This is a genomic window from Arthrobacter sp. PvP023 (assembly GCF_017832975.1).
Lineage (GTDB): Bacteria > Actinomycetota > Actinomycetes > Actinomycetales > Micrococcaceae > Arthrobacter.
Genome location: NZ_JAFIBI010000001.1, coordinates 2969077 through 3084419, shown reverse-complemented (window position 1 = coordinate 3084419; position 115343 = coordinate 2969077). Strand labels below are relative to the sequence as shown.

Annotated in this window: 105 protein-coding genes and 5 pseudogenes (2 of these 110 only partly in view); 67 read left to right on the top strand and 43 right to left on the bottom strand. The window is 63.1% G+C overall.

Translation table 11 applies throughout. The features are described from left to right. A protein-coding gene (locus tag JOE31_RS14175; protein ID WP_209745702.1) for an MFS transporter crosses the window boundary here: on the bottom strand, positions 1-289 show its start. 938 nt of this gene lie to the left of the window's left edge; only the first 289 of its 1227 coding nucleotides appear in the window; its start codon is at positions 287-289; its stop codon lies beyond the left edge, outside the window. A 186-nt stretch (positions 290-475) separates the two neighbouring features. On the opposite strand from JOE31_RS14175, the gene JOE31_RS14170 reads away from it, so the two are divergent. Together JOE31_RS14170 and JOE31_RS21955 are read left to right on the top strand one after the other, a co-directional pair. Continuing rightward, positions 476-1687 carry an ROK family transcriptional regulator gene (locus JOE31_RS14170; protein WP_307864426.1) on the top strand — a complete coding sequence of 404 codons (1212 nt, stop codon included), beginning with the start codon at positions 476-478 and terminating at the stop codon, positions 1685-1687. A gap of 871 nt (positions 1688-2558) precedes the next feature. Continuing rightward, positions 2559-2894, top strand: a complete 336-nt coding sequence (locus tag JOE31_RS21955; protein WP_374100883.1) for a DUF2218 domain-containing protein — start codon at positions 2559-2561, stop codon at positions 2892-2894. 508 nt (positions 2895-3402) lie between these two features. Here the strand turns inward: JOE31_RS21955 and JOE31_RS14160 are convergent. Continuing rightward, positions 3403-4344: a 2-hydroxyacid dehydrogenase gene (locus JOE31_RS14160; RefSeq protein ID WP_209745694.1), complete on the bottom strand. Its 942-nt coding sequence runs from the start codon at positions 4342-4344 to the stop codon at positions 3403-3405. Between the two features lie 154 nt (positions 4345-4498). On the opposite strand from JOE31_RS14160, the gene JOE31_RS14155 reads away from it, so the two are divergent. Beyond that, positions 4499-5032, top strand: a complete 534-nt coding sequence (locus JOE31_RS14155; RefSeq protein ID WP_307864425.1) for a gluconokinase — start codon at positions 4499-4501, stop codon at positions 5030-5032. Positions 5033-5117: 85 nt separating this feature from the next. Here the strand turns inward: JOE31_RS14155 and JOE31_RS14150 are convergent, their stop codons facing one another. From JOE31_RS14150 to JOE31_RS14135, 4 genes are read right to left on the bottom strand one after another with little or no spacing between them, the layout of a single operon-like run. Further along, complete coding sequence (locus tag JOE31_RS14150) at positions 5118-5939, bottom strand: ABC transporter ATP-binding protein (protein ID WP_209748452.1); 822 nt, start codon at positions 5937-5939, stop codon at positions 5118-5120. A 5-nt stretch (positions 5940-5944) separates the two neighbouring features. Next, positions 5945-7735 carry a dipeptide/oligopeptide/nickel ABC transporter permease/ATP-binding protein gene (locus tag JOE31_RS14145; protein WP_209745691.1) on the bottom strand — a complete coding sequence of 597 codons (1791 nt, stop codon included), beginning with the start codon at positions 7733-7735 and terminating at the stop codon, positions 5945-5947. After that, positions 7728-8774: an ABC transporter permease gene (locus JOE31_RS14140; RefSeq protein ID WP_245199200.1), complete on the bottom strand. Its 1047-nt coding sequence runs from the start codon at positions 8772-8774 to the stop codon at positions 7728-7730. The genes JOE31_RS14145 and JOE31_RS14140 overlap by 8 nt, the downstream gene beginning before the upstream one ends. 12 nt (positions 8775-8786) lie before the next feature. After that, positions 8787-10358 carry an ABC transporter substrate-binding protein gene (locus JOE31_RS14135; RefSeq protein WP_209745688.1) on the bottom strand — a complete coding sequence of 524 codons (1572 nt, stop codon included), beginning with the start codon at positions 10356-10358 and terminating at the stop codon, positions 8787-8789. Between the two features lie 350 nt (positions 10359-10708). Here JOE31_RS14135 and JOE31_RS14130 point away from each other — a divergent pair, with 350 nt between their 5' ends. The 9 genes from JOE31_RS14130 to JOE31_RS14095 all read left to right on the top strand — a co-directional run bounded on the left by JOE31_RS14130 (position 10709) and on the right by JOE31_RS14095 (position 18892). Then, complete coding sequence (locus tag JOE31_RS14130; protein WP_209745685.1) at positions 10709-11341, top strand: RraA family protein; 633 nt, start codon at positions 10709-10711, stop codon at positions 11339-11341. Positions 11342-11390: 49 nt separating this feature from the next. After that, positions 11391-12740, top strand: coding sequence for an MFS transporter (locus JOE31_RS14125; RefSeq protein WP_209745683.1), 1350 nt, complete (start codon positions 11391-11393; stop codon positions 12738-12740). A gap of 69 nt (positions 12741-12809) precedes the next feature. Then, positions 12810-13613, top strand: coding sequence for a LamB/YcsF family protein (locus JOE31_RS14120; RefSeq protein WP_209745679.1), 804 nt, complete (start codon positions 12810-12812; stop codon positions 13611-13613). 48 nt (positions 13614-13661) lie between these two features. Then, positions 13662-14456, top strand: a complete 795-nt coding sequence (locus JOE31_RS21575; protein WP_245199199.1) for a carboxyltransferase domain-containing protein — start codon at positions 13662-13664, stop codon at positions 14454-14456. After that, positions 14440-15483, top strand: coding sequence for an allophanate hydrolase (locus JOE31_RS14115; protein WP_307864424.1), 1044 nt, complete (start codon positions 14440-14442; stop codon positions 15481-15483). The genes JOE31_RS21575 and JOE31_RS14115 overlap by 17 nt, the downstream gene beginning before the upstream one ends. A 129-nt stretch (positions 15484-15612) precedes the next feature. Continuing rightward, the gene (locus JOE31_RS14110; protein WP_209745673.1) at positions 15613-16416 is read left to right on the top strand and encodes an SDR family oxidoreductase; all 804 of its coding nucleotides are present in this window, start codon (positions 15613-15615) and stop codon (positions 16414-16416) included. A gap of 66 nt (positions 16417-16482) precedes the next feature. Next, the gene (locus tag JOE31_RS14105; protein ID WP_209745670.1) at positions 16483-17652 is read left to right on the top strand and encodes a pyridoxal phosphate-dependent aminotransferase; all 1170 of its coding nucleotides are present in this window, start codon (positions 16483-16485) and stop codon (positions 17650-17652) included. Positions 17653-17657: 5 nt separating this feature from the next. Then, positions 17658-18272: a TetR/AcrR family transcriptional regulator gene (locus tag JOE31_RS14100; protein WP_209745667.1), complete on the top strand. Its 615-nt coding sequence runs from the start codon at positions 17658-17660 to the stop codon at positions 18270-18272. A gap of 113 nt (positions 18273-18385) precedes the next feature. Further along, positions 18386-18892 carry a TetR family transcriptional regulator gene (locus JOE31_RS14095; protein ID WP_245199198.1) on the top strand — a complete coding sequence of 169 codons (507 nt, stop codon included), beginning with the start codon at positions 18386-18388 and terminating at the stop codon, positions 18890-18892. Positions 18893-18931: 39 nt separating this feature from the next. Here JOE31_RS14095 and JOE31_RS14090 read toward each other — a convergent pair whose 3' ends face one another. From JOE31_RS14090 to JOE31_RS14070, 5 genes are all read right to left on the bottom strand, one after another. Then, positions 18932-19432, bottom strand: a complete 501-nt coding sequence (locus JOE31_RS14090; RefSeq protein WP_209745661.1) for a hypothetical protein — start codon at positions 19430-19432, stop codon at positions 18932-18934. 243 nt (positions 19433-19675) lie between these two features. Beyond that, positions 19676-20725 (bottom strand): L-idonate 5-dehydrogenase, encoded by a 1050-nt coding sequence (locus JOE31_RS14085; RefSeq protein WP_209745658.1) that lies wholly within the window; start codon positions 20723-20725, stop codon positions 19676-19678. Between the two features lies 1 nt (position 20726). After that, positions 20727-21503 (bottom strand): SDR family oxidoreductase, encoded by a 777-nt coding sequence (locus JOE31_RS14080; RefSeq protein ID WP_209745655.1) that lies wholly within the window; start codon positions 21501-21503, stop codon positions 20727-20729. Positions 21504-21658: 155 nt separating this feature from the next. After that, positions 21659-22381, bottom strand: coding sequence for an RraA family protein (locus tag JOE31_RS14075; protein WP_245199197.1), 723 nt, complete (start codon positions 22379-22381; stop codon positions 21659-21661). A gap of 29 nt (positions 22382-22410) precedes the next feature. Beyond that, entirely contained in the window at positions 22411-23037 is a 627-nt protein-coding gene (locus JOE31_RS14070; RefSeq protein ID WP_209745651.1) for a LysE family translocator, read from the bottom strand. Positions 23038-23159: 122 nt separating this feature from the next. Between JOE31_RS14070 and JOE31_RS14065 the strand changes: the two genes are divergently transcribed. Beyond that, a complete protein-coding gene (locus tag JOE31_RS14065; protein ID WP_209745648.1) occupies positions 23160-23612 on the top strand; it encodes an Lrp/AsnC family transcriptional regulator in 453 nt (150 codons plus the stop codon). 127 nt (positions 23613-23739) lie between these two features. Here the strand turns inward: JOE31_RS14065 and JOE31_RS14060 are convergent, their stop codons facing one another. The 5 genes from JOE31_RS14060 to JOE31_RS14040 are packed head-to-tail and all read right to left on the bottom strand — an operon-like array spanning position 23740 to position 28001. Beyond that, positions 23740-24105, bottom strand: a complete 366-nt coding sequence (locus tag JOE31_RS14060) for a hypothetical protein (RefSeq protein WP_209745646.1) — start codon at positions 24103-24105, stop codon at positions 23740-23742. Further along, positions 24105-24788, bottom strand: a complete 684-nt coding sequence (ligK, locus tag JOE31_RS14055; RefSeq protein ID WP_209748445.1) for a 4-carboxy-4-hydroxy-2-oxoadipate aldolase/oxaloacetate decarboxylase — start codon at positions 24786-24788, stop codon at positions 24105-24107. Before ligK ends, JOE31_RS14060 begins: the two co-directional genes overlap by 1 nt. Positions 24789-24807: 19 nt before the next feature. Next, positions 24808-25833, bottom strand: a complete 1026-nt coding sequence (locus JOE31_RS14050) for an amidohydrolase family protein (protein WP_209745643.1) — start codon at positions 25831-25833, stop codon at positions 24808-24810. Next, a complete protein-coding gene (locus JOE31_RS14045) occupies positions 25830-27014 on the bottom strand; it encodes a 4-oxalomesaconate tautomerase (protein ID WP_307864423.1) in 1185 nt (394 codons plus the stop codon). Before JOE31_RS14045 ends, JOE31_RS14050 begins: the two co-directional genes overlap by 4 nt. Before the next feature lie 24 nt (positions 27015-27038). Then, positions 27039-28001, bottom strand: a complete 963-nt coding sequence (locus tag JOE31_RS14040; RefSeq protein WP_209745640.1) for a catechol 2,3-dioxygenase — start codon at positions 27999-28001, stop codon at positions 27039-27041. A 231-nt stretch (positions 28002-28232) separates the two neighbouring features. Between JOE31_RS14040 and JOE31_RS14035 the strand changes: the two genes are divergently transcribed. The 7 genes from JOE31_RS14035 (at position 28233) to JOE31_RS14005 (ending at position 34619) form a co-directional block, all read left to right on the top strand. Then, entirely contained in the window at positions 28233-29204 is a 972-nt protein-coding gene (locus tag JOE31_RS14035) for an ABC transporter substrate-binding protein (RefSeq protein WP_209745637.1), read from the top strand. Continuing rightward, positions 29201-29968 (top strand): ABC transporter permease, encoded by a 768-nt coding sequence (locus tag JOE31_RS14030; protein ID WP_209745635.1) that lies wholly within the window; start codon positions 29201-29203, stop codon positions 29966-29968. The genes JOE31_RS14035 and JOE31_RS14030 overlap by 4 nt, the downstream gene beginning before the upstream one ends. After that, positions 29965-30738 carry an ABC transporter permease gene (locus JOE31_RS14025; RefSeq protein WP_209745633.1) on the top strand — a complete coding sequence of 258 codons (774 nt, stop codon included), beginning with the start codon at positions 29965-29967 and terminating at the stop codon, positions 30736-30738. Before JOE31_RS14030 ends, JOE31_RS14025 begins: the two co-directional genes overlap by 4 nt. A gap of 67 nt (positions 30739-30805) precedes the next feature. Beyond that, a complete protein-coding gene (locus JOE31_RS14020; RefSeq protein ID WP_209748441.1) occupies positions 30806-31597 on the top strand; it encodes an ABC transporter ATP-binding protein in 792 nt (263 codons plus the stop codon). Positions 31598-31699: 102 nt separating this feature from the next. Beyond that, positions 31700-32374, top strand: a complete 675-nt coding sequence (locus JOE31_RS14015) for a GntR family transcriptional regulator (RefSeq protein WP_307864422.1) — start codon at positions 31700-31702, stop codon at positions 32372-32374. Between the two features lie 178 nt (positions 32375-32552). Continuing rightward, complete coding sequence (locus JOE31_RS14010; RefSeq protein WP_245199196.1) at positions 32553-33896, top strand: aromatic acid/H+ symport family MFS transporter; 1344 nt, start codon at positions 32553-32555, stop codon at positions 33894-33896. Positions 33897-33998: 102 nt separating this feature from the next. Then, entirely contained in the window at positions 33999-34619 is a 621-nt protein-coding gene (locus JOE31_RS14005; protein WP_209745631.1) for a HupE/UreJ family protein, read from the top strand. A 175-nt stretch (positions 34620-34794) separates the two neighbouring features. On the opposite strand, the pseudogene JOE31_RS14000 reads toward JOE31_RS14005, so the two are convergent. Together JOE31_RS14000 and JOE31_RS21570 are read right to left on the bottom strand one after the other, a co-directional pair. Next, positions 34795-35307: pseudogene (locus JOE31_RS14000) on the bottom strand (transposase); the annotation flags it as partial. Next, the gene (locus JOE31_RS21570) at positions 35232-35459 is read right to left on the bottom strand and encodes a hypothetical protein (RefSeq protein ID WP_245199938.1); all 228 of its coding nucleotides are present in this window, start codon (positions 35457-35459) and stop codon (positions 35232-35234) included. The gene JOE31_RS21570 and the pseudogene JOE31_RS14000, both read right to left, overlap by 76 nt. A 282-nt stretch (positions 35460-35741) precedes the next feature. On the opposite strand from JOE31_RS21570, the gene JOE31_RS13995 reads away from it, so the two are divergent. The 4 genes from JOE31_RS13995 to JOE31_RS13980 all read left to right on the top strand — a co-directional run bounded on the left by JOE31_RS13995 (position 35742) and on the right by JOE31_RS13980 (position 40468). Beyond that, entirely contained in the window at positions 35742-35906 is a 165-nt protein-coding gene (locus tag JOE31_RS13995) for a hypothetical protein (RefSeq protein WP_209745629.1), read from the top strand. 1526 nt (positions 35907-37432) lie between these two features. Then, on the top strand, positions 37433-38428 hold the full coding sequence (locus JOE31_RS13990; protein WP_209745627.1) for a substrate-binding domain-containing protein: 996 nt from the start codon (positions 37433-37435) through the stop codon (positions 38426-38428). Between the two features lie 52 nt (positions 38429-38480). Next, entirely contained in the window at positions 38481-39530 is a 1050-nt protein-coding gene (locus JOE31_RS13985; protein ID WP_209745624.1) for an ABC transporter permease, read from the top strand. 17 nt (positions 39531-39547) lie between these two features. Further along, complete coding sequence (locus JOE31_RS13980; RefSeq protein WP_209748435.1) at positions 39548-40468, top strand: ATP-binding cassette domain-containing protein; 921 nt, start codon at positions 39548-39550, stop codon at positions 40466-40468. A gap of 715 nt (positions 40469-41183) precedes the next feature. On the opposite strand, the gene JOE31_RS13975 is transcribed toward JOE31_RS13980, so the two are convergent. After that, positions 41184-42194, bottom strand: coding sequence for a LacI family DNA-binding transcriptional regulator (locus JOE31_RS13975; RefSeq protein ID WP_209745623.1), 1011 nt, complete (start codon positions 42192-42194; stop codon positions 41184-41186). 668 nt (positions 42195-42862) lie between these two features. Here JOE31_RS13975 and JOE31_RS13970 point away from each other — a divergent pair. The 10 genes and pseudogenes from JOE31_RS13970 to JOE31_RS13925 all read left to right on the top strand — a co-directional run bounded on the left by JOE31_RS13970 (position 42863) and on the right by JOE31_RS13925 (position 53777). After that, positions 42863-44050, top strand: coding sequence for a Gfo/Idh/MocA family protein (locus JOE31_RS13970; RefSeq protein ID WP_209745622.1), 1188 nt, complete (start codon positions 42863-42865; stop codon positions 44048-44050). Next, entirely contained in the window at positions 44047-45054 is a 1008-nt protein-coding gene (locus JOE31_RS13965; RefSeq protein ID WP_209745620.1) for a sugar phosphate isomerase/epimerase, read from the top strand. Before JOE31_RS13970 ends, JOE31_RS13965 begins: the two co-directional genes overlap by 4 nt. Before the next feature lie 118 nt (positions 45055-45172). Further along, positions 45173-45577, top strand: coding sequence for a tautomerase family protein (locus JOE31_RS13960; protein WP_209745618.1), 405 nt, complete (start codon positions 45173-45175; stop codon positions 45575-45577). A gap of 162 nt (positions 45578-45739) precedes the next feature. Then, positions 45740-46741: a 5-dehydro-2-deoxygluconokinase gene (iolC, locus tag JOE31_RS13955; protein ID WP_209745616.1), complete on the top strand. Its 1002-nt coding sequence runs from the start codon at positions 45740-45742 to the stop codon at positions 46739-46741. Beyond that, positions 46738-47703: a deoxyribose-phosphate aldolase gene (locus tag JOE31_RS13950; protein ID WP_209745614.1), complete on the top strand. Its 966-nt coding sequence runs from the start codon at positions 46738-46740 to the stop codon at positions 47701-47703. Before iolC ends, JOE31_RS13950 begins: the two co-directional genes overlap by 4 nt. A 39-nt stretch (positions 47704-47742) precedes the next feature. Continuing rightward, complete coding sequence (gene iolD / locus JOE31_RS13945; RefSeq protein WP_245199194.1) at positions 47743-49671, top strand: 3D-(3,5/4)-trihydroxycyclohexane-1,2-dione acylhydrolase (decyclizing); 1929 nt, start codon at positions 47743-47745, stop codon at positions 49669-49671. Positions 49672-49719: 48 nt separating this feature from the next. Beyond that, positions 49720-51225, top strand: a pseudogene (locus tag JOE31_RS13940) (CoA-acylating methylmalonate-semialdehyde dehydrogenase); the annotation flags it as partial. 238 nt (positions 51226-51463) lie between these two features. After that, positions 51464-52366, top strand: coding sequence for a sugar phosphate isomerase/epimerase (locus tag JOE31_RS13935; protein ID WP_209745610.1), 903 nt, complete (start codon positions 51464-51466; stop codon positions 52364-52366). A 50-nt stretch (positions 52367-52416) separates the two neighbouring features. Next, a complete protein-coding gene (locus tag JOE31_RS13930) occupies positions 52417-52608 on the top strand; it encodes an MFS transporter (protein ID WP_209748433.1) in 192 nt (63 codons plus the stop codon). Between the two features lie 173 nt (positions 52609-52781). After that, positions 52782-53777 carry a Gfo/Idh/MocA family oxidoreductase gene (locus JOE31_RS13925; RefSeq protein WP_280872880.1) on the top strand — a complete coding sequence of 332 codons (996 nt, stop codon included), beginning with the start codon at positions 52782-52784 and terminating at the stop codon, positions 53775-53777. Positions 53778-53957: 180 nt separating this feature from the next. Here the strand turns inward: JOE31_RS13925 and iolB are convergent, their stop codons facing one another. The 8 genes from iolB to JOE31_RS13885 all read right to left on the bottom strand — a co-directional run bounded on the left by iolB (position 53958) and on the right by JOE31_RS13885 (position 64516). Next, positions 53958-54866 (bottom strand): 5-deoxy-glucuronate isomerase, encoded by a 909-nt coding sequence (iolB, locus tag JOE31_RS13920; protein ID WP_209745606.1) that lies wholly within the window; start codon positions 54864-54866, stop codon positions 53958-53960. 32 nt (positions 54867-54898) lie between these two features. Further along, positions 54899-55636, bottom strand: coding sequence for a GntR family transcriptional regulator (locus tag JOE31_RS13915; protein ID WP_209745604.1), 738 nt, complete (start codon positions 55634-55636; stop codon positions 54899-54901). A gap of 1383 nt (positions 55637-57019) precedes the next feature. After that, a complete protein-coding gene (tcuA, locus tag JOE31_RS13910; RefSeq protein WP_209745601.1) occupies positions 57020-58528 on the bottom strand; it encodes an FAD-dependent tricarballylate dehydrogenase TcuA in 1509 nt (502 codons plus the stop codon). 88 nt (positions 58529-58616) lie between these two features. Further along, the gene (locus tag JOE31_RS13905; RefSeq protein WP_209745598.1) at positions 58617-59786 is read right to left on the bottom strand and encodes a zinc-binding dehydrogenase; all 1170 of its coding nucleotides are present in this window, start codon (positions 59784-59786) and stop codon (positions 58617-58619) included. 28 nt (positions 59787-59814) lie between these two features. Next, positions 59815-61308 (bottom strand): aldehyde dehydrogenase, encoded by a 1494-nt coding sequence (locus JOE31_RS13900; RefSeq protein WP_209745595.1) that lies wholly within the window; start codon positions 61306-61308, stop codon positions 59815-59817. After that, positions 61305-62723 (bottom strand): MFS transporter, encoded by a 1419-nt coding sequence (locus JOE31_RS13895; protein ID WP_209745592.1) that lies wholly within the window; start codon positions 62721-62723, stop codon positions 61305-61307. The genes JOE31_RS13900 and JOE31_RS13895 overlap by 4 nt, the downstream gene beginning before the upstream one ends. A 45-nt stretch (positions 62724-62768) precedes the next feature. After that, on the bottom strand, positions 62769-63635 hold the full coding sequence (locus JOE31_RS13890; RefSeq protein WP_209745588.1) for an alpha/beta fold hydrolase: 867 nt from the start codon (positions 63633-63635) through the stop codon (positions 62769-62771). Continuing rightward, positions 63635-64516 carry a hypothetical protein gene (locus JOE31_RS13885; RefSeq protein ID WP_209745586.1) on the bottom strand — a complete coding sequence of 294 codons (882 nt, stop codon included), beginning with the start codon at positions 64514-64516 and terminating at the stop codon, positions 63635-63637. Before JOE31_RS13885 ends, JOE31_RS13890 begins: the two co-directional genes overlap by 1 nt. A 249-nt stretch (positions 64517-64765) precedes the next feature. On the opposite strand from JOE31_RS13885, the gene JOE31_RS13880 reads away from it, so the two are divergent. The 3 genes from JOE31_RS13880 to JOE31_RS13870 are packed head-to-tail and all read left to right on the top strand — an operon-like array spanning position 64766 to position 67911. Beyond that, the gene (locus JOE31_RS13880; RefSeq protein WP_280872878.1) at positions 64766-65434 is read left to right on the top strand and encodes a TetR family transcriptional regulator; all 669 of its coding nucleotides are present in this window, start codon (positions 64766-64768) and stop codon (positions 65432-65434) included. 45 nt (positions 65435-65479) lie between these two features. After that, a complete protein-coding gene (locus JOE31_RS13875; protein WP_209745582.1) occupies positions 65480-67129 on the top strand; it encodes an AMP-binding protein in 1650 nt (549 codons plus the stop codon). After that, positions 67129-67911, top strand: coding sequence for a citryl-CoA lyase (locus JOE31_RS13870; protein ID WP_209745580.1), 783 nt, complete (start codon positions 67129-67131; stop codon positions 67909-67911). Before JOE31_RS13875 ends, JOE31_RS13870 begins: the two co-directional genes overlap by 1 nt. Before the next feature lie 132 nt (positions 67912-68043). Here the strand turns inward: JOE31_RS13870 and JOE31_RS21850 are convergent. From JOE31_RS21850 to istA, 3 genes and pseudogenes are all read right to left on the bottom strand, one after another. Then, positions 68044-68234 (bottom strand): annotated as a pseudogene (locus JOE31_RS21850) (recombinase family protein); the annotation flags it as partial. 75 nt (positions 68235-68309) lie between these two features. Further along, positions 68310-69068, bottom strand: a complete 759-nt coding sequence (gene istB, locus JOE31_RS13865; RefSeq protein WP_209745578.1) for an IS21-like element helper ATPase IstB — start codon at positions 69066-69068, stop codon at positions 68310-68312. Beyond that, on the bottom strand, positions 69065-70309 hold the full coding sequence (gene istA, locus JOE31_RS13860; protein WP_209745574.1) for an IS21 family transposase: 1245 nt from the start codon (positions 70307-70309) through the stop codon (positions 69065-69067). The genes istB and istA overlap by 4 nt, the downstream gene beginning before the upstream one ends. A 119-nt stretch (positions 70310-70428) precedes the next feature. On the opposite strand from istA, the pseudogene JOE31_RS13855 reads away from it, so the two are divergent. Then, positions 70429-70815 (top strand): annotated as a pseudogene (locus JOE31_RS13855) (substrate-binding domain-containing protein); the annotation flags it as partial. A gap of 133 nt (positions 70816-70948) precedes the next feature. Here JOE31_RS13855 and JOE31_RS13850 read toward each other — a convergent pair. The 5 genes from JOE31_RS13850 to JOE31_RS13830 all read right to left on the bottom strand — a co-directional run bounded on the left by JOE31_RS13850 (position 70949) and on the right by JOE31_RS13830 (position 75675). Beyond that, positions 70949-72133 carry an MFS transporter gene (locus JOE31_RS13850; protein WP_307864421.1) on the bottom strand — a complete coding sequence of 395 codons (1185 nt, stop codon included), beginning with the start codon at positions 72131-72133 and terminating at the stop codon, positions 70949-70951. 50 nt (positions 72134-72183) lie between these two features. Beyond that, entirely contained in the window at positions 72184-72945 is a 762-nt protein-coding gene (locus JOE31_RS13845) for an SDR family oxidoreductase (protein ID WP_209745565.1), read from the bottom strand. Further along, the gene (locus JOE31_RS13840) at positions 72942-73829 is read right to left on the bottom strand and encodes an aldo/keto reductase (RefSeq protein ID WP_245199190.1); all 888 of its coding nucleotides are present in this window, start codon (positions 73827-73829) and stop codon (positions 72942-72944) included. The genes JOE31_RS13845 and JOE31_RS13840 overlap by 4 nt, the downstream gene beginning before the upstream one ends. Before the next feature lie 105 nt (positions 73830-73934). Next, the gene (locus JOE31_RS13835) at positions 73935-74666 is read right to left on the bottom strand and encodes an SDR family oxidoreductase (RefSeq protein WP_209745563.1); all 732 of its coding nucleotides are present in this window, start codon (positions 74664-74666) and stop codon (positions 73935-73937) included. Between the two features lie 100 nt (positions 74667-74766). Then, on the bottom strand, positions 74767-75675 hold the full coding sequence (locus JOE31_RS13830; RefSeq protein WP_209745560.1) for a helix-turn-helix transcriptional regulator: 909 nt from the start codon (positions 75673-75675) through the stop codon (positions 74767-74769). Between the two features lie 130 nt (positions 75676-75805). Here JOE31_RS13830 and JOE31_RS13825 point away from each other — a divergent pair, with 130 nt between their 5' ends. From JOE31_RS13825 to JOE31_RS13805, 5 genes are all read left to right on the top strand, one after another. Then, positions 75806-77179 carry an MFS transporter gene (locus JOE31_RS13825; protein WP_209745556.1) on the top strand — a complete coding sequence of 458 codons (1374 nt, stop codon included), beginning with the start codon at positions 75806-75808 and terminating at the stop codon, positions 77177-77179. Next, positions 77176-77586 (top strand): cupin domain-containing protein, encoded by a 411-nt coding sequence (locus JOE31_RS13820; protein WP_209745554.1) that lies wholly within the window; start codon positions 77176-77178, stop codon positions 77584-77586. The genes JOE31_RS13825 and JOE31_RS13820 overlap by 4 nt, the downstream gene beginning before the upstream one ends. 32 nt (positions 77587-77618) lie before the next feature. Continuing rightward, on the top strand, positions 77619-78476 hold the full coding sequence (locus JOE31_RS13815; RefSeq protein WP_209745551.1) for an aldo/keto reductase: 858 nt from the start codon (positions 77619-77621) through the stop codon (positions 78474-78476). Positions 78477-78616: 140 nt separating this feature from the next. Next, positions 78617-79198, top strand: a complete 582-nt coding sequence (locus tag JOE31_RS13810) for a flavodoxin (RefSeq protein WP_245199189.1) — start codon at positions 78617-78619, stop codon at positions 79196-79198. A gap of 48 nt (positions 79199-79246) precedes the next feature. Continuing rightward, entirely contained in the window at positions 79247-79567 is a 321-nt protein-coding gene (locus tag JOE31_RS13805) for a carboxymuconolactone decarboxylase family protein (RefSeq protein ID WP_209745548.1), read from the top strand. A gap of 1185 nt (positions 79568-80752) precedes the next feature. Here JOE31_RS13805 and JOE31_RS13800 read toward each other — a convergent pair. Then, positions 80753-81619, bottom strand: coding sequence for a GntR family transcriptional regulator (locus JOE31_RS13800; RefSeq protein WP_209745545.1), 867 nt, complete (start codon positions 81617-81619; stop codon positions 80753-80755). Positions 81620-81887: 268 nt separating this feature from the next. On the opposite strand from JOE31_RS13800, the gene JOE31_RS13795 reads away from it, so the two are divergent. The 5 genes from JOE31_RS13795 to JOE31_RS13775 all read left to right on the top strand — a co-directional run bounded on the left by JOE31_RS13795 (position 81888) and on the right by JOE31_RS13775 (position 87071). After that, positions 81888-83153, top strand: coding sequence for a RuBisCO large subunit C-terminal-like domain-containing protein (locus JOE31_RS13795; RefSeq protein WP_209745543.1), 1266 nt, complete (start codon positions 81888-81890; stop codon positions 83151-83153). Between the two features lies 1 nt (position 83154). Continuing rightward, on the top strand, positions 83155-84453 hold the full coding sequence (locus tag JOE31_RS13790) for a four-carbon acid sugar kinase family protein (protein WP_209745540.1): 1299 nt from the start codon (positions 83155-83157) through the stop codon (positions 84451-84453). A 52-nt stretch (positions 84454-84505) separates the two neighbouring features. After that, on the top strand, positions 84506-85549 hold the full coding sequence (locus tag JOE31_RS13785) for a zinc-binding dehydrogenase (RefSeq protein ID WP_209745537.1): 1044 nt from the start codon (positions 84506-84508) through the stop codon (positions 85547-85549). A 72-nt stretch (positions 85550-85621) separates the two neighbouring features. Further along, positions 85622-86659: a 2-keto-3-deoxygluconate permease gene (locus tag JOE31_RS13780; RefSeq protein ID WP_209745534.1), complete on the top strand. Its 1038-nt coding sequence runs from the start codon at positions 85622-85624 to the stop codon at positions 86657-86659. Positions 86660-86819: 160 nt separating this feature from the next. Then, positions 86820-87071 (top strand): hypothetical protein, encoded by a 252-nt coding sequence (locus tag JOE31_RS13775; protein ID WP_245199188.1) that lies wholly within the window; start codon positions 86820-86822, stop codon positions 87069-87071. 212 nt (positions 87072-87283) lie between these two features. Here JOE31_RS13775 and JOE31_RS13770 read toward each other — a convergent pair whose 3' ends face one another. The 4 genes from JOE31_RS13770 to JOE31_RS13755 form a co-directional block, all read right to left on the bottom strand. Next, on the bottom strand, positions 87284-88138 hold the full coding sequence (locus JOE31_RS13770) for an SDR family NAD(P)-dependent oxidoreductase (RefSeq protein ID WP_209745531.1): 855 nt from the start codon (positions 88136-88138) through the stop codon (positions 87284-87286). Positions 88139-88268: 130 nt separating this feature from the next. Further along, complete coding sequence (locus tag JOE31_RS13765; protein ID WP_209745528.1) at positions 88269-89837, bottom strand: amidohydrolase; 1569 nt, start codon at positions 89835-89837, stop codon at positions 88269-88271. A gap of 62 nt (positions 89838-89899) precedes the next feature. Then, the gene (locus JOE31_RS13760; protein WP_209745525.1) at positions 89900-91348 is read right to left on the bottom strand and encodes an APC family permease; all 1449 of its coding nucleotides are present in this window, start codon (positions 91346-91348) and stop codon (positions 89900-89902) included. Positions 91349-91394: 46 nt separating this feature from the next. Beyond that, positions 91395-92159: a tyrosine-protein phosphatase gene (locus JOE31_RS13755; RefSeq protein WP_209745522.1), complete on the bottom strand. Its 765-nt coding sequence runs from the start codon at positions 92157-92159 to the stop codon at positions 91395-91397. 251 nt (positions 92160-92410) lie between these two features. Between JOE31_RS13755 and JOE31_RS13750 the strand changes: the two genes are divergently transcribed. The 9 genes and pseudogenes from JOE31_RS13750 (at position 92411) to JOE31_RS21845 (ending at position 100073) form a co-directional block, all read left to right on the top strand. Then, entirely contained in the window at positions 92411-93025 is a 615-nt protein-coding gene (locus JOE31_RS13750; protein WP_209745519.1) for a TetR/AcrR family transcriptional regulator, read from the top strand. Between the two features lie 36 nt (positions 93026-93061). Next, complete coding sequence (solA, locus tag JOE31_RS13745; RefSeq protein WP_209745516.1) at positions 93062-94189, top strand: N-methyl-L-tryptophan oxidase; 1128 nt, start codon at positions 93062-93064, stop codon at positions 94187-94189. A gap of 142 nt (positions 94190-94331) precedes the next feature. After that, positions 94332-95285, top strand: coding sequence for a phosphotransferase (locus JOE31_RS13740; protein ID WP_209745513.1), 954 nt, complete (start codon positions 94332-94334; stop codon positions 95283-95285). A gap of 102 nt (positions 95286-95387) precedes the next feature. After that, positions 95388-95786, top strand: a complete 399-nt coding sequence (locus JOE31_RS13735) for a heme-binding protein (RefSeq protein ID WP_209745511.1) — start codon at positions 95388-95390, stop codon at positions 95784-95786. Positions 95787-95873: 87 nt separating this feature from the next. Beyond that, on the top strand, positions 95874-97202 hold the full coding sequence (locus JOE31_RS13730) for an aspartate aminotransferase family protein (protein ID WP_209745507.1): 1329 nt from the start codon (positions 95874-95876) through the stop codon (positions 97200-97202). A 115-nt stretch (positions 97203-97317) separates the two neighbouring features. Next, a complete protein-coding gene (locus JOE31_RS13725; RefSeq protein WP_209745504.1) occupies positions 97318-98715 on the top strand; it encodes an aldehyde dehydrogenase family protein in 1398 nt (465 codons plus the stop codon). A gap of 430 nt (positions 98716-99145) precedes the next feature. Then, positions 99146-99349 (top strand): annotated as a pseudogene (locus JOE31_RS21950) (helix-turn-helix domain-containing protein); the annotation flags it as partial. A 98-nt stretch (positions 99350-99447) separates the two neighbouring features. Continuing rightward, positions 99448-99774: a hypothetical protein gene (locus tag JOE31_RS21945; protein ID WP_374100882.1), complete on the top strand. Its 327-nt coding sequence runs from the start codon at positions 99448-99450 to the stop codon at positions 99772-99774. Between the two features lie 59 nt (positions 99775-99833). Then, positions 99834-100073, top strand: coding sequence for an SOS response-associated peptidase family protein (locus tag JOE31_RS21845; RefSeq protein WP_307864419.1), 240 nt, complete (start codon positions 99834-99836; stop codon positions 100071-100073). A gap of 450 nt (positions 100074-100523) precedes the next feature. On the opposite strand, the gene JOE31_RS13705 is transcribed toward JOE31_RS21845, so the two are convergent. Together JOE31_RS13705 and JOE31_RS13700 are read right to left on the bottom strand one after the other, a co-directional pair. Continuing rightward, the gene (locus JOE31_RS13705; RefSeq protein WP_209745499.1) at positions 100524-101552 is read right to left on the bottom strand and encodes a LacI family DNA-binding transcriptional regulator; all 1029 of its coding nucleotides are present in this window, start codon (positions 101550-101552) and stop codon (positions 100524-100526) included. 39 nt (positions 101553-101591) lie between these two features. Next, the gene (locus tag JOE31_RS13700) at positions 101592-102215 is read right to left on the bottom strand and encodes a YesL family protein (protein WP_209745497.1); all 624 of its coding nucleotides are present in this window, start codon (positions 102213-102215) and stop codon (positions 101592-101594) included. Positions 102216-102480: 265 nt separating this feature from the next. Between JOE31_RS13700 and JOE31_RS13695 the strand changes: the two genes are divergently transcribed. The 10 genes from JOE31_RS13695 to JOE31_RS13650 all read left to right on the top strand — a co-directional run bounded on the left by JOE31_RS13695 (position 102481) and on the right by JOE31_RS13650 (position 114512). After that, positions 102481-103647 (top strand): extracellular solute-binding protein, encoded by a 1167-nt coding sequence (locus JOE31_RS13695; protein WP_209745494.1) that lies wholly within the window; start codon positions 102481-102483, stop codon positions 103645-103647. After that, entirely contained in the window at positions 103644-104600 is a 957-nt protein-coding gene (locus tag JOE31_RS13690) for a carbohydrate ABC transporter permease (RefSeq protein ID WP_209745492.1), read from the top strand. Before JOE31_RS13695 ends, JOE31_RS13690 begins: the two co-directional genes overlap by 4 nt. Beyond that, a complete protein-coding gene (locus JOE31_RS13685) occupies positions 104593-105462 on the top strand; it encodes a carbohydrate ABC transporter permease (RefSeq protein WP_209745490.1) in 870 nt (289 codons plus the stop codon). The genes JOE31_RS13690 and JOE31_RS13685 overlap by 8 nt, the downstream gene beginning before the upstream one ends. Before the next feature lie 22 nt (positions 105463-105484). Next, on the top strand, positions 105485-106333 hold the full coding sequence (locus JOE31_RS13680) for a sugar phosphate isomerase/epimerase (RefSeq protein WP_209745488.1): 849 nt from the start codon (positions 105485-105487) through the stop codon (positions 106331-106333). Next, the gene (locus tag JOE31_RS13675; protein WP_245199186.1) at positions 106330-107379 is read left to right on the top strand and encodes a hydroxyacid dehydrogenase; all 1050 of its coding nucleotides are present in this window, start codon (positions 106330-106332) and stop codon (positions 107377-107379) included. The genes JOE31_RS13680 and JOE31_RS13675 overlap by 4 nt, the downstream gene beginning before the upstream one ends. A gap of 2 nt (positions 107380-107381) precedes the next feature. Further along, the gene (locus JOE31_RS13670; protein ID WP_209745484.1) at positions 107382-109478 is read left to right on the top strand and encodes a glycoside hydrolase family 36 protein; all 2097 of its coding nucleotides are present in this window, start codon (positions 107382-107384) and stop codon (positions 109476-109478) included. 110 nt (positions 109479-109588) lie between these two features. Then, complete coding sequence (gene manA / locus JOE31_RS13665; protein ID WP_209745482.1) at positions 109589-110839, top strand: mannose-6-phosphate isomerase, class I; 1251 nt, start codon at positions 109589-109591, stop codon at positions 110837-110839. Between the two features lie 36 nt (positions 110840-110875). Next, a complete protein-coding gene (locus tag JOE31_RS13660) occupies positions 110876-111829 on the top strand; it encodes an N-acetylglucosamine kinase (protein ID WP_209745480.1) in 954 nt (317 codons plus the stop codon). A 70-nt stretch (positions 111830-111899) separates the two neighbouring features. Further along, positions 111900-113828 (top strand): glycoside hydrolase family 127 protein, encoded by a 1929-nt coding sequence (locus tag JOE31_RS13655; protein ID WP_209745476.1) that lies wholly within the window; start codon positions 111900-111902, stop codon positions 113826-113828. Positions 113829-114323: 495 nt separating this feature from the next. Continuing rightward, complete coding sequence (locus JOE31_RS13650) at positions 114324-114512, top strand: hypothetical protein (protein ID WP_209745473.1); 189 nt, start codon at positions 114324-114326, stop codon at positions 114510-114512. 143 nt (positions 114513-114655) lie between these two features. Here the strand turns inward: JOE31_RS13650 and JOE31_RS21840 are convergent, their stop codons facing one another. Continuing rightward, a protein-coding gene (locus JOE31_RS21840) for a heparinase II/III family protein (protein ID WP_209745470.1) crosses the window boundary here: on the bottom strand, positions 114656-115343 show its 3' portion. It continues 2792 nt past the right edge of the window; 688 of the gene's 3480 nt are visible here — the last part of the coding sequence; the start codon falls outside the window, past its right edge; its stop codon occupies positions 114656-114658.

Sequence of the window (115343 nt, the reverse complement as noted above, 5' to 3'; positions counted from 1 at the left end):
TCGGGATGAACAACAGCGGGCCCATCCCGGCGACAGCAATGAGTGCTATTCCGATGAGGGTTAGCCTTCGCTTGCCGATCTTGCCGGCGAGCCCGCCGGCAAGGAGCGTGCAGACAATGATGGCCGCCGCACCGATGGTCATAAAGCTCTGGATAGAGGTCTGGCTTTCCTGGGGGAACGCTTTGGCGAGTTCGGGCAAGGTGGCCGAAACGGCCCCGGCCTCGGACAGCAGCAACGACACCGACAAAAGGGCTGTCTTGAATCTTTTCGAATGGATGTTTATGGACATGAAGCCTCCTCATTGAAGCGCAGCGGGCAGGGATCTGCCGCAGCAGCGGCACCGGGGTGCTGCTAGGGGTCGCCCGTGTCTGCGGAACAGAGCGGGGGACGTGTTGCATAACACTAGGTCGCCTAGAATAATTAAGTCAAGCCTTGACTTAATTAGGTTTGCTCTGAGCAGGGAACTAGTCACAAGATGGAGTCCATGACCTCGCCCATAGACTCGGCAGACGTTCGAAGACACAACATGTCCCTCGTGCTGCGCTCGCTTGCCGATCATGAGCCTTGTTCAAGAAGCGAGATCCGCGCCGCGACGAGGCTCGTCAGTGGGACGGTAACCACGGTTGTAGAGGACCTCATGGCCCGGGGTCTGGTTCTCGAAACCGGGCACGCGCAGGGGGGGCGTGGGAGGCCGCGAAGGCTACTGCAAACAGCCCCAGAGCGTGTCCGCACTGTCGCCGTCCAGCTCTCGTCCCACGACGTGGTGGGGGAGGTGCGTGACTTCGCTGGGGTCATTCTATGGGAGCGCCGCGAGGAACACGGCATCGGCCCTGGGCGGCCGCAGGATTTTGTGAGCATTCTCGCCGCGATGACCAACGCTGCAATGGATCATGCTGCGTCCGTGCCTCGTGCCTGGATTACCGATCCGGTCATCCTCCTGCCCGCGCTCGTCACAGACGACTCGACCGTTGCCGCGGCCCTCGGCCTGGGGCTCAGGCGAACCGATTTGCATGGCCCGCTCACTGAAGCGATGAAGCATTCCTGTACACCTGTATTCATGAATTATGGTCGGCTCGGCAGCCTCGCCGAATACGCCGCCACCCCAAGTGATCGTCGTCCCCGCGCCATGGCCTACATCATGGAGGCAGACGGAGTATCGGGCGGCATCGTTGTTGACGGAGAGGTATACCGCGGAGCCCATGGCCTGGCGGGCGAATGCGGACACATCACCGTTAACATGAACGGCCCGGCGTGCGGCTGCGGAGCCCGTGGCTGCCTTGACCTCTACCTCCGCCTGCCCGCCATCATGGCCAGTGCGGGCATTGAGCTTGGCAGCGGCCAAGGCCAAGTGCTGGCCCTGGACGAGCTCATTGACAAGTTGGAGGCGGGCGATGAGCGCGCCCACACAGCACTGACAGATGCCGGAACTGCGTTGGCCGGAGCCATAGCAACCATGAGTAACTTCACCGACCTGGACCTTGTAGTTTTGGGAGGAACCCTGCCCCGGCTGTACCAGTGGCTCGAGCCCCACGTCGACGCCCTCATCAGCGCCCGAGCGCAAATGGTTCCGGAATTCAACCCCGAAGTTGTTCTTGCCAAGTACGGCAGCGAGGGACCCCTGCGGGGGGCATGGCTCCAAGCGCGGAATCTCATCCTGGATAATCCGGCCGACGTGTCCCGGCTCTAACCTCTTGGCGTGCGTGTAATGGGCGACGTCCACCATCGTGCGCAGAGCCCACCCGGGCCCTCCCCCTGTGGGGAGTCTGACGCCGCGGGGTGCGCGCGTTCCGAGGTTGGAGTTTCCAGTATGGGGAGCCGTCAGCGGCTATTGCGTCCACCTTTCCGGAGATCGACTCGTTGTTGTTTTCCGCGCGAAATGGAACGATGTAGTCGCCCTCGTGGTGTACGCCGCAGTGGCCCATGTGTACCCCACCTCCAGCCGGGCGACGGCGATCGGATGGACCAGCGTCGGCCGCTTCGGCGCCGTCTTCGGCCCCTGGAACTGGCAATCAGGGCTGGGGATTTGGGATCTTCGCCGTGGCCGCAGTCTTCGCCATGGGAACCCTGCTCGTGCTGAGTCTGGTTGCTGCCAAAGCCGGCGCCCGCACTGCTAAGGACCAGACCTGGACAAACAGAAACAGTCCCTCACCGTTTGATTCCGGGTGAGATTCGCAGTTCTAGCAAGAAAGTCCATAAATCGTTAACAATTTGAGTAACGTTTAGTCCGGCAAAGATGCCCGCCTTAGCGAAAGCACTCTTCATCGGTCGTGTCCTGTACGGACCTGGCAAGGCTTGACCTTCGCGATGCAGCAGGCTCCACCGTGACCCTTTCCGCCACCAAGGTTTTCACTGAAGGTGTGCCCGTGCCCTACCAAACATGGTGCACGGCAAAAGGAACTAAGCTCTCCAGCGCACGCGCAAACGGCGGGCAGAACTGGCAATCCAGACAAGGCTAGGGAACAAAAACGAACCGAGGGCGAGGCAGAACCCTCGTTCCGGTTCACCCGTTTGGCGTGTAGACCATTGCATTGTCGATCCCGGACCACCGGCCCCCTTTGATGCCCTACCTCATTTCAGAACACCGAACAGGAAACTCAATGCCCGCCTTGCACACTGCCCATGCCATTGTTCCCACCGGATCCGCGAAACACTATAGCAAGCAGTTGACAGCCCATCCCGGACACAAGGGGGAGGTCCGCATAGAACCCGAAGGGGAACGCATCGTCCTCACCGTGGGGAGCTGCCTGGTGTTGTCTCGATCGGAAGCTATCGAACTGCGGGCAGAATCGGACACCGCGGAAGGGCTTGGGCGAGTCAAAGAAGTCACAGCATCACACCTGGAGCGGTTCGGGCAGCGCGACGGGCTCGTTGTCCGCTGGTTGAAGGGAGATTAGGAGAAACCGCATTAGAGGAAAGTGACGCAAGCGAATGAGTCTCGCTTCCAAAGCCGACAAAGGACGTTACGCCTCGTTGCCCGCGACTGGCAGTTACCGCGCTGGTCAGACCATGCCAGAGGGCTAACGAGTGGGCACTGTCGTCTTGATACCAGGCGGTAGTTTCGTCCGCATCATTCCCGTGCTGAGAGACCGCCCGCTTGTACGTGAGCAATCGCCGCAGGCAAGCGCCAGAGGTCAGGTCCTGGACGCACGAGAGGACTCAAGCTGGGACCCCGCCGACGGCGATTGCTTAGGCGAATGTTCGGGAGTCCCTTGGCCAGGCGTCCGCCCGGCCATCCGGGCGGCCGGTGCAGCCGTGACAAGCGGACTCCCTGGAGTACGGGCACCGAGGAGGCGGGATTCATAGTTGCTGTGGACGAGGGCTCTGCTTTTCATGACCAGTGCGTTTTCTTTCGAGGGGATTCAACGGGGTTGGCGCAAAAGGGTCCGGAACTGCGGGTTCCGGTCAGAACGGCCCGGATTGGACCAGGTTCGCGGGCCGCTCTCCGCTGGCGAGCGCCTTCAGCTGGTTGTTGAGGAGCTTGACGATCCTCGGTTCGAAGGCGGAGGCGTTGCCGCCGATATGCGGGGTGATAAGGGCGTTGGGGGACGTCCAGAGCGGGTGGTCTGCCGGGAGCGGTTCCGGGTCCACGACGTCGAGGGCACAGTGGAGCCGGCCGGACAGGACTTCCGTGGTGAGGGCTGCAGTGTCGACGACGGGCCCGCGGCCGACATTGACCACAAGGGCGCCGTCCGGCAGGGCGGCGAGGACTGCGGCGTCCACCAGCCGGTGCGTGTGTCTGTTCAGCGGAGTGACCGCCACCAGTACATCGTGGGATTCGGCGAGAGCGGTAAGTTCGGAGGAGGCGTGGACCCGTCCGGCGCTGTCCTCACGGGCGCTGCTGCCCACCCTGGTGATCTCCACCTCGAAGGGCTCGAGGCGCTTCGCGATTTCCTGCCCGATGCCCCCGACGCCCACAAGCAGGACGCGCCTGTCCGCCAGGGATGAGCGGCGCTGGGGCTGCCAGTTGCCGGTCTGCTGGTCGCGGACCGCCTGGTCGATGCCGCGGAGTTTGGCGATGATCAGGCCGATGGCCAGTTCGGCCGTGGCCGCCGCGTGGACGCCGGAGGCGCTTGCAACTCCTGCGGACGGCCCCGCCGCCTCCGGGACGCCGTCGAAGCCCGTGGACTGTGTCTGGACGAACTTGAGGTTCGGGACCTGGGACAGCGACCCGAGAACGGCGGACGCGTCGATATACGGGAGGATGACAGCGTCGATGGCGTCCAGGGTAATGCCCTCCGGTTGGGAGCGGAGGTCCCAGACCGACGCTTCAATGCCCGCGGGGAGGGGCTGCACCTTGGCGAGGAGGTCCCGGTCGGGGAAGGTGACTGTACGGACTGTTTGCATCGGTAAGCCTGTTCGGTAGTAGTGGTCCCAGGTGTGCCGGCGTCTTGCGGAGAGTCGTTGACGGCCCGGCACTCAATCTGAGAAACTTTTCTCATGTGTGATAATCATCGCACTTCGGAAAGCGGTCGGCAAGAGCTTCGCGGAGGCAATTCAAGTGAGTAACAACGGGTTTCCGCCCATGGTCATCATGGGCGTGTCAGGGTCTGGTAAATCGACGGTGGGGGCGCTGCTGGGACGCAGGTTGGGGGTCCGGTTCATCGACGGGGATGACCTGCATCCTGCCGCAAACAAGGAGAAGATGCGGAGCGGATTTCCGTTGGACGACGCGGACCGTCGGCCCTGGCTGGAGGAAATCGGACGGACGCTGGCGGCGTGCGAAGAGGAAGGGGAGGGCGTTATTGTTGCCTGCTCCGCCCTGAAGCGCCGCTACCGCGACCTGTTCAGGGAGCAGGCCCCGGACGTCGTGTTTCTCCATCTGAACGGTTCGGCGGGCACCCTCGCTGCGCGGATGGCGGCCCGGAGCCATGAATTCATGCCCGCCACGTTGCTGGCCTCCCAGCTGGACGCATTGGAGCCGCTGGATGCCGATGAACACCATGTCCTGCTGGACGTCCGCCAGTCACCGTCCGAGCTGGTGGATAAGGCTTGCGCCGCGCTGGGGTCCGGCTCGACGCCGGCAGGGGAGTAACCAGGCCGGTTCAGTTGAGCGGTTAACAAAGACGCCGGCCCGGCATATGCCCGGGCCGGCGGCTTGTGTTTACGTCTGGTCCGGTTCAGGTGACCGCTGCCCGGCGTTCTCCGATGTTGAATCCGGGGCCGCCGGGCACCGAGTCGATCAACCGGCGCGTGTAGGGATGTTTGGGACTGCCGTACACGCTGTCCACATCGCCGAGTTCCACCACCTCTCCGTGGAACAGGACCATGATCTCGTCGCTTACGTGGTGCACCACGTCCAGGTCGTGGGAGATGAAGGCCATGGTCAGGTCCAGTTCCGTGCGCAGCCGGCTGATGAGGTTGAGGATTTCCGCCTGCACGGACAGGTCCAGGGCCGACGTAATCTCGTCGGCGATGATCAGTTTGGGCCCCACTGCCAGTGCGCGTGCAATCGCGATACGTTGCCGCTGCCCGCCGGAAAACTCGTGCGGGTACCGTTCGGCCACATCGGAGTCCAGGCGGATGGTGGAGAGCCAGTAGGAAATCTTCTCGTGGTGGTCCCGAGGATTGGATTTCACCGGATCGATCGCCTCGGCGAGCGTCTGGCCGATGGTGCGGCGGGGGTTCAGCGACGAATAGGGGTCCTGCGGGATCATCTGGACGGCGCGGCGCATCGCCCGGCGCTGTGCCCCGGTCATCCGGCCTAAATCCGAGCCGTTGAAGGAGATGCTGCCGCTGCTGGCACCAACGAGACCGACGATGGCCTTGGCCAGTGTCGATTTTCCTGAGCCGGATTCCCCCACGATGCCCAACGTCTTGCCGCGTTCGATGCTGGCTGAAACGCCTTTGAGGACCTTTGCCGCCGAGTGGCCGGACCCGAAGGTGACTTCCAGGTCACGGACTTCCAGCACGGGGGTGGCGGACGTCGGCGAGTTTGTCATCACTGTCACTTGATTCCTTCCGGTTGGACCGTGCCGCGTTGGACCGTCCCGGCATGGGACGGGCCGGACCCATCGTCTGTGATTTCATCGAAGGTGAAGTCTTCGGCGCGGACGGACACGAGCTCAGTTTTGCGTTCGGCGATGCTTGGCGTGGCGGCCAGCAGCGCCTTGGTGTAGGGGTGCTTGACGTCACCGGCGGCCAGTTGGGCGCCGGTGAGCCGTTCGAGGATCTTCCCGCCGTTCATGACGATGACCTTGTCGCACAGTGACTGCACCACCCCGATGTCATGTGAGATGAACAGCATTGCCGTGCCCATTTCCCGGTTGATGGTGCGGAACTGCCGCAGGACGTCCGCCTGGACCGTGACGTCCAATGCTGTGGTGGGTTCGTCGGCGATGATCAGCCTTGGGTCCGTGACCAGGGTCGAGGCGATCATGGCGCGCTGGAGCATGCCGCCGGAGAGTTCGTGCGGGTGCTGCCTCATGCGCGTCTCCGGTTCGGTGATCCGGATGGCTGCCAATGCCTTAACCATGCGGCTGAAGGCCGTCTTCCGGGACTGTTTCAGGTGCACACGGCTGACTTCGGTCAGCTGGGATCCTATCCGCAGGGCCGGGTTGAAGCTGGTGCCTGGATCCTGGTAGACCAGCCCGATCGATGTCGCCATGGTGCGCGGATCGTTCTTCTTGAGCAGGTTCAGTTCGCCGAGGCGCATTGAGTGCGCCTTGACGGTCAGTTCCTCGGGTAGCAGCCCGGCGATGGACATGGCGGTGAGGGATTTTCCGGAGCCGGATTCCCCCACGAGTCCCACCACTTCCCCTGCGTGGATGCTCAAGGAGACGCCTTTGACCAGGGGGACGCCGTTGGGGGTCAGGACGGTGAGGTTGTCCACCTCCACCAGGGCTTCCCTGTCGGCCCGCAACGACGCCGGGACCTCCGAGGCGGCCTTGACGCTGCCGAACTTTCTGCCGCCGCGCGGATCGGTGGCCGCCGCAAGGCCGTCGCCGATCAGCATGGCGCTCAGACCCGCAACGGTGATCATGACGGAGGGCATCACGGCCTGCAGCGGCTGGGAGTAGATGTTCACCAGCGCCTCGTTGAGCAGTCGCCCGAAATCGTATTCCGGGTTCTGAACGCCGAGTCCTATGAACGACAGGCTGGACAGCTCGATGAGCGTGGTGGCGAAGACGGTGGCGGTCAGCACCAGCAGCGGTTCGGCCATGTTCGGCAGCAGGTGTCGGGTGATAATGCGCGGACCGGAGACGCCCAGCAGACGTGCCGTTGACACGTAGTTCCGCTGCGAGATGGAGGCGGCCATATTGGCGGTGAGGCGGGCGAATGCCGGGATGCTGGCGATCGCGATGGCCAGCACTGCGGACCAGGCTCCCTGCCCGAGGATCGCGGCAATGAGCAACGCGAAGATCAGGCTCGGGTAGGCCACGGCAGCCTCGATGACACGCAGTACGGCATTGCGGATCCGCTCCGGGGCCAGCCAGATGAACGTGCCGATGATGATGCCGGCGACGACGGCGATTACTGTGGTGGCTGCGGTCATCACGAGCGTGAGCCGGGTGGCGATGAGGGAGCGGGCCAGCACGTCGCGGCCGAAGTCGTCCGTCCCGAGCCAGTGTGCGGAGCTGGGCCCCTGGGAGGCGTTGGCGGTGAGTTTTTCGGCCGCCTCGGACAGGAAGAGGGGTGCCAGGAGCCCTGTCAGGACCATAACGGCCATCATGGCGATGCCGATGATCAGTCCGGTGGTCCAGCGGAAGCGTCGCTTGGGACGTGTCGTTTCAGCCATTGGATTTTCCTCCTCCGAGGGTGCGCGGGTCGATGATTCCGAGGATGACGTCGACCAGCAGGTTGAGGATGATGGCGAGGAAGCCCAGGACCAGGATGATGCCTTGGATCACGGGGTAGTCCTTGTTGATGATGGCGGTGACGATTTCCTTGCCCAGACCGGGCCAGTTGAAGACGTTTTCGACGATGATCGCGCCGCCGAGCATGCCGGCCAGGATGAGGCCGGCCAGTGTCAGTGCCGTGGTGAGGAGGTTGGGCAGGGCGTGCCTGGCGTAGAGCCGCAGCTTTGGCAGGCGCCAGCCGCGGGCTGTCCGGAGATAGTCCTGTTCCAGCACGGTTGAGGTTTCCCTACGCACCACGCGGGCGATGGAGCAGATGGGGCCGATGGAAAGCCCGACGACGGGAAGGATCAGCGCGGACAGCGTTGCTGCGCCTGCCGCGGGGAGCACCCTGAGCACGATGGCGAATACCACCACGAGCATGGTGGAAATGACGTACTGGGGGACTGCCTGGAAGAAGCCGGTGAGCATACCGAAAGTGACATCGAGCCAGTGACGGCGGCCGCCCCGGGTCAGGATCCCCACCACCATGCCGGCAGGGATGGAGACCAGGAGTACCAGAATGATGCCGAGGACCGCGATCTCGGCAGTAAAGGGCAGCTTGGTGGCGATGATCGAGGATACCGAAGTGCTGTAGGCGAAGGATTCGCCGAGGTTGCCGGTGAGCAGGTTTCCGACGTACTGGATGAACTGCAGGTGTAGGGGCTGGTTCAGTCCCAGGCTTTCCCTGATGGCCTCGATCTGCTCGGTCGTGGCGTCTGCACCGGCGACTGCCACTGCAGGGTCGCCGGGGATGAGCGGGACCATGAAGAAGGTAACCACCACGAGCAGGGTTACGGACAGCAGCACTCCGCCTGCGCGGCGCAGGCCGTAGCTGGCCCAGGGGGAGAGGTTGCGGGGCCCGCTCCGGGGGCTCTTCGGAGCCCCCGGAGGGTTGCTGAACAGGGCGGATTCCCTGTTCAGCATGGTCGGTTCAGTCATGGTCCTTGGCCTTTACTTCGTGATGCGCATGGTGGCGTAGTCGACGATGCCCGAGGGCGCCTGGATGGAGAATCCAGCGCGCTGTGCAACGATCTGGGGTTCGCCGACGAAGGGGACAATGTCGTTGTCTTCCAGGATGCTGATCTGCGCCCGTTCGTAGGCCTCGCACCGCTTGGCCTCGTCCGTCGCCGACTGTGCTGTGGAGATATCAGCAAGGATGTCGGCGTTCTCGCCGCCGCCGATGTTGCGGCCCCCCTTCTCGGTGGGGACGCCCGCGATGCGGGTCAGGGACGCTGCCACGGTGCCAACGAAGTTCGCGTCGCCCTGGATGGTCAGGTCCCAGGTCTCCGGCTTGGTCTGGGTCATGGTGGCCCAGGTCCCGTTGTCCACGAGGTTCAGGTTTACAGTGGCGCCGGCTGCCCGGAGGGCTTCCTGGACGTAGGTGCTGCCTGCGCCGTTCGGGCCGATGCTGGTGGTGCCCACCATCTTGAACGTTTTGCCGGCGAGGACGGCCTTTGCGGCTTCGGCATCTTCCTTCGTGAAGCGCGAGTTGTCCTTGAGGGAGCATGCCACCGTGGGGGCGACGATGGAGGTGTAGGGGATGCCCTTGTTGGCGTAGGCGGCGGCGTTGAAGGCCTGCTGGTTCATCAGCTGGGCCACGGCCTTGCGAAGGGCGGGGTCGGTGAAGGGGCTGCCGGGGCGCTGGTTGAAGAGCAGGAAGATACCGGCGAACGGCACGGAGGTAACGGTGTAGTCCTTGTTCCCTTCGAAGCGGGCAGTGTCCGCAGGCGCAATGTCCGAGATGTCCATTTCGCCGGTGAGCAGCTGGTTTGCCACGGTGGTCTTGTTCACACCGGGGAAGAACCGTACGGTCTTGGCCGGCGTCCCCTCAGGCGCCTTGGACCACTTCGGCCACGCTTTGTAGTCTTCGCGTAGCGTCATGTCGTAGCTGACGCCGTGGCTGGCTTTTGTCAGGGTGTACGGGCCGGAGAATGCCGCCTGTACGGATCCCTTGGCCAGGCCCTCGAGGTCCGCCAATCCGGCGGGGCAGATGATGCCGGTCTGGGCCAGGGTCAGTCCGCCGATGAGTTCGGACCAGGGTTGTGCGAGTTTGACTGCGACGGTGCCCGTGGCGTCGTCGGCCGTGATGGTGGGCTGGCCCGGACCGAAGACGAGCTTGCCGAAGTTGTTCTTGGTGGCGGGGTCGGCGAAGTAGCTAAGCGACTTCGCCACGATGGTGGGAGTGATGACCGTGCCGTCGGCGCAGGTGGCGTCTTTGCGGATGGTCAGGGAGGCGTCAGTGGCCGTTGAAGTCCACTCGGTGGCCAGGCCGCCGATGAACTTGCCGTCCGCGTCGCGGCGCACCACTGTATCGAAGAGGAAGCGGGCCACTTCATAGTCGTCCTTCGCGTTGGCCTTGGCGGCGTTGAAAGTGGTGGGATCCGAGTTCAGTGCGGTCCGGATAGTGTCCGTCGAGGGGCCCGCGCCTCCGCCGGAGCCGGCGGTCGCGCCGGTAGTGCAACCGGTCAGCAGCAGCGCCGCCGCCGACGCGGCTGCGGCCAGGGCGGTAATTCTTCCGTGCATGGTGTCTCCTCAGTACAGCGGGCGATGCGGTCATGCCCACGCATCAGTGGGCAAGAGAGGCAGGGAATTTCACGAAGTAATCTGCGAGAAAGTTCGCGAATGAGAAGAGTTTCTCTTATCAAATGGGGCAAGTCAACGGTTTTTTGTGAGCTGACACACGCCCGTTACATGGAGTGGCTGCAATTTACCTCGTGGCAACAATGGGCTGACTTATTTGGGCCAATCCGCCGGGACCCCTTGACGAATCGCATTTGAAACGCGAAACTTTTCTCATATGTGACAGCCGCCTCATCTGACTGACCTCAGTCGAGGGCAGGCGTCCCCCACTGAACCAACCAAAGGTGACAACAATGGCAACAACACTTGAGCTCACGGTCCGCAAGGCCACCTGGACGCGGCTTCCGAAGGAACTCGTGGAGGCCTTCGCCGCCTACCCGGTGGCCAACATCGGGGATGCCATGGAGCGATTGGGCATTGTCGACGGCGGCATCAGCCCCGTCTGGGAAGGCGCCCACTGCGTCGGTTCGGCCCTCCCCGTGCTCGGTGCAGCAGGCGACAACGCAGCGGTCATCGAGGCACTGAACTACATCGAGCCCGGTGACGTCGTGGTGATCAACGGTTTCGGTCATGAACACCGTGCCCTGGTCGGCGAGCAGCTGTCACAGCGCTTTGAGGCCGCCGGCGCCACCGGCGCCGTGATCGACGGCTACATCCGTGACCGCCACACGATCACCGAGATCAAGTTCCCCGTCTTCGCCCGCGGCGTAACTCCTGCGGGTCCCTTCAAGAACGGCCCCGGCGTCATCGGCGAGCCGGTAGCCATCGGCGGCATCGTGTGCGCCGCCGGTGACATCGTCGCCGCAGATGATGACGGCGTCGTCATCATCCCCCAGTCCCGCGCGGCCGAAATCTTGGAACGCGTTATTGCTGTTGCCGCCCACGAGGCCGAAATGACGGCCGAAATCACCCGCGAATACAGCTGACCTGCGCTACTCCGGCGCCATGGACCAGCCCTAGACTAAGAGAGACCTAATGACTACTGCATCGACGGACTCAGTGGAACTGAATACCGCACAAATCAAGGTTGTCACCGCAGACGGCAAGATGGTGCGCAAGGCGACCATCGCCGGCACCATGGGCTCCTTCGTGGAGTGGTACGACTACGGCATCTACGGTCTCCTGACCACGTACCTTGCCATCAACATCATGGGATCCAAGGACCTTGGATCCCTCCTGCTGACCAACGTCGGCTTCCTGGTCAGCTTCCTCGCCCGGCCCTTTGGCAGTGTGATCTGTGGTTTCCTGGGTGACAGGCTGGGCCGCAAGAACCTCCTGGCCGTCCTGCTGCTCCTGATCTCCGGCGCCACGGCATGTATCGGCCTGATCCCATCCTCGTCCGTCATCGGATGGGCGGCTCCGGCCCTCCTCATCCTGTTCCGCATCCTGCAGGGCTTCTCCGCCGGCGGAGAAGTGGCCGGTGCCATGGCGTTCGTGGGTGAGTACGCGCACAACAAGCACCGCAACTACTCCATGAGCTTCATCGCCGTCGGCTCATTCTGCGCCCTGCTCTTCGGCAGCGCGCTCTCAGCCACCCTGATCACCACCCTAGGCGACGCCACCATGGAATCCTGGGCCTGGCGCGTCCCGTTCCTCTTCGCCCTGCCGCTGGGCTACGTGGGCTACTACATCCGCTCCAAAATGGAGGACACCCCGCACTTCGCCGCCCTACGCGAGCGCAACGAAGTGGAACGCAACCCGCTGAAGGCTGTCTTCACCTCCAAGCGCCACCTGAAGGCCATTGCGCTGACCATCTTCCTGCCCGCACTGAACGGCCCCGGCTACTACCTCCTCTTTGCGTACATGCCCACGTACCTGAAGACCCAGCTGGGCACGGGCAACAACTTCACCATGGTGCAGGCCCTGACCGTCACCGCTTTCAGCCTGGTGGCCATCATCATCAGCATCCCGCTGATGGCCCGCCTGTCCGACCGGATCGGCCGCAAGCCCGTCCTGGCGGCCTCCGCCATCCTGATGGCCCTGGTCTCCTACCCGATGTTCGCCATGATCACCACCGGCAACATGCTCCTGGCCTGCATCGCCACCGTGGTGATGGCCATCGCGTTCTCCGGCCACGCCGCCGTCGTGCACACCGTACTGACCGAAATGTTCCCCACCACCGTCCGTTACAGCGCGTACAGCATCGGCTTCAGCATCAGCACCATCATCTTCGGCGGCAGCGCCCCGCTGGTGATGACCGAAATCATCAAGGCCACCGGCAACAGCATGGTCCCGGCCTACGCCGCAATCGGCACCGCCATCATCACCCTCGCCTCCGTCTACTTCCTGAAGGAAACCAAGGGGCAGCCGCTCCAGACGCACTAACCCCACTCCGGCCGCCCGCCACGGCGGGCAGCCGCCCTCCACCTACCCAACGAATGACCGGGAGTCACCTTGAGCATCAATTCAGTCGCCGTCGTTGCAGACCTCGGCGAGAGCTACGGAAATTACAGCATCGGCGACGACGAAGCCCTCCTGGGCCTGGTCACCGCCTCGAACATCGCCTGCGGCTTCCATGCCGGCGACCCGCGCGTCATGGACGCCACCGTGAAGTCCTGCGTGGAGCGCGGCATCGAACTGGGCGCCCACCCGGGCTACCCCGACCTGGTGGGTTTCGGGCGCCGCCTCATCGAGGCCAGCGAAGAGGAAATCCGCACGGACGTCCTCTACCAGATCGGGGCATTGGATGCCTTCGCGCGCATCCATGGCGGCAAGATCAGCCATGTTGCCCCGCACGGCCGGATGGGCAGCATCGCCCAGACTGACGCCAAGCATGCCCGGGCCATCACGGACGCCATCAAGGCGTACGACCCGTCCTACATCGTCATCTGCCAGAACGGCTTGCTGGCCGATGAGTCCCGCAAGCGCGGCCTCGAAGTGGGTTACGTCTTCCTGGCGGACCGGGGCTATGGCGAGGACGGCATGCCGGTCTCCCGTAACACCGAAGGGGCGCTGCTGCACGATCCCGAAGAGATCGGCCGGCGGGTTGTCCAGGTGGTCACCGAAGGAACCGTCCGTGCCGTCACCGGCAAGGTGGTCCCTTTGGGCCACGATGCCGACGTCGTCCTCCTCCATGGCGACCACCCGCAGGTCCTGGAGAACGGAACGGCACTGCGCGCGGCGCTGGAGAAGGCCGGCATCAGGGCCGCCGGGCTGCAGGAAGTCCTTGCCGAAAAAGCCAAAGCCGCCGCGGCCTGACCGCACCTTCCTCCCGTTGACCGCCGCCCGCACCACCGAGCAGGACATATGACCACGCAACCAACCCCAGCCGCGAACCTCCGCCGTCCCCCCATCATCGAGGCGGCCCCCTTTGGGGATTCAGCCCTCATGCTGAGCATCGACGACGACGCCGCCGAGGTCAGGCGCGCCGGCGCCAGGAGGCTGCGTGATGTCCTGCTGGAGGTCCGCCCGTACGGCGTGCTGAATCTGGTGGCCGGTGCAGAATCCCTGCTGGTGGAGTTTGACTGCCTGGCGGTCAACCACGGCCAGCTCGCCCAGACGGTCCGGCTTGCCGTGGCCGGCCTTGGACTCCAGGAATCGGGACCGGCGCCGGGCGCCAAGGACTTCGTTATTCCCATGGTGGTCAATGAGGAGTTCGCGCCGGACCTTCCAGAGGTGGCCGAAGAGCTGGGACTCAGCCCGGAGGCCACCCTCGAAGTGTTCACCTCATCCGTCCTGACCATCAACCTCCTGGCGGCCGCGATGGCGCCCATGATGGCCGGAGTGAAGTTCCCGGGCCAGGTTCGCCGGTGCGCCGAGCCCCGGACGGACGTTGCCCCGGGCTCGGTGATGGTGGCAGGGACAAGCGCCATCATCCAGCCCTTCCCGGGACCCAGCGGCTGGAAGGTGATCGGCCGCACGCCCCTTACTGTCTGCGATATCCATGAGGACCCGGCCACGTCCTACCGGCCCGGTGACCGGGTCATGTTCAAACTCATACCGGAAAGCGGCTGGGAGGAGCTGGAAGGCCAGTTCCTCCGGCCCGCACCCCACGAGTCCGCAGCCAACCAGGAAGGCGGCACCCGTGGCAGCGAAGCCTGAGCAGACGGTCACCCTCACCATCAGCGAGCCCGGATGGCTGTCCACGTTCCAGGACCTGGGCCGCGAAGACTCCGAGTTCATGGGAGTGCCCTGCGGCGGTGCCGCCGACCAGCACTCTGCGGCCGCAGCCAATATCCTGGTGGGCAACCGGCGCGGGGCTGCCCTGCTGGAAATCATGGGAGGCAGGTTCGCGTTCACCGCCTCGCATGAGACCTTCATCTCGGTCACCGGCACGCCGGCCGAGGTGGCAGTCGGGGGAGTCGCGGTGCCGCTGTGGCAGCCGGTCTGCGTGCCGGCACGGACCCGGGTGGTCATCTCCAAGGCAACCGGGGGGATGCGCACCTACCTTGCTTTCAGCGGAGTCCTCGACGCTCCCCGGTTCATGGGCAGCGCGGCGCCGGAATCGCGGATGGGTTTCCCCCAGCAGCTGGTCGCGGGCCAGCAGATACTGCTCGCCAGCCGGTACCGCGAGTTCAGCCAGCCGTACCTGGGTCAGCCCTTGTTCCGGCTGCCGGTTCCTGTGCCGGACTTCAGTCCCGACGTCTGGACCGTTGACGTGGTGGAGGGCCCGGAAACAGACCGGACACCCGGCATCAGGGAACTCCTGGGCAGCAGTATCTACACGGTGGGCGGAAAATCCAACCACGTAGGCCTGCGACTGGACGGGCCGGTCATCCATCCTGAAGGGCTGGGCGAGATCGTGTCGCACGGCGTTCCGATCGGGGCGTTCGAGATCCCGCACGGCGACGAACTGATCATCCTGGGCCGCTCACGTACCCTGACGGCGGGCTACCCCATCGTCGCGGTGGCAACGAAGGCGTCACTGCCGCTCCTGGGGCAAGCCAGCCCCGGGCGGAAAATAACCTTCCGTTGGGTCAGCCAGGAAGCCGCCGTCGAACGCTGGCGGGACCAGCAGCGGCAGCTCTGCGCGCTGGAGGAACGGGTGCACAGCCTGTTCGCCGCCGTCGGGCTTCCGTTCGCGCAGCCGGCGGATACTTCCACGCCGCCCGGCACGCGTGCCGCCTGAAATGGTTGACGGCGCCAGTTTCAAATGAGAAACTATTCTCATATCTAATTCGGTTCTTGTTTTAGCCGGGCATCCCGGTTCCCACTGCCGCGCTGCCTCCTGCAGCGTGCCGGACGAAAGAGACGCACTATGGAACTTCTGAACGGCAAGGTTGCCATCATCACCGGCGCCGGCACCGGCATGGGCCGCGAAACCGCCAAGCTGCTCGCCGCAGAGGGCGCCACCGTGGTTCTAGTGGGCCGCCGGCAAGACGTCCTGGACGAACTTTCCGTAGAGATTTCCGCCGCCGGCGGCCGGTCCCGCGTCCGCACCGCGGACATCGCGAGCAAAGCAGAGGTGGACGCGCTGGTGGGCTGGATCCACGAGAACGTGGGCTTGGTGGACATCCTCATCAACAACGCCGGCAGCGCCAGCAAGGTCCTGAACGTGCGGTGGATCGCCGAAGAGGAATGGAACCAGGTCCTGGACGTGAACCTCAACGCCGTCTTCCTGCTCACCCAGGCGGTGCTGCCGGACATGCTGAGCCGCAACACCGGATCCATCATCACCGTGTCCTCCCTGGCGGCGGTGACCCCGAACCTTCTGGGCGGTGCCGCGTACGGGGCTGCCAAGGCCGCCGTCCGGAACTTCATGACGTATCTGCACACCACCTTCCGCAATGAGGGACTGCGCGCCGTCACCATCCTGCCCGGTGAAACTGCCACGCCCATCCTGGACAACCGGGCCCGTCCGCCGCACCAGGAGGAACGGGACGCCATGGTCCAGCCGGAGGATGTGGCCCGGGCCATCCACCTGGTGGCAACGCTGCCGCAGCGGACCGTGGTGCAGGAACTGGTCATCGCTCCCACCGTGCAGCGGGACACCGCGGGGGACATCGAAATCAGCCGCTGGGCAGGCGCGCCCGAGGCCGATCTTCCCAAAACCACCACATAACGCGTACAGGCGCTTCCTCCCACCGCCCTGAACGCTCCCTAACTCTTTGTCTGAAAGGCCACCCACGTGACGACACCTGCAGCACCCAGCATCCTCAGCTTCCGTCCTTCCGACGCCGTCCAGCGCGTGGTCCAGACGTCCCTGCGCGTCCAGCAGCCCCAGTCGAGCGGCGACCTGGTGTCCCTTGCCATGGGCGAACCCGACTTTGACACCCCCCAGCAGGTCCGCGACGCCGCCGCAAAGGCGCTGCAGGACGGCCACACCCACTACTCGCCGTTGCTGGGCGAACCAGTGCTCCGGGACGAACTCGCTGTCCGGATCGGAGCCCTGCTGGGGTCCGCCGTCAGCACCAATGATGTGCTGATCACCCAGGGCGGCACGGCAGGACTTGCCGCTGCGATCCTTGGTACCGTCAATCCGGGGGACAGGGTGGTCATTCCGGATCCCACCTACTCGCTGTACGCGGACCTGGTCAGCATGGCCGGCGGAACGATCGTTCCGGTGCCCCTCGCCGAGGACCTGCACTGGGACCTGGAGGCTCTGGCCGGTGCCCTCGACGGCGCGAAGATGTTCGTCTTCTGCAACCCGTCCAACCCCACCGGAATCGTCCACTCCCGCGCGGAGCTTGAAGCCCTGGCCGAGCTAGTCGCCGGCACCGATATCCTGGTGCTCTCCGATGAGGCCTACAGCGACCTGGTCTACACGCCGGAGCCGTTCACCTCCGCGCTGGAGATCGAGGGCCTCGCTGGCCGCACCATCTACTGCCAGACCTTCTCCAAGAGCTACGCCATGACCGGCTGGCGGGTCGGTTACCTGTGGGGCCCCGCGGACGTCATCGCCGCCGCCGCGAGGGTGCACAACACCTTCAACGGCTCCATGAACACGGCAGTCCAGCTCGCCGCCCTCACCGCCCTGCAGACCTGCGGTCCGGACATCGAACGGATGCACGCCTCCTACGCCTTCCGGCGCGAACTGATGTATAACGGCCTCAAGGACATCCCGGGTCTGACGGTCAGCTCACCGGAAGGTGCGTTCTACCTTTTCCCGAAGTACGACGCCGGCCTGCCGGCAGCTGAGATGGTGTCGCACCTGCGCAGCCACGGAGTAGCAGTCCGCCCCGGCAGCGAATTCGGACGAAATGGCGAGTTCCACCTGCGGCTCTCCTACGCCGCAAGTGCAGCGGCCATCACTGCCGGCGTGGAGCGGCTCGCGGCCGGCTTCGCAGCGTTGAAGTAACGCCGATGGCCACCACGAGCGCAGCACCCGGGTTGCGCAGCGATACGCTCCGCAACCGGAAGCTCATCATCCGCTCCGCGGGAAGGCTGTTCGCCGAGGGCCGCCAGGCCACCATGGCCGATATTGCACGGGCCGCTGAAGTCTCAACGGCCACTGCGTACCGCCATTTCGCTTCCGTAGACGATGTTCTGGCCCGCTTCCGGTTCGACGTGGGCAGTGAACTCCTGGAGTTCAGCCGGCAGCAGCAGGCCACCGGACTGGACTTGCTGCGCCTCGTCAGCAGCAAGTGGGTCATGCTGGTGGTGGCACACGGCCGCGCGATGGTCCACACCCGGTCCGGTGAAGGCTACCTCGCCCGGCTGCGCACTGGTGCCACGCATCTGACCGTCCAGGCCGACGCCCTGCGGACAGCGCTTAGCGACACCTGCCTTGAACTTGGAGTCACCGACCCGGGGGATGAAGCCATGTTCCTGTGGAACGTACTGTTCGACCCGCGAGAAATCTTCGACCTGATCGAAACGCTGGGACTGAGTCCCGATGAGGCAGCACGCCGGCTGGTCGCCACGCTGGTCGGGGCACTAAAGGGCTGGTGCGGCCCGATCGGTGGGCACAGGCAATAAGCTGGTAGGCAATGGAAAGGGGCCCGGGAATGCGAAGCGACACCCAACGTAACCGTAGGGATTTGGTCAACGCTGCAGGTGCGCTGTTTGCCGTTAGGCGGGGGCCCATCAACATGACCGACATTGCCAAACACGCGGAAATCTCCACGGCCACTGCCTATCGGCATTTTGCCTCCGTTGAGGATGTCCTGGCGGAGTACCGCTTCAACGTGGGCGAGAAGCTCAGAGATTACAGCCTCAAGCAAACCACCGGCGGCTTCGAGCTGCTCGAATCCGTCAGCCGCAAATGGGTGGACCTGGTGGTCAAGCACGGCGGGGCCATGCTGTACACCCGCTCCGGCGAGGGGTACCTCGCCCGGCTCCGGAGCGGTGCCTTCTACCTCACCGTCCAGGCGGAAGCCCTCCAGCGGCCCCTGGAAGAAGCCTGTGCTGAGCTGGGACTCAGTGCCTTGGGCGACGAAGCCTTGTTCCTCTGGAACATCCTTTTCGATCCCCGGGAAATCTTGGACCTGATCAACACCGTCGGCCTGACCAAGCAGCAGGCAAGCGCGAGGCTGGTCGCAGCGCTGCGCGGGGCGCTCATTGGCTGGGACGAAAACAAGCTGGCGGCAAAGGACTAAAGCCCGCGAGCTCTGGCGCGGTGTGCCCTGCGTTCAGGCTCATTGGGCCAGCCGCACACTCCGCAGCGTGACTCCCCTCGACTCGCTTCGGATCCTTTCGGGCGGCACTCCAGCCAATGATGCGACTTCAAAGATGTCCAGCTGTCCTGTCTTAAGGGCAGCAACGGTCAGGGAGCGGCGACGGACTTCAAGATCGGATTTGTGGTCGATGGCGGCGGCCAAAGTTTGCGCATGGACACGGACTGCCCTCAAATGTGTGTCCGACGGCCAGCCTGCGGGCTGCAGCTCCGTGTATCCGGCGCCGATCCGCCGTCGTACGTCGTGCTTGTTCACTTCCGCGGCCGCTGCAATCTTAGCTACCGGGACGCCGTCGGCCAGAGCCTGTGCGACACTGTCGTTCCGCAGCTGGAGCGCGCCCCGGATGCTACTGTCGGCCTGCGCCATGTGCTGGCGGTTCAGGGCCAGGTCCCGGCGGAGCGATTCCTGGTCGATGGGCTCGAAGCGCCTGCGCCGGGCCGCTCGTAATGGCTGGACAGGCACGCTAGCTCCCGTCCGGTTCCGGCCCCAACACCCACACCACGGGGGCACCCTCAAAGGGAGGCATAACGCTGCCCTCGAAGAACACCTGGCTTTCCTGCAGCTCGCCGTTCGGGCTCCACCGGCCGCTGGCCGGGCAGTGTGTGCCAGTGGCAGACGTCAAGGACCGGGCCGGACGACAGCGCTTAGCGGGAGGGTTGAAGGTCTGGATCATTTGGATGCTCCTGTTGGGCGGCGATGCGGCTGCTATTGGTTGCGGAAGGCGATGAGTACCTTGCCGGACTTGGTTGGGTCCTTGGCAACGTCGAAGGCCTCGATCGCCTGGGCAGACGGGAATGCGTGGGTCACGATCGGATCCACAAAGAGGGTGCCGTCCGCCAATGCAGCGAGCACCTCATCGATCTCGTCATTGAAGCGGAAAGACCCCACCAGTTCGAGTTCCCGGGTGATGGCCAGGGAGATCGGGACCGGCTGGTCGCCGCTGGGCAGGAGGCCCACCATGACCACCTTGCCCCCGCGCATGGCGCCGCGCAGTGCTGACGCCAGGCCGCGGTGGTTCCCCGAGGATTCCAGCACAACATCGGCCTGGACGGCTTCGATGGCTTCAGCGTCGGTGGCCAGGATGGTGCCAGTGGCCCCGACGGCCCGGGCAATCTTCAGCGGAGCTTCATGCATGTCGACGGCGATGATTTCGGCCGCCCCGGCACGCTTGGCCACAGCCACGATCAGGCTTCCGATCGGCCCGCTGCCAACCACCAGGACGCGCTTGCCGCGGAGGTCACCGGCCTGCGAGACGGCATGCCAGGCCACGCTGGCGGGTTCGGCGAGGGCGGCAGCGCGCAGCGGCAGTCCGGCGGGGAGCGGGCGGAGCATCCTGGCGGGCAGGACGGCATACCGGCTGAAGGCTCCCTGGGTGTGCGGGACGCGGGCGGCGCTGCCCAGGTAAGTGCATCCGGGGGAGAGGTTGGGCCTGTCTTCGGGATAGCGGACTCCATCGCCGCCCGGGGTCGCGGGGTGAACGGCGACATTGGTGCCCGCGGCCGGGCCGGAGCCGTCGGCGGCTGCCTGGACCACCGTGCCCACCACTTCGTGGCCAAGCACGAGCGGTGCGCGCAGGATCGATTCGCCGGCGGCACCGTGCAGCCAGTAGTGCAGGTCGGAGCCGCAGATTCCGCCATAGGCGATGTCCACCACGGCCTCGTGGGGTTCCGGCGCTGCGTGCTCGAACGTTTCGATCCTGAGGTCGCCGACGCCGTGCACCACGATGGCGGGGCCCTTTACTGTTCTTGTTGCCATGTCAGACCACCACTGTCATTCCGCCGTCGATGAAGATTGTTTGTCCGTTAACGTAGTTGGACGCGTCTGAGGCGAGCCAGCAGACGGGACCGGACAGGTCGTCGACGGTGCCCCAGCGCCCGGCGGGTGTCCGGCCGAGGATCCATGAGTTGAAGGCCTCGTCGTCGACGAGAGCCTGGGTCATTTCGGTATGGATGTAGCCGGGGGCGATCCCGTTGATCTGCAGTCCGTGGCCCGCCCACTCTGCGGTCATGGCCCTGGTGAGGTTGCGCAGCCCGCCTTTCGCCGCCGTGTAGGCGCCGATGGTGGGGCGGGCCAGGTCCGACTGCACGGAACCGATGTTGATGATCTTTCCGCGCCTGCGGTCCAGCATCCGCCGGGCAGCTTCACGGCCCACCAGGAAGGCGCTGGTGAGATCGGTGGCGAGCACCCTGTTCCAGTCGGCGACGTCGAGTTCCAACAAGGGCACGCGGTGCTGGATACCGGCATTGTTGACCAGGACATCCAGCGGTCCGTACGTTGCTTCGGCGTGGGCAACCCCTGCGGTGACGGCGTCCTCTGCGGTGATGTCGAACGAGACCGCACCCACTTTTTCATCGCCGAAGGTTGCGGCCAGTTCCTTCCTGGTGGCTTCCAGCCGGGCCGAGTCCAGGCCATGGAGCACCACGAATGCTCCGGCCCGGGCAAGGCCGCTGGCGAGGGCCTTCCCGATACCTCGGCTTGATCCCGTGATCAAGGCGGTTCGCCCGTTCAGGTCAAAGGGTGATGGGTAGTCCAATGAAGGTGCCTCTTCTCGAAGTTCTCTTGGCTGTCATCGGTGTGCGTCAGCGACTCTTTGAGCCTATGGCGGAGCCCTCACAGAGTCAAGAACTATTTCTCATTTGCGATAAGATTATTGTTTTGGTCTCCAAGAAATCCTTGGCAGGATGGCGCCTATTCTTCGATCTCCCCGCCGAAGGCACGGAGGTGTTGCCGGAACGTCAGGTCAGGGTTGCTGGACCGGGCCGCGATGTAGTCCTCCAAGTGTGCCTGGTTCCTGAACGTTGTGCCCATCAGCATGCGTGCCGCCTGCAAACGTTCGGTGTCCCGGATGGTTGCGGCGGTATCGGCGACTTCTTGGGCCCGTGCCAGGGGTACGAACAGGACGCCGTCGTCGTCGCCCAATACGAAATCATCTGCCGAGACCGTGTGTTGACCGCTCCTTGCCGATGTGAGGGCCGACGGCTGGCGAGCGTCGAGGCGTTGAGGTCCCACCGGCAAGGATCCTTGACTGAAAACCGGCAGCCTGATGGTCCTGAGTTCGGATGTGTCCCGGTGCAATCCCCAAATGACAATCCCGGCCAAACCGGCGCGGCTCGCTTCGAGGGTGACCAGATCTCCGACGCAGGCTTCGTCCTGTCTGCCGTTGTTGTCCACTACCAGCACATCGCCGGAATCGGCGCGATCGATTGCTTCGAGGAAGACATCAACGCTCCCGGTGTGACGGGCCGGTGCAACGCGGCCAGCCAGGTGCGTTCCGGTCCACAGCGGGCTGGTTCCTGCTGGTGCGCACCGGACTTCGATGCCAAGGCGCATGCAGGCGTCGGCCACGTGAGGGGTGGTGAGGTCCAGGTACGTTCGGTGGAGCTGTTCTGAGTGCAAAGCTAAGTTCTCCATGGTCTCGTTGTTGTATGTGACGTGAGAGGCTACGGGCTCCAGTGGAGCACCTGTTCCATGAGCAGGAACACTCCAATGAGCATCATGCAGGCGCCGGAAACGCGGGTGACGGCCCGGGCTGCGGTGGGCCGGGTCCGAAGCACGACGCGTGCTCCGGTACCCACCCCGGTGTAGATGGCTGCGCAGCTGGCGACATGCACGAGTCCAAGCGCAACGATCTGCCCCGCAACAGGCCACGAATTGACGGGGCTAGTGAACTGGGGCAAGAGTGCCAGGAATAAGAGAAAGACCTTGGGGTTGAGACCGCTGATCCCGGCGCCCTTCAATAGTTGGCGCGACCAGCTGCCCGGGACGGCTGCAGCGCCGGCTTCCGGTACGGAGGGGTTCCTGAACATTCCTAGGCCCAGCCAGACCAGGTACGCGGACCCCGCGATAGTCAGAGCCGCGAGCACCACAGGCGATCCCGCAACCAATGCCCCAACCCCTGCCGCGACTATCGCCGTGGCAAGCAAGTGCCCGGCGAGCAGTCCTGCGACGGCGGGAATGACGGTCCGATGCCTGAGTCCGGCTGAGATCGCGTAGGCCCAGTCCGCCCCGGGTGTCACCACAAAGAGGAAGGATACGGCCCAAAACGCGGCCATGGTTCCGAGCGGCATGTGTTCTCCTTAGCTGCGACTGACTCCGGATGTCGGGTCCTGGTAAAAGCTTAGGGAAGTATGGCCGGAATGTGCTTCCAAGTTCTTTTGGGCTAACGACGTTTTGGGGGAGAATTTTCCTTATGGACAAGATTGACAGGAAAATCCTTGCCGAGCTTCAGGTGGACGGCAGACTCTCGCTGACCGACTTGGCTGAGCGGGTGGGGCTGAGCCTTTCTCCTTGCCACCGCCGGCTGCGCGCCCTCGAGGAATCCGGGGCTATCAGCGGGTACAGGGCGCAGTTGGACGCGGAGGCTCTTGGGCTAACCTTTGAAGCTTTGGTGTTCGTCACGATGCGGGATGGGGATCGCGATACTGTGGCTGCGTTCGAGGAGGCCGTTGCTGGCACGCGCCACGTCCTCCGCGCTCAGCGCCTTTTTGGAGACCCCGACTACCTGCTCCAGGTCGTCGCCCGGGACGTGCGGGAATTTCAGCGGCTTTACGATGAACAGCTCTCTGCTCTTCCCGGTGTCCAGCGTCTAAGCTCCACTCTCGTCATGAGGAACGTCGTGGAGAACCGGCCGCTGCCGCTTTAATAGGCCGCGCTGAGCAGGTCGATGCTACGCGCCCGAAATGAAGCACCGATGACGGAAGTTTCTAAAAGCAGGCGGTGAAGCAGGTCGTAGCGGGGTTCCAGCTCCGCACCTTTATGTCTTGGATTCATCATCTGCGGTCGAAAGGAGCTTCGGCAACTGGGTACTTGGCAGCAGCAACGCTTTCCAGTTCAGTCTTGTAGCCGTCCGTCGCATGAAACATGCGCCTTCCTGCCGGGCCTTTCTGAACGAGCCAGATTAGGGATCCGTCTGCCATAATGGCGTCGACTGTTCCACGGCTCGGCTCCTTGATGGGATCTACTGGCAGCAGCACAACCTCGTCACCCTCAACTAGTTCCCCCCAATTGGCTACGACCTGACGACGGAAGCCGACATGCGGGAGGTTAGAGATGGGAACCTCCGGCGAGTCATTGCTTCCCACCGGGGGCAATGCGTTTCTGTTCTGTCGGTGACTCTTCTTGAGCATGAGGCCCATCAGTTGACGTACCTCAGTCCTGCGGCTTCGAGGGGTCCGCGCATGTTGTAGACATCGAGGCCAAGTTCCCCGTTGGCGAAGCGGAGCCGTTTAGCCTCTTCGTTGTCTTCTCGTTTGCGGGCGGCTTCGGCCACTTCTGCGACGCGGGTGGCGGGGACCACCACGACGCCGTCGAAGTCGGCAATCACGACATCTCCCGGGTTGACCAGGGCGTTGGCGCAGATGACAGGGATATTGACGGAACCGAGGGTGGCTTTGACGGTGCCTTTGGAATTGATGGCCCGACTAAAGACGGGGAAGTCCATGTCCTGCAGGGTGGCGACGTCGCGGCAGCCGCCGTCGATGATGAGGCCGTGGGCGCCGCGGGCTTTGAGCGAGGTGGCGAGGAGGTCGCCGAAAAATCCGTCTTCACTTTCGGTGGTGCAGGCTGCGACCACCACGTCTCCGGGCTGAACCTGTTCGGCGGCGACGTGCATCATCCAGTTGTCTCCGGGCTGCAGCAGCACCGTGACGGCGGTGCCGCACATGGCAGCTCCCGGGTAGACGGGGCGGATGTAGGGGCGCATCAGTCCAAGACGGCCCATGGCTTCATGGATGGTGCTGACGCCGAACGCGGAAAGGGCTTTGACGTCCTGTTCCGCTGCGCGAGTGATGTTGGTGTGGACCACGCCGAGTTCCTGCATGTTTTTCACTCCTGGGATGCTAGCGGCCCTGCTGTTTCAGCAGAGCGTTGAGGCGGGGGTAGACGGTGCGGGCGTTGTGCTCCTGAATGGCTTCAAGGTCCGGTGCAGCCAGGCCTGCGGCCTCGATGTACCGTGCTGTGTCGTCAAAGTTGTGGCCGGTGCAGGGATCGATGTCCCGGACAGCGCCGATCATTTCAGAGGCGAACAGGATGTTCCTGGTGGGGATGACGTCCAGGAGCAGGTCGATGCCGGGCTGGTGGTAGACGCAGGTGTCGAAGAAGACGTTGCCCAGCAGGTGTTCTTCCAGGGCGGGTTTGCCCAGGGCCATGGCCAGGCCGCGGAAGCGTCCCCAGTGGTAGGGGACCGCGCCGCCGCCGTGCGGGATGACCAGTTTGAGGGTGGGGAAGTCCTTGAACAGGTCGCCCTGGATGAGTTGCATGAACGCGGTGGTGTCGGCGTTGAGGTAGTGCGCGCCGGTGGTGTGGAAGGCCGGGTTGATGCTGGTGCTGACATGGACCATGGCGGGGATGTCGTATTCGACCATTTTTTCGTAAACCGGGTACCAGTGCCGGTCCGTCAGCGGGGGAGCGGTCCAGTGTCCGCCGGAGGGGTCGGGGTTCAGGTTCAGCGCGACGGCGCCGTATTCCTCCACGCAGCGGGTGAGCTCGGGGATGCAGGTGGCCGGGTCCACACCGGGGGACTGGGGGAGCATCGCTGCCGGGACGAAGCGTTCGGGGTAGAGCTGGGAAACGCGGTGGCAGAGTTCATTGCAGATCGCCGCCCACTCGGCTGAGGTCTCAAAGGACCCGATGTGGTGGGCCATGAACGAGGCCCGCGGGGAGAAGACGGTCAGGTCGATGCCGCGCCCGTCCATGAGCCGCAGCTGGTTCGCCTCGATGCTCTCGCGCAGCTCGTCGTCGGAAATCTTCAGGCCTTCCCGTGACGGCGCCGCCGAAGGGTCATTCAGGGCGGCGATCTGCCGGTCCCGCCACTGCCCGAGCGCGGGCGGGGCGGTGGTGTAGTGGCCGTGGATGTCGATAATCATCGGATGCTCTGCTCCAGGTCGGGGGTGAGGTGGGCGCGGATCATGACGTGTCCGGCCATGATCAACCGTGCGGTACGGATGAGCGCTGACTTCAGCACTTTGGTGGGGTCGGTGGGGTCCAGGCCTAGCTGGACGGTGAATTCGCCGCTGGGGTGCTCCACAGAGACGGTGGGCTCTGTGCCGGCAGGGACTGCTGCCACCTGATGGGCCACGGTCCCGTCCAGGACGGCGGCGGTGGCGGCGGTGACCGCGGCGAGAACGCCGATGGATTCGTGGCAGACGTGGGGGATGAAACTGCGGGTATTGATTGCACCGCCGTGCGCGGGCGGCGACACCAGGGTCATCTTCGGGTAGTTCTTGTCCGTGACATCGCCCAGGCCCATGAGCTTTCCGCAGCTGAGGCGCAGGTCTTCAAGCCGCGCCTTCAGCTCAACGTCCTTGTTAAGGTCGACGGCGGATTCCTGGCCCGTGCGGCCCAGGTCGCTGGCGTGGACGATCACCAGTGGCATCCCGTTGTCGATGCAGGTCACGTCCACCGGGCCGACGCCGGCCACCTCTACTGAGTCCCGGAGGTTGCCGGTGGGCAGCAGCGCGTCGCAGACTGAACCGGCGGTGTCCAGGAAGTTGATTTCCACTGGCGCCGCGGTGCCTGGGACGCCGTCGATCCTGGCGTCTCCGGCGTAGTCGACGTAGCGGCCGCCGTCGCCCGAAGGCGTCTGGACGGTGATCTCGGCGATCATGCCCGTGTTCAGGGTGAGGACCCGCGCCGTGGTGGTGTCGCCGTCGGGCGTCAACAGACCCGACTCGATGGCGAAGGGGACCACCGCTGCGAGCATGTTGCCGCAGTTGGGGGTGGTGTCCACCAGGTCGCTGTTGGGCTGGAGCTGGGCGAACAGGAACTCGAGGTCCACCCCGTCCTGCCCGCTGAGGGAGACGATCCCGGCTTTGCTGGTCAGGGGATGCGCGCCGCCGAGCCCGTCGATCTGGCGGGGATCCGGGGACCCCATCGCCGCCAGCAGCATGGCATCCCGGGCCGCTTTGTCGGACGGCAGGTCGGCGGCCCGGAAGTAGGGGCCCTTGGAGGTCCCGCCCCGCATGAACCAGCACGGCACTGCCAGCTGGCCGCCGGTGCGGAAGGGTACTGGCGGCGCGCTGCTGCCGGCGGGTGCGGGGTGGGACACGGGATTCTCCTCGGGGACGCTGGCCTAATGGGCGGGGACGGCGACGGGCGGGGTGCCGTGGGTGTGGAAGGTTTCGATGGTTTTCATGCCCCACGCCTGGCCCTTGGCGCGGTCCGCCTCGGTCCATTCCACGGTCTCCCAGTCCGGAGCCAGGATCATCCGGGCGCCGGAGTTGCAGAACTCGATCCGGTTTCCGCCGGGCTCGTAGACGTACAGGAAGAATGTCTGCTGGATGGCGTGCTTGTGCGGGCCGGACTCGATGTGAATCCCGTTCTCCAAGAAGATGTCGGCGGCCTTCAGGATGTCCTCGCGGGTATCGGTGGCAAAGGCGATGTGGTGCAGGCGTCCGTTGCTGCCCGTCCAGTCCTCGCTGTACACGAGGTCATAGGACTTGTTGGTGAACGTGAACCATTGAGCGCCCAGCTTGCCGGAGTTCAGCCGGATCTGCTCGGTGGCGCGGCCGCCCAGGTTCTCCGCCACAAAGCTGCCATTGAGCGTGACGTCGGCGGCCAGGAAATTCACATGGTCCAGGCGACGCGCGTTCACGCCAGTGCCCGGGAACCGTGAGGCCTGGTTCTTTAGCGCCGGCCGGTCGTCCTCGGTGGGGACGTGCCATTCGGTGTCGAAATAGATGTCCATCGGGTGGCCGTCGGGATCGGTGAACGCATAGGTCTTGCCGATCCCTGGCTCTCCGTCGTGCCAGCCGATGCCGTGCCCGCTGGCCTCTATCGCCGCCACCCGGCGCTGCAGCGCCACCTCACTGGAAGCGCGCAGGGCCACTTTACCCACGCCCGACGTCGGGGCCGCCGTCAGCTTGATGGTGTGGTGTTCGTAGTCATCCCACGCATGCAGGTAGGCAGAGTCCCCGTCACGCGCAACCTCGCGCATCGCAAGCAGTTCGGTAAAGAACCACAGGCTCTTCTCAAACTCGGGAGTCAGAAGTTCGACGTGGCCCAGGTGCGCCACGTCATGAAAAGCGTCAGTCATCGTTGGTGTCCTTTGTTATCCGGGGAGGGGCGTCCGGCCGAAGGACGCCGTTAAATCAAGTTTCGCAGGGCCTACAGATAATTGTCAACAATTTAGCAAACAAAACGGACGCTCGGTCTGCTGTACGGAAAATTACCAATGTTTCTTACCAAATTGTTGACAATCAAGCCCGTCAACCGTAGCTTGATGCTGTTCGCAGTGACGCGCACCACAACTACTTAGAGGAATGACATGAAGTCGTACACCGCCGTATTGGCCGCAGCCGCCCTCCTTCTCACCGCCGGTTGTTCATCGGCGCCGCTTTCCCAGAGCCAGGCGTCGGGAAGTGCCGCCGCCGGCGGGGAACAAAAGATCCAGGTGGGAGTCATCCCCATCGTGGATGTAGCCCCCATCTACCTGGGGCAGCAGCAGGGCTTCTTTAAGGATGAAGGCCTGGCCCTTGATCTGGTCCCCGCCCAGGGCGGCGCCGCGATCGTTCCGGCGGTGACCAGTGGAACCATGGACTTCGGGTTCAGTAACGTTTCGTCCCTGCTGCTGGCGAAGTCGAAGGGCTTGGACATCAAGGTCGTGTCGGCAGGCAACAGCTCAACGGGTGAACAGGGCAAGGATTTCGGCGGCATCCTGGTGGGCAAGGACAGTACCATCAGCTCAGCGACCGGCCTGGCAGGCAAGACCGTGGCCGTGAACACGCTGAACAACATCAATGACACGACCGTCCGCGAATCGGTGCGCAAAGCCGGCGGTGACCCCTCCAGCGTTAAGTTCGTTGAGCTGGCCTTCCCGGATATGCAGGCTGCCCTTGAACGCGGCCAGGTGGACGCTGTCCAGGTAGTGGAGCCGTTCCTGACCCTCGGCACCGGAGCCGGCGACAAGCTTCTCTCCTCCAACTATGTCGACACCGCCAAGGACCTCACCGTCGGCACGTACTTCACGACTGGCAGCAACGTCTCCAGCAAGCCCGACGTGGTCAAGAAGTTCACCGCAGCCATGGAGAAGTCGCTCAAGTACGCCCAGGACAACCCCGACGCCGTCCGCAAGGTCCTGCCTACCTACACCAAGATCGACGCCGCCACGGCAGCGAAACTGGTCCTTCCGTCCTTCTCGCCGTACGTAAACCGCGCTTCGGTTGAACAGCTGGTCACGCTGTCCAAGGGCGATGGCCTGTTGAAGGACGACGTGAAGCTCGATGAGCTCCTCCCGTGACCCGAAAGCTCCTCGGCCTCGCCGGCATCCTCGGCTTCCTCCTGACCTGGGAACTCATCCCCCGCACGGGCATCATTGAAGCCCGGTTCCTGCCGCCGGCCTCCGAAGTCATCGCCGCCCTCGCCGGCTACGTCCCGCTCGCCGCTTTCTGGGGCGCCGTCAGCGAGACGCTGCTGGCCTGGTTCCTCGGGCTGGCGGCCGCCGTGGCCCTCGCGGTGGTCCTCGGTTTTGTGGTTGGCTCATCGCATTTCCTGCGGCGCTGCACCAACTCCACCGTCGAATTCCTCCGACCCATCCCCTCAGTTGCGCTGATCCCGATCGCCGTCCTGCTGTTCGGCGTGAAGATCCAGTCATCGCTGATGCTGATCATCTATGCGTCCTTCTGGCAGGTCTTCATCCAAGTGCTGTACGGCGTTGCCGACGTGGACAACGTAGCCATGCAGACGGCCAGGAGCTATGGGCTGAAAACAGCCGCCAGGGTGCGGTACGTGGTCTTCCCCACGGCATTGCCCTACCTGATGACCGGCGTGCGCCTGGCCGCCTCCGTGGCTCTGATCCTGGCCATCACGGCGGAACTGGTGATTGGTTCCCCGGGGCTGGGCAGGGAAATCGCCCTGGCGCAGTCAGGCGGGGCGATTTCCGGGATGTATGCGCTGATCCTGACCACGGGGCTGATCGGCGTCGTCATTAATCTGCTGATGAGGATCGTTGAGCGCAGGACGCTCTCCTGGCACTCGTCCATCCGTTCCGAGGTGATCGTATGAGAATCGCAAAAGGCCTTATCTACGCGCTGGGCCTTCCCGCCTTGCTGGTGCTGGCCTGGTGGGCGGGCACAACGGGTGCAAAGAACTTCTTTGTCCCAACCCCGGGAGCACTGGTCTCCACCTTCGAGGACACCTGGTTCGGCGACCGGATCCTCACGGACGTCCTGCCCAGCCTGGGCCGGCTGTTCGTCGGAGTGGTGTCGGCAATCATCCTGGGCATCCTGGTCGGCCTCCTGATCGGTTCCGTGCGCTGGCTCCGTGCGCTGACCGAACCCGTTCTGGAATTCTTCCGCGCCGTCCCGCCGCCCGTGCTGGTCCCCGTGCTCATGCTGCTCATGGGCATCACGGACGGCATGAAAGTTGCAGTCATCATTTCCGGCTGCATCTGGCCGGTGCTGCTGAACACCATCGAAGGCGTCCGGGCCATCGACGGCGTCCTGTCCGATTCCGCCCGCACCTACGGCATCAGCGGCTGGGCACGGGTACGCTACCTCGTCCTGCCGTCCGCTGGACCCCAAGTCATGGCAGGCGTGCGGCAATGTCTTTCCATCGGGCTCATCCTGATGGTCATCTCCGAAATGTTTGCCTCCTCCTCAGGGCTTGGCTTCACCATCGTGCAGTTCCAGCGCGCCTTCGCCGTGCCCGAAATGTGGTCCGGAATCGTCATCCTGGGTCTGATCGGCGTGGCCATGTCCCTCATCTTCCAATTCACCGAGCGCCACATTCTGCGCTGGTACCACGGCCTGCGAGAGGTAGAAAATGCAGCTTGACACTAATGAACACACCCGGGGTGTTGCCGCGAACGGCGCGGGCCGGGTCCTGGCCGAAGGAACGGCCATGCTGTCCGTCCGCAACCTCAAAAAGGTCTACCAGACCGACGGCGGCCCGGTGGAAGCCGTGCGCAACCTGACCTTCGACCTCAGGCCGGGGGAACTGGCCTGCCTCGTCGGCCCCTCCGGCTCGGGCAAGACCACGCTGCTGAAATGCATCTCCGGACTTATGGCTCCAACGGAAGGAGAAGTCCTGCTGGACGGTGCCAAAGTCACGGGACCGCCCAAGAAAATGGCCGTAGTTTTCCAGGAATACGGACGTTCGCTCTTTCCATGGATGCGCGTTCGCGAAAACGTTGAGCTTCCACTTAAGAACCGGGGGATTCCAAAAGCGGAACGCGACCGGATGGTGGATGAGGCACTGGAGGCAGTGGGACTGTCCCACGTCCCCAAGTCCTATCCTTGGCAACTCTCCGGCGGCATGCAGCAGCGTGTGGCTATCGCGAGGGCGGTGGCCTACCAGCCCGAGGTCCTCCTGATGGATGAGCCGTTCGCCGCGGTCGATGCCCAGACCCGGGCCGACCTCGAGGACCTGATTCGTAGGGTCTGGACAAAGTTTGGAGTCACGGTCCTATTCGTCACCCACGACATTGACGAATCCGTCTACCTGGGGGAGAGGGTCATCATCCTGTCCAGCTCCCCCACAGTGGTTCAGGAAGACCTGCTGATCGACCTTCCGGCCGAGCGGGACCAGCTCAATACGCGGGCGCTGCCCCGCTTCACCGAACTGCGCCACCATGTGTACGAGCAGATCCAGCTTGCCAAGACCGGCCAGCGTCCTGCCGCGGCATCACGCTGATACTTGCTGCGGTACGGGTGAAAGGGCGATGTGCAGTACCCTGAGTAATCAGATTGTTAGCAATGCCGGATGGTTAAGGCCATCGGCCGGGAGGCGTGACACGTGAAAACCCTGGACGAAGTGCCCGGCCCCAAGGCAGGGGACCGGAGCATGACCGCCACGGAACTGGCGGAGCACCTGCGCACGGCCATTGTCAGCGGTGAACTGGTACCCAACCAGCGCCTCGTGGAGGCGGACCTTGCAGCCGAATACGGCGCCAGTCGGGGCAACGTGCGTGTGGCGCTGTCTGAATTAGGCGTCGAAGGTCTCGTTGAGCGGGTGCAGAACCGTAGCGCACGGGTGCGCGCCGTGTCGGTGGACGAAGCGGTGGAAATCACCGAGGTCCGCGCCGCGCTCGAGGCACTGTGCGCACGGAAGGCGGCCGAGCGCATCACCGCTCCAGAGATCGCCGAACTGCAGAAACTGGCAGAGCGCATGAAGGACGCCGTGGACCGCGGGGACCGGGAATCCTACTCGGAGGCAAACCAGGCCCTGCATGCCAGGGTCATCGGCATCAGTGCCCAGCAGACGGCAGCTGCGACAATACAGCGGCTCAGGGGCCAAGCGGTCCGCTTCCAGTTCCGGCTGGCCCGGCAGCCCGGGCGCCCGGCAGTGTCCCTACCGCAACACCTCGCCATCATCGAAGCTGTATGTGCCCACGACGCCGATGCAGCTGCCGAAGCGATGCGCGCCCACCTTGAAAGCGTCGCCGACGTCATCCGCTCCAGCAATACCTGAACGCCCTAAACCAGGAAGCCGCCTCCCGCACCAGTTGCGGAAGGCGGCTTTCGCCATATCAAAGGGAAAATTTAGCTATCATTATTGTTAACAATATAATTGACGTGATTGTTCTCACTGGGTAGAGTGATCCAAGGCCCATCGGCTACTCCAACGCTCCATTTCCGAAAGGACGGCAATGATGCTTCCTGCCACCCGCCCACTGACGTCGACCGCCCGCGTGGCAACCCTTGTCGTCGCCCTTTGCTGGCTGCTCGTTTTCTTCGATGGCCTCGACCTCTTCGTCTACGGCGCCGCACTGCCGGCCATGCTCGCCGACAAGGGGCTGGGCATGACGCCCTCGTCCGCCGGGGACATTGGCAGCGTCGCTACCTTTGGCATGCTCATCGGGGCGCTGTCCGCCGGCATCGTGACGGACCGGATCGGGCGGAAAAAAGTCCTGGTGCTCTGCTGCGTCCTGTTCTCCGTCGCATCCGGCCTCTGCGCCATCGCCCCGGACGTCACTACCTTCGGCAGCGCCCGGCTGGTGGCGGGCCTGGGCCTGGGCGGACTGCTGCCCACCGCCATCGCTCTCGTGGCGGAATTCGCTCCCGCGGGCCGCCGAAACCTCCTGATCGGCGTCCTGATGACGGCCCACCAGGCAGGCGGAATTGCCGCGTCAACCCTCGGGATCTGGCTACTTCAGGACTTTGGCTGGCGCATCGTGTTCCTGATCGGCGTCCTCCCGCTGGTGCTGGCGGTCCCGTTCGTTATCGCCTACATGCCTGAGTCACTCGCCTTCCTGATCTCCAAGGGACGCAGCCAAGCGGCAGAAAAGGTTTCACAGAAGTTCGACATCCCCGTGCCGGCCGTCGAAGACAAGGTCCCCGGGGCTGTCCGCGGTGCAGCGCTTGCGCAGCTCTTCATCCCGGGCCGCCGGAGCGTCACGATACTCTTCTGGCTCACCTCCTTTGCCGGGCTGCTGCTGGTCTACGGCGTCAGCACATGGCTGCCCTCCCTGATGCGGTCCGAAGGGTACAACCTGGGTTCCGCCCTTGCATTCCTGCTGGTCATCAACGGTGGCGGCATCGTGGGTATGCTGATCGCCGGCCGGATCGCCGACCGTTTCGGGCCCGTGCGGATTGCGGCAATCTGGTTTGCACTGACCGCGGCGAGCGTCTACTCCCTCGGCGTACACCTCCCTCTCGCAGCCACTTACGCCCTGGTGTTTGCGGCTGGAGTTTTCCTCTTCAGCGCGCAGACCATGGTGTACGCAGCGGCGGCCCACGTGTACCCCACCTCCAGCCGTGCCACCGCCATCGGATGGACCACGGGTATTGGACGTTTCGGCGCAGTATTCGGTCCCTGGATGGGCGGGCAGCTGTTCGCAGCAGGCAACCAGGGATGGGGCTTCAGCATTTTCGCATTCGCTGCGCTGTTTGCCACAGCCACCCTGCTGGTGCTCACCTTGGTTGTGCGCAGGCAAGGAGGATCTGCGGAGGGGGCACTGCCGTTCAAGCAGCCCTCACTTTCGGCAAGCTGAGACGATCCCACCCAAGCCCCGCCGTCCGGCACACAAGGCCGGCCGGCGGGCCTGATTGCCGGCACCCAGCGATGGGCGGGGCCCGCTCAGGTGAAGAAGGCGGTGCGCCGCATTGCCGCCATCACACTGGCTTTCACGCTTGGTCACTCTGCCACCCTAGCGCTCGGCACATTCGGCCTTCCAGGGTCCTCCGGGCTCATCGAAGCCTTGATCGCCGCCAGCAGCCTGATCGCGGCCGTACACGCCGTCAGGCCGCTCTTTCCCGGCAAGGAAATCCTTGTCGCCGGTTTCTTCGGCCTGGTTAAAGGGCTTGCCTTCTCCGAGACCCTTCGCGGGCTTGGCCTCGCCGGCAGCCGCCTAATCCTCTCCCTCCTCGCATTCAACCTGGGCATCGAGGTAATGCAGTTGGCCGTGGTGGCCTTGATCCTCCCACCTCTCGTATTGCTGGCAGCGGCCAACCGCTACACGGTGCTGCGGATTGCGGCAGCATCCGCGGTTGCCGTTGCGGCGGCCGGTTGGTTCGGCGCCCGCCTCGGAATCCCCAACGCCGTGGCAACTGCAGCCAACAACATCGGCGCATTGTCATTGCCCATTGCCGCCCTGCTGTGGATCACATCCCTCGCCATTCACCTGCGGCCCAAGGCACAGCGACCGATGGTCTCCGACGCCTCCCAAGTCCAAATCCCGCGCCCGACCGCAAATGTCACTACTCGTAGTAAGTAGAAATGGCAACGCTGCGAAGTCGGCACTAGTAGCTGCACCCAGCGACAAGGAATTGCAGTAGCCCAGCTAAGAGATATCGATCGATTCCTACTTGAGTCCAGTCCGGTGCAGAAACGCCGACAACGATGGTTCCGTCAGCGGGACTGTCCGATAAACGGTGTGTGGGTCGGGCCGGGCATTTCAGGGCAGCGGCCTCGTTTGGAAAGTGCCCACGGGCCCTCACAGTCCTCCGGTAGCGGGCGTTGATCGACTCGATCGCGTTCGTTGTGCAGATCACCCGCCGGATCTCCACGTCGTACTCCAGGAACGGCACGAACTCGGCCCAGGAGGACTCCCAGAGCCGCACAATTGCCGGATATCGCTGGCCCCACTCGGCCGTGAACTCAGCGAACCGCTCCTTCGCCGCTTGCTCGGACGGGGCCGTGTAGACCGGCTTGAGCGCCTTGACGATGCCGCCGCGGTGCTGGCGTCCGGCGTAGCGGAAGCTGTTGCGGATCAAGTGCACGATGCACTGCTGCACGACCGTCCGCTCCCACGTGGGCGTGATCGCCTCCGGCAGCCCCTTGAGCCCGTCGCAGACAGCGATCAACACATCCTCCACGCCCCGATTCTTCAGCTCGGAGAACACCTGCAGCCAGAACCGGGCACCCTCGCCGCCGTCGCCGGCCCAGATGCCCAGAATCTCCCGAGCTGGTTCAGCAGCCCGCCCGGGCCCACCAGGCTCACGCCCTGCTCCTTGGCCTGCGCGAGCAACCGCTCCGCAAGCTCCTTCTGATCGACGATCTCTCCCGTCACAGGATCGATCATCACCCCTGTCATCTCGGTCGTGAACTCTGACACGGCCGTCTCCTTTCGGATCAGCCCGGACCCTCACACACCGTTTTTCTTACAGTCCCGACCACGGCTGAAGGCCTGTCCGGTGCGCTTCAAGAGGGCCGCCCACTCTTTGCCGAGGGTCCGAGGAGTCAGCTGCTCTCAAGCCGGACGCAGAACTCGCATCGAGAGTGCCCTCCAGCCTTTCCGCTCTACCCCCATCGGCATCGCAGCCTCCTCATCAACGGCCTCGTTCACGGATCACCAGTGGGATTAGCTACGGTGCAGAGGACTTCTGACAATCCGTGCATGCGCCTTCTGAATCTGCGGTTCCACGACTGGCCCCTGCGGCCAGACCTCAACGCCCAGCAGATCGTACCGACATGGACCCACAGCCTGATGTCTCCCCACAGCCCGGAGGAGTACCGCCGGGAGGTCTGGTGGATCTACAGCCAGGGCGGCCGGGATCTATAGGGGAGACACCTATTTCTACGCTCAGGATTTCGACCTGAGAAAAACCGCATCCACCATCGACACCGCACGTTGCCCCGTCTACCTCCTGACCGGGGAGTACGACCGTGCGTGCACACTAGAAGACACAGAGCGAGCCATTGCCGCTATTCCCGGAGCCCGGGGAGGACGAATGCAGGGCATCGGCGACTTTACCATGGCAGAGAACAACCCACTGTTCCGCACGTTCCTTGCGCCGGTCCTCAACGAAATCATTCACGAAGCACGAGCGACGTAGCGTCCGCACGGCTGCCGGTGGCCGGATAGTCGGCCACGTCCGGGCCACGGATTGAGTGGGGGCGTTAGGTCGTAACCCGGCCCATTCACGCCGTCGATCGACGTCTGATCAGCAAAGGATGCAGAGCTAGGCGACATCTTCAGCTCTTCCTCGATATGCACCGACGTTACGAGCCGTGGCGGAGAATGAGGGATACAAACTCCCGAAACCCTCAGCAAGGCTGTGCCGGGCGCGGGGATGGCCGTTCAAGCAGCCGGGTCGGGTCGTCTAAGTGGCCAAATAGGGTGTGCACAATGTGCACACTCTTGCCGTCCGACTGGCCCGTACTTGTGCCGGACTGAGTCGTACTCGGCATGTTTCCGGGACTTCCCAGTGTTTGCGAGGCCTGGAGTCCGGTTCGAGTCCCACCTCGGGCACGTGTTTTCCCTGTTCAGGGGCCTGAGGGCCTCTGAGCGTGTGCACAAACTGTTCACTTATGGGCCCCTTCGGGGTCCTTTTTTGTTAGTGGCCGTTGCCTCCTTTCGCTTTTGGGTGGCGTTGTCGCTGGTTATCTGTTCATGGCGGGGAGGGTCGCTAACTGCATGACCGGACGCTGGCTGGGGGAGTGTCGCTGTCGGGGCTGGTTTGCATTCTTGATGTCACGACTGTTCATGGCGACGTTCTCGGTTAAGTGCATGACTGTGTGCGTCTTGTTACGGGTTCCGGGCCGCGCGGGGTTGCGGAACCTGGCCGACCCGGTCAGGAGGCAACGGTGACCCCGGTTAAGCGTGGAGGAAGATTAGGCGAGCGACTTCGTCAATTGTTCATTCGTCGTTGATGATGCCAGCGGATGTAGCGGCGGACCACGTCACGCTTGATCGACTTCTACGCCGCTGCCAGCGGCACCAACTCCGGTGCGATGGTTGCCCGGGGCGGGTCTGTGAGGAGGTCGTCCACAACGGAATTTGAGGTGACGCGGATGCCTGGAGTGCCCCAGCTCGAATCGCCGGCAAGCTCAACTTCCAGACATGGTCGACGTCAGGCTTGCCTCGGGAGCGTAGGTGGCCGCTGCGAGACTTACTGACGGAAACCGAGACGCGGGAAACGAAGTCTAAAAGATTGAAGTATTGACAGGACAATCTAACAACATCTACTGTTTTTCTATGGAGCGCTCCAAAGGTGTTCCGAATCACATTACCTGCTGCGGGGTCGCCGGATTCGCTCGTAGTCTGGATTCCCAACATCACTCGGCCACGATCGAAGGAGATCACCAGTGAAGAAGTTCGTTTGGCGCCGCGCGGCGGTCGTTGCAGTTGCAATACCGATGCTGGCTCTTGCAGCGTGTTCAAGTCAGGGCGGTAAGCCGGCGGATTCCGGGGGCGCAGGGGCCGCTGGCCAGGTGGCAAGCACGGAACGGATCAAGATTGCGATGATCGCCCACGCCCCTGCCGGTGACACCTTCTGGGACACCGTCCGGAAGGGTGCCGAAGAGGCTGCGGCAAAAGATAACATCGAACTGCTCTATACCTCCGATCCGGAGGCGGGCCGGCAGGCGCAGCTGATTGAGCAGGCCGTGGACCAGAAGGTGGATGGCATTGCCGTGACTCTGGCCACCCCGGATGCTCTGAAAGACGCGCTGAAAAGGGCCTCTGACGCAGGTATCCCGATCGTCAGCTTCAACGCCGGCGAAGGTTCCTCCGCTGCACTGGGAGCATTCACCCACTTTGGTTCCAACGAGAAACTTGCCGGCGAGGCAGTGGGGTCAAAGCTCGCAGAGGGGGGATATAAGCACCCGATTTGTGTGATCCAGGTGCAGGGCCACGTGGGACTCGAAGCCCGGTGCGCCGGTGTGAAGGCCAAGGTCCCCGGGACAGAAATCCTTTACGTAAACGGTGCGGACATGACCTCGGTTGAATCGACGGCTACCGCAAAGCTTCAGGCCTCTAAAGAGGCTGACGTGATCGTCGGCCTCGGCGCTCCCATCACCCTTACGCTCCTCAAGTCAGTGGCTACCGCCGGCAGTTCGGCCAAGGTTGCCAGTTTCGATTTGAACAAGGAACTCGCCCAGAAGGTTTCCGACGGCAGCGTGCTGTTCACTGTGGATCAGCAGCCGTGGCTGCAGGGCTATGGCGCTGTTGATGCGCTGTGGCAGAACAAGCGAGGCGGATTCAAGATCGGCGGCGGCCAGTCGGTCCTGACCGGGCCTGCGATCGTCGACAAGTCAAATGCGGCCGATGTCCTGAAGTTCGCCGAGCAGGGTATCCGCTAACAGCCCGCTGGCCGGGCCGGTTCACGCCGGCCCGGCAGCAAGGAGAATCACCATGACCATCACCCAGACCAAGCCAAAGCCGGCGGCGCCCGATGAGCGCGTCGCCAAGCGCAGCCCGTTCCAGAAACTCCTCGGACGTCCCGAGGTCGGTGCCCTGGTGGGCGCCATCGTCCTCTTCGTCTTCTTCGCGTTGGTGTCCCCGACGTTCACCCAGCCCAACGCCCTGGCGACCATCCTGTACGGTTCCTCCACGATCGGGATCATGGCGGTGGGGGTGTCCTTGCTGATGATCGGCGGGGAGTTCGACCTCTCCACCGGCGTCGCCGTGATCAGCTCGGCGCTGACGGCGTCCATGTTCAGCTGGTACTTCAGCACGAACGTCTGGGTCGGTGTCCTCCTGGCCCTGGTGGTCTCCCTGGGCATCGGCTTCATCAACGGCTGGATCCTGATGAAGACCAAGCTGCCCTCCTTCATCGTCACCCTGGCCACGTTCCTGATGCTGACCGGCCTGAACCTTGGCCTGACCCGCCTGATCGGCGGCTCGGTCTCCTCACCCTCCATCTCGGCCATGGACGGCTTCGCCTCGGCCCGGGCGGTGTTCGCCTCCTCCGTGACCATCGGCGGGGTTGACGTCAAAATCACCGTGTTCATCTGGATCGCGCTCGTCGCGGTCGCCACCTGGGTACTGATGCGGACCCGGGTCGGGAACTGGATCTTCGCCGTCGGCGGGGACGAGAACGCCGCCCGCGCCGTGGGTGTGCCGGTCAAGGCCACCAAGATCGGCCTGTTCATGGGCGTAGGGTTCTGCGGCTGGATCCTGGGCATGCACAACCTCTTCGCCTTCGACACCGTGCAGTCCGGTGAAGGCGTGGGCAACGAATTCCTCTACATCATCGCTGCGGTGATCGGCGGTTGCCTGCTCACCGGCGGCTACGGCTCGGCGATCGGCGGCGCGATCGGCGCGTTCATCTTCGGCATGGCCAACAAGGGCATCGTCTACGCGCAGTGGAACCCGGACTGGTTCAAGTTCTTCCTGGGCCTGATGCTGCTGCTGGCCACCATCGTCAATCTCATCGTCAAGCGCCGCGCGGAACTGAAGTAAAGGGGCCTGTGAAGAACATGAATGCCAAAGAGATCGACCAGCAAACGCTGCTGCAGAACGAAAAAGACCCCCTCACCCACACCCCGGTGCACCTGCTCTCCCTCGACGGGGTTGCCAAGCACTACGGCAACATCATCGCCCTGAGCGATGTCACGATGGCCGTGGACAACGGCCGCGTCACCTGCGTCCTGGGCGACAACGGTGCCGGCAAGTCCACCCTGATCAAGATCATCGCCGGCCTCCACCAGCACGACGCCGGGATCCTGAAGGTCATGGGCGAGGAACGCAAATTCACCTCCCCCCGCGACGCGCTGGACGCCGGCATCGCCACCGTCTACCAGGACCTCGCCGTGGTGCCGTTGATGCCGATCTGGCGGAACTTCTTCCTCGGCTCCGAGCTCACGTCCGGCTTTGGCCCGTTCAAAAGCATGGACGTCGAGAAGATGAAGGAGATCACGCTCCAGGAACTCGCCGCGATGGGCATCGACCTGCGCGACGTCGAACAGCCCATCGGCCAGCTCTCCGGCGGTGAACGCCAGTGCGTCGCGATCGCCCGGGCCGTGTACTTCGGCGCGAAGGTCCTGATCCTGGACGAGCCCACCGCCGCCCTGGGCGTGAAGCAGTCCGGGGTGGTGCTGCGCTACATCCTGCAGGCCCGCGACCGCGGCCTGGGCGTCATTTTCATCACCCACAACCCGCACCACGCCTTCCCCGTCGGTGACCGGTTCCTGCTGCTCAAGCGCGGCAAGTCGATTGGCTACTACGAAAAGAAGGACATCACCCTCGACGAACTCACCGCCCAGATGGCCGGCGGCGCCGAACTCGCCGAACTCGCCCACGAACTCGAACAACTCGGCGGCCACAGCGACATCGTCAAGGAAGTCCAAGCCGAAGTGGCCGGGGTTGCGGCTGACGAGACCAGGACCCGCGCGCACTAGCATGCGTGCCGCGCTCAAAACCTTGCAGTGACCACAAGTGCTCCCTCGAACTGAGCGGATGTGCTCCTGCCCGGAGCAGTTGTTTGCTCCGGGCAGGATTACATCTATTCCTGCATATGCTGAGAGAGCGTGGGGCCGCTGTGCTGAGACGGTCGCTAGCGCTGGTCGATCGCTGAGGAGGACACGCAGGACGCCAGGGGAACGGACAACGCAGCCACCATCCTATTTGCTGGATAAGGCGCCACGGCGCTGGCTGTCGTCAGTCGTCACCTGACCTAAGTCTCCGGGTGCATACGCTACGACATGACGTCAATAAGCGGCGGCCGTTGGCCACCTCGATCTACGAGCGGCTGCGGGCCGCTGCCGCTCGGTGCCGTGCTCGGACAAAACCACTGGGGTCAGAGACTCGTTCGAGTCCTTGGAGAGCGACTACTTTGCAGCCTAAGCGCCGACGTGCACTTAACCGTGCCCGGAATTGGCGCGTTGATGGCACGCCAAACGGGCTGACAGGCCCTGCCCCTATGGTCTCCTCCGGTAATTCTGAGCAACCAGTTCAGGCGGAAACTCAAGAATCTCATCCGTTCCATGCGGCAGTCGGGACGCGAGCTAAATCTTTGTGCTGGCATAGACGAGGTCGTTTGACCGTGGTGCAGGACTTCCGAGCGGTCTACTCGCAATTCCTCTTGGCGGCTCCTGGCAAGGCGGCGGCGGAGTCTTAAGTGTGCGGCGCCGTGGTTCCGCGGCTTACAACCGTAGGCTGCACGAGGGTGCGCAGTGGCTCCCGTGTTGGATCTTTGATGCGCGACAGCAGGGCCTGGGCCGTCAGTATCCCCACTTCCTCGCTTCTGTCGTCGACGGACGATATGTCCAAGTATCTGGATTGGGCCAGGGGGGAGTTGTCGTATCCAAGTACGGAGATGTCTTGTGGAACTAAGAGGCCTCGAGCCTTGATCGCGGCCATGGCACCGACGGCCATGGTGTCGTTAGCGGCAAAAATAGCTGTTGTGTCGGGAAAGCGCGCGAGGAGGGAGATAGCGGCCTGGTAGCCGTCTTCCTCGGTCGTCCCTTGCCCTTGGCCCGACAGACGCAACGAGACGCCCGACTCGTCAGTACGGGCATGAAAGCCGGCTCTTCGATGAGCCGCCGCGCCGCCCGAACCGGTCAGGTGGCCGATCTTCGTGTGCCCCAGATCCAAGAGGTGAGATGCGGCAAGGCGCCCCCCAGCCTCATCGTCATTTGCTATCAAGTCCGCCGCTGCAGGCACGATGTCACGCCAGCCGGCGACGACAGTCGGAACCCATGCCGTTTTCAGCATCGATGACCGCGGCTCCATTGCAATTACCAGGCCGGCCAAGTGAGTTGAAAGTAACCGTTCGACGGTCCCTTGCCCCGGTTCAGCTTCAGCAGCCGAATCGGCGACCGTGACCTGATAGCCCAGCGGGCCCAGTTGCTGTTGCATACCTCGGAGGAGGCCGACAAACCAGAGGTTCCGATAGTCATCGATAACCAGGCCGATGCTCTTAGTCTCACGGCTGGCAAGGGCCGTGGCCGCACGGCTTGGTCGATAGTCGAGTTCCTGGATAGCGGCCATGACTGCTTCGCGTTTAGCTGGGCGAACTGACGGAGAGTTGGTGAGGACAAGGGAAACCAATGACTTGGAGACGCCCGCCCGCTTCGCCACGTCGTAGATAGTCGGACGACGGGTTGGGGGGGCATGCACTGTCATGGCGACAGCCTTTCATCTAGTGGCGCTGCTAAGAAAACCATAGCGTGTCCATTGCCAAGGCCAGCGCTCTACAGACGCTCAGAGCTGATTCCGGCGCTCGGGGGACCGCCGCCGGCTCCCCGGTTCCGTCGTGAGGCGACATCATCTAAACGCCCCGTACGCCCCGGTAGCCGAGAGCATGACTTCAGCCCAGGGCTTTCCGGGATGATCTTCCGCGCTCCTGCAATTGGGGGAAGCTGAATAGATGGATGCCGACGTTTCAGGCCTCCTTCACTACCGCCGATGGGGTGGCCTCCTGAGGGAGTCCGAATAGTTCCGCACGGGCCCGGCCCTGGAGGCGAGCTACGACGCCCTTAGATCTGTGGTGCCGAACGTGCCGTATTGGCCCGTTCGGCTTACTGATATAACCAGCCCGATTGGGCAAAGTGGCCTTCGGAGCGCTCCACCGCTCTTGCTGAGGTTTTGGCACGCTCCCGACGGGTGTCACGAATCGGAAGCTTGCTGCGCTGGGGCTCGGACGCGTGATCGACGCAGTGCGGCACGGTTGGTTGTTTTGCTTATTGACAGGACAAAGTGACCGGGCCTAAGCTTTTGTGGAGCGCTCCAAGGAGTAGCCAGGTTGAGCCCGGTCTAGTTCTCAGCCTTATTGGATTTCAAGGGAGAAACACATGACACACGACATTGGAGTAGCCGTTATTGGTGCGGGTATGGCCGGCAAGGCCCACGCTGCCGCGTACCGCACGGCGTCAACTCTCTACAGCCCCGTTCTGCCGCCGGTTCGGCTTGTGTCCATCGGAGACGTCAACGCTGAATTTGGTTCTCTTGCCGCACGCCGCTTCGGTTACGAGCGCAACGACACCTCGTGGCAGGCCATCGCCGAAGCCGATGACATTGACGTCGTCAGTGTCGTCATCGCCAACTCTCTGCACCGCGAAGTGGTTGAGGGACTGCTCGCCGCTGGAAAGCATGTGCTCTGTGAGAAGCCGCTGAGCGACTCCCTGGACGACGCCCGTGCCATGGCCAGTGCCGCCCGCACCGCTGAGGCAGGCGGGACTCTCGCACGTATCGGTTTCACCTTCCGCCGCACCCCGGGCATCGCGTATATCAGGGACCTCATCCGCAATGGAACTCTCGGCAACGTGCTGCACTTCAGCGGCCGATACTGGACGGACTACGGCTTCAGCCCGTCGGCCCCCATGAGCTGGCGCTACAAGGGCGGCCCGGGCTCGGGTGCCCTGGCCGACGTCGGCTCCCATCTGGCATATGTTTCGGAATTCCTGTGCGGTGACATCAAGTCCATCACCGGTGGTCGCTTCAGCACCGCCATCGATAAGCGGCCTCTGCCGCTGGCCGCAGTGATCGGGCACGACCATGCAGCCGTCAGTGACACCTTCGAGGCCGTAGAAAACGACGACTACGCGGCGTTCTCTGCGGAGTTCCAGAACGGGTCTGGCAGTTTCGAAGTCTCCCGTGTAGCAGCCGGACACGCCAACAGCCTCAACTTTGAAGTCTTCTGTGAGAAAGGTGCGGCGAAGTTCGACCAGCGGCGCCCCTCGGAGATCCAGCTGTTCCTCAATGATGGTTCCGGCAACGAAAACGGCTACCGCCAGGTCATCCTCGGTCCCGGTCACCCGTACATCGCTGGCGGTCTTGCCATGGACGCCCCGGAAGTAGGCTTCGGCCAAAACGATGCCTTCGGTTACCAAGCGCGGGCGTTCCTCGAAGAGGTCGCTGGCTTGAGCGAACAGGAATCCCTTCCCCGTTGCGCCAGCTTCGACGAGGGTGTCCGCAACATGGAACTGCTCGGTGCCGTCGCCAAATCCGCCCTCAACAACGGTAAGAAGGTGACCCTGTGAAGCTCGGCGTCTACAACGCAATCCTGCACGACCGCCCGCTCCCCGAGGCGCTAAAGGTTATCGCCGATCTTGGCCTCACCGGGATCGAGATCAACACAGGCGGATTCCTGCCAGCCGTGCACGTCCCCGCTTTCGACCAGATCTTGGAAAGCGACGCTGCCCGTGACGACTACCTCGCCATTTTCGAGGGCACCGGTGTTTCCATAGCAGGCCTGAACTGCAACGGTAACCCGCTGCACCCGAACCGGCTCATCGGTGACAAGCACGCTGAAGACATCCGGCGCTCCATTCGCCTGGCCCAACGACTGGGCCAGCACCGTGTCGTCACCATGTCCGGGTTGCCCGGCGGCGAACCGGGCGCCACCGTCGCAAACTGGGTCGTCAACGCCTGGAACTCATCGGCACTGGACGTCCTGGATTACCAGTGGGGCGTGGCCGCGGAATTCTGGAAGGAAACTGACCGGCTCGCCGCAGATCACGACGTGAAGGTGGCTCTCGAACTGCACCCGCAGAACCTCGTCTTCAACCCGGCCGATGTGTACAAACTCGTTGAACTGACGGGCGCCACACACGTTGGTGTAGAGCTTGACGCCTCTCACCTGTTCTGGCAGCAGATGGACCCCGTAGCCGTCGTCCGCGAACTGGGTCCGCTCGTTTTTCAGGCCGCGGCGAAGGACGTCCGCGTCAACAAAGAAACTGCGGCCCTCTACGGTGTCCTGGACAACCGCTTCCGCAGGCTTTCCCCCGACGAAAACCGGACCAACCTCGGCGGCGACGAGTGGGCTAACGAATGGCCCAAGCCAGCCGCCTGGGACTTCGTGGCCCTCGGCAAGGGACATGACACAGCGTATTGGACCGAGTTCCTCCGCGCCCTCCGCGAGGTCGACCCGGACATGCTCGTCAACATCGAACACGAAGACGTCGAGCTGGGCCGCATTGAGGGTCTGGAAGTCGCAGCCAAGGTTCTCAGGGACGCTGACGCAGCCCTCACCGTCTCCGCCTAAGAATGTGGGGCCGCCAGGGACGTGGCGGCCCCACCCCTTAGTTCACCGCTCGAAAATTTACGCCGACGACTGCTGGTCCCGTGCTTGCAGGACCGGCAGTCATTCACAAGGAGTCAACGTGCCTCTCGTGCGCATCGACGTAAACCAAGGCCGCACTCCGCAAGAGCTGCGCAACCTAAGCCAGGCAATCCACGACGCCATTCTGGCTGAGTACAGCATCCCTGAGCGGGACTACTTTCACATTTTGACCGAACACCAGAACGGTCAAATATTTGCCCAGGATGCCGGGCTCGGCTTCGAACGCTCCAGCGACGTCGTAATGATCCAGATATTTACACAGGGCGGCCGCACCCAGGATGCGAAGCAGGCTCTCTTCGCTGCAGTTGCTGCACGGCTGGGCGAGCTGGGAGTCGGTGGCGAAAACGTTTTCATTGGCTACGTCGAAAACACCCCCGGCGATTGGTCTTTCGGCTTCGGCCGCGCCCAGTACGTCACAGGCGAATTGGCTGTACCCAAAAAATAGACAGACGAAGTGGTGACAGCCTGCCGATGTTCGGACCTGTACCAGCAACGGGTGCCCTCTCCCTGCGCTCCCCGACTCCTTCGCTAACACGCGCTTGCCAGCGACGGGCACAAGCGCTTGCCCCCTAACCCCAGGGGATTAACAGAAAGGTCCGCGATCACCGTGACCCACGAACTGCTCACGATCGGGCGCATCAGCGTTGATATCTACCCGAACGACATCGGGGTGGATCTGGAGGATGTCACGTCCTTCGGAAAGTACCTGGGCGGCTCCCCGTCCAACGTGGCGGTTGCCGCCGCCCGGCACGGGCGCCGCTCCGCCGTCATCAGCCGCACCGGCGATGACGCCTTCGGCAAGTACCTGCACCGCGAACTGCGCAAGTTCAACGTGGACGATTCCTTCGTCACCGCGGTCAAGGAATGGCCCACCGCCGTCACCTTCTGCGCGATCAAGCCGCCGGAGGACTTCCCGCTCTACTTCTACGGGCGCTTCCCCACGGCCCCGGACCTGCAGATCGAGGCCGAGGAGCTGGACCTTAACGCCATCAGGGACGCCGGCATCTTCTGGTCCACCGTGACCGGCCTCTGCCAGGAGCCCAGCCGCACCGCCCACCTCGCGGCCCACGAGGCGCGTCCCCGCACCGGGCTGAAGCCCGGCCAGTTCACCATCCTGGACCTCGATTACCGGCCGATGTTCTGGGCCTCCGAAGCCGACGCCCGGGAACAGGTCGCCAAAATCCTCCCGCACGTCACCGTGGCGATCGGCAACGACAAGGAGTGTGCCGTCGCCGTCGGCGAAGGCACGCCGGACGAGCAGGCGGACCGGCTCCTGGCCGCTGGCGTCGAAATCGCCGTCGTCAAGCTCGGACCGGAAGGCGTCATGGCCAAGACCCGCACCGAGCGCGTCGTCTCCGCCCCGGTGCCGGTGGAAACCGTCAACGGCCTGGGCGCCGGCGACTCCTTCGGCGGGGCGTTCTGCCACGGGCTGCTCTCCGGCTGGCCGCTCGCCCAGGTCCTCGACTTCGCCAACGCCGCCGGCGCCCTCGTTGCGTCCCGGCTGTCCTGCGCCGACGCGATGCCGACGCCGGAGGAAGTCACCGGCCTGCTCGCCGAACGCGGCCGCCTTGTGCCGGGCACCTACGCCACCGAAGGAGCAATCCTGTGAGTGTCAACCACGCCGCCGCCACCCTCACGGTGGACGACGATCCCCGCCGTTACGAGCACCTGGGCGTCATCCGGCTCGAGGATCCGGCGGCGATCTCCCGTGCCGCGAAGGCCCGCCGCCGCCATCCCGGCGTCAAGGCCGGCAAACAGAACTTCATCGTCGCCGCCGACCACCCGGCCCGCGGTGCGCTGGCCGTCGGCAGCGATCCCGTGGCCATGGCCGACCGCCGCCAGTTGCTGGACCGGCTCCGGATCGCCCTGGCCAACCCGGATGTGGACGGTGTCCTGGCTTCCCCGGACATCATGGACGACCTGCTCCTGCTGGGCGCGCTCGAGGGCAAGCTGCTCTTCGGCTCGATGAACCGCGGCGGGCTCTCCGGCCTCGTGAATGAACTCGACGACCGCTTCACCGGCCACACCGCTGCCGCCCTCGAAGCCCTTGGCGCCGACGGCGGCAAGATGCTCACGCGCATCTGCCTCGGCGACCCGGACACCGTCGCCACTCTGGAAGCGACCGCTAAGGCGATCGACTCCCTCGCAGGGCGCAAGCTCATCGCGATGGTGGAGCCGTTCCTGTCCATCTGGGAGAACGGCCGGGTCCGCAACGACCTGTCCACCAACGCCGTCATCAAGTCCGTCGCCATCGCCGAGGGTCTGGGCTCCACCAGTGCCTACACCTGGATGAAACTTCCCGTGGTGGCCGAAATGGAGCGCGTCATGGCGTCCACCACTATGCCCACCGTGCTGCTCGGCGGTGATCCGGAGGGCAGCCAGGACGAGGTCTTCGCCAGCTGGCAGGACGCCCTCGCGCTGCCGGGCGTCCAGGGCCTCACCGTCGGCCGGACCCTGCTCTACCCGCAAGACGGCGACGTCGCAGGAGCCGTGGCAACTGCCGCCTCGCTCCTGCGCCACACCGAATCCACCCGCACCGAATCCGCCCGCGCCGAAGAAGTATCGGAGTAACTTCCCATGGGAACCAGAACTGCCTCAGGAACACGCAGAATGACCGTCGCCCAGGCGGTCGTCGAATACCTGTCCCAGCAGTACACCGTCGATTCAATCGGCGGCCAGGACTACCGGGAGCGGCTGATCCCGGGAACTTTCGGGATCTTCGGCCACGGCAATGTTGCCGGCGTCGGCCAGGCCCTCAAGCAATACCAGCAGCTCGATCCCACGATCATGCCGTACTACCAGGGCCGCAACGAACAGGCCCAGGCCCACCAGGCGGTCGGCTACGCCCGCCACACCCGGCGCCGCCAGACCTTCGCGATCAGCACCTCGATCGGCCCGGGTTCCTCGAACCTGCTGACCGGTGCGGCCCTGGCCACGACCAACCGGCTGCCTGTCCTCCTGTTGCCGAGCGATACCTTCGCCACCCGCGCCGCGGACCCCGTCCTGCAGCAGCTTGAACAGCCGTACGCCTACGACATCACGGTCAACGACGCCTTCCGGCCCCTCTCGAAGTTCTTCGACCGCGTCTCCCGGCCCGAGCAACTGTTCTCCGCGTTCCACCACGGCCTCCGGGTCCTCACCGACCCGGCCGAAACCGGTGCCGTCACCATCTCGCTGCCCCAGGACGTCCAGGCCGAGGCCTTCGACGTCCCGGAGGAATTCCTCGCCGAACGCGAATGGCGGATCCGGCGCCCGGACGCCGACGACGAGGACATCCGCCGCGCCGCCGACGCCATCCGCGCCGCCAAACGCCCACTCATCATCGCCGGCGGCGGCGTCCTCTACGCCTACGCCAATGAGGAACTCGCGAAGTTCGTCGAACTGACCGGCATCCCGGTGGGCAACACCCAGGCCGGCGTCGGCGTCCTGCCCTGGGACCACCAGTTCTCCCTCGGCGCGATCGGCTCCACCGGCACGACGGCGGCCAACGCCATCGCCGCCGAGGCGGACCTCATCATCGGCATCGGCACGCGCTACGAGGACTTCACCACGGCCTCCCGGACCGCGTTCCAGAACCCGGGCGTGAAGTTCATCAACATCAACGTCGCCCCGATCGACGCGTACAAACACGGCACCTCCCTGCCGATCGTCGCCGACGCCCGCAAGGCCCTCATCAAGCTGAACCAGGCCCTCGGCGGCTACCGGATCGGCGCGGACCTGGAACAGCAGATCGCGGCCGAAAAGTCCCGCTGGAACGCCACCGTGGACGAAGCCTTCGACACCCGCTTCACCCCGCTCCCGGCCCAGAACGAGATCATCGGCGCCACAAGCCGCGCCATGGACGCCCAGGACGTCGTCATCTGCGCCGCCGGTTCCCTCCCGGGCGACCTGCACAAAATGTGGCGCGTCCGGGACCCGTTCGGATACCACGTCGAATACGCCTACTCCTGCATGGGCTACGAAATCTCCGGCGGCCTCGGCGTCAAGCGTGCCGCGCTGGCAGAAGCCGCGAAAGGCGGGGCGCAGCGCGACGTCGTCGTGATGGTGGGGGACGGCTCCTACCTCATGATGCACACCGAACTGGTCACCGCCGTCGCCGAACGCATCAAACTGATCGTGGTCCTGATCCAGAACCACGGCTACGCCTCCATCGGCTCACTCTCCGAATCCCTCGGCTCCCAGCGCTTCGGCACCCAGTACCGGGCCCTGGTCGAGGAGCACCACAGCTTCGACGACGGCGACCGGCTCCCCGTGGACCTGGCCCTGAACGCCGAAAGCCTCGGCGTGAAGGTGATCCGGATCGAACCGGGGCAGAAGGTCATCGCCGAGCTCGAACAGGCCGTCCGCGACGCCAAAGCGGCCCCCGAACGCGGCGGCCCGATCGTCATCCACGTTGAATCCGACCCGCTGCTGGACGCGCCCAGCTCCGAGTCCTGGTGGGACGTTCCGGTCTCCCAGGTCTCCGAACTCGACTCCACGAAACAAGCCTTCCAGACCTACGTCGACCACAAGAGCCGCCAGCGCAAGCTGCTCGGCTGACCCCGGCCTCCTGAGCCACCCCAGACTCCAACTCCCAAGGACCTTTCCATGACCACTGTCACCACCAACACCATCCAGCACTTCATCAACGGCGCAGAGACCACTGGCGAGGGCACCCGCACCCAGCCCGTCTACAACCCCGCCACCGGCGCCGTGACCGCGGAGCTGCGGCTGGCCAACCGGGCCGACCTGGACGCCACCGTCGCCGCCGCCCGCGCGGCCGCCGACAGCTGGGGCGACATCTCCCTCGCCAAGCGCACCGCCGTCCTGTTCAAATTCCGCGAACTTGTCGCTGCCCACGTGGACGACCTCGCCGAGCTGATCACGGCCGAGCACGGCAAGGTCCTCTCCGACGCCAAGGGCGAGATCGGCCGCGGACTGGAGGTCATCGAATTCGCGTGCGGCATCCCGCACCTGCTCAAGGGCGACTACTCAGACCAGGTCTCCACGGGGATCGACGTGTTCTCCTTCCGCGAGCCGCTCGGCGTGGTCGCCGGCATCACCCCGTTCAACTTCCCCGTCATGGTGCCGCTGTGGATGGCACCGATGGCGATCGCCACCGGCAACGCCTTCATCCTCAAGCCCTCCGAGCGGGACCCCTCAGCTTCGATGCTGCTGGCCAAGCTGTGGAAGGACGCGGGCCTGCCCGACGGCGTGTTCCAGGTCCTGCACGGCGACAAGGAAACTGTCGAAGGCCTCCTGACCCACCCGGACGTGGACGGCATCTCGTTCGTCGGCTCCACCCCGATCGCCCGGTACGTCCACGAGACCGCCACCAAGCACGGCAAGCGCGTCCAGGCCCTGGGCGGCGCAAAGAACCACGCCATCATCATGCCCGACGCCGACCTCGACAACGCCGCGGACCACCTCGCCGCCGCCGCCTTCGGCTCTGCGGGGGAACGCTGCATGGCCATCTCGGTCGCGGTCGCCGTCGGCGAAGCCGCCGACCTGCTGGTCAAGAAGGTCGAAGAGCGCGCCCTGGCCGTCAAGGTAAACAACGGCACCGTGCCCGACGCCGAAATGGGCCCGGTCATCACCCCGGCGTCCAAGGACCGCATCGTCCGGATCGTCACCGAAGCCGAAGCCGCCGGCGCCGCCATGGTGGTGGACGGCCGCGACCTCGTGGTCCCCGGCCACGAGGACGGGTTCTGGGTCGGCCCGACCGTCCTGGACCACGTCAAGACCGAAATGACCGCCTACAGCGAGGAAATCTTCGGACCCGTCCTCGTCGTCGTCCGCGTCGAGGACCTGGACGCCGGCATCGCGCTGATCAACGCCAACCCCTACGGCAACGGCACCGCCATCTTCACCTCCTCCGGCGCCAACGCCCGCAAGTTCCAGCGCTCCGTCACCGTGGGCATGATCGGCATCAACGTGCCGCTGCCCGTGCCGGTGGCGTACCACTCCTTCGGCGGGTGGAAGGCCTCGCTCTTCGGCGACAAGCACATGTACGGTCCGGAGGGTGTGTCCTTCTACACCCGCGGCAAGGTGGTCACCTCCCGCTGGCCCGAGCCCACCCACGCCTCCGGCGCCTCCTACAACTTCCCGTCCCACGCCGACGACAGCCACCAGGTTCGTCATGACGGCATCGCGGAGGGGCTTCCGGATCAGCTTGCCGGAGGAGAGGACGCGGTTCCCGGACGGGCCGACGACGCCACTGAAGGACGCGGGCGGCGCGACTGACCACCGCCCGACCCTCGTAGAGCTGGTGGGATGGACTGTCCGGGGACCGGGTCATGCCTTCAGCCTCTACCAACCTGATGCAACAATCACAGAAAGCGGAGTAGTACACATGAAAATTGCACTGGACCCGACACCCTTCCACCACAGCCACACTCTCCTGGAGTTCCCGCGTCTGGCTGCAGAGCTGGGCTACAAGTACCTTCAGCTCACGCCCCACCGCGATATGATCCCGTTCTACACCCACCCCAAAGCGGACGATGAGCTCGTACGCTCGTTCCGAAAGGCTTGCACGGACGCAGGCGTCGAAGTTGCTTCTGTCCTTCCGGTATTGCGCTGGTCGGGACCCGATGAAACGCTGCGGCAGGCAGCCGTCCGGTACTGGAAGCGGGCCATCCAGATCACCGTTGACCTGGGCGTGAAGCAGATGAACACCGAATTCAGCGGGCGCCCCGAACTGGCGGAGGAGTCCGAGGCCGCCTTCTACCAGTCCATGGAAGAGCTGGTTCCCATCTTCGAACGGGAAGGAGTGCACGTAGCCATTGACCCCCACCCGGACGATTTCGTTGAGGAAGGGCTCGCTGCCCTGCGCGTAATCCGTGGCATCAACTCACCAAACGTTGGAATGACCTACGTAGCTTCACACACGTTCCATATGAATGATGACCCCCTGGCCATCATGCAGGCAGCCGGGGAACGGATCCGAGTAGTTCACGTCTCAGACACCATGAACCATCACGCATCCCACGGCCTCCGATACATCACCAACCCGCCCGGAAATGCAGTCCGGGTCCATCAGCACCTCAAGATCGGCGATGGTGACGTGAACTGGGAGGAGTTCTTCGGTGGTCTGGGGGAAATCGGCTTCCTCGACAGGGACGACACTGTGATGTCTTCAAGCGTCTTCGCGGAGGATGAAAACGCGATGGACGTCGCCCGGTTCCAGCTTCACACGATCCAAGAGTATGCATCCAGCGCGTCGTTGGGCCGTGGCGCGACAAAGGCCTCTGTGTGAGCAGGACTGAAACAACCAAAGCACCACTTCGTCCCGGAAGTTCATGAAGAATCATCAATTTTCTGATCGGGTTGTTGTTCCCTGTCCTTGTCAACCTCATTGGGATCTCCGGGTCTTACTTCATCTTCGTCGTCCTCGGCGTCGGGGGTCTTCTCTTTTTGAGCGCCTATATGCCTGAAACCAAGGGGAAATCCTTGGAACAGCTCGAGGACGAATTCAAATCCGGAGATCCGGCCGTTTGACCAGCGAAGGGAAAGGGCTCCTAAACGCACACTGTCCCCGGCCAGGTGCGCGAGCGCGACCAGTGAAGTGGCCAGCGCAGTCGCGGGACTGAAACTACAGACGGAAGTATTGAGCGGGAGGAGATGATGATGTTGAACGCAGGACAGCAGGACCGTGATCTTGAGGCGACAGGATGACCGTGGGAGAGACCGTGCGGATCGCCGTCATTGGCTCCGGAAAGATGGCGTCCGTCCATGCCCAGAACATTTTTAGGACCGCGGGCGCACAATTGGTGGCGGTTGCAGGTGGATCCGGGGCGGATGGCCTAGCGTCACGATTCGGCGCTGCAAGCATGGACGTCGCTAGCGCATGTTCAGGCACTGACATTGACGCTGTGGTCATAGCCTCGCCGAACCGATTCCACGCGCACCACATCATGCAGGCCGTAGTCGGCGGTAAGGCTGTGCTCGCCGAGAAGCCGGTGGACCTCGACCTGAAACGAGTGGATCACTGCATTCATGCGGTAGGGGACTCCATCGACCGCGTAATTGTAGCTTTCAACCGCCGGTTTGATCCTTCCTTCGTGGCAGCTCGAAGCCGCATCCTCGCGGGTGAAGTGGGGAAGGTCGAACAGCTCGTTATCGTCAGTCGTGATCCTGCGCCGCCGCCCCTTGACTACGTGCCTGTATCCGGAGGCCTGTTCAGGGACATGATGATCCACGACCTGGATATGGCACGCTTTCTCCTCGGCGACGTTGCCACCGTTCAGGCCTCGGTCCAGAGGACGAACCCGGAACTTGCTGTCCTCGGCGACGCCTCTGGAGCAGTTGCGACGCTAACAACCACCAATGGTGCGCTAGTAACCATCGTCAACTCCCGCAGCAATGCGAGCGGATACGATCAGCGCATCGAAGCTTTCGGACACCGGGGGACGCTCGCGGTAGTGAACCCCACGCCGACCTTGGTCACAGCGTCCAGCCGAAATTACACGGATACCCGCGATCCCTTCATCTCGCACTATGCCGATCGTTACGAAACGGCGTATCGCCAGGAAATCCAACACCTTGTATCCGTGACCCGGGGAGACGAAAAACCGCTCGCCTCTCTGCATGACGGCCGCGATGCACTCGCGCTGGCTCTGGCTGCCGGCGAATCTGCTGCTACCGGCAGGACAGTTAGCGTGCCGTGAACCCCAGAATCAGGTCCCGCGCGTGGCGGCTGCTTCGTTTAACGCCCAACGGTCGTGCAGCATTAGTAGTGGGCCTGCACCGACCCTGCCCTCTAACCGATGCATCTGGAAGCGCACTCGATAGGCCCGATGTGTTGCCCAGCCCGAACAGGCCCTCCCGTGGCACAGCCGCTGCAGCCATTAGGCAACGAAGGGTCCGCGGGGATCTATCTCTTGGGCATCCCAAGTGTTCCGCACCCAGCCGTGGTGCGGGTCGTCGCTGATAAGCCACTCCCTGACTCGGCCAGGGCCAGCCATGACGTTCAGGTAATACAGGTCGTATCCCGGTGCGGCCATAGCTGGGCCGTGCCAGCCGTAGGGGACCAGAACCACGTCCCCGGTCCGGACCTCGGCTTGCACGTCGATGTGCCGTTCGTCTGATGCATAGACACGGGCGTAGCCGACCGGGTCAACCCCGCCCGGTACTCCAGCACCGTCGGAGTGGAGTTCGGCAGAGGCACGTGTTTCGAAGTAGTAGATCTCCTCTAGCGAGGTTTCCCCGTCCTTTTCCACATCGTGCTTATGCGGGGGATACGAAGACCAGTTGCCGGCGGGGGTGAGGACTTCGCAGACGATAAAGCGGTCTGCTTCCAGTGCGGCAGGAGTACCGAAATTGTGGACTTGACGGGAGCAGTTTCCCGATCCCCGCAGCTCCACTGGTGTCTCCTCGGCGAGGATGAGCCTGGTCGGATATTCTACTCTGCAGGTGCGAGAGCAACCGCTACGCGGCCGCCTTTGTCGGAGGAAATTCGCACGGGGCGTCCAACACCGGAGTAAAGGACGTCGGTCGGCCCCGGAAAAGACGGAATCACGGCCGCGTAGGGCATATGTCACGTCATCCACTGTCACAGCGAACGGACCGGCGAGCGGGATTACGATCCGTTCTTCATCTGCGGGGTCAAGCGACACTTCCTCGCCAGGAGTCAGGTGCGCGACCTTCAACCCGGTATAGCGCCAGCCGTCTATGCTGAGCGCGCTGTCATTGCCTCCCAAAGATATTGACCATTCTCCTTGGGCGGCTGTTCCGCTCGGGTGTACCCACTGCGTCATCTGGTTTCCTCTCAGTCCTCACGGTCCTGCGGCTAGTGCTGGACCAACGTCATCTCGAACGTGTATGAGTCGGCGCGGTAGTGATGTCTCCCGACTTCAATGTTGCGGCCGATATCGTCCATGGCTGTGCGTTCCATCGTCACCAGCGGTGACCATGTGGCGACCTGCAACAGAGAACTCTGGCTCGCTTCGGCGACGGCGGCACCAATGCGTTGACTTGCCCGGCGGAACTTAACGCCTTTTGCGCGAAGCAGCTGGTAAAGGCCAACGTCACTGAGCTCCTCGGCGCTGATTTCAGTAATGTCGTCACGAACCCAGTTCTCCATGAGCGCCAGTGGCCTGCTGCGGACCAGCCGCAGGCGGGTAAAGTGAAAAACCTTCGCGCCGTCCGGCAGCTTCAGGCCAGTTGCGACCCATTGCGGGGCTTGACAACGCTCAAAGGACAGAACTTGACTGCTCGGCACTTGGCCTTCCCGTGCCAGATCGTCATACAGACTCGATAGGTCCAGGTCACGTCTCACCTTGCTGGATACAACCTGAGTCCCAACTCCGCGTTTACGTACCAGCAGTCCGGCGCGCACCAACTCGTTCATAGCCTGCCGCACCGTTGGCCTCGAAATGTCAAGTCTCGACGCAATTTCGATCTCGTTGTCCAGCATCGTGCCCGGTTCGAGCTTCCCCGTCTCGATCAGCGACTGGAGTCCCTGCACCACCTGGTGATAAATCGGCACGCGTGAGGACCGGTCCACTGCTATTTCGATTCCGGTCATGTGGAGCCGGTACCTTTCGTGAGCATGTCAGTTTGTTAGAACAAACATGGCAATTCTAGCAGACAAATTGGAGCGCTCCACAGCTCTGCGTTCGGTTTTGTTGACGCGCCGGCGCGGACGACAAACCGGTTCCTCACCAAGCCGGTTCCTCACCAGGCCGACCGGCCACTCAAGCGCCGATAATGGATCTTCCGTCATTTGGCAAAGTGAGCCCACGACAAAGAAATGCCGCCCTGCCAACGCGGGGGCGGCAGGTGGGGAGGGGGGGTGTCATGTCGGTTGCTGCCGGTTCCGCCATGAGATGAGGGAGAGGAGGTAGATGGCCGTGATTACGATTCTTGAAGCAGGCGAAGATGTTAAAGGGTGCGAAATCAGTCTCTGCGGACCCGAGGTCTTGAAGGGGGAAATGCAGGTAGCCGGGCGACAGCGGGGGTGTCCTTACCTGCTTCGGTGCTGCTGCCGCAAGGCAGCAAAAGGGGGTGTGCACAATGTGCACACCCTGGGCTTCGGATCGGGTCGTACTGGTGCCGGACTGGGTCGGATTCCGTATGTGTGGGCGGGATTCCAGTGTTTGCAGGGGCTGGAACCCGGTTCGAGTCCCACCTCGGGCACGCATAACCCCTCGACAGAGGGGTTTTTGCTTTAATGTGTGGACATTGCCCCTCCGCGGGTTCCTCTGACGCTGGCTGCGGTCTGGGCCTGGCGCCCGCGGTGGCCTACTCGGTTGTGTGGGTAGCGGGATCAGAGCCCTGGCTGGTGGGCCTTCCGCCTCCTGGTATCTCGGGTTATGAGTCGTCCTTTTGCTGTTTTCCGGTGGCCAGTTGTTGGCCCTCACTCATTCATTGCCAAGAATTGTGGTGACGACATGACGAAGACGAATTCTCTTCGAGGATCTTCACCGGATAGCTGTCTTCTCCGAGCCAAGCAGGGTCCGCTCATTGCGAGTTTGTCCGGCCAAAGGTGGCGTGGACACTGTCCACATTTTGTCGACGGGCGGCTCGTCGACCCGCATTTTGATCCCTTCCTCCTGGTTCTGCCGACATCACTTCATGAAGTTCTCTGCTTCAGGCGACATGACTTCGCGGCCCGGACCGTCGGTTTCGTAGGACGTTCCTGTTCGCAGGCACTCTCATGGCGTATTCGTGACCGGCGCACGATCAATCGACAAAGTGAAGGGGGATCCGGACTCTTCTTCCGGTCCTGTAACCGCGTGTGTGTCACGAGACAATAAGGCAGGAACTTCTCGGGACACTAAACCTCAAGCACCTGACCTCTATTGCTTTCAGCGACTGGAACGAGAAAAAGCTGGCAGAGCCATCTCTGGCATCACGACTCCTTCCGGCCGGGCGCTGTGGAATGTGCGCCCGGCCGGTCGGAATGGTGTCAGGCCAGATTGCCCGCGCGCCGTCCAAACACGACCCCGGCAGCAAGGCCCGAGCCGCCGGGGTAGTTGGCTGAGAACAAGCCCCCAAGCATTTCGCCGCAAACGTACAGGCCCTGGATGTGTTCGCCGTTGCCATTTAAGACACGTCCGTAAGTGTCTGACTTCAGTCCGCCGAAGGTGAAGGTGATGCCGCAGGTGACGCCGTAGGCGTAGTAGGGGGCCGTGGTCAGGGGGGAAGCCCAGTTGCTCTTGACCGGGGTGGTATCGGCTTTTCGCCCGTCTTTGACGTTGGGATCGAATTCGATGGTGGTGTCGATGGAGTTGTTGTAGTCGGCGACGGTTTTGGTCAGGCTTTCCGGATTAATCCCGATTTCGGCTGCCAGGTCTTCGATGGTTTCGGCGGTTTTTACGGAGATGCCCGGCATCTCGTATTCCTCGCTGCGCAGCATGGGACGAAGCGTGCTGTCGAAGATTTGGTATGCCACGGAATCGGGCTGCTGCAGGATCACCTTGCCGTACTTGGCGTAGGTGTAGTTGCGGAAGTCTTCGCCCTCGTCGAGGAAGCGTTCACCCTTGTTGTTCACGATGATGCCCAGCGGGTAGCTTTGCCGCGTGAGCCGGTTGGTCAGTTCACGGTTGGACTCGTTGTTTTCGGTGAAGGCGTCCCACTGTACGGAGTGACAGGTGCCCCAGTCTCCGCCCTTGGCGGCTCCAGCCCCGAGAGCTGCTGCGATCATTTCACCGGTGTTGAACGGCGTGCCTCGTACTTTGGCGTTCTCCCACCCGGGGCCCAGGTGCTCTTGGCGCCATTGGGGGTTGGATTCGAAGCCGCCTGCTGCGAGGATTACGGATTCGGCGCGCAGCTCGTGGACGCTTCCATCGACCTGTCTGACTTTTACTCCGCTGACCGCGTTGCCCTCGACGATCAGGTCAAAAACTTCTTGCCCGTAGCGGACTTCGGTACCGAGGTTCGCCGCCACCTTGACGTGGTCGGCCATCAGACCTTCGCCGCCACCGACGTTTCCGACGTGCAGGCCGCCCCAGAAGAGGAAGGTTCCGTCCGGCCTTTTGTAGGCCTGGCGTTCGTACATTAGCCGGTATTTCAGGCCGAGTGAGTGCAGCCAGCGCAGGGCTGGCGCGGCTTCGGTGACGAGGACCTGGGTGAGGTCCGGATCGTTGCGTCCCTCGGTGACTTTCTCCAGGTCTGCGGTGTAGTCCTCGCTGGTGTATGGAGGGACTTCGGTGACTGGGTGGCGTTCGTCAATCTCAATGAAGTCTTGCAGGTCCGGTAGTCCGTTGTGTGCGATGCGGGTCGCGCCGGCGGTGTAGTAGCTGTTGCCGCCGGACTGCTCTGGTGGGGCTTTTTCCAGGAGCAGCACCTTGCGTCCGCGCACGGCGGCGGCGTGCGCGGCGGTGAAGGCGGCGTTGCCGCCGCCAACGACAATGACGTCAGGATTGTCGGTGTTGTGGTCAGGATTTGGCCTCTGGGTCGAGGGCTGCGGGGACATGGGGACTCCTTGATACGGGGCTGGGGTTGTTTTGGAAAACGGAAGGCTTTGCGTCCGGCGGCTTGGTTCAAAAGGGAGGAAGCCTGGTTCAGGTTCCGAGGATCAGTGCGCGGCCGGTGATTCGGCCTGCAGCGACATCGGCGTAGGCGTCCGCGGCCTGGTCGAACGCGTAGCGGGCCGATACGAGCTTGGATGGATTGAATGCCCCGGCGGCGACGTCAGCCAACAGCCTGGGCATGTCACGGGAGGGAACCGCGGCGTAGGAGCCGATGAGGGAAATCTTGCGGCGGACGAAAATCGTTAGGTCATCGATTGTGGCAGGCCCGTTGGTGCCGCCGAGCCCCGTCACTACAACGCGGCCGCCGACAGCGACGTGTGAGAGCGCTTGGCGAAGGGTTTCTGGAACGCCGATGGTGTCGAAGACGACGTCAGGCCGGCCGCCGGCGAAAGCGGATTCTATCTGATGGGTGAAGTCCGGTGCATTGGCGGTGATCGCTGCAGATGCCCCAAAGGTCACCAGGGCTTCTCGGGATTCTTCTTTCATGTCGGTACCGACGACGTGACGGGCTCCTGCATGGCGGGCAAGGGCGGCGGTGCATAGACCGACGCCTCCTCCGCCCAGCACGAGGACCGACTCGCCGGGCTGCAGCTGGGCTGCCTCGTGGACCGCGCCGTATGCGGTGAGTCCTGCGCAGCCGAGTACGGCTGCGTCCCTGAGGGGGATGGATGCAGGCCAGTCGGCGGGTAGAGGGAATACCGCGGTTGCGGGCAGGGTGATTTCGTGCGCCAGACCACCTACACCGGAGGTTAGCAGCGGCCGGCCTTCAAGTGTGCGCATCCGGGGACTGCCATCGAATCTTACGCCGGCGTTTTGCATGTGGCTTCGGAAAGGTCCGCATTCGTCCTCGGCTCCGCTGAGGCAGGCCGTGCAATCACCGCATGGGACGAGGAAGGAGCAGATTACGCGGTCACCGACCGCAATGGTGTGGACATCATTGCCGACGGCAGTCACGACGCCGGATATTTCGTGTCCGAAGACGTTTGGCGTCGGAACGAGACCATGTCCTCGGAGTTTGTGGACGTCACTTTGGCAGGCACCGCAGGCAGCGACCCGGAGCGTCACTTCCGAGGCAAGCATTGGTTCGAGGGTGACCTGTTCGATTGTCAGGCCCGTCGCGACGTCCCGGAAGACGGCGGCGGTGGTGGTTCCTGGGTCGGAGCGCCTGCCTACGGGGAAGGCGTTCGTTTGGGTGGTCATGACGCGGTCTCCTGCAGAGTTTTGGGGTTCAGTTGTCAAAGGGGTCTTCAGTCGGAGCTGAGGAGTAGTCGATCACGACGCTCTTGACCTCGAGGTACTCGCGAAGAACTGCCTGGCCGTTTTCCCGGCCAAGACCACTTTGCTTGTAGCCGCCGTAAGGCAGCGTCCAGTGGGTGGGGCGGAAAGTGTTGACTGAAACGAGACCGGCCTGCAGTTCGGCCGAGAACCGATGAGCTCGGTTCACGTCCCGGGTCCACAGCCCGGCCACTAGGCCGTAACTGGTGTCATTGGCAAGCTGTAGCGCTTCGTCCTCGGTCCGGAACGGCAACACGGTCAGTACTGGCCCGAAAACCTCTTCACGGGCCAGCCGTGACTCGTTGTCAAGGCCGGTGAAGACTGTCGGTTGAACGAAGTATCCGCGGTCGAAGCCAGCGGCGCGCCCCCCTCCGGCCGCCACGGTACCGCCGTCCTCCTTGCCGATACGGATGTAGTCCAGCGTCTTTTCAAGTTGCTCTGCTGAGCTGTGCGGCCCGATATGCGTTCCGGACTCAAGCGGCATGCCGACCCGGATCCGTGAAGCGCGGCCGACGATCTCTGCCAGAAAGTCCTCGTAGATTGCTTCGTGGACCAACAGTCGTGATCCGAGCGAGCACGACTGGCCTGTTGAGCGGAAGGCACTGTGGGTTGCGACGATGGCGGCGCGTTCAAGGTCAGCGTCGGGGAAGATGATGTGCGGACTCTTGCCTCCGCACTCGAAGGAGACGCGTTTCAGGCCGTTTGCCGCCGCCCTCATGATGTTTTGGGCGGTGGGATAGGACCCTGTGAAGGTCACCTTGTCCACCCCCGGGTGCCCGGAGAGCGCCGAACCAACGACAGATCCTCTGCCCGAAACGACATTGACCACCCCGTCAGGGATACCGGCCTCACGGATGAGCTCGGCGAAGGCGAACGCAGAAACGGTTGTTGTTTCGGCAGGTTTGAGCACGACGGTATTTCCGGTAGCCAGGGCAGGGCCGAGCTTCCAGCTGTAGAGGCTGATCGGAGAATTCCACGGGGTAATCGCACCGACGACGCCGACGGGCTCATATCGGGTGAATGCGTGGGCGTCGGTCTTGAACGGTACGACCGAGCCCTCGATCTTGTCAGCGGCTCCGGCGTAGTAGCGCAACCACTTCGCCGCGCGGAGCACCTCGCTGGTCGTCTCCTTCCAGACTTTGCCGTTATCGCGGGTCTCCAGTTCGCCCAGCCGTGAAGCGTGTTCGTCCAGCAGGTCTCCCAACCGGTGAATGCGCTCCCCCCTGTCGGTGGCAGTCATCCGCTTCCATGGCCCGGAGAGGGCATCACGTGCTGCTGCCACGGCGAGGTCCACGTCGGCCGCGGTTCCGTCCGGGACCTGCGCCCAGGTTTCTTCAGTTGCCGGGTCGATCGACTCCATGACTCCGCCGGCGGACTCTACCCATTGGCCACCGATGAACTGACGATCGGTAACGAGGCCAGGGGACACGTCCTGAGCCGTGATCATCGGATCTCCTCGGTGACGGCGACGGGGCGGGCGCTATCATCGTTGGTCTGATTAGCCGGAAGACGCAGATTGGCGCCTCGGGTTTCGGGGCCCATAAGTGCTCCAATGAGCAGGAGCGCTCCGCCAAGCACGTAGAGCACGATCGTTCCGTAAGGGGAGGGGATGATCGAGGCCAGACCCGACTCGTAGAAGGCATAGAAAGCCGGGAGGATCACTGCGACGCTGTAGGCCACGCCGTAACCCGTTGAGCGGATGGCCGACGGGAACCGTTCGGAGAGGTACGAGCCGGTGCAGCCGAAGGCACAGATCGAGGTTGCGACAAGGACGATTGCCAGTGCGGTGTAGCCAAAGTCTGTCGTCACGACGTTACTGACGAGAAGTCCATACGTAATCGGCGCGATGGTGGCACCGGTGAGACCGTTGATGGCCAGGAACCGGCGGCGGCCTATTTTCTGGCTCAGGGCGCCCGCGAGCGGGTAGAGCACGATCAGGGCGATCTGATAGAAGACGATGATCATGGTCGCCCGGCCCGGCGTCATTCCTTCAAGACCCCGGAAAGTGCCAGGAAACGAAGCGCTGGTCGCGTTCGACAGAATCCATACGCCCGTCATGAGGATGAACACCTGTCGCAGGTTCCGTGCGTTTTGACCAGTGAACAGCTGTCGCAAAGGACCCGGGCGTGTGTTGTTGGCGTTGGCCGTATTCCGGGTAGCCGCTACCGCCGCGAAGGCTGGCGACTCGTCGACTGACTTCATGTAGTACAGGGTGAAGGCGAAGGTCACGATGGCTCCGATCGCGACCGGAATACGCCAGCCCCACTCAATGTAGGCGGGGTTAGAGCCGTCCGGGAGCACTGTCGCGGAAATCACGGCTGCCGTGATGGCGGAAACTACGCAGAAGGCGAGAGGGAAGCCCATGCTGATGAGCCCTCCGTAGAGGCCGCGTTTATGCCGGGGTGCCGATTCCATGGCAAGCGGTACGGCCCCGGTGTATTGACCGCCAAGGAAGATGCCGGTGAGGAACCTCATGAGGATGAGCAGCACGATTGCCGCGAATCCCACGGTCTGGAAGCCCGGCAATGCCACGAGCAACGCTGTTCCCACTGCGGAGCCGAACATGGCCCATACTGTGGCTTTCTTGCGCCCGAGGCGGTCTGCCACGTTGCCGAAAATGACGGCGCCGAGGGGCCGCCCGAGTAGGGTCGCGGCGAAGACCAGTCCATTGATGAGGGCCATCGACCCGACGTCCAGGTTTTTTGGGATGAAATAGACGATGGCTGGTGCCAGCGCGATCACAGGTAGGTAGATGTCATAGCAGTCGATGGCGAAGCCGATCGAGGCACCGCGAACGGCCCGTCGTGCGCGGGAGAGTTCCGCCGGTGGCAGATCCTCATGGATGTTTGCATTGGTGTTCATCGTTGAACCTCCGGTTATTGGGCAGATTGAAGAGGGGATAGGAAGTCAGAGCGCAGTGTCCGGTGTTCGGGCAGCATCTGAAGTGATGCGGAAGTTCCCGTTGATGGAGAGATCCAGTAGCCATTCGGACAGCCGCTCTGCGATGTCGGGAAGCTCTTCCATTGGATAATGACCGATGCCAGGAAGCAGGGTGTACCGCGCTCCCTGGATTCCCGCCGCGGTCCGTTCCACGCCTTCAGGGTCGAGCCAAAAGTCATCCCCACCCACTACCAGATGCACTGGGCAGACAATCGCTGATAGCCCTGACGAGACGTCATGCCTGGCCCAGCCAATCAGATCGGAGAGGGCGACCTGTGGATCCTCACGGCGGTGCCGCGCGGCGATCCTTTGCCGGCGTGCTTCCTCGACGCCGGAGCCGCAGGCGGCGAGGGTGCCGTAGAAGGTGCGGTCGGTGCGTGAGGGCGAGACCGCATCTTCGAGGTTTCGGCGAAGCGATCGTTCATTTTGCCCGTTGTTTTGTGCGTCGGCTGCCATGGCGATCACTCCAGCGAGCTTGGCGGACTTCTTCACGGCGACGTCGAGCGCAATTTTTCCGCCGATCGAGCAGCCCACTACATAGGGTTCGTCAAGGTCAAGGATTTCTATTAGCCGAATGATCCAGTCGCCGTAGTATCCGAGATCGGTGACCGGACCGGTAACGGGCTCTTCCGAATGTCCATGGCCCGGAAGATCCGGGACGATGACCTGATACCCCCCAGCGACGAGGCCTGCGATGGCGTCACGCCACTGGAGGCCGGATTGTCCGGCAGTGTGGATGCATACGATCGGACGGCCCTCCCCAAATGTGGCGACAAATCCGGGACGGTCATCGATATCTAGATAGTGCGCGGAGCTGGGCGGGTTTCGGGTCATTACTGAACTCCCTTTTGGGTCACGGCGCGGCCTGCTTCAACTATGAGATGCAAGGCCTTGGTCAGCTGGAGATAGGTGTAAGCGTCGCCACTTACATCGAACTGGCCCTGATGAGCGCGGGCGATAAAATCATTCCGATCACTACTCAGGAGGTCACACCAGGCGCGCGCGTCTCCTTTGAGGGTGAACGTGGGACCGCGAGGCGTGCGCTTGGCAACGTCGATGACCTGCCCCTTGTAGATCCGCAGCTGGACCTCTGCGGCTTCGCTTGCCAAGCCAATCGTGCCGTCGAAGAGCTGCGTCGCATCGTGGAAAGCCGAGGAATCCTCGAGCTCGGCGACGACTGCTGCCGCCCACGGCAGTCCCAACGGCAGAGCCCACGAAGGATCATCCTGCGTGGGGGAGGCACTTGCCGCTCTTACCAGCACGGCGGTGGTGCCCTCCTGCACGACGAGTCCGTCTGCGTCCAGCAGTCTTATCGACCGGTGCAGAACGCCGCGCGATGGATCCGAACTTCTGCGCCAGCCCGTCACCGTCGTCTCGTAGTGGAGCTGAGCGCCCACTCGGAGCGGTTGCCGGTAATACCAGTGGGAGTCGAGGCCGGCGATGAGTGTTTCAGCGAGGATGCCGGAGGCGAATACGGCGCCGAAGTAACGGGCTATGCCGAACGGGCCATGTCCCATCAGGTCGGCGCCGGCAACGGCGCCGGGAACGTGTATCGGATGCCGGTCTCCCGACACTTCTGCGAAGCGGATCAGGTCGTCATTTTCAACGACAAAGGACTCGCTTACAAACTGCTGACCTGGGAAGAAATCCTCGAGATACAGCGATGTGGTCATGCCATTTGCGGCGGGAGCACTCACCGGGGTTTGGAACGTCACGGGTAGGTCCTTCAGGGTAAGGGGAGGGAGGGGATCGAGGCCTCAAGGCAACTCTGCACTTAGAAAAAGTGTTGCCCATCACATGAACGCCTGTTCATGTGAAAGAACGCTAGCCGACAAGGGTCAGCCGTGTCAATGGTCCCTGTTGCGTAACGGCTACGAGTCCTCGCCCGCCTCATAAGTGCATTTTTAGGTCAGCCCAAGGCTTCCTATTGACAGCATCCAGTAGTCGTGTCAATCTCTATTCCTATGAACGACCGTTCACTTCAGCGCTTGTCGCCAGCCCGAGAGTCCCTCTTCGAAGCCGCCATCAGTTCCTTCGCGGAATTTGGTTTCAGCGGCGCCTCTATGCGAACAATTGCGCAGCGCGCCGGAATGGCGCTTTCCAACCTGTACAACTACGCGCCTTCAAAACAGGACCTCCTGGTCCAGATCCTGAAGACGGCGAACTACAACCACTTGGCACATACCGAGTGGGCGGTCGCCGGTGCTGGCGGCAATCCCTCGGACCAGTTGAAGGCGGGGGTGCGCGCCTACGTCGAGTATGTGGTCACTCATCCTGCCGAAGCACTGGTTGCCCAGACAGAGCTGCGCTATCTGGACGTCGACCACCGCAAGCGCCTCGTCGTCGCACGTGATCGTATCGATGAGATGCTGCAGGGCATCATCTCAAGGGGACGCGAGTCAGGTGTGTTCCTCACGCCCTTTCCCCGGGAAGCAACGCGGGCGATCCTGACCATGTCCGCCGGGGTCGCACAGTGGTACCGCTCGGAGGGCACGTTGACGGGGGATGAAGTGGCAGAGCGGTACGCCCTTCTGGCTCTGGCCATGGTTCAGGACGCCAGCTCCTGGTCCTCCCCCGAAACTGTTGCCGGAGACATTCGAGTCGACCCGGCCTACGAGACAAAGCAAAGTTAAATTCACCGCCCGGAAGGGCCGTCCCACAGAGTAGAAGAAACGATGATGTCACTGCATACTCAAAGCACCCTTACGCTCCATGAGCGTCTTTCCTCACTCGCCGAACTGCACCCTGGAGCCCCTGCGGTTATCGACCTCAGCGACGTAGGCGGCGGATTGTGCACCACCTATGACGAGTTGGCCGGACGGGTGGCACGGACCGCCGCGTTCCTTGCGTCGCTGGGAATTAGGCGCGGCGACAGCGTGGCCACCCTGCTGCCTAACTGCCAGCAATGGGTGGATCTGTTCCTTGCCGCATCCCATCTTGGCGCACTGCTCGTTCCCCTTAATACCCGTTACCGCGCGCAGGAAATCGGACACCTCCTTCGACTCAGCGACGCACGGGTTTTGGTGACCGCTACAGAGTTCGAGGGCGTGGACTTTGCACCCCGGCTTACGGAAGTAGCAGCGCTTGACGGCGAGCAAGCCGTTCCCGTGGAACACGTCATCGTCGTTAGCGGCGACCCCGACCAGGCGCCCAGTCGTTGGCAGCGCCATCAGGGCGGCGACCTCTCCGTCAACGACGCGCCAGTCCCCCCGGTGACTGCGGAACCGGCAGACCCGCTCATCGTGTTCGGCACCTCCGGGACAACCTCTGCACCCAAATTGGCCATCCACACGCACCAGACAGTAGTGACCCATGTGGATGCAGTCGCCGAGAGGTTACGCCTCAGCCCCGCTTCACGGCAGATGGTTGTCCTGTCGCTGTCGGGAACCTTCGGATTCGTACCCTTCCTCGCAGGGCTAATGGCCGGCCAACCTGCAGTCCTGTTGCCAATCTTCAAGCGGGAACGTGTTCTGGCGGCACTGGCATCACACCCTTCCGACCTGCTCGTCGCAGCAGAAGGGTCGGTTCGGGAGCTTCTTGAGGCTGCCGGGCCGACGGAGCTGGGGGCGCTTACCCGAGTGGTCACAGCCGGACTCGATATCGAGGACGTCATCCGAGGCGCCGCAGAGCGCGGCATTACGGCGATGAACGTTTACGGATCCAGCGAAGTTTTTGCGTTCGCGGGAATCAGCGAGCCGGGAGCCAGTGCGGCCGCCCGCGCAATGCCTGGCGGCCGGGTCACTGTGCCTGAGACCCGTGTCCGCGTCACAGACCCTGAAACGGGTCTCGTTCTTCCGCTTGGCTCGGTAGGCGAACTCCAGTTCTCCGGCCCGACAGTCTTCCCAAGCTACCTGCGCAACGATGCCGCTACAGCGGCAAGTCGCACACCCGATGGCTGGTTCCGCACCGGCGACAGCGCCCGCCTAATCGACGATCGCACCTTCTGCTATCTGGCCCGGGCCAACGACACCCTGCGCCTCGGAGGATACTCCGTCTCGCCTGCCGACGTTGAAACAACAATCGAAGAACTGAACAGCGTACGCCAAGCACAGGTCGTCGGAGTACGGGACCCGCGCTCAGGCGACGACCTGGGCGTCGCCTTCGTGATCGCCGAAGAGGGGGCCGAGGTAACCCCCGACCGTATATTGGCGCACTGTGCCGAGCGGATGGCAAGCTTCAAGATCCCAAAACGCATCGTTATAGTGCGCTCGTACCCGTCAACGCCCAGCGCCAACGGTGACAAAATCCGTCGCGACCAGCTGCGGTTGGAAGCAGCGCAACTGCTCGCGGAAAACCCGGCCCCCGCACGACAGAAGGAAGCACGCTGATGGCCACTCACACCCGCGGCGGCACCCCAATCCGCTCGGACATAGCTCGTGCCACCCCGTCCACTGTCCACGTGCACGGACTGGACCTCATCGACATGCTCGGAACCGTATCTTTGGGCGACTTCGCCTACCTTGAGCTGTTCCGTCGGCTCCCCGATAAATCTGAATCCGTCGTTTTCAACGCCATCGTCGTCGCGCTCGTAGAACACGGTTTAACGCCGAGTGCCCTTACCGCTAGGCTCACTGCCTTGGGGGCTCCCGAGTCTTTGCAGGGGGCCGTCGCAGCAGGACTCCTGGGCCTCGGAAACACCTTCGTCGGAACCATCGAAGGAGCCGCCCGAATCTGCCAGACATATCTTCCGGTGACCGGAACTCTCGACGAAAGCGGCATAAAATCCTTGGCGGCAAGGATTGCGGAGGACTTCACCCGTGAAGGCAATCCAATCCCGGGACTTGGGCATCCTGTCCACAAGCCTGTTGACCCACGTGCACAGAAGCTCTTTGCGATCACGCGCGAACAGGGATTCGACGATACCCCGCTTCGGCTGATGGAGGAACTGTCAAGGCTCTCCTCCGAAAGTCGCGGCCGGATCCTGCCTGTGAACGTAACAGGAGCCATAGGCGCCATCGCCGCAGTGCTGGGACTGCCGTGGGATGTGGCCCGGGGGCTAGGTGTGATGGCCCGGTCAATTGGCCTAGTAGGACACCTCTTAGAAGAGCGTCAACAGCCGCTTGCCGCATCCGTGTGGACGCGCGCTGAGCGCGAGAGTTCCGAGGACTGATAGTCCTAGTCGCGATTGACCAAAATGCGGCGGTGCTGGTGTGCGGAGCCACTGGATTAGGTAAGAGCGCAGATGTACTTGGCGCGCTTCCGGCGCGCTGGACCACTTAGAATGCCCGGTCCGGCGTGAAGGTCTTTTATGCCCCTTGTAGGCTCTGCGCTTTCCCGCTGTCGGTCTTTTGATGAGGGAGCGTTCGAATACTGAGCGAAGGCCCCCATGACAGAAAGCATGAGGTTGGCCGAAGGGAGTCGTCCAGTAAAGTCCCCCATCCGCACGCCCTTTCGAGCCCCGCCTTGGACAAGAGCACGCAAGTCATCAAGGTTCCAGCCAGGTTGTTAACGCCAACCGAAAATAGGGCCATTAGTGCCAATTGAAAACGGGGCCACGGGGTTGTGGTTCTATTGTGCCGTACTGACGTCGGGTTGGTGTTTCTTGAGCCGGTAGCTGTTGCCTTTGAGGCTGATGACGTCGGCGTGGTGGACGATCCGGTCGATCATGGCCGAGGCGATGGTCAGGTCTCCGAAGACGTCACCCCAGCGGGCGAACGGGAGGTTCGACGTCAGGATCATCGAGGCGTGTTCGTAGCGGCTGGAGACGAGCTGGAAGAACAGGTTCGCGGCGTCCTGATCGAACGGGATGTATCCTACTTCGTCGACCACCAGGAGGCTGTAGCGGCGGAGTTTGGCCAGTTCCTGGGTGAGTTTTCCGCGTGAGTGGGCTTCCTGCAGCCGGGCGACCCAGCCGGTTGCGGAATCGAAGAGGACCCGGTGCCCGGCCTTGGCTGCCTTGATGCCGATGCCCACCGCGAGGTGGGTTTTGCCGGTGCCGGGTGGCCCGAGGAGGACCAAGTTTTTGGCCTCGGAGAGGAACACCCCGGTGCCCAGGTGCGCGATGAGGCTCCTGTCCGCGGAGGGCTGGTGGTCGAAGTTGAATTCCTCGAGGTCCTTGTGTGCCGGGAACCTCGCGGCTTTGATCCTGGTGGCAGCTCCGGAGGCTTTGCGTTCGGAGACTTCACGGGAGAGGACCGCGGCCAGGTACTCCTCATGGGACCAGCCCGCATCCCTGGCTTGGTCCCCGAGCCGACGGAACCCATCGCTGATCCGTGGTGCGCGCAGGGCCCGGGCGTAGTACTCGATCTGTGACGGTGTCCCGGTCATGAGGCCGCCTCCAGGACCAGGTCCGGCTGCGGGCCGAGGTCGATGCCGAAGATCTCGTCGTAGGCAGCCAGATCCCGCACCTCCACGGACTCTATTGGTTCGGGGCGGCGGACCCGTTGGGACCGAAAGTCCCGGCGCATCACCGCCGCGCGGGCCACGTGGGCGGGATCGGTCACCACCAGGTGCCGTGCCCATGCCCGGACGTGGGTGGCGATGATGACACCCTCGTGGGTGACCCAGATGGTGTCCAGGTCAGCGATGACATCCACGATTCGCCCGATGAATGATGGGTCCACGGAATAGTCGTTGGAGAAGACCCGCACGTAGTAATCCCGCGGGAGCCGCACCGTGTTGCGGAAGACCGCCTCCGGGCTCACCGGCGGCAGTTCCCGCATCCTCTCCCGGTCCAGGATGATCAGTTCGTCGGGGCGGCCGTGGCGGGACCGCGAATAGCGGTGGTTGGCTTTGGGCAGCCAGTCTTCGAGCTGGCCGTTGAAGTCCGCTGGTGAGTGGAAGTCCCGGCCCGGCATGAAGCGTTGCCGGAAGAACCTGTTCATCCGTTCGACCATGCCCTTGGACTCCGGATCCCGCGGCGGAAGCAGCTTAATCTCCAGCCCTAGGGAGCCGGCGAATGCGGCCACCGGCTCCGTTGGTTTGCGCCTGCCGATGCCGGATTCGTTGTCCCACAACAGCCTGGACGGGACCGCCTGCGCGTCCTGCAGCAGAGTCCACATTCCGCCCAGAAGGTCCGGCGTCGTCCGCGACGGCAGCATCCGCGCCTGGATGAAACCAGAGAACGCCGACGTCATCACCAGCACCGGCGGCGTGTCACTCTGGCCCGCCCCAACCGGCAGCGGCTCGTGCGGGAACCACAGATCACATTGGACTTGGAACCCCGGCTCGTGGACCAGCCGGTCCGCCGGGTCAGGGGCTGCGTATTCGGGCCGGATCACGGCGACCTTCGCCCGGAACAACGACGCGGAACCGGACCAGCCCACCCGCTCCGCCAGCGTCGCGGCCGGCATCGTCGGCGTCTTTACCAACAGCTCCCGCACCCTGGGAGCAAACGCATCAAAACTCGACCCTCCGGCCGCCCGCTGATACTTCGGCGCCCGGTCCGATTCCAGCGCCCGATCCACCGTTCCGCGGGAAACCCCCACGATCCTGCCGATCTCCCGCTTCGAGTGCTTGCCTGTCGAAAACAGGTGGCGTATCTCCGCCCAATCATCCAAATTGATCACCTTCCATAATGGTCGGTGGCCCCATTTTCAGTTGGCGTTCGTGGCCCTATTTTCGGTTGGCGTCAACACAGGTGAGCCGGTCCGTGCTGTCCACCATAACGGTGTCCTCACGGGGAACTATGGGCACCCGCACCGGAAACTTCCTGGACGGACGCGAACAGGGTTGGCTGCAGGCGTTGGCTGAGGGAGGCCCGCCTGAAGGTCCCGTCGTGCGCAGCTCTTTCACAAGGGACGGCGGCTACATGGCAGGCCAACGACTACTGTCCTCCGCCCACAAACCGACAGCAATTTTCGCCAGTTCAGACATGCAGGGCATCGGCATCCTTAGGGCCCTGCGGGAAGCCGGCCTGTCTGTACCTTCGGACATGGCGCTGGCCTCCTTTGATGGATCCGCAGAAGCTGAGTACAGCTGGCCGCCGTTGACGAGCGTGGAACAACCCGCAACGGCCATGGCCGAAGCAGCCGTCACCGCCCTAATAGGAGCCCGCCGTAGGCACACTGCATAGTGCCGTTTCGGTTGCTCCGCCCGGGGCTAAGCGAGCCGGTGTCAGCGTGGCCAGCTTCCACAAGCATCTACCGTCTTTACTTGCTGGGAGGAGCAGGCGGGTTTAAGGATCCGCCTATTGCTCGCAACCGGCTTCAGCTTGCCTCAATGGGGAGAGCTGAACGGTCGGCCGCGGCTTGGTTTGTTCGGTTGTCGATGACGATGATGGCAAGGCCAAGGAGGGTGAGGGCTGCGCTGGTGAGGAAGATGCCGCGTTGGCCGAGCGCGGTGAGGGAGCCTGCCGCGATGATGGGCCCGGACACGATGGCGCCGATTCTGCGGGTGTTCATGTACAGGCCGGTGGACAGGCCCGGCCGGGGAATCATGTGTTGGAACAGCGGCAGCCCGACGCCGGCGATTCCTGCGAAGGACCAGGCGTTCAGCAGCTGCAGGACAAGCAGCATCAGGGGGCCGGTGGTTACGCTCAGGCCAACGTAGTAGCAGATTCCCGCTATGCAGCTGGTGGCGAGCAGGCCGAGCTGGTAAAAGCGGCTGGTGAGCCGGCCGACGAGCAGCAGGGCGGGCACCTCGAGGGCGGCGGCAACGCCGAGGGCGATGCCCGCCCACATCATGTCCAACCTGAGAGTCTCCGTCACGTAGATGGTCATGATTGTCATGGCTGTGGCGTTGGTGGCTTGCAGCAGGATGAAAGCGGCCACGATGAGCCCAACACGGAGAAGGCCGACGGGCGGCTCCTCCTCCGGGGTCGGGGCCGCCGGAACCTGACGGCTCCCTGCCGCAGCGCCTGCATGCGCGGCGTTGCGGGCCTTGATCATCAACGCGGTGGTGGCGATGTTGATGACGGCGACTGCGGCGATGGCCAGCAGCATGGCGCGGTTGCCGAACCAGCCCATGATGAAGGTTGCCGCCGGTGGGCCTGCCACCCAGGCCACCGATACTATCGCCCGGGTGTTGATGACAGTGGAAGGGCCTGCACCTGAATGGCGGAGGTGGGCGAACAGCATTGAGCTGCCCACGCCCGCCGGACCCCCGATCAGCATCAGGGCGAGCGTGGCGGCCGGCAGCGTGGTTGCGAAACCCAGAACTACGGCCAGCAGCAGCGTCAGCGCTCCACAAACCAGCATCGGGCCCAGATAGTCGCTTTTCTTGTCGGCATAGGCGGGCAGTAACAGCGATGCGATGAAGCCGCTGCCGTTGTAGACGCCGAGTACCCAGCCCACCTCAGCGGTGCTGGCCCCATAGAGGTTGACAAGGATCAGTGCGAGGGCGGGACTGAGGAAGGCCAGCTGCAGGCCCCACAGAAGTGCCGATGATGGCACGAGTAGCTTGTTCACCGATTCCCTTCCGTCGGGCTGATGGCTGTCGGGTGTCACCTGCGGATCTCGTCGAGGTCGTCGCACACGCGTTCAGGTTCCCGGGAGAGGGGCATGTTGTCCTTGTCCAGGGCGCCGTCCGGTCCGTCATCGCTGAGGAGCGCGGCAAAGGTGGCGGTGAGGTCGTCCTGTGCCGTGCCTTTCCCGGCAACGAGTTCCAGGGTTTTGTGATTGGCTGCATCGCTGTGGAGGCTGTCGATGAGCACGCGGGCTATCTGGTCACGCGCGATCACGCCGTCTGCGGGTGACGCTGTGCTCTGCGTGTCGCCTTGCCGCATGACAATGTGCCGTTCCTCGGGGGTGTTGTAGTCGAACCAGTCGGGGCGGACGATTGTGTAGGGGTTCCCTGAGGCTCGGACCAGTCGCTCTGCCCGTCGCTTCCAGTCGTGGCCCTCGGTCGCCCGGTCGGTCGTTCCCACGGCGGTCATAAGCGCGAGCCGGGCCCGACGTCCGTTGAGGGCGAAAAGCGTGTTCCGCACGGCACCGTAGTCGACGGATTCGGCCTGGCCGCGGCCGCCGTGGGAGCCGTGCGTGAAAACCACCGCATCCACGCCGTCGACGGCACCGGCCAGGGTTTCCACCCGGGTAAGGTCCCCGACGACCGGAGCGGCGCCGGAAGGCAGCTGCACCGCCCGCCCGGCGTCGCGAATGAGTGCCCGCACCTGGAAGCCTTGGGATAGTGCTTCGCGAACTGTCGGAATTCCGATGCTGCCGGTGGATCCGACGACTAGAACAGTGAGAGGCGTCGCGTCGGTCATTCTTCGGGGATGTCCCGCCCGAAGGACTCCAGGGTGATGGCTTCGGGTTCGGGTCCGCCCCGTACCCCGGTGTCGAGCGCGTCGATCCGGACGAGCTGCTCGGCGGTGAGCTCGAAGTCGAACACGTCAAAGTTTTCGGCGATGCGGGCCGGCTTCACCGACTTGGGGATGGCAGCCCGGCCTTCCTGGAGATGCCAGCGCAGCATGACCTGTGCGGCGGTCTTTCCGTGGGCTTCAGCGATCGCAAGAATGTCCGGGTCTTCGAAAGTGCTTGTCGAGCCGTCACCGCGGTAGGAGGTGATTCCGCCGATGGGGGACCATGCCTGGGTGAGGATTCCATGCTCTGCCCCGAATGCCTGCAGCTCGGCTTGGGCAAAGTAGGGGTGCACCTCAATCTGGTTGACCGCGGGAACCACGGACGTTTCAGCGAGCAGCGTCTCCAGGTGCGGACGCATGAAGTTGCTCACGCCGATGGAACGGACTTTGCCATCGGCGAGCAGCTTCTCGAGCGCCCGGTAAGCGGCAACCGTCTTGTCGAACTCGCCGGGCAGCGCCTGGTGCAGGAGGAACAGATCGATGACCTCGACGCCGAGTTTACGGGCGCTTTTATCGAAGGCGTGCAGGGTCTCGTCGTAGCCGTAGTCGCTGATCCATACCTTTGATTCGATGAAGACATCGTCACGGGAAAGTCCTGCTGCCCGGATCGCGTCACCGACGCCGCGTTCATTTCCGTAGGCGGCGGCCGTGTCGATGAGACGGTATCCGGTGGACAGTGCTGTGCTGACTGCCTCGGCGGTCTCAGCGGGCGGCGTCTGGAAGACTCCGAAGCCCAGGGCAGGCATCTCGACGCCGTTGTTGAGGGTCAAGTTCTTGCTGAATGACATGTTCTCTCCTTCATTTTTGGTTCTTTCGTCGTGGAGCGGGCGCCACTTATCGGGACTCGGCGTTGCGTTTACCGGCCGCTCTACCCAGCGTCTTACGTGGTCTGGTCAGGCCTGGGTTGCCGGGCGCAGCAGGATCTCATTGATAGCCAGGTGCTTCGGCCGCTGAACGGCGAACGCGATGACTTCGGCAACGTCGTCCGGCGTCACCGTTGCCTTGCCGTACATCTCATTGACCGCCGCGTTTGTCGCCTCGTGGGTGATGTGGGTCGGCAGTTCGGTCGCCACTACGCCGGGCTCAATGAGCGTCACACGTACATCCGGCAACAGTTCCTGGCGCAGCGACTCGGACCAGCCGTTCAGTCCCCATTTCGTTGCCGCGTACACGCCGTTCCCGGCACGGGCGGTGCGTCCGGCGACCGAGGAGATGTTCACGATGTCGCCGCCACCGTCGACAAGTTGGTCGAGGAAGACCTCCGTCGCGGTGATGGCGCCGAGCAGGTTGACTTCGATCATCCGGCGATAGTCGTCACGCTGCGCCGAGCCGAACGGGCCCAGCAGCATGAGGCCGGCGTTGTTGACGAGAATGTCCACCCTGCCAAGTTCCGCCTTGACCCGTTCGGCCGCAGCGACCAGGGCCTCCCTGTCGGTGACGTCTGCTGCCACCGCAACCGCTCGTTCGCCGAGTTCGTCCGCTATGGCCTCAATCCGCTCGGTACGGCGGGCCAGTAGCGCGACTTTGAAGCCCAACGCATGGAAGGCACGGGCAGTAGCCTCCCCGATCCCCGAGGAAGCCCCGGTGACCAATGCCACCCGGGTGGGGCCGTTGTTTGTACTCATGACATACCCTTCTCTGATGCGCGAACACGCGCACAACTGGGTCGATGTGGATCACGGCCTGAGACCAGCCGGCCGGACTGCAGGCCGCGCCCCGGTATGCCTAAAGATCGCTGTGAGGTGGCGTGGGCAGAACGGGGATGCTGGCGTCCTGTTTGACCGGAACCTTCCCGGTGCTGCTCCAACTGGCGAGGAAGGCAAGCTGTTCCTCCGCATGGCTGCCCGGTTCCGCGGTGTACGCGATGAGGGTCAGACCTTCTCCGGGGAGGTCGAGTGCGTCGCCGGTAAGTTCGATCTCCCCGACGAGCGGATTGCGCATGGTCTTGCGGGCTGTGCGGTGGAAGCGGACGTTGTGCCGGGCCCAGCGCGTGGAGAACTCGGTACTGCCGGCGGCGAGGTCGCCGATGAGGCTGTTCAGGTATCGGTCGCGCGGGTTGCGGCCGGACTCCGTGCGGAGTGCGGCGGCAAAATCGTCTGCGAGGGTGTTCCAGTCGACGAAGAAGTCCTGTGAACGCGGGTCGAGGAACATAAACCGGGCGAGGTTGAGCGGCAGGACCTCCGGGCTGAGGATGCCGGTGTAGAGCGCGAAACAGAGCTCGTTCGCGGCCATGATCTCCATCTTGGAATTACGGATGTAGGCGGGCGTTCCTGTCATCCCGGTCAGGATCCGCTCGACGCTGGGCCGGACCTGAGCGCGGGCCCGGCGGCTGCCTCCTGCGGGCCGCGGGGGTTCAGCGGCTTTTGCCAGATCCATCAGATGTGCCCGTTCTGCCTCATCCAGCTGCAATGCCCGTGCCAGCGAGTCCAGAACCGAATCCGACACGCCCCGGAGGTTCCCGCGTTCGAGGCGCGCGTAGTATTCGCTGCTGACGCCGGTCAGCATGGCCACTTCCTCGCGTTTGAGCCCGGCGACCCGCCGCGTGCCGCTGAAGACGGTAAGCCCCGCCTGGGTGGGTGTGATGCGCGCCCGGCGGCTCATAAGGAACTCGCGGACGTCCTTGGTGTTGTCCATTTCCCTACGCTACGACGGCCGGGGGTGCTGCTAACAGGTACTGGCAGTACACCGTACGACAGGGACTCCTACGTATGTGAGAGGGCTGGTTTTCTTGAATCAGCTTCTCCTCCGGTTTCGAAAGGACCCCATGCCTGTGTCTGCTGCCAGCCCTCCCGTGACGATGGCGCGGCCCCGCGCTTCTCTCGCGGTGGCCATGCTGGGCTTTTTTGTCGTGGCCCTCGATGCCCAGATTGTGAACGTCGCCCTGCCGGCAATCCGGGATGATCTCGGCGGCGGTTTGGCCGGGCTCCAATGGGTTGTGACCGGCTACACGCTGATGTTTTCTGCGCTTCAGCTCTTCGCTGGAACATTCTCCGACGGCGTCGGTGCACGACGTGCCTACGGAATCGGGATGATCCTGTTCACGCTGGCCTCCGCTGCGTGTGCGTTCAGCCCGAACCTTCCACTGCTGGTGGCGGGTCGAATCCTGCAGGGGATCGGGGCGGCAATGATCACCCCGGCTTCCTTGGCCCTGATCCGGGAGGCCTACCACGACGCTGTGCAGCGCGGCCGTGCCATTGTCTACTGGGGTTTGGGCGGCTCCGTGGCCGCTGCTGCCGGGCCGGTTCTTGGTGGGTTACTCACCGTTATCGACTGGCGGCTGATCTTCCTGGTCAACCTGCCGGTCGGGGCTTTGGCTCTGCTGGTCCTGGCGCGGGTCGCCAGGTCACCACGGCGTCCGATGCCCTTCGACTGGGCCGGGCAGATCAGCGCTGTGCTGGCCCTGGCGAGCCTGACGTACGGCATCATCGAGGGCGCCTCCGCCGGTTATGGGAGCCCTGCGATCCTTTCCGTCTTCGCAGTGGGCGCAGCTGCACTCGTGGTCTTTCTGGTGGTGCAGGTCAAGGCCCGGGCTCCGATGCTTCCCATGGATATCTTCAGTTCCCGCACCGTCTCCACCACGCTTGGCGTTGCCGTGGCAACAATGGCGGCCTTTTACGGCGTCGTCTTCCTGCAAAGCCTGTACTTCCAGCAGCAGCGCGGCGCCACGGCGTTGGAGACCGGCCTGCTGTTCCTGCCCATGACAGCACTCGTTGCCCTGCTCAACCCGTTGGTAGCCCGGCTAATGGCCCGCTTCGGGCAGGTTGCCATGATCGCGGCAGGGCAGCTGATCATGGCCCTGGGCCTTGCCGGGCTCTGCATCCTCCCGGCGGACAGCCCGGTGCTGCTCGTCGCGGCGGTGATGGTGCCGGTCGGCGTCGGCGGGTCCTTCACCGTCCCGCCGATCATCGCCCTGGTCATGGACCACGTGCCGGCCGAACGCGCCGGCACAGCGAGCGGCGTCGTCAACACCGCACGGCAAGTCGGAGGTTCACTCGGCGTCGCAGTCTTCGGTGCGCTGCTGACCGGAAAGGGCTTCATGGATGGCCTGCGCACAAGCCTCGGCTGGACCGCCGCCATCCTCGTCCTGCTCGTCCTGGCCTCCATGACGCTACGCAACGATCGACGGAAGACACCATGAAACTGAATGAGCACGTACCCCCTACGAAGGCGCCATCCGAGAAGTTCACCGGAGCGGTCTATCTCAGCCCCCTCCACGCGGGGGAGTCACCATCGCGGCTCATTGCCGCGCTGGTGCACTTCACTCCGGGAGCGCGGACCAACTGGCATTCCCATCCGCTCGGGCAAACCCTGCACTGCACCGAGGGTGCCGGGATCGTGGCAACACGTGATGGCACCGTCATCCTCATGCGGCCGGGGGACACAGTCCACACTCCTGCAGGAGAAGAACACTGGCACGGTGCTGCACCCGAGAGCCTAATGACACATCTGGCCATGGTCGAACACGAAAACGGACAAAGCGCCAGATGGCTTGAACCCGTCAGTGACACCGACTACGCAGCAGCCCACCAACAAGCAACCCGATAGATCCCGAGCCTCCATCCACCCGAAGGAAAACCATGCAAACCGTGACCCTGAACAACGGCGTCGAAATGCCTATCCTGGGCTTTGGCGTCTTCCAGATCCCCGACGAGGAAACCCAGGCCGCCGTCGAAGCTGCCCTCGAAGCCGGTTACCGGCACCTGGACACGGCGGCCTCCTACCTCAACGAAGCAGCCGTGGGCGCAGCGATCAAGGCCAGCGGAATCGCCCGCGACGAACTGTTTGTCACCACCAAACTCTGGATCCAGCACGCACCCGCCGGGAACGTCCAGGACGAGACCAAACGTGCCTTCGAGAACTCCCTGAACCGGCTCGGCCTCGACTACGTCGACCTGTACCTGATCCACCAGCCCCTGGGCGACTACTACAGCGAATGGCGGGCCTTGCAGGAGACCAACAAGGAAGGCCACGCCCGCGCCATCGGTGTCTCGAACTTTCACCCCGACCGGCTCGTGGACCTCATCGATCACAACGAGATCATCCCCGCCGTCAACCAGATCGAAACCCACCCGTTCCACCAGCGCGAAACCGACCAGGCGCTGATGCGCGAACGCGGCGTCCAGATTGAATCCTGGGGTCCCTTCGCCGAAGGAAAGAACAACCTGTTCACCGACCCGGTTCTGAGAGCCATCGCCCAGGCCCACGGCAGATCAGTCGCCCAGGTTGTCCTGCGCTGGCTCATCCAGCGCAGCATCGTAGTCATCCCCAAATCTGTCCGGCCGGAGCGCATGGCCCAGAACCTGGACGTCTTCGACTTCACACTGACCGACACGCAGATGCAGCAGATCGCCGCCCTGGACACAGGGGCCAGCCTCTTCTTCGACCACCGCGACCCCGCCATGGTCAGCTGGCTCGGCGGACGACGGATCGACTGATCCCAGCCACCATGACCACACTGCACGTCGTTGGCCGGCGCTCCATGCTCAAAATTGGGGCCGGAGCGCTGGCCAGCACCCTTACCGGCGCCGCCATATCGGGATGCGCCCCACGAAAAACTGACCCGGAAACCACCACCATGCCTAAACAAGACGGCCGCCCGGCACCGAATCCCCCCGTGCCCCCGGGAAACACCAGCCGAATCCTGCTGGTGTACTTTTCACGGGCAGGGGAGAACTACTACAACGGCGGACGGACCAACCTCATCGTCGGCAACACCGAAGTCCTCGCCGGCATGATCCGGGACCGGACAGGCTGCGACGTTCACCGGATCGAGGCGGCAGAACCCTACCCGGACGGTTACGACGCCACGGTGGCAAGGAACGTCCGCGAGCAGAACATTGATGCCCGGCCCGCCATCACCACCCCGCTGGCCGACATCGGACAATACGACACAGTGCTCCTTGCCAGCGGAATCTGGAACGTCAGGGCACCGATGATCATGACCACATTCGTCGAAAGCCACGACTTCACCGGCAAGACCATCCATCCCGTCACCACCCACGCCATGAGCGCGCTGGGAACCACAGAACGTGACTACGCCCGCTCCTGCCCAGGCGCCGTCATCGCCGAAGGGCTCGCCATACGGGGCGAGGAAGTCCTAAACGCAGGGGCGGACGTCGACTCGTGGCTTCGCCGCACCGGCCTCCTTCAAACCTGACCTCACGCCAAAGCATCAAGCCGTCATTCACCCGGAAGGACCGTTCCCATGACCGACACGAACCAGACCCGCGCCCAACAGCTCATCGGCGACTTCGCCCCCAAACTCGTCGAGCTCACCGACGGCGTACTCTTCGGAGATATCTGGGAGCGCACCGAACTCTCCCCACGGGACCGCAGCCTCATCACGGTTGCCAGCCTGGTCACCACCGCAAGCACCGATCAGCTCCGCGGACACCTCGCCCGGGCCCAGGTCAACGGACTGACAGAAACCGAACTCAAAGAAGCCATCATCCACCTGGCCTTCTACGCCGGCTGGCCCAAGGCCATGCAGGCAATCATGGTCGCCAAGGAAGTCTTCAAAAACTAATCGACGGCCCACATCCGGAGGACCTCCCGGTGTGGGAACCGTGCGGGACTGTCTGAATAACGGTGGATCCGGGGCTGGCCTGACACGCCGGGTGTTGCCTGGCGGAGGCCTGATCATGAGCGGAACCATGAGATCCCATGGCGACTGATGTGGATCAGCAAGATTTAGCGAAGCGCCTCCTGGCCCAGGCCTGCGTTGAACGCCGATATTGGACCTTTCGTCGTTCTGGCCTCAGCTGGCACACCCTGGCTTTGCCTTTGCGTGTTAGCCATTCTGGGATGTCGTCGTAGCCGACCAGCCGGTAAGGGGAGGGCGAGACGAGAACGCGGGGGACTGGTTCTGGATCAACCGAGTTAGCGGACTCCGGCGCCTCTGCGGGCGCGCGAGCCGGTTGGATCGGGCATCGAAGTTTGGAAAAGAGCGTGTGCACATTGTGCACACTCTTGCCGTCCGACTGGCCCGTACCAGTGCCGGACTGAGTCGTACTCGGCATGTTTTCGGGACTTCCCAGTGTCTGCAAGGGTTGGAATGCAGTTCGAGTCCCACCTCGGGCACGTGTTTTCCCTGTTCAGGGGCTTGTGGGCCCCTGAGTGTGGCCAAACTGTTCACATGAGGGCCCCTTGGGGGGCCTTTTTTGTTGGTGGCCGTTGGTGGGCCGGCGCGCTCCTTACCTGCTCGGTCGACGGTTTGGTGCTTGTTATCTCTTCATTGTCGTTCAGGGCGTGGGCAACATGACCTTCTCCGGCGGTGAAAATCTTCTCTGATTTGCGACCGATTCCCCGCGGGCATTGATGATTCCGTCAGTATGAGCTTCCGTCCAGCGCGTCGTCCCAGTGCGTCCTGGCTTGCTCGGCGACCTCGCCCGCGGTTATCTTGTGAATTATTTTCACCCGCTCATCCACGGTGTCCGCCGTGAGGCCGATTATCGCGTCCGGCAGTTGATGTGTCTGTCAGATTTTGGCGTCATTCTGACAGCGGAGTCACCGCTGGGTGTGAGGGGCCGGAGCGCAACTCGGGGAACCGGGCTTCGAGTTTTTGCAGGGCGTGGGATTCGAAACATTTGAGTTGCGAGACTCTGCACCGCACCTAAGACCTGATCCGTACCATTTTTTGTGCCCGGGCGGGTATCAGTTTCAGGAATCGTCTGCACCAAAGTCAGAAGTTATCTGCACTGCCAAGTGATTCTTAGCGTTCGCCTCGTTCAAGGTTGGCCAGTTCTGACTCAAGTTGCTGGGTCAGTTTGCGCAGGCGGCGGATGTGCTCTTGGGAGACGCGCCCGGGCTGGGTCGTAACTTGTGCATCGACGTCGAAGACGGTGTTGGGGCTGTGCCAGACATTGAACCATTCGAGACCATGGCCGAGAGCGTCACGGGTTACCCCTTGGAGCAGGAGCAGCGGTTCCCGCGTGTTGATGTTGAGTTTCCGCGCCAGGTCAGGATCTGAGGACACGGCCTGGACCTGACGGGGGCCCCCGGCAGGGTGGTAACCGTGGTCGCGCATCAGGCTCAGAAGTGACGCGTCTTCGAGCAGCTCTACGGTGAAGTGCGGGAAGAAGTCGCGCGGGACCCAGGTGCACATGAAGGCAACGGGAAGATCGTCAAGGTAGCGGACCCGCTCAATTTTCCAGGTATTGGTGGTGTTCAGGGCCTCGATGCCTGCCTGCGGTGGCTCGGATGGTTCCACGCTGAGGACATGGGTGCGCAGGCGCTGGCCGTGCGCGGCCGCCTGTTCGTCCAGGCCGCCCGCGCGCTGAACGTGACGTCGAAGGACGGGCGTTGCGGCCACTACGCTGCCGCGGCCGCGCTGACGTCGGATCAGGCCGAGGTCAGCAAGGCCTGACAGGGCCTGACGCACGACGCTGCGGGAAACCCCGAACCGTCTTTGCAGTTCCTCTTCAGTGGGCAGAGAGGAGCCCGGGGACAGTGCAAGGTCCACGATCTGCCGGTGCAGGATGTCCCGGATTTGTGCATGGAGCGGGCCTCCGGCTTCCCGGTTTAGACCACCGCTGCGTCCCGCCGGCTCCGACGCTGTTTCTGCTGGTTCCAAACTCACAACTCCTTTGCCACTGAGCAAATCTTAGCCCTCCCGCCGCGTCCTGGCGGGCTGCAGTGTTATCAGCCGGGCTTGACGTGACCTACACCACCTATTATTGTACGTATCAAAGGTACGTACAACTTCGGGCTTGGGGTCACAGGAGACGCCATGGACCCGAAGTGCGAGTCACCTGCTTGAGCCCGCATCGGCGCGTGAGCGAAGTGAAAGTACCTGCAGGTGACAGTCGGATACGTGAGTTTCAAACCCCCCTCGAATTGGAGAATCCATGCGCGACCCGCGCTCGGTGCGTTGCACCTACTACCTAGAGTCCGAGATTGACCCCGGGAAGGCCGCCGCCATCATGGCGGGCGAGCAGTCCAGCGGCACCTTCCTGCCGGTCCCGGGCGAATCCGCCCGGATCCGGGAACGGCACGCCGCCCGGATATCCGATGTGCAGGAGCTTGGTTTTTGCCGGCCTTCCTTGCCGTCACGGGCCAACCCGGAAAAAGTCCGCGCTGCATTGGTAACCGTCGACTTCCCGATGGAGAACGTCGGAACCGACCTGGCGACCTTGCAGACTGCCATTGCAGGCAATCTCTTCGAGCTGGGCGATCTGTATGCTTGCCGGCTCCAAAACATTGAGCTGCCAGAGGACTTCGTCGCAGCCCACCCGGGGCCGGCCTTCGGCATCGAGGGGACGCGCAAACTGATCAGTGACGTTCAGGGCGTGATGGTCGGCACCATCGTCAAGCCCAATGTCGGGCTCTCGGAAGAGGAGTTCCGTCTGGTGGTCCGGGATCTGGCGATGGCGTCCATTGACCTGATCAAGGACGACGAGCTGATGACTGATCCGGCGTACCTGCCCTTGGAACGCCGGGTCGCGGTCGCTACCGAGGAAATCCGCGCCGCCGAGCAGGTTACCGGCCACTCCACCATGTATGCCTTCAACATCACCGGTGACCTCGCCGGGCTGCAGAAGCGACACGATATGGTTGTTGCAGCCGGCGGCACTTGCGTGATGCTGAACATCCCCGTGATGGGAATGCCCGCCCTGGCTTTGCTCCGCACCTTCGCGGAGGTACCGATCCATGGCCACCGTGCCGGCCTCGCGGCCTCGATGCGGTCCAAGGCCCTGGGCATGGATTACCGGGTCTGGCAGCAGATGGCCCGTCTTGCCGGCGCCGACCATCTGCATGCCAGCGGGCTGGGCAGTAAGTTTTACGAGCTGGACGAAGAGGTCGCTGCCAACATCCGCAGCCTGCTCGAACCCCTCGGGCAGACCATTGCACCGCTGCCTGTGTTGTCCTCAGGGCAGAATGTCACCACTCCCGGTCCCACATTCGACGCGGTGGGTTCTACGGACCTGATGATGCTGGCCGGCGGCGGGGTCGCCGCCCACCCGGACGGTCCCGGTGCCGGAGTGCGGAGTCTGCGCCAGGCGTGGGAAGCAGCCGTGGAAGGGGTGCCGCTGCAGACGGCAGCCGACAAACTCGCTCAAACCGGGGACGATGCTCTCCTGCACGCCGTTCAGACTTTCGGGAAAGGTGCCTGAGATGCCTGCTTTCGGTTTCGTCGCGGATGACCTCACCGGAGCCGCTGACGTCCTGGCCCAGTCCCACCGCTACGGCTTGGAAGCAGCCCTCGTCATCGGGGACGCGCCGCTGCCCACGGACACCGACGTCGTCGGGTTCGCAGGACCGGCACGCTCCCTGTCGGGAACAGCGTTCGACACCTTGGTCACCCGGGACCTTGCCGGGATTGCGGCCCTGAATCTGGACGTGCTGCTGTACAAGGTCTGCTCCACGTTCGACAGCTCCACCACTGTGGGAAGCATCGGCCGCGGGATCCAGCTACTTCATCAGCAATTCCCCCTGCACGGCCCCATTCCCGTGGTGCCGGCCCAGCCCGGCTTCGGCCGCTACACCGCCTTCAGCAATCACTACGCCACCTACGCAGGCAAGATCTACCGGCTGGACCGCCATCCGGTGATGTCACGGCACCCGTCCACGCCCATGGCCGAGGCGGACCTGCGCCAGGTCCTGGCCGAACAGCTCGGCGGCACCCGGGTGCCCGGGGCGATCCACCTGCCCGCCTATGAGGACGGCAGCTTCAAGGACGCCTGGGCGGACCGGAGGCGGGAACCCGGGGCGCAGGCCTACGTCGTCGACGCCGTGGACGAACACCAGATGGACGCCGTCGCAGAAGCCCTTACCCGGGAAGAACACGGCCACGGCCCATCCATCGTCGTCGGATCCGGCGGCATCATGGCAGCCCTGGCACGGTCCGTTTCGGACCAGGCGCCCCGTACCCCCGGGCCACAGCGCCCGTCCGGACCGGTGCTGGCCGTCAGCGCTTCAGCCTCCAGCACCACGGCGGAACAAATCAACGACGCCATCTCCAATGGCTGGGAGGACGTTCCCGTACCGGCCGAACTGCTGCAGCGCGATGACAGCACGCTCGTGTCGGCCCTCGACGAGCAGGTTTCCGCGGCCCTCCGGGCGGGCAGGAACGTTGTTGTCCACACCACGAGGGGTTCGGCGGATCCCCGCTACGGCACAGGTAAACCGGTGGACGCGGGCTATGTCGGCACGCTCATCGGCGGGGTCGCCGCCCGGATGGCCGACACGGGTCTAACCCGCGACATCGCCGTCTGCGGCGGCGACACCTCCAGCCACGCACTCATCGCCATGGGTGTACGCCAGCTGCGAGTTTCCGACCAGTTCGTCACAGCCGGCCCGATCCTGCAGGCCGACGGCGCCTCCGCTGTCGGAGGGTGCAGGCTCCTGCTCAAAGGCGGACAGGTCGGCCCGACCGACATCCTGCGCCGCTTCGCCGGCCAGCTCCCCAGCTGATACCCCAACACCATCCTCCACGCATCACCAGAACCAACGAAAGGCGGCCCCCATGCGGGCAGTAGTCAAGAACGCAGCAGAGCGAGGCGTCACCTACGTCGCCGACGCCGGCGACCCCAAAGCAACAGAAGGCACCGTCGTCATCGAAGTAGGAGCCGCGTCCCTGTGCGGCACCGACCGCGAACTCTACGAATGGACCCCCTCTGCCCAGGCGTTCAACCTCAACCTCCCGGTCATCCTCGGCCACGAAGGCGCAGGAACCATCGTCGAGGTCGGCCCCGGCGTCACCGGACTGCAGGTTGGCGACCAGGTTGCCCTCGAAAGCCACCTGACCTGCGGACAATGCTTCCCCTGCCGCACCGGGGATGCGCACACCTGCGAACGCACCGGCATCCTCGGCATGCACATCGACGGCGTCTTCGCCGAGTACGCCGCCGTCCCGCAGGACATCTGCGTCAAGCTCCCCACCGGCCTGTCCCTCGAATCCGGTGCCCTGCTTGAAGCCGCGGGGGTTGCCGTGCACGCCATCCAGCGTTCCAACTACTCCGTCGCAGGCCGGGCCGTGCTCGTCAGCGGCGCAGGCCCGGTCGGCCTCGTCGTCGTGAACCTGGCACTGCTCATGGGCGCCAGCCATGTCATCGCCGTCGACCCCAACCCCTACCGGCGCGCCCAAGCCGAGAAACTCGGTGCGACGGCCCTGCACCCCAACGACGGCATCATCGAACGCTGCCGCGAACTGACCGGCCGCCGCGGCGGCTTCGACGTCGCCTTCGAATGCTCAGGAGCGCCCGGCACCCTGACAACACTCTTCGAAGCCGTCCGCCGCGAAGCCACCGTCATCACCGTCGGCCACCCCAGCCGCCCCGCCGAAGTCGACATCGCCGCCTACATCAACAAAAAAGGCATCACCCTTCGCGGCATCTTCGGACGCCGGCTCTGGGAAACCTGGGAACAAAGCCTGCTGCTGCTGGACTCCGGGAAGCTGGACCTCGACTGGCTCATCACCCACCGCAAAAAACTCAGCGAAATCGACGAAGCCGTCGAACTGCTCACCGGAGACGCCTGCAAAGTCCTGCTCATCCCAGGCCTCGGCTAACCCAACCCAACAACGGAACTGACGGTCCGAACCGCAGTTCCCAACCACTCAGCTATTCAATAGGAGAAATCAATGTCGATTCCCATCAAGAAAGCTCTGGAGAAGGTCCCCGGAGGGATGATGCTGGTGCCACTTGGCATCGGTGCCGTCATCCACACCCTGGCGCCGGACGCAGGTAAGTTCTTTGGCTCCTTCACAGGGGCCTTCTTCACCGGCCTGGCTCCGCTGCTGGCCGTGTTCTTTGTCTGCCTCGGCGCGACACTCGAGGTCAAATCCACGCCCTACATCCTGAAAAAGGGCGGTGTGCTGCTCGGTTCCAAAATCCTCTTCGCGATCCTCATCGGCGTCATCGCCGGACGCTTCCTGGGTGAAGCGCCGATCGACTCCGGAATCCTCGCCGGCCTGTCCACCCTCGCACTCGTCGCTGCCCTGAACGACACCAACGGCGGGCTCTACATTTCCCTCATGGGCCAGTTCGGCCGCAAACGCGACGCCGGAGCCTATTCGATTCTCTCGCTCGAATCCGGCCCCTTCCTGACCATGGTTACCCTCGGCATCGCCGGCCTGTCCGCCTTCCCCTGGCAGGCACTCGTCGGCGCCATTCTCCCGCTGGCACTGGGCATGCTCCTCGGGAACCTCGATAAAAACATGCGGCATCTCCTGGCCCCTCTGGTACCGGCAATGGTGCCGTTTCTGGGCCTAGCCCTCGGCCTGACCATCAACCTCAACGCAGTCGTCGAAGCCGGCCTACTCGGCATCGCCCTTGGCCTGTTCGTGGTTTTCGTCGGAGGCGCCGTGCTGCTGCTCGCCGACAAACTCACCGGTGGTGACGGCGTAGCAGGCCTCGCCGCGGCAACCACAGCCGGCAACGCAGCGCTTGTCCCTGCCATCATCGCCACAGCCAACCCCGTCTACGCCCCGGCCGCTGACCACGCCACCGTCCTCGTCGCAGCATCAGTCGTCGTCTCCGCTGTGCTCTGCCCGATCGTGACCTCAGCATGGGCAAAGCGGCTTCAGAAAAAGGCCCGTCTCCAGGACAGCGAAGACAACGCCCCCGAGCAGGAGTCCCCAGCCCCGAAGCATGTAGGGAGTACCCCAGAACTGACCTAGCAGTACTAAAGGAAACGGGCGGGGCGTGCACAATGCACGCCCCGCTTCCCTATATCCGTACTCGCCAAGGAACTCTGCCGGCCCATGTGTCAGCCAGGTCCTGAAGCGTCCGAACCGAAGCTCCGCGACATGCCGGAAGCAACTGACGAAAGGAGCAACGATGATTGCCGAACTACAAATGGCCGATCTGCCAACGGTTACAGCCGGAGCCGTCCCGCTGAGCTATCACAACTGGATACACTTCAACCCCGGCGACAGAATCATCGTCAAAAGGAGTGGATTCGCACCCGAACACGGCAGCGTAGACGAAATCAGTGAGGATGCCAGCTACTTCTGGGTCTGGATCGACGGCCACAGCCGAATCCTGATCTTCCACGGCGACGGATCAGCCATACACAAACAGCTTGGCTAGCCTTCCACCTCCCGCAGTGAAGATTCCGTCAGCCCCAGCACGTCACTATCACCCCGATTTGGGGGTGTGGACACTGTCCACACTTACGGCCGCGGATCGGCTCGTACTGCCTGCGGATGGGCCCGTATTCCCCAAGTTTGCGTTGCTACTGCAGGTGGGCGGGAGTGATCCGTTCTTTTCCCCTGTGGGGTGTTCCGTGCCGCGGGCTTGCCCTATCGTGCTGCGGCAATGGGTGTGGCTATTTCCGGGGATCCGCTGCTCTGGCTGTTGGAGGTAACTGTCACTCTCGGGTCGAAGGCGATCGCGCCTGGTTCAACAGCCACTAGCCCGCCATCGACAGGGATTGTGGCGGCGTTGATGTAGGACGCTTGATCCGACAGTAGCCAGGCGATAAGGGCGGCGACTTCGGACGAGTGCCCAGGGCGTCGGGTGGGAACGAAGGCTGTTGCCAGCTCATAGGCGTTTTCGCGGCTGACTCCGAGTTCGGAACCGAATTCGCTCATTTCCATGTCTGCCATTTCGGTCCGGGTCCAACCCGGGCATACGGAGTTGGCTCGGACGCCGTCCGGTCCGTAGTCAATGGCGACGGTTTGGATCAGCATGGCCAAAGCTGCTTTGGTGGCGTCGTAGCCGGCGATACCTGCTGTGGCCCGCAGTGCAGCGGCGGAGGCGACGCCGACAATGGCTCCTTTGGTGTCCAGGAGGTGCGGCAGGGCGGCGCGGAGCAGGTAGAACGGTCCTGTCAGATTCGTGCTGAGCATGGCGTCCCAGTCCTCATCGTTCAGGTCCCCGGCTGCACCTGGGCGGACGATACCAGCGTTGAGCACCAAGCCGTTGAGGGTTCCGAACCGGGCGATGGTTTCGGTGACGAGTCGCTTCATGTCGGTATCTGAGGAAACATCGGCAATGACAGGATGTGATCCTGTGCTCCGGGCTACCTCGTTCAGGACGTCGGGGCGTCGGCCGCAGATGACAACGTCCCACCCCTGGTTTCGAAGCGTTGCTGCGGTGGCGGCGCCAATGCCCGTACCTCCGCCGGTGACAATAGCGACTGAAGACTTGTCCATGTGTAATCCTCACGTGAGGGGCAGCCGTGGGTACGTCCACGGACTGCCCGCTTAGGCGAAATGGGTGGTTCTGGGGGTGAGGGCACGACGACGGTCAGCGGTCATGGTCGTGCCCTCGACGTGTGCCAGCTCACTGCCTGTGGAATACCGTTTCTCCTTCGAAGACGGTGCGCAGCACTTGGGTGGCTCCTATTTCATCGACGGGTACGTCAAAGAGGTTCCGGTCCAGGACGATGAAATCGGCTGTTTTTCCAACTTCAAGGGAGCCTTGGTGTTTTTGCTGGTTGACGGCCCGGGCGCCGCTGATGGTCATCGCTTCAAGGGCGGCCGGCAGGTCGATGGATTCGCTGGCATGCTGCAGCATGCCCTGAAGTGCCGGGAAGAGGTTGGGATCGGAGGTGATGATCCAATCGGATCCGACGGTCATGTGGGCATCGTTCTTGAGTACGGAGTTGAAGTGGTAGTAATCGGTCAGTCCGTATTCGGGCACGTGCCAGATGGCCGGGGACATTTCGGCGACAACGTTGTGTTCTTGGAGGCGTCCGTAGTCGCTGGGACTGATGAACCCGGCATGTGCGATTTCGTGACGCGGGCCGTCGGGTCCGTTGGCCGTGCGGACTTTTTCGATGGCGTCCAGGGCCCGGCGCGTGGATCCTTCACCGGCGCAGTGGATTTTGACGGTGAGGCCGGCGGCGTCGAATTCAGCGAGTCTGGTCACGAATTCCTCTTCGGGAACCAGGATGTTGGTTTCATCAACCGTCCCGTCTTCAGCCAGGTCGGCCTGAGTGAAGTTTGGCGGTAAGGGTGCTCCGTCCAGCCAGACTTTGATGAATCGTGTGTCGACGTGTTGTGAGGCCCACTCGTCTCTTGATTTGATGGTGGTTTCGAGGGCGTCGAGGGTGGCCATGCCGAAGCCTTCGTCGCGCCACACCAGGTGCGCCGCGATACGGATCTTGAGTTGGTTTTCCTGATCCAGATCGCGGAATGCCTGCAAGGCTTGCGGGGAGGCGGATGCCTCCTGCACCGAGGTGATGCCGAATTCATGGCAGACCGAAACCGCCCACGCGATGGCTTCGGCGTTGGTGGTGCGGGAGTAGTCCGGAATCGACCGGAGAACGGGCCAGCGGGCCTGTTCCACCATCTCACCGGTCAGTGTGCCGGTGGCTTCGTCGCGGATGTAGCGTCCGCCGGGCGGGTCGGTGATGTCCTCGGAGATCCCGGCCAATTCGAGGGCTTTCGAGTTCGCCAGGCCGTGGTGGATCGTGTAGTCGTAAAGGAAGACTGGCTGATCAGGGAAGGCCTCGTCCAGGAAGTCCTTGGTGACGCCGTTGGGTCCCAGATCCGGTGGGAAGAAGTCCCCGCCCAGGACCCAGCTGGTGCCGTCTGCTTCGACGGGGCCGCTGCAGTTGCATGAGCGGATGTCTTCGATGACCCGCTGTTGGTCACCACCGGGACTCAGTCTTGGTTCGAACCGGAATTTGAGGCCGCTGAACAGCAGATGCAGGTGTGCATCGTGGATGCCTGGCATCATCATCCGACCTTCCAGGTCCACGATCTCGGTGTCCTCAGTAATCCTGGTCCGGATGTCCTCACCAGTTCCGATGGCCACTATTAACCCGTCTTCGACCAGTAAGGCTTCTGCCCAGGGCTGGTCAGGGTTGACCGTGTAGATTTTTCCATTCGTGTACGCAGTACTCACTCTGTGGTCCTTCCAAGCAAATGTGGATCTCTGCCGTGTTCGGGGCCGTTACGGGGCAGGAGTTAGACGTTCTCTTTGGCGTAGTCGATGCTGCGTTTGGCCTTGCCGAATGCCAGGCCGGCAACGATCAGGACCGGAATGAGGATGAGCAGCCACTTGGCGGCGGCGTTGTCTGGGCCGATGAGTGAGTCGTAGTTCTCGATGGTTACGTATCCGATGTAGGAGAGGATCAGCGTGGAGAGTACAGGGGCGATTTTGGTCGCCCAGATGTTGGATGAGTCTTTAGTCCGGACGAAGAACACGACGATCGATATGGACGTCACGATCAGGATGGTGATGAACGCCGCGGTTGCCAGGGCGCTGAACCAGGCGAAAACGACCGTGATGGGGTCGGCGCCGAAGAGCAGGAAGGCGACAACGACGATGCCCACGGCGATGCCGTTGGTCAGGGCTGCGGGGGAGGGGCTTCCGGTTTTGGAGACTGCGGCGAGTCGGGTGGGCAGGACGCCGGCGCGGCTCAGGGCGAAGAGGTAGCGGGCGAACATGTTCATCAGGCCCAGCAGCATGGCCAGGTAGCTGGTGACGACCAGGATCTGCATGGACATGCTCAGGGCGTCGCCGCCGCTGGCGCTGGCCAGGCTGAAGATGAAACCTGCCGGGTCTTCCGTGGCGGTCTGCTGGATGTTGTCGACGCCGATGGCGCCACCGATAACCCAGATGGAGAGGGTGTAGAAGATGCCAACGAAGGCGATCACGGCGTAGAGGGCCCGCGGGATGGTTTTGCGCGGGTTAACTGCCTCTTCGGAAAACACGACAGTGGCTTCGAAGCTGGTGAAGCACAGGAACGCGAACAGCAAAGCGATGCCCAGGCCCGGGCTGAAGAGGTTTTCGGCCGTGAAACCGGAAACCGAGAAGACCTCCGGGCCTTTGCTGGCTACGAGCGCGATGACCAGGGCTGCGACGACGAGGGTTTCGCCGATGATGAGGACAGCAAGGAGCCGGATGCTCGCGTCGATGCCCCGCATGGTCAGTGCCGTGGTGATGACGAGCAGCACGATGATCCAGACGACCGGGGGAACGGCGAGTCCTGTGAGGCTCTCAAGCAGCTGCCCGGCGAACACCCCAAACTGCGACCATAGCCCTACCTGCAGGCTCAGGTACATCAGCACCGCCAACCCGGCACCTGCTGTGGCCCAGGGCGTGCCGAGGCCTTTGGCGATATAGGCAACGAAGCCGCCGGCGTTGATGACGAATCGGCTCATCCGCAGGTACCCGACCGAGAACAGAGCGATGAGCAGAGCTGCAATGGCGTAGATGAGTGGGGCTGCGCCTCCTACAGAGGCGAAAACAACAGGACCGGTTCCGACGACCGCTGCCATCGGCGCTGCGGCGGCGATGACGAAAAAGGCGATGGCGAAGACGCCGAGTTTGTTGGAGCGGAGGTGACCTGGTTGCGGTGCAGGAGTGTTGAACGGCATCGTTGCCGGCAACTCGCTGACGTTATCAATCATGGGATTTCTCTTTCACAAAGGACGGCCGTAGCCGTGGCGGGGGTCCTCAGACGAGGAGCCGGGCTTGGAGTTTTTGGCGGAGTGCCGGGGTGAGCCCGAGGCCGTCTTCCAGGTAGGAACGACGCGTTCCCCAGGTGTTTTCGACGCTGCGCCAAGCGGCTTCGAGATAACTGGGTCGGGCTTCCAGCAGGGGCGTGATGGCGGTGCGCAGGTGCTTGTCGATGGGTGGGACGTCCCCTGCAGTGTTGCGGATGAGGTACTGGTTTTCGGGCAAAGAGCTTTGGGTGTAGTCATCGCGGATTACGGATTCGGGTACACCCAAAGCGGTCAGAAGCACGACTATGGCCCAGCCGGTCCTGTCTTTTCCTGCCGAGCAGTGGACGACCACGGGCAGGTCGCCGGTGGCCAGGGAGCTGAGGAAAGTGGCAAATACTGAAGGGTTGCCGGCTATGTCATTCGCGTAGAGGCGGTGCATCGCTTCTTCAGCTTCTTCGGCGGTGAGGGTATCGGCCAGTTCGGTGAGCCGGCCTTCCCGTACCGCCGACCAGAGAACGGCATCCCTGCCGTCCTTGGATTGAAGGGGCGTCTGGACGCCCTTCCAGGCGGGAACGCTGCGGTCTTCGGCGTGCGATTCCCACGGGTTACGCAGATCAATGAACTGCAGGCCCGCAGCCCGCAGCAGCTCCCGGTCCTGGCTCGTCGCGGACCCGAAATGTCCGCTCCTGTACACAAGTCCTTCAGCGAGACGGGATCCTCCGCGGACGTGCAGACCACCGATGCTCCGGAAGTTCCGGACGCTCTGCAGGGTCAAGTGTGCACTCGACCCGACTGTGTCCCGTTTCATACAGCCAAGCTAAACCCTGAATGTGTCGTTCGGCAATAGAACATGTTAATTCGATGTTACGCATCTAGTTCAAAGTCTGTTCATACTGTTCAATGTTTCTAGGGGGTGCGGTGAGCGCGTCGAGGTTCCGTCAAAGTCTGTACGGACTGTTCACTTTTAGGATTGAGTGTGCAATGATGTGAAGCAGATCACCCTATTACCCAGGCTAAGGACAACAAATGAGCGCCGCTGACAAGCCCCTTTCGCTCCGGGAACGGAACCGCATGCGTACCCGAGGAGACATCCTGGACACCGCTGCGGAGCTTCTGGGCTCTGAGGGATACGGCGCCACCGCCCTGGAAGTCCTCAGCCAGAAAGCGGGTATTTCGCGGGGAACCATCTACGCCCACTTCCCAGGCGGGCGGGATGAAATCGTCCGGGAGGTCTACCTCCGGATCGCTGATGGAGTCTATGTGCGGGGTATCAGCCTGCGTGATGCCTTGATCGATCCTGCGGAGAGGATCACCGCCCTGGCCTTCGCTTTGGTGGAGGCAACCAAAGAGCCAGCGGGTCGGTTCTACGGGGTCATGGGACCGGACCTGGTGTCGGCGCTGTCCGGCGTCCTGGGTTCGACGTCCCGTTCCTTTGAGGAGCTGATTGCACGGGATTTGAAGCACGCCCAAGAGGAAGGGACCTTGGCCCAGGACGCACCCACCGAGGCCCTGGCCGCAACCATCACCGGGGCAATCCGTGCCGCCGGGGCGACTGCGGCCGGCAAACCTGAGAACGCCGAGCAGGCTGTCGAGGCTGTCCGGCTGCTCATTGATGGACTTCTCGTACGAGCTACTGTCTGACCCGCCACTGGGTCAAAAACACCAACGGAGGAACTTATGTCTGAACAACATTACGATGTCATCGTCGTCGGATTGGGCCCATGGGGCTCATCGGCGGCATGGCATCTGGCGGCCCGCGGCAAGACCGTCCTGGGCCTGGATCGATTTGCGCCTCCGCACATGCACGGCTCCCACGGCGGAGCCACAAGGCTGGCACGCCAGTCCAGCAGCGCCGGAGCCCAGTACACGACCTTTACCAAACGAACCTTTGAACTGTGGGATGAGCTGTCCGCGAAGACCGGGACCCGGCTGTTGGAGCGATCAGGAACGGTCTTCGTCGGTGAACCCGGATCGATGTGGTTCGACAAGACCGTCGCTTCGCTGGGTTCGTCTGACTTCGAATATGACGTTCTTGACGGCAAGACAGCACGTGAGCGTTTTCCCTGGGCCCGCATCGCCGACGACGAAGTCGCCGTGTGGGAACCAAACGGCACGGTCGCTCTGGTCCACCCCGCCATCGAGGCGCTCCAATCCGAGGCGCGACGGCTCGGAGCAACCCTGCGGACAGGGGAGTCCGTTCTGGGTTGGGAGGAGACATCGTCGGGCATCGTTGTGAAGACGGAGCGGGGAAAGTACACCGCGGACAAAATTGTCGTGACCGTGGGCGCCCGTGCCAACCACCTGATGCAGCTGGAGCTGCCTTACAAGGTGGACCGTCAGGTGTTGGCCAACTTCCGTCAGGCCGGGCCGCCGAAGCCGGCCATCTACTTCGCCAAGCCGCCTGGATCGGATGAGGCGCCGTCCTACGGGTGCTCTGAGCCCAATGGGGAGTGGAAGTTCTCCGTCCCTGGAAAAGGAAACTGGATCGACCCCGAGGACCTCAGCCAGGACCTCCGGCCCGGAGATATCGAACGGATCCAGGACGTTCTACGCGACAGGCTTCCGGAAATTGACCCGAACCCGGTGTCCACCACGGTGTGCATGTGGTCCGAAGTCGAGGACGGCCACTGGGTCATCGGCGAGCACCCCGAGTCATCGAATGTGGTGATTGGTACCGGGGACATGGGCCGGGGATTCCGCTATGCAGCGGCTGTCGGTGAAATGCTTGCCGATCATGTTGACGGCGTCTCCCGACCGGAAACCGGCCTGTTCCTGCCTTCACGGTTCGTCGCAGCGAAGGCATGAGAAATGTCATCCGTTGAGGTCCTGGCCGCACCGTTACAGAGCTTGTGGGAGCTCGTAGAACAGTGCGAACAGTGCAGCCAGGACGGTCCCCGACAACAACACAGTGCACCTGCATTCCAAATTCGAAGGACATCCAACTCTAATGACCATCGTCCCTGATACCGAAATCACCAGCATTGAGGCGGTGCTTTCATCCTCCCCGGAGTGGGGTGGGTGTCATGTCACCGCGCGTTCGCTCTCGGGCGGCCAAGCACATAAGAACTATCTGGTGGAAGACGGGCAGCGCCGCTGCGTCGTCAAGCTCTGGAACAACTACTGGGAGACAGTAGGCGTTCTTCCAGCAGCGCACGTCGTGCTGGAAAACACGAAGATTGCCGCTGACATAGGTGTCGGGGCGCCTGTGATCACCGTGTCCACCGAACCTCTGGCGCTGGCCCTGGACTTCGTCGCCGGCGGCCACCCCAAGCTCAACGCTGACGAGGATTCCATCGCCCGACTCGTCCCCGCACTTCACCGGCTGCACCATTCAGGCCGCCGCTTCCTCAACGACATCAATCCCTTCGACCAGGCAAAACAAAGGATGGCCGCGGCAGGACAGCACGGCATCGAACTTCCCCCGGGAGCGACGGCCATACAAGCGCTGATGGACCGCATCGAGACGGTCCTGGCGCTGGATCCAGCCCAGTTCGTGCCCTGCCACCTGGATATTTGGGACGCCAACATCATCAAGCAGACCTCCTCGATGACGTACAACATCATCGATTGGGACCTCGCCGGCAACTCAGACCCCTGCTACGAAGTCGGCTTCGTCGCCGCACAAAACGGGTTCGGACAAGAAAAAGCCCACGCCCTCTTCCAGGCTTACTTCGGCAACGAGGACCCCGTGAAAATCGCCCGCGCACGGCTGTTTATGGCAGTGGCCCACTGGTCCAACAGCGGACTGTGGATTACTGCATTGGGCAACGCCCGACCCAACGACGATGCCGACTATGCAGGGGAACTGCGGACCAGCTGGGAAGGGCTGATCACGGAAATCACCTCCCCTGACTTCCCGGAACTGATAAAGACCGCTGCGACACCGGCAGCACTGGTCTAGACAACAAAACACCAACGCCCGACGGGCCAAAAAGACCGGCTGACTACCCATCAGCCAGGACAAGTACGCCCAAAAACGGGACATATCCAATAGGAGCACCACATGAACGACATCACCGAACAACAAGCACAACAGGTACTCGAAGCAGCGCGCGAAGCGGCGCGATCCGCCGAGACCCTGATGAACATCGCCGTCGTGGACGCCGGCGGAAACCTCAAAGCGTTCGCCCGCATGGACGGTGCCTGGCTGGGCAGCATCGATATCGCCATCAAAAAGGCACGCACGGCCCGGTACTTCGACATGCCCACCGGAGACATCGGTGCCATCTCCCAGCCCGGCGGTTCGCTGTTCAACATCGAAGTCTCCAACGGTGGCCTGATTACCTTCCCCGGAGGCATCCCCTTGACCAAGGGCGGTGTCATCATCGGTGCGATCGGCGTCAGTGGCAGCACCGTGGAGAACGACCATCTGGTTGCTACCGCCGGCGTCAACGCCCTCTAGACCGTTGCCGGGTCAGGCCATCGACCGTCCGGCCCGGCAACGCCCCCATTTCCCGATTCGAATCCGCACCAACGGCCAAGGACAGTAATGACACTCGAAACAGCCACAGAACCGGCCCCCGAGGCCATCCTCCAGGAAAGCCTCATGGAACGCCGTGAACGCACCATCGGGCGTCACTCGCCGCTGTTCTATGCCACGCCGTTGGAGATTGTGGCCGGTGAAGGAGTGTGGGTCGAGGACGCCGACGGCAAGCGGTACCTGGACGTCTATAACAACGTTCCCCACGTCGGACACTCCAACCCCACCGTCCGGGAGGCGGTCACCAACCAGCTCCAGACAGTCAATCTTCACACCCGGTACCTCAACTCCGCAGTGGTGGAATACGCCGAAAAGCTCCTCTCGCTTTTCGATCAGCCACTGGAGCGGGTGTTCTTCACCAACAGCGGCTCGGAAGCGAACGAATTGGCCTTGAGGATCGCAAGGCAGCACACCGGCAACACAGGTGTCCTTATTTCCGACCACAGCTACCACGGCAACACCACCACCCTGGCAGAGCTGACCACTGGTCTTCACGTCAAGGAACCCCTCGGCGCCAACGTCCGAGCGATCCGCATTCCCGACGCCGCCGGACTCACTGCTGCCAAGCGGAAGCGTGTCCTGACGGAGGCGCTGCGCGAAGTAGACACAGCAATAGCCTCACTCCAAGCAGAAGGCTACGGCGTCTCCGCCATCCTCTACGACCCGCTGTTCTCCACCGAGGGGCTGTTGAAGACCCCTGATGGTTACGTTGAGGCTGTCACGGATCGGGTCCACGCCGCTGGCGGCCTGGTCATCGCCGACGAGGTCCAATCCGGCTTCGGACGTATCGGGACCCACATGTGGGGACACCAGGCTTTCGGGACCACACCGGACCTGGTCACGCTCGGCAAGCCCATGGGCAACGGATATCCCGTAGGTGGCGTCGTCACCACCTCAGCCCTCATGGAGGAATTCGGCGAAAACAACACCTACTTCAACACCTTCGCGGGAAGCCCTGTGTCCTCCGCAGCGGGCCTTGCCGTCCTGCGCGTCATGGACGAGCGGGGTTTGCTGGAAAACGCCCACCAGCTGGGTAAATACATCGCTGACGAACTCGCCGCACTGGCCAAAGGCAACCCCCGGATCAAGAACGTCCGCGGCAGCGGACTCTTCTTTGGTCTGGAGCTGGTGAATCCAGAAGACTCAACACCCGACCCCATCTTGACCAAGGGGCTCACTGAAGAGTTGCGCTCACGGGGCGTTCTTATCGGAAAGATCGGCCGCCACGAAAACGTCCTCAAAATGCGTCCGCCGATGGTCTTCGACCGTGAAAATGCCGAGTACATGATCGAGCAGCTGCGCTTGGCCCTGGAAACACTCGAAGGTCGTACCGCATGAGTAGATTTCCCACACCAACGACGTAGCCAGGAACCCTCCGGTCCATTCCCGGCACGTCCTGCCATCGAACAGCAACCACCGAATCAACTCCACGATTTTCCAACCAGGAGGAACCATGAACACCAACAGCCTGCTCACCTCGACATCCACACCGACCCGGACCATCCTTGACCCGGCAACCGGTGAAGCTGTCGGTGAAGCGCCGGTCCACACCGTCGAGGACCTCGAAGCCGCGATCACCGCCGCCACCGAAGCGCAACCTGCCTGGGCTGCCCTTGGCCACGAAGCAAGGTCAGCCGCGCTCATGAAAGCAGCCGACGCCGTCGAAGCCAACGCCGAAGAACTTGCCAAGCTGCTCTCCCGCGAGCAGGGCAAGCCGCTGAACGGACCGAATGCCCGCTTCGAAGTCGGCGCGTGCGCCGCGTGGCTGCGAGCAGCTGCCGGAACGCCCCTGGAGGCCGAAACGGTAGTGGACGACGGAGAAACCCGCGCCGAACTGCATTACCGGCCCATCGGCGTCGTCGGTGCCATCGGCCCGTGGAACTGGCCGATGATGATCACCGTCTGGCAGATCGCCCCCGCCCTGCGCATGGGCAACGCCGTGGTCGTCAAGCCCTCCGAATACACGCCACTGTCGGTTTTGGCCCTGGTCGAAACCATCAACACGGCCCTCCCCGAGAACCTTGTCTCGGTCGTCTCCGGCGGCCGTGACGTCGGCGAAGCCCTGGCATCCCACCCCGCGATCGGCAAGGTCATGTTCACCGGCTCCACCGCCACGGGCAAAGCGATCATCCGGTCCTCGGCCGACACGGTCAAGCGACTCACACTGGAACTCGGCGGCAACGACGCCGGCATCGTCCTCCCCGATTCAGATCCCCAGGCCATCGCCGAGGGCCTGTTCTGGGGCGCGTTCATCAACACCGGCCAGACCTGCGCGGCACTAAAGCGCCTGTACGTGCACGAGTCCCAGTACGACGCCGTCTGCGATGCACTGACCAACGTTGCACAAGCCATGCCGATGGGTAACGGCTTGGATGAGAACAATGTCCTGGGCCCGCTGCAGAACCAGCAGCAGTACGACATCGTCGCCCGCCTTGTCGAGGACGCCAAGGCCTCCGGTGCCCGCGTGCTGATCGGCGGCAACCCCGACGCCGACGCACCCGGCTACTTCTACCCCACGACTCTGATCGCGGACATCGATAACGACAACCCGCTGGTGGCCGAGGAACAGTTCGGACCCGCGCTGCCGATCATCAAGTACAGCACCGTTGACGAGGCAGTCGCCAAGGCGAATGCGCTTGAAGTCGGGTTGGGGGCCTCCGTCTGGTCGTCGGACCTGGACGCGGCCCGCGACGTTGCTTCCCGCATCCAGGCTGGCACCGTGTGGATCAACAAGCACGGCGCCGTGGACCCCCGGGTCCCGTTCGGTGGCGCGAAGCAGTCCGGCTACGGCCTCGAGTTCGGCGTCGAAGGCCTCAAAGCCCTCGGCGTTCCACAAATCATCAACGGCTAAACATCAATGCGCTTGGTTGGCGCGGCGGCCTACGTGGCCGCCGCGCCAGCCCCAGTCGCGTCCGCGGCAACGCCGAATGCAGCCTCTCACGCACGCCGGCCAATATGAATCCCCACGAGGAAGTGGTGAAGAATCCATGAAACACGGCAAACACCAAGTGGAAGTGACGGATTGGTCAGTTCTGCAGCCAGGCGAGATGGTTGCCGTTACAGGCGATCCATTCGCCCAAGATCCTCTATGTATAGAAGAAACAGCGCCAGAACTCGGGGTCATCTGGGTACGCAGAAAGACGAGTGGCGACCGGAAAGTACTGAATGCGGGTGATTACCGGATCTGGCGCCTGACCTGAGAATCACGATGATCGGCTCCTGCCACCTCCCCAAACTATTGACCAGACCTGGAACCGGCCAAACCTTACGGGATCTGTTGGATGAATGATATGGACCATAAAGGCCAGCTCTCGCAGAAAAGCCTCACTCACCACCACCAGCACCGACAAACCCAACAATCAATCGTGGATGCGGCAGTCGCAGTATTCAATCAGCGCGGCTACGACGCCACCTCAATGGACAACATCGCAGAGTTCGCCGGCGTCTCAAGGCCTGCGCTCTACCACCACGCACCTTCCAAACAGGAGCTATTGCGCCTTGCTCTCGAACCTCTTCTGTCAGCGCTTGAAAAGATAGGGTCCCAGCCCCAAGCCCAGCTCGGTCCAGTCCCCGGTCGACTGGAATTCGTCATACGGCGGATGGTCGAGGTCCTTACAGGGAATGTGCCTTCCGCAGCCCTCCTGCTTCACCTAAGGGGACACCGACGTGGAACGCGCTGCTGTTTCCCGGCCGCAGCGCCATCCAAAACCAGTTCTGTGCATTGGTTTCCGAAGCCTGGAGCGAAAACTCAATCCGTAGCGATATCCAACCCCATACCGCCGCAAAGCTCCTCATTGGCGTGATCAACTCCACCGCAGACTGGTATAACCCCAGCAACGGACCGGACCCACAAAACATGGCCGATGAGATCCTTCGACTCGCCATCCACGGGATGAGGTCACCCGGATAGAGGACAGCCCGCACGCGCAGGGGTTTGAGGTGGCGGTTGTGTGGGAAAAATAGGCACATGTGCGGCAGATACGTGATATCCAAGGCAACGAGCGATCTTCTGAGCCACTTCGACGCCAAGGAAGTCGAAGGCAGCCCCCAGGTCCGAGTTGGAACGTTGCCCCGACCCAGAACGTGCCGATCGTGGCAGAACGCCTGGACGAGGGAACCATTGACCGGCGCCTGCTGATAGCCCGGTGGGGTCTAGTTCCGTCCTGGGCGAAAGACAGCAAGATCGGCTCCAAGCTGCCCTGCTGCTGATTCCATCAGCAGCAGGGCAGCGTCCCACTCCTGGCCGTTCCACTTCCAAGGAAATGGGACAACACCATGAGATTGAAGATGCCCTGGGTGTATTCCCTAGGGTCTTGGGCTAGGAAGACGCAATAACTTTGTAGGCTCTATCCCGTGCCTTCATCACTTTTTAAGCTCGCCGATCGGCGGTATTTTGTGTCCGCCTTAGTCTCCAGCCTTACCCACGGAGGGCTCTCCCTGTACGAGACGGGACTGGGTATCAGCACTGACGGCAGCAAGGATCACCGAGCAGCTGCCATAGTGAGGCACATTTTCGAAGAGATTGAAGGGACTGACGCGGCCCTTACCGACATGCTGAACCACCTCTACGTGGAACAATCTTCGGGCGTGCACTTGATGACAACAGCTGAATTTGCCGTCCGAGTGGCTGAGAAAGTAGGTGGCGTGCAGGCCGGATTCCTAGACTTTGCGCACTGTGGCAGGGCCGGTGGATTCCCTTTCGAGGAGGACCGGGGCTGCAGTGGAGTCGGGTACAGCATCCGACCCGGCGAGGCGTTGTTGAAGCAGGCCGAAAGTCCGCACTCCCAGATCTTTGAAATCCGGTGCGACAGTGCTGAGCGAAGGCCACGTAAACTCGCTGAACGGCTGGTTGTCCCAGCCGATGATCGAGACGGCGTCCGGAACTCGGACGCCCCTCTCCAACAAGGCCCGGAGGGCGGCCGCGGCCAGCCCGTCGTTCGAGCAGAAAACCGCCGTGATGCCGGGGTCCGCCGCAATCCGAAGACCCTGTTCATAGCCAGAGCGCGGGGCGCGCGAAGCTTCCAGCACAGGTGGGGGCGTGATGCCCGCTTCTGTCAGTGCGTCGTGCCACCCCTGATACCTGCCCGAAAACTGCGTCAGAGGGTAAAGGCCCAGGTGGTGGACCGTCTCATGTCCAAGCCCGAGTAGGTGCTGTGTGGCCTCGCGGCCGGCGGCATATTCGTCAATGAAGGCGTAGGGGAAGCCTGGTTGTCCCTTCGGAAATCCGGACGCCGCGACTGTGGGGATGTTCTTCGGCAGTTGTCTGAGCACTTCCGCGGCCGACGGATCGAAGTCCAGCACGATAATCCCGGCGAGCTGCTGTTGAAGTGCTACTTCCAACGCGGCCGACACATCAGCCGTATCGGGGGATTTCACCGCGGAAATGACTACGGAAAATCCCGCAGCCTGGGCGACTTCCTCAATGCCGGCGAGAGTCACGGCATACCCGTAGGCAGACGTGCTTGATGCGAAGATGGCGATCATGGTCCGCTCACCGCTTTTCAGTGCCCTTGCCAGGGAACTCGGACGGTAATTCAGTTCCTCGATGGCAGCCAGGACACGCTCGCGCTTTTCTTCACTCACCGGGATGTTGCCGGTCAACACCCGGGAGACAGTCGGCACGGAAACGCCGGCCAAGCGCGCAACGTCAGCGATCACCGGTTGGCGGGAATCCTTAGTAACTCTCATTGGGCCCTCGTATTTCAATTCTTTGGTCTCCTGCGAACGTTATCCTGAAATGCCGCCGAGGGCGGATATTTGCCGGCGGACAAGCAGCCAGGCCAAGAGTGCCGGGACGAGGCCGCTTCCTAACGGAATCAACGTGGGCAGGCGGAAGGCCAGCAGCAGCCACGTGGAGAGGGCGATCAAGGCCCCGGCAAGAGGGAGGGCATTGCTGAGCAAGAGAGCGCGTGTCCTGGCGATCAGCCCACTCCGTGTGGTGTTCTCTTCGGCAGTCATTGCGGCTCCGAGCAGCGCCAGGTAGGCTGCGGCGGCCAGGCCACACACAGGAATGATCACGCATAGGGCCACTAGTCCAACAACTCCCGGCGAGGCGAGCCAGAAAAGGATGGACAGCACGGCGGCAGCCACAACGAACGGAGCGACAAGGCCGACCAGTCCCAAGCGCCGCCAGGCCCACTTGAACTCCTTGAGAAAGGTTCGAGTGAGACCGGGCTTTTGCTCTATCACGGTTTTCCGCAAGGCGCGTTGCAGGGCTATCGCCGCAGGGACGATAGTCGCCAGTGGCAGACTGGCCACCACGAACAGAATCTGCAGCAGCAAGATGTCGCCCACGACTTCAAATCCGGCCATGAGGGCGGTGCTCCGAGGTCGGCGTTTTTGCTGATCCATTTGTTCATCCATTCCTTGCAGCGACCTTGCGAGCCAGGGCCGCAGACCGTTCCATCCTAGGGGCAGGAAGTTGTGACTTGCATCTCTGATATCGATATCATACAGTGGGTGCAGGCGCCTTCCAAAGGTGGATGGCCGACTCAGGAGGATTGATATGGCACGTCGACGTGCAGGGTTTCTCGCGCTGGCAGTTGCTGGCACTCTGGCCCTTGGGGCCTGTGGTTCGGGTGGTACAGCTGGCGCGCCGGCTTCCGATCCTGCGGAGGTGACAGGTACGCTCCGGGTGCTTGTGCCGAGCTACCCTGCCAGTAATGAGGGTAAGGCCCAGCTTGAGAAGGTCGTCACCTCGTTCAAGACGAAGTACCCGAAGGTCACGGTGGAACCCGACTTCGCTACCTTCGACACTTTGAACCAGAAGATCTCTACCTCCATCGCCGGCGGGCAGGGATATGACGTCCTGGTCACCGGAATCGGATGGGTCCCTCCGTTCGCTGCCAAGAACGTCTTTGAAGACCTGTCCACGTTCGGCGCAACGGCGGATTCGCTCGGCGCGTCGACCAACCCGGCTCTCGTGCCGGCTGCGGAGTACAAGGGCAAGGTCTATGCCGTTCCGCTGATCGCAGGGCCAAAGCCCTTGGCCCTACGGAAGTCACTCTTCGAAAAGGCAGGCCTTGATCCGTCAAAGCCGCCGACAACCATGGCCGAAATCAAGACCGCTGCCGAGAAGCTCACCGTCAAGGATGCCGCCGGGAACATCACCCAGGCCGGCTTTGACTTCTGGGCCGCGCCGGGCGGCTACCGTCAGGACTTCGTCGCTTTGCTCGGTTCGCTGGGCAAGCCTTTGTATAACACCGACGGTGAGGCAGAGTTCGCCGGCTCCGAGGGCGTTCAGACCCTTGAATGGATGAAGAGCATGGTGAACAACGTGCAGAAGTACGGTGCGCAGAACGCGGCGAAATCCCCGCTGGTCAACACGGGCGAAGCTGCCATGGGGTTCACTGGCGGATACATTGACTGCTCCGACAAGGGCGTAGGTCAGGCCGTCTGTGATGACCTTGTCTACTTCAACGTCGAGGACAAGGAAGGCTCCATGTTCACTGGCGGGCAGCTTGCCTCGGTTGGTAAGAGCAGCAAGTTGAAAGCTGCGGCCTGGGATTTCATCCAGGAGCTGAGCAAGCCGGAAGCTGAAGCGGGCATCGCTACCCTGAACTTCGCCGTCCCGGCAGGCAAGGATGCCGCGGACTCGGAGGTCGTAAAGTCGAACCCGGCGAGCAAGTTCGTGGCCGCGAACCTTGATGACGCCAAGTTTGAGGGCGGAGCGGCCAACTGGCTCGATCTCCGGGGGACGTTCGGAACAAGCCTTGACGACGCCCTCCTGGGTAAGAAGTCAGCTGAGGAGACGCTCAAGGCTCTGGAGCAGCAGTCAAAGTGAGCGCTCTCAAGGAATCCAAACCAGCGGTGCGCGCGGCGGGGGCGGCTCACACTCGCGCCGCGCGCCCTGCGGGGCGGAAGTCACGGCTCACCCGCCAGCAGTCCCGCGCCGGCTGGCTGCTCCTGGCGCCGGCCCTGCTGCACTCAACGTTCTTTCTCGCTGTTCCGGCCTTCGCCGCAATCTTCCTGAGCTTCACGAACTACGATTTCTCGGGCGCCTGGCAGTTGATCGGCACAGAGAACTACGTAGAGCTGTTTCAGGACACCCGGTTCCAGGCCGCGTTCCGCAACACCATCCTTTACACCCTCGCCGTGGTTCCCCTGTCCATGGGTTTGGCTTTGCTTATCGCATTGGGTTTGAACCAAAAGATTCGCGGTCTGGGGTTTTTTAGGACGGTCTATTACCTGCCAGTCGTGACCGCGACTGTGGCTGTCGCCTCAGTGTGGCTCTGGATCTACCATCCGGGCGCCGGCCTTGCCAACGCTGTTGGAAGCCTTTTCGGATTATCCCGTTCCGAGTGGCTGAATGACCCCTCCACAGCGCTGCCCGCGTTGATCGCCGTCGGCATCTGGCAGGGACTGGGTGCAAGGATGATCGTGTACCTGGCCGCTCTTCAGGGCGTATCCAAGGAACTGTTGGAGGCTGCAAACCTTGATGGTGCCAACCGCTGGCAGGTATTCCGGAATGTGATCTGGCCAGCTTTGGGACCGGCCCACTACTTCGTGCTAATCACCGCGATCGTGCAGACGTTCCAGGTCTTCGACCTTGTCTTCGTGATGACCAAGGGCGGTCCGGTCAATTCCACGACCGTGCTGACCTTCGACATCTACAACAACGCCTTTGAAGGCCTCCGGCTGGGCTACGCCTCCGCCGAAACGGTCATCATGCTCATACTTGTCGCTGCCTTCATCTACCTGGGTGGTCGTTCGCAAAGGAAGAACCAGGATGGTTAAGACGAAACTAACGCCAGGACTCGTGGCCCTCTACGCCGTACTCTCACTGGGAAGTTTGCTCATGGTCGGTCCGTTCATTTGGATGATCCTCACCGCGCTCAAATCAACCGGCGAGGTCGGCACATTCACTTGGCTGCCCAGGGAGTTCCACTGGTCCAACTTCGTGGAAGCCATGGACGCAGCACCATTCCTGCGGTATTTCTGGAACAGCCTGGTGCTCACGGTCGGGCAGACAGCCCTGACCTTGGTCTTCTGCACTATGGCCGGCTACGCCTTGGCAAAAGCTCCGATCCGGGGGGCGAAGGGAATCCTGAACTATTTCATCGCCCTGATGATGGTTCCCTTCCAGATCATTCTGGTGCCCATGTTTCTCCTGGTGAAGTCCATCCCCTTCTTCGGTGGCAACGACATCCTCGGGATGGGCGGGACCGGGTGGCTCAACACCTGGTGGGCCCTGATCATCCCGCTGGCGATCGCACCGCTCTACACCTTCCTGGCCCGCCAGTTCTACGTCACGCTTCCTTCCGAGCTGGCCGACGCGGCGCGGGTGGACGGGCTTGGGGAATTCGGAATCTTCTTCCGGATCATGACGCCCCTGGTCAAGCCCGCTCTGGTCACCATCGGCGTCTTTCAGGTAGAAGCGGCGTGGAACAGCTTCCTATGGCCCCTCATTGTCACCAACTCCGATGAGCTCCGCCCCCTGCAAGTGGGACTCGCGATCTTCTCCCAGGATCCGCTCAACGTGCAGTGGCCCTACCTCATGGCCGGGGCGACGCTCGCCACGCTGCCCATGATCATCCTGTTCATCTTTGCCCAGAAACGATTCGTCGAGGGCATGGCCAGCGCAGGTCTCAAGGGCTAACCCTTCAAACAAGAGGAACAACATGATTACGCCGTCAGCCTCAACGCTGGGCGCGCCCGGAGTACCCTTGGACGTCGTCCTGTCATGGCTGCAACAACACCATATCCATGGCGTCGAACTGCGGCTCGCTGGAGGCGAAATTGCCGACCCGGACATGGACGCTGCGGCCCGGAATGACCTCCGCCACCGGATTAACGCAGCAGGCGTGCAGGTCACAGGCATCGCCAGCTACGTGAAGGTGGCGGCCCCTGGCGCCGATGAGACAGTTGTCGCCGGGCTCATCCAGGCGGTTGACTTCGCCAGGGACCTTGGAGCACCAATGGTCCGGGTATTCCCTGGAGCAGACACCGGACCTGCCGCCTGCACCGATGCCCCGCCCCTGACGGAACCACGTGAGGAGGTGGATGGACGGGCGGCACGCAGGCTCAGTGCCGTCACCTCATACGCTGCCGACTCCGGCGTCCTGCCGGTGCTGGAGACTCACGATTCGCATCCCGCCGGAATAGACATCGCAGCGATCCTCAACCGTGTGGACGGCCCCGTTGGGGTGGTGTGGGATTTGTTGCATCCCTGGCGTGTGGGCGAACAGCTGGAAGAGACGTGGAAAACCCTCGAACCCTGGCTGGCGACCGGCCGCGGCAGCGTCCAGATCAAAGACGCCGACATGCCGGCCAGCAGCACACCGCTGCCCATCGGCAAAGGTTCATTGCCGACTGAGGAATTTGGCCGGCTGCTGGTCCGCAACGCCTACCGCGGAGCGGTCACTCTTGAGTGGGAGAAGGCATGGTATCCGGAGGCGGCGCAACTGGACGTCGCGCTGCCTTCCCTCCGGACATGGCTCGACAGGCATTGGGAGAGGGACATCAATTGAGTGCAGCACTGCACAGCACCGCCGCGCCGGGAACGCCTGTGTTCAGGCCCAAAGTTGCCCTGGCGATGCAGGATGCTGACCTGCGGGACGCACTGTTTTCCAAACGTCTCCGCAGTCGGCTCGAATCAATGTGTGACTGCGACTTCAGCATGGTCATTCAGGACTTCGAAGCGACACCCGATGATGCCATCCGAGATGTCGATGTTCTCCTCACGGGCTGGTTCTCTCCGCGCATCGACGCAACGGTTCTTGCCCGCATGCCCCGGCTCAGGCTCATTGCCCACGCAGGGGGAAGCGTCAAAGGACACATCCTGCCCGAATGCTGGGAGCGGGGAATAACAGTGACAACGGCTGCAGAGGCCAATGCACTGCCGGTGGCCGAGTACACCCTCGGACTCATCCTCCTGGCCGGAAAATCAACGATCGCTGCCAGCCACCTCTACAAGCAGCGCCAAACCAAAATCGATCGAGAGCGGGAGTTTCCGGAAACCGGCAACTACGAGCGGGCCATCGGGATCGTCGGAGCATCCACCATCGGACGACTCGTCCTTGAGCGCCTCCGGCCCTTCGACTTCGATGTCACAGTGTACGATCCCACGATCAGCGACGCCGAAGCACTGCGGCTGGGCGCACGCCGGGTGAGCCTGGATGAGCTCATGAGCTGCAGCGATATCGTGTCTTTGCACGCGCCGGTTCTGCCAGAGACCCTGCACATGATCGGCCCCGCCCAGCTTGCTGCAATGAAGGACGGCTCGACACTCATCAACACGGCACGGGGTGAACTCGTGGACCACAATGCATTGGTTGATGAGCTGGAGACGGGGCGGCTCAATGCTTTCCTGGACGTCACCAGCCCGGAACCTCTGCCGGCCGGCCACCCGTTATTCAGCCTTCCCAATGTCCTGCTGACACCCCATATTGCCGGTTCGATGGGCACGGAGCTTCACCGCCTGGCAGCCTATGCACTGGATGAAATTGAACGTTACGCCGCGGCCGCGCCGCAGCGGTTCCCGGTCGGCCTGACTGACCTGATGAGGATGGCATAAACATGGAAACCTGCAATATTGCGTGGTCTAACGGCACGCTGCATCTGGCGCTTAATATCGATATGGAAAGCCCGGTCGGGGTCGCCTACCTGCACCCGGCAGAAGCACCGTCGGTTCCGCTGGCATCCGGTCCTGCACTCGTGGAAATTCTCACTGTAGAGGAGGGAAGAGCCAGAACCAGTCAACGGTACGCCGAATCAGCCGTCGGTAAGCGCCTCAGATACGCCCACCACACAGCCACAACGGAGGGTAACTGGCACGTCCTCACAGTGCTGCAGCGCGACGCAGAAACCGGATTGGAAGCAGAGGCTGTCCTCCGTGCCGCCAACGGCGGCCGTACCATCCAGGCTGTGACGACTATCCGCAACCACGGAAGCAACCCGGTCTCGCTCCAGGCCGTGTCCACCCTGGCACTCCCAATCCTGGCCGGACACCGGCCTGCCGACGCCGGAAGCTTGCGGCTGGCCTCGGCCACCTCGCAATGGCTGGGTGAGAACCAATGGACACTTGAGGACGTACGCCGTGCTCTGCCTGATTTGAACCTGGGTCTTCATGCACAGGACCAGCGGGGGCATCTGCTTCGTGCTTCGACCTCATCCTGGTCCAGCGGGGGGCCGTTGCCCACAGCGGCTCTCGTGGACGCCGATGACCGGTGGTGCTGGATGTGGCAGGTCGAACATAACGGGGGATGGGCCTGGGACCTGAGCGAGACCCGCGACGCTCTCTGCCTCGCCCTGCTCGGGCCGACAGATGACCAACATAGCTGGCTGCATTCCCTGCAGCCCGGTGAGGAATTTTCCACCGTGCCGGCAGCCCTGGCTATCAGCCAGGAAGGGCTGCAGGGTGCACTCGCTGACATGACATCGCACCGCCGGGCACTCCGTGGCTTGCCCGCGTCTTCAGGGCCGGCAGTAATCTACAACGATTTCATGAATACCCTCATGGGTGACCCCACCACTCAAAAACTCATGCCCCTGATCAAGAGTGCCAAGTCCGCCGGCGCAGACGTGTTCTGCATCGACGCAGGCTGGTACGACGACGGGACCGACTGGTGGGACGCGGTCGGGGAGTGGCAGCCGTCCACCGCCCGCTTTCCCAACGGGCTAAGCGAAGTCACCGACGCCATTGGACTCCATGGCATGGGCGTGGGCATCTGGCTTGAACCCGAAGTCATCGGAGTACGCAGCCCCATAGCTGATGCGCTGCCGGAAGCGGCCTTCCTGCAGCGCAACGGTACGCGGGTGGTGGAACACGGCAGATACCACCTGGACTTCCGCCACCCGGCCGCCAGGGCACATCTTGACCAAACTGTGGACCGGCTCGTCCGTGACTTCGGAGTGAGCTATTTCAAGCTTGACTACAACATCACCGCCGGCCCGGGTACAGACGTCGATGCCAGCTCCACCGGCGCCGGCCTGCTCGGGCACAACCGCGCCTACCTTGACTGGCTCGACGGCATAAAGGCCCGGCACCCGCTGGTCACGATCGAAAATTGCGCTTCGGGGGCCATGCGGCAGGACTACGCCCTGTTGTCCCGCCTGGACCTCCAGTCCACGTCCGACCAGCAGGACCTGCTCAGGTACCCGCCGATCGCAGCCAATGCCTTCTTCAGTGTCCTGCCGGAACAGGCAGCCCATTGGGCCTACCCACAACCCGAGATGGACGATGAGGAAATCCGCTTCACGATGGCAACCGGGATGCTCGGCCGGATGTGCCTCTCGGGCTTCCTGGACAAGATGACTCCCGGCCAGCTGGCGTTGGTACGTGAAGCCGTTTCGGAGCACAAGGCATTACTTCCGGAAATCGAAGCGTCCAGCGCCTTCTATCCCTCGGGAATACCCCTCTGGAATGATCAGTGGTTGTCTGTCGGACTCCGGGCTTCCGAAAGGGACCTGGTTACTGTATGGCAGCGCGGTCACGATCAGAACGAGTTGACCCTGCATTTGCCTCGTTGGACCGGGCAGGAAATTACGATTTGCTGGCTGGGATCCGGTAGAGGTTTCGAGACAAAGTGGGACCCATCCGGGTACTTATTCCTCTCTGCCACGCCACGGAGCCGGCACCCTTTCGCAGCAACCTTCACCGTGCAGGCTGCATAGAGGCGGGCATTGGGGGTGCGCCTCAGCACCGGGTGCCCCGGTAACTGAGCATTCCTCCCGCCGGTTTCGTCGAAAAACTTGCGATTCCCTGATTCGGAGAAGAAGAAGCTATGTACAAACTGGCCAACAGCATCAGGGATTACGCCTGGGGGTCCAAGACACTCATCGCAGACTACCTTGACCGGAGCCCCTCAGGTGCTCCCGAGGCGGAAATGTGGATAGGCGCCCATCCCGGAGCGCCGTCTGTGGCACTCTTGGACAGCGGTGACACACGCCTGGATGAGGTGATAGATGCTGACCCGGAAGGTCTGCTGGGGCCACGCAGCCGGGCTGCCTTTGGGAACGCCCTGCCATTTCTGATGAAGGTGCTGGCTGCTGAATCTCCGCTGTCACTTCAGGTGCACCCAAACCGGGAACAGGCTGCCACCGGCTTCGCAGCCGAAGAGGCCCTCGGTGTCCCGAAAGATGCGCAGACACGCAACTACAAGGACCACAACCACAAGCCCGAGATGATCCTGGCCCTAACGGACTTCGACGCTTTGTGCGGATTCCGCTCCGCCGCCGAGACCAAAGCGATTTTCGAAGCGCTCGTGACATCTTTCAGGGAGACAGGCACCGAAAGCCCCAAGGTCCTGCACCAGATAAGCTGCATTCTCGCCGGAGCCGACGAACCAACTTCCATCCAGCAAGCCTTCGCGGGTCTGATCAGGGGCGGCGACGAAGTCTCCCGCGCGGTTCAGGCCACGGCGGCGCTGCTGAAATCCACCCCTTACGATGGCCCCCACCCCGCGGCGCTGAAAACGGCACTGGAGCTCAACGAAGCGTACCCGGGCGACCCGGGGGTTCTGATATCCCTCCTCCTGAACAGAGTGTCCCTTCGTCCGGGCGAAGCGGTGTACCTGCCCGCCGGAAACATTCACGCCTATCTGCACGGCCTGGGTATCGAGGTGATGGCATCTTCGGATAACGTGCTGCGCGGCGGACTAACCACCAAGCACATCGACGTTGACGAACTGCTGAGAACAGTGGTCTTCATGCCACTGCCCGTTCCACGACTCGCCCCGACTTCTCCCGCAAAAGGCCACCTGATCTGGCAGCCTCCCTTCGACGAGTTCCAATTGCAGCGGATCGAACTGGAACCAGGAGGCCGGAGCCCGGAGTTGCCGGCAGGGGTTCCGGTGCTTGTCCTGGTGGCCTCCGGCAGTGGTGTGCTTGAGACAAGAGCGCAGTCGTTTGAACTGGGGCAAGGCGACAGCGCTTTTGCCGGCGCCAATGAGACCCCTGTGACGTTGCGGGCAGCCACGGAGCCGGTGGTGGCATTCGTCGCCACCACGGGGATCCAGGAACCGACGCCACACTGATCATGACCGTTTCCTTACGACCACGTCAGGCGTGATATGACCAACTCAACAAACTCCCAGTTCACAGCTGAGAGGATCCGTACGGCCAGCGGTGCAACGGAAGCCTTGATCGGTTTGGATATTGGTGGAACCAAGACCCACGGCGTACGGTTTGAAAACGGCGTGCCTGTCGCTGAGTGTATCGCAGGCAGTGCCAACGTCCAGAACGTTAGCCGGGAAGCTGCCCAGGCCAACCTCGCAGAGCTTTTCGCGGACATTGGCTACGGAGACATCAGGCAGGTGTACGCCGGTGCCGGCGGAATCGACACCGAAGCCGATGCCGAAGCCCTGAAAGCTCTCGTTGGCACTTTCGCGCCGACAGCCGTGACCACCGTCGTCCACGACTCGCGGCTGCTGCTGGCAGCAGGCCGTGTCAGCACCGGCGTCGCCGTCATCGCCGGGACGGGGTCAGCGGCCTGGGGGCGTAATCCGCGCGGAGCCGAGGCCCGGGCAGGGGGCTGGGGATACCTGCTGGGAGATGAAGGAAGCGGATACTGGCTCGGCCGGGAAGCTGTCCGCCACAGCCTGCGCAGGATGAACCAAGGCCATGAAGCGGACACCCTCACCCGGGCTCTTCTAGGCGCCTGCGACCTGGACCATCCGAACCAACTGATCGCGCTGTTCCACTCGGCGGGCACAGGACGCCGCTACTGGGCGCAGCAGGCACGTTTGGTAGTAGACGCTGCTGACGCTGGACACGTCCCCAGTCAGAAGATGCTTGATCGTGCCGGGCAGGATCTCGCTGATATGACCGCGCAGACACTGTCTCAATTGGGCATCTCGGGACCTGTTGTTCTGGGCGGAGGCCTTGGCATGCACGTACCGCGGCTTCAATCAGCTTTCCGTGAAGAATTGGCCAAGGACGGAATCACTGATGTCCGCAGTGTTGACCAGGCCCCTGTCTTCGGTGTCACCCAGCTCGTCGCCGAACATCTGACGCGCTCGAACTAGCCGTAGTTTTCAATCGTCTCAATCCTTGTCGACATTTCGCCCGCCGCGTTGAAGCGGCATGGAGGCCTTCATGCAGTCCGTTCACGTCCCCGCAACAGACATTTTCCCGGTCGCCCCTTCGGCGGGTGTTTTTTCGCCACTGCCCTTACCTGCCGTATCGCTGTCGGGAGGCTTTTGGAGGGAACGCCAAGAACTAAACCGCGCCGCCATCATTCCCCATGCGGTCTCCTGGGTCACCCGCCTTGACTGGCTGGGCAACCTTGAAAAGGCGGCCGGGAAGGAAAAGTACGAACACCGGGGACGGGAATTCGCCGACTCGGAGATCTATAAGCTGATCGAAGCCATGTCTTGGGAACATGCCCGCTCGGGCGAAACGGAACTCAGTGAGATCCTGGATGCCTTCATCGACAAGGTGGCCCAAGCCCAGGATCCCGACGGATACCTCCACACTCTTTTTGGCCGGCCCTGGCAGCAACCCCGCTACTCCGACTTCAAGTGGGGCCATGAGCTGTACTGTTTCGGCCACCTCATCCAGGCCGCAGTCGCCAACCACCGCGCCACCGGAGCGACAAAGCTCCTGGACGTTGCCCGAAAACTGGCTGACCACGTCTGCACCATGTTCGGGCCCGACGGGCTGGATCAAGTATGCGGACACGCCGAAATCGAGGTAGCCCTCGTGGAGCTCTACCGGGTCACCGACGAGCGGCGCTACCTGGACCAGGCCAAGACTTTCATCGAACGCAGAGGCACCGGAACGCTGCCCCTCTTCGAATTTGGCCAAGCCTACTGGCAGGACGACATGCCCGTCCGGGCCGCCACCGTCCTGCGCGGCCATGCCGTTCGCGCCTTGTACCTGGCAGCCGGCGCAGTCGACGCTGCGGTTGAAACCAACGACACCGAACTCCTCGATGCCCTGAAGCTCCAGTGGCAAAACACCGTCGCCCGCCGCACCTACATCACCGGCGGAATGGGCTCTCACCACATGGACGAAGCCTACGGGGAAGACTTCGTGCTCCCGCCGGACCGCTCGTACTGCGAAACATGCGCCGGAGTCGCCTCCAACATGTTCAGCTGGCGCCTGCTGCTGGCCACCGGCGACCCGCAATACGCGGACCTGATCGAGCGCACACTCTATAACATTGTGGCGACCTCGCCCTCCGCCGACGGCAGGTCCTTCTTCTACGCCAACACCCTGCACCAGCGCACCAATGCAGGAGAGGCGCCACTGAACGAAGACGGCGTCTGCATCCGGGGAGGCTCAAGCGGCCGTGAAGCGTGGTTTGAAGTGTCCTGCTGCCCGCCCAACGTGGCCCGGACACTCGCCAGCCTCAGCTCCTATGTAGCAACCATGGACGCCGACGGGGTGCAGATCCACCAGTATGCGGCAGGACGCATCCGCGCCGAACTGGCCACCGGCGCCCTGATCCTGGAAATCGAAACGAGCTACCCGGCCACTGGACGGATCACGCTGACCGTGGCGGACGCGCCCGGTACTCCCGTCAGCATCAGTCTGCGGGTTCCCGTCTGGGCCACCGGCGCAACGCTGGATGCCGGCGAAGGCACGGAGCCTGCCGTCCCCGGGACAACCACAGTCACCCGGGTTTTCCGGCCCGGCCAGCAAATCATCCTCGACCTTCCCATGGACCCGCGGTTCTCCTGGCCCGATGACCGGATTGACGCTGTCCGCGGCTGCGTGGCCATCGAGCGCGGCCCCGAAGTCTTCGCTCTGGAATCCATCGACCTCCCAGTCGGATGGGGACTCTCCGACGCCCAAATAGACACCACAGCGGGCATCGGCGAAAAGGACGGCACCGTCACCGTACGGCTTGTCGGACTGCACCGCAGGAAGTCCGGCAGCGCCTGGCCCTTCAACAGCCTAAATGAGACGGTGACCGCTGCCAGCGCCCAAGCGGCGCTGGTGCCTTACCACTCCTGGGCAGAGCGGGGGAGCTCCACCATGCGGATCTGGATCCCGGCGTACAGCCCGACCGTCCAATAGCACTCTAATAGCGTCGAATGTGACTTGAATAACACCGGTCGTCTGTCGGAGGGTTTCTGATATCGATTTCACTTCGAGTTATGTCTTCGTCGGAGTCGGCTCCGATGGCCGGCTGGTCCTGCGCACCCGCACCCTGGACACCCGGGAAGACTATGGCGCCGGCAATCCGGGTGATGACGCGGGTGGAGGTCAGATCCGTAGCCCGTATCTGCGGGAGCTCATCCACATGAATGTGGGGGCCGGCCGTGGCTGCGCCTGCAACGTGATGCCAGGAGCCACCTCGTCACCGCACTGGTTTCCGCAAACGGCAGGACCTTGCAGCGGGTGGCGCGGGACATCATTCCATTGCCGGAGATCTTGCACGCCGGTGTCTGCACCACCAGCGCCTGTGTATTCGAAGAGGTCGACCGGACGGGACTCGATCCGGAGATGCCGATACTGTCGGTGAGCTATCGGGGGGCACGTGCGGAACTGGCGTGGACCAAACCAAGGACTGTGACGGTTTTCGACATCCATGAGGTCAGTGCAGATAGGGAATCGGTTGCCATCGCCGACGGACTCTGGCAAACCACGTTTACGTTGCCGGAGGCATCCGGCAACCGGACGTACAAGGTCGTGGGGAAGCGGTCCGGCGGGGGAACGGTCAGCAGCGCCGGGCTTCTCGTGGAAGTACCCGGCAACTGAGCAGCCGGAAGGGCCGGTGGTGATGGCAGATACATGCCCATCACCACCGGCCCTTTTCCATGACTGCCGTGCTCGGCGGCTGTCATGCAGGTGGCTGAGACGGGCCCGTGAGGCCCGCCTCAGCTACCGTGGGAGCAGCTCCCTTACGGGGTCTTGATGAGAACCAGGGCCTGGTGGGCGGCGACATTAATGGTCGTTCCGTTGACGGATCCATTCTCGGCGGGGGTGTCGGCCGTCCAACCGCTTGTCAGGCCGAGGTCAGCCTGCGCCACGGCGTCACCGCTGTTGAGTAGGACCATGGCGCGTTCACCGTTCGCCGCAACCAGCTCATACGCCTTTAAGGTCGCTGTGCCGGTGGGGTGTTCGATGGTTTCCAGGGCCTTCTCGCCTGTCGCGCGTGGCTGCAGCAGTACGGTGTGATCGGTGCCGGCCGGTTGGCCGAGCTGGATCCACTGCTGGTTCGGCTGGGGCCAGTCGCCCGAGACCCTGCCGGAGTCCAGGGCCACCGATGGTTGAGCCGCCCCCAGCAGGTGAACGTCCAGATCGACGCCCTTGTAGCCGTGCGCAGTGAGCTTGCCAGGGGTCTGGTCGATGCTCGTGGTGAGCGTGTGCAGGTTGAACCTGCTGGGAGCGGAGGACTTGATACGGTCCCAGATCAGGAACGAGTTGAAGGCACCCTTGAGCTGGACCACGTTCCGCTGATATTCGGTGGCCCCGGGTGTGGCGCCGCCGGTCTGGATCAGGTCCAGCTTGTCGGAGTGATGGCGTACCGGTGTCGTCACCTGGGGTGCAGTGCCCTGCCATGCCCCGTTGACCTGGAACTGGACGACG

Excerpts from the sequence above, each read along its gene's own strand:
- JOE31_RS14170 (WP_307864426.1), top strand. The coding sequence starts at position 476 with ATGGAGTCCATGACCTCGCCCATAGACTCGGCAGACGTTCGAAGACAC.
- JOE31_RS21955 (WP_374100883.1), top strand. The coding sequence starts at position 2,559 with ATGCCCTACCTCATTTCAGAACACCGAACAGGAAACTCAATGCCCGCC.
- JOE31_RS14160 (WP_209745694.1), bottom strand. The coding sequence starts at position 4,344 with ATGCAAACAGTCCGTACAGTCACCTTCCCCGACCGGGACCTCCTCGCC.
- JOE31_RS14150 (WP_209748452.1), bottom strand. The coding sequence starts at position 5,939 with ATGACAAACTCGCCGACGTCCGCCACCCCCGTGCTGGAAGTCCGTGAC.
- JOE31_RS14145 (WP_209745691.1), bottom strand. The coding sequence starts at position 7,735 with ATGGCTGAAACGACACGTCCCAAGCGACGCTTCCGCTGGACCACCGGA.
- JOE31_RS14140 (WP_245199200.1), bottom strand. The coding sequence starts at position 8,774 with ATGACTGAACCGACCATGCTGAACAGGGAATCCGCCCTGTTCAGCAAC.
- JOE31_RS14135 (WP_209745688.1), bottom strand. The coding sequence starts at position 10,358 with ATGCACGGAAGAATTACCGCCCTGGCCGCAGCCGCGTCGGCGGCGGCG.
- JOE31_RS14130 (WP_209745685.1), top strand. The coding sequence starts at position 10,709 with ATGGCAACAACACTTGAGCTCACGGTCCGCAAGGCCACCTGGACGCGG.
- JOE31_RS14125 (WP_209745683.1), top strand. The coding sequence starts at position 11,391 with ATGACTACTGCATCGACGGACTCAGTGGAACTGAATACCGCACAAATC.
- JOE31_RS21575 (WP_245199199.1), top strand. The coding sequence starts at position 13,662 with ATGACCACGCAACCAACCCCAGCCGCGAACCTCCGCCGTCCCCCCATC.
- JOE31_RS14110 (WP_209745673.1), top strand. The coding sequence starts at position 15,613 with ATGGAACTTCTGAACGGCAAGGTTGCCATCATCACCGGCGCCGGCACC.
- JOE31_RS14100 (WP_209745667.1), top strand. The coding sequence starts at position 17,658 with ATGGCCACCACGAGCGCAGCACCCGGGTTGCGCAGCGATACGCTCCGC.
- JOE31_RS14095 (WP_245199198.1), top strand. The coding sequence starts at position 18,386 with ATGACCGACATTGCCAAACACGCGGAAATCTCCACGGCCACTGCCTAT.
- JOE31_RS14085 (WP_209745658.1), bottom strand. The coding sequence starts at position 20,725 with ATGGCAACAAGAACAGTAAAGGGCCCCGCCATCGTGGTGCACGGCGTC.
- JOE31_RS14075 (WP_245199197.1), bottom strand. The coding sequence starts at position 22,381 with ATGGAGAACTTAGCTTTGCACTCAGAACAGCTCCACCGAACGTACCTG.
- JOE31_RS14070 (WP_209745651.1), bottom strand. The coding sequence starts at position 23,037 with ATGCCGCTCGGAACCATGGCCGCGTTTTGGGCCGTATCCTTCCTCTTT.
- JOE31_RS14065 (WP_209745648.1), top strand. The coding sequence starts at position 23,160 with ATGGACAAGATTGACAGGAAAATCCTTGCCGAGCTTCAGGTGGACGGC.
- JOE31_RS14060 (WP_209745646.1), bottom strand. The coding sequence starts at position 24,105 with ATGGGCCTCATGCTCAAGAAGAGTCACCGACAGAACAGAAACGCATTG.
- ligK (WP_209748445.1), bottom strand. The coding sequence starts at position 24,788 with ATGCAGGAACTCGGCGTGGTCCACACCAACATCACTCGCGCAGCGGAA.
- JOE31_RS14050 (WP_209745643.1), bottom strand. The coding sequence starts at position 25,833 with ATGATTATCGACATCCACGGCCACTACACCACCGCCCCGCCCGCGCTC.
- JOE31_RS14040 (WP_209745640.1), bottom strand. The coding sequence starts at position 28,001 with ATGACTGACGCTTTTCATGACGTGGCGCACCTGGGCCACGTCGAACTT.
- JOE31_RS14035 (WP_209745637.1), top strand. The coding sequence starts at position 28,233 with ATGAAGTCGTACACCGCCGTATTGGCCGCAGCCGCCCTCCTTCTCACC.
- JOE31_RS14025 (WP_209745633.1), top strand. The coding sequence starts at position 29,965 with ATGAGAATCGCAAAAGGCCTTATCTACGCGCTGGGCCTTCCCGCCTTG.
- JOE31_RS14020 (WP_209748441.1), top strand. The coding sequence starts at position 30,806 with ATGCTGTCCGTCCGCAACCTCAAAAAGGTCTACCAGACCGACGGCGGC.
- JOE31_RS14010 (WP_245199196.1), top strand. The coding sequence starts at position 32,553 with ATGATGCTTCCTGCCACCCGCCCACTGACGTCGACCGCCCGCGTGGCA.
- JOE31_RS13995 (WP_209745629.1), top strand. The coding sequence starts at position 35,742 with ATGCGCCTTCTGAATCTGCGGTTCCACGACTGGCCCCTGCGGCCAGAC.
- JOE31_RS13985 (WP_209745624.1), top strand. The coding sequence starts at position 38,481 with ATGACCATCACCCAGACCAAGCCAAAGCCGGCGGCGCCCGATGAGCGC.
- JOE31_RS13980 (WP_209748435.1), top strand. The coding sequence starts at position 39,548 with ATGAATGCCAAAGAGATCGACCAGCAAACGCTGCTGCAGAACGAAAAA.
- JOE31_RS13975 (WP_209745623.1), bottom strand. The coding sequence starts at position 42,194 with ATGACAGTGCATGCCCCCCCAACCCGTCGTCCGACTATCTACGACGTG.
- JOE31_RS13970 (WP_209745622.1), top strand. The coding sequence starts at position 42,863 with ATGACACACGACATTGGAGTAGCCGTTATTGGTGCGGGTATGGCCGGC.
- iolD (WP_245199194.1), top strand. The coding sequence starts at position 47,743 with ATGACCGTCGCCCAGGCGGTCGTCGAATACCTGTCCCAGCAGTACACC.
- JOE31_RS13935 (WP_209745610.1), top strand. The coding sequence starts at position 51,464 with ATGAAAATTGCACTGGACCCGACACCCTTCCACCACAGCCACACTCTC.
- JOE31_RS13925 (WP_280872880.1), top strand. The coding sequence starts at position 52,782 with ATGACCGTGGGAGAGACCGTGCGGATCGCCGTCATTGGCTCCGGAAAG.
- iolB (WP_209745606.1), bottom strand. The coding sequence starts at position 54,866 with ATGACGCAGTGGGTACACCCGAGCGGAACAGCCGCCCAAGGAGAATGG.
- JOE31_RS13915 (WP_209745604.1), bottom strand. The coding sequence starts at position 55,636 with ATGACCGGAATCGAAATAGCAGTGGACCGGTCCTCACGCGTGCCGATT.
- tcuA (WP_209745601.1), bottom strand. The coding sequence starts at position 58,528 with ATGTCCCCGCAGCCCTCGACCCAGAGGCCAAATCCTGACCACAACACC.
- JOE31_RS13905 (WP_209745598.1), bottom strand. The coding sequence starts at position 59,786 with ATGACCACCCAAACGAACGCCTTCCCCGTAGGCAGGCGCTCCGACCCA.
- JOE31_RS13900 (WP_209745595.1), bottom strand. The coding sequence starts at position 61,308 with ATGATCACGGCTCAGGACGTGTCCCCTGGCCTCGTTACCGATCGTCAG.
- JOE31_RS13895 (WP_209745592.1), bottom strand. The coding sequence starts at position 62,723 with ATGAACACCAATGCAAACATCCATGAGGATCTGCCACCGGCGGAACTC.
- JOE31_RS13890 (WP_209745588.1), bottom strand. The coding sequence starts at position 63,635 with ATGACCCGAAACCCGCCCAGCTCCGCGCACTATCTAGATATCGATGAC.
- JOE31_RS13880 (WP_280872878.1), top strand. The coding sequence starts at position 64,766 with ATGAACGACCGTTCACTTCAGCGCTTGTCGCCAGCCCGAGAGTCCCTC.
- JOE31_RS13875 (WP_209745582.1), top strand. The coding sequence starts at position 65,480 with ATGTCACTGCATACTCAAAGCACCCTTACGCTCCATGAGCGTCTTTCC.
- JOE31_RS13870 (WP_209745580.1), top strand. The coding sequence starts at position 67,129 with ATGGCCACTCACACCCGCGGCGGCACCCCAATCCGCTCGGACATAGCT.
- istB (WP_209745578.1), bottom strand. The coding sequence starts at position 69,068 with ATGACCGGGACACCGTCACAGATCGAGTACTACGCCCGGGCCCTGCGC.
- JOE31_RS13845 (WP_209745565.1), bottom strand. The coding sequence starts at position 72,945 with ATGACCGACGCGACGCCTCTCACTGTTCTAGTCGTCGGATCCACCGGC.
- JOE31_RS13840 (WP_245199190.1), bottom strand. The coding sequence starts at position 73,829 with ATGTCATTCAGCAAGAACTTGACCCTCAACAACGGCGTCGAGATGCCT.
- JOE31_RS13835 (WP_209745563.1), bottom strand. The coding sequence starts at position 74,666 with ATGAGTACAAACAACGGCCCCACCCGGGTGGCATTGGTCACCGGGGCT.
- JOE31_RS13830 (WP_209745560.1), bottom strand. The coding sequence starts at position 75,675 with ATGGACAACACCAAGGACGTCCGCGAGTTCCTTATGAGCCGCCGGGCG.
- JOE31_RS13825 (WP_209745556.1), top strand. The coding sequence starts at position 75,806 with ATGCCTGTGTCTGCTGCCAGCCCTCCCGTGACGATGGCGCGGCCCCGC.
- JOE31_RS13820 (WP_209745554.1), top strand. The coding sequence starts at position 77,176 with ATGAAACTGAATGAGCACGTACCCCCTACGAAGGCGCCATCCGAGAAG.
- JOE31_RS13815 (WP_209745551.1), top strand. The coding sequence starts at position 77,619 with ATGCAAACCGTGACCCTGAACAACGGCGTCGAAATGCCTATCCTGGGC.
- JOE31_RS13810 (WP_245199189.1), top strand. The coding sequence starts at position 78,617 with ATGCCTAAACAAGACGGCCGCCCGGCACCGAATCCCCCCGTGCCCCCG.
- JOE31_RS13805 (WP_209745548.1), top strand. The coding sequence starts at position 79,247 with ATGACCGACACGAACCAGACCCGCGCCCAACAGCTCATCGGCGACTTC.
- JOE31_RS13795 (WP_209745543.1), top strand. The coding sequence starts at position 81,888 with ATGCGCGACCCGCGCTCGGTGCGTTGCACCTACTACCTAGAGTCCGAG.
- JOE31_RS13790 (WP_209745540.1), top strand. The coding sequence starts at position 83,155 with ATGCCTGCTTTCGGTTTCGTCGCGGATGACCTCACCGGAGCCGCTGAC.
- JOE31_RS13785 (WP_209745537.1), top strand. The coding sequence starts at position 84,506 with ATGCGGGCAGTAGTCAAGAACGCAGCAGAGCGAGGCGTCACCTACGTC.
- JOE31_RS13780 (WP_209745534.1), top strand. The coding sequence starts at position 85,622 with ATGTCGATTCCCATCAAGAAAGCTCTGGAGAAGGTCCCCGGAGGGATG.
- JOE31_RS13775 (WP_245199188.1), top strand. The coding sequence starts at position 86,820 with ATGATTGCCGAACTACAAATGGCCGATCTGCCAACGGTTACAGCCGGA.
- JOE31_RS13770 (WP_209745531.1), bottom strand. The coding sequence starts at position 88,138 with ATGGACAAGTCTTCAGTCGCTATTGTCACCGGCGGAGGTACGGGCATT.
- JOE31_RS13760 (WP_209745525.1), bottom strand. The coding sequence starts at position 91,348 with ATGATTGATAACGTCAGCGAGTTGCCGGCAACGATGCCGTTCAACACT.
- JOE31_RS13750 (WP_209745519.1), top strand. The coding sequence starts at position 92,411 with ATGAGCGCCGCTGACAAGCCCCTTTCGCTCCGGGAACGGAACCGCATG.
- solA (WP_209745516.1), top strand. The coding sequence starts at position 93,062 with ATGTCTGAACAACATTACGATGTCATCGTCGTCGGATTGGGCCCATGG.
- JOE31_RS13740 (WP_209745513.1), top strand. The coding sequence starts at position 94,332 with ATGACCATCGTCCCTGATACCGAAATCACCAGCATTGAGGCGGTGCTT.
- JOE31_RS13735 (WP_209745511.1), top strand. The coding sequence starts at position 95,388 with ATGAACGACATCACCGAACAACAAGCACAACAGGTACTCGAAGCAGCG.
- JOE31_RS13730 (WP_209745507.1), top strand. The coding sequence starts at position 95,874 with ATGACACTCGAAACAGCCACAGAACCGGCCCCCGAGGCCATCCTCCAG.
- JOE31_RS13725 (WP_209745504.1), top strand. The coding sequence starts at position 97,318 with ATGAACACCAACAGCCTGCTCACCTCGACATCCACACCGACCCGGACC.
- JOE31_RS13705 (WP_209745499.1), bottom strand. The coding sequence starts at position 101,552 with ATGAGAGTTACTAAGGATTCCCGCCAACCGGTGATCGCTGACGTTGCG.
- JOE31_RS13700 (WP_209745497.1), bottom strand. The coding sequence starts at position 102,215 with ATGGATCAGCAAAAACGCCGACCTCGGAGCACCGCCCTCATGGCCGGA.
- JOE31_RS13685 (WP_209745490.1), top strand. The coding sequence starts at position 104,593 with ATGGTTAAGACGAAACTAACGCCAGGACTCGTGGCCCTCTACGCCGTA.
- JOE31_RS13680 (WP_209745488.1), top strand. The coding sequence starts at position 105,485 with ATGATTACGCCGTCAGCCTCAACGCTGGGCGCGCCCGGAGTACCCTTG.
- JOE31_RS13670 (WP_209745484.1), top strand. The coding sequence starts at position 107,382 with ATGGAAACCTGCAATATTGCGTGGTCTAACGGCACGCTGCATCTGGCG.
- manA (WP_209745482.1), top strand. The coding sequence starts at position 109,589 with ATGTACAAACTGGCCAACAGCATCAGGGATTACGCCTGGGGGTCCAAG.
- JOE31_RS13660 (WP_209745480.1), top strand. The coding sequence starts at position 110,876 with ATGACCAACTCAACAAACTCCCAGTTCACAGCTGAGAGGATCCGTACG.
- JOE31_RS13655 (WP_209745476.1), top strand. The coding sequence starts at position 111,900 with ATGCAGTCCGTTCACGTCCCCGCAACAGACATTTTCCCGGTCGCCCCT.